91 protein-coding genes and 1 tRNA gene (1 of these 92 running past the window's edge) are annotated in these 115,343 nt (G+C 46.9%); 45 read left to right on the top strand and 47 right to left on the bottom strand.

Annotated elements, in window-relative coordinates:
• Together OI18_RS02385 and OI18_RS02380 are read left to right on the top strand one after the other, a co-directional pair.
• On the top strand, positions 1 to 861 hold the 3' portion of the coding sequence (locus OI18_RS02385; RefSeq protein ID WP_039136812.1) for a DNA polymerase III subunit. It extends 291 nt beyond the left edge of the window; only the last 861 of its 1,152 coding nucleotides appear in the window; its start codon lies off the left edge, out of view; its stop codon occupies positions 859 to 861.
• A gap of 53 nt (positions 862 to 914) precedes the next feature.
• On the top strand, positions 915 to 2,243 hold the full coding sequence (locus OI18_RS02380) for a PSP1 domain-containing protein (RefSeq protein WP_052272800.1): 1,329 nt from the start codon (positions 915 to 917) through the stop codon (positions 2,241 to 2,243).
• Positions 2,244 to 2,257: 14 nt separating this feature from the next.
• On the opposite strand, the gene OI18_RS02375 is transcribed toward OI18_RS02380, so the two are convergent.
• Positions 2,258 to 3,724, bottom strand: a complete 1,467-nt coding sequence (locus tag OI18_RS02375) for an amidohydrolase (protein ID WP_039137069.1) — start codon at positions 3,722 to 3,724, stop codon at positions 2,258 to 2,260.
• Between the two features lie 34 nt (positions 3,725 to 3,758).
• On the opposite strand from OI18_RS02375, the gene OI18_RS02370 reads away from it, so the two are divergent.
• On the top strand, positions 3,759 to 4,601 hold the full coding sequence (locus OI18_RS02370) for an alpha/beta fold hydrolase (protein WP_082037822.1): 843 nt from the start codon (positions 3,759 to 3,761) through the stop codon (positions 4,599 to 4,601).
• Between the two features lie 21 nt (positions 4,602 to 4,622).
• On the opposite strand, the gene OI18_RS02365 is transcribed toward OI18_RS02370, so the two are convergent.
• Genes OI18_RS02365 through OI18_RS02345 form a run of 5 tightly spaced genes read right to left on the bottom strand, consistent with a single transcriptional unit; the run spans position 4,623 to position 12,337 of the window.
• Entirely contained in the window at positions 4,623 to 5,417 is a 795-nt protein-coding gene (locus OI18_RS02365; protein ID WP_039136810.1) for a TIGR00266 family protein, read from the bottom strand.
• A 33-nt stretch (positions 5,418 to 5,450) separates the two neighbouring features.
• Positions 5,451 to 9,071 (bottom strand): efflux RND transporter permease subunit, encoded by a 3,621-nt coding sequence (locus OI18_RS02360; protein WP_039136807.1) that lies wholly within the window; start codon positions 9,069 to 9,071, stop codon positions 5,451 to 5,453.
• Positions 9,072 to 9,113: 42 nt separating this feature from the next.
• Entirely contained in the window at positions 9,114 to 10,268 is a 1,155-nt protein-coding gene (locus tag OI18_RS02355) for an efflux RND transporter periplasmic adaptor subunit (protein ID WP_052272798.1), read from the bottom strand.
• 30 nt (positions 10,269 to 10,298) lie between these two features.
• Positions 10,299 to 11,702, bottom strand: a complete 1,404-nt coding sequence (locus tag OI18_RS02350) for a TolC family protein (protein WP_039136805.1) — start codon at positions 11,700 to 11,702, stop codon at positions 10,299 to 10,301.
• A gap of 11 nt (positions 11,703 to 11,713) precedes the next feature.
• Positions 11,714 to 12,337 (bottom strand): TetR/AcrR family transcriptional regulator, encoded by a 624-nt coding sequence (locus tag OI18_RS02345; protein WP_052272797.1) that lies wholly within the window; start codon positions 12,335 to 12,337, stop codon positions 11,714 to 11,716.
• Between the two features lie 189 nt (positions 12,338 to 12,526).
• Here OI18_RS02345 and OI18_RS02340 point away from each other — a divergent pair, with 189 nt between their 5' ends.
• From OI18_RS02340 to OI18_RS02305, 8 genes are all read left to right on the top strand, one after another.
• Complete coding sequence (locus OI18_RS02340) at positions 12,527 to 13,177, top strand: DUF502 domain-containing protein (protein WP_052272796.1); 651 nt, start codon at positions 12,527 to 12,529, stop codon at positions 13,175 to 13,177.
• A 17-nt stretch (positions 13,178 to 13,194) separates the two neighbouring features.
• Positions 13,195 to 14,154, top strand: coding sequence for a zinc dependent phospholipase C family protein (locus OI18_RS02335; protein ID WP_052272795.1), 960 nt, complete (start codon positions 13,195 to 13,197; stop codon positions 14,152 to 14,154).
• 57 nt (positions 14,155 to 14,211) lie between these two features.
• Positions 14,212 to 15,279 carry a 3-phosphoserine/phosphohydroxythreonine transaminase gene (gene serC, locus OI18_RS02330; protein ID WP_039136803.1) on the top strand — a complete coding sequence of 356 codons (1,068 nt, stop codon included), beginning with the start codon at positions 14,212 to 14,214 and terminating at the stop codon, positions 15,277 to 15,279.
• 17 nt (positions 15,280 to 15,296) lie between these two features.
• A complete protein-coding gene (locus tag OI18_RS02325) occupies positions 15,297 to 16,526 on the top strand; it encodes a DUF1015 domain-containing protein (protein WP_039136801.1) in 1,230 nt (409 codons plus the stop codon).
• A gap of 14 nt (positions 16,527 to 16,540) precedes the next feature.
• On the top strand, positions 16,541 to 17,572 hold the full coding sequence (locus OI18_RS02320) for a tetratricopeptide repeat protein (protein WP_052272794.1): 1,032 nt from the start codon (positions 16,541 to 16,543) through the stop codon (positions 17,570 to 17,572).
• A gap of 144 nt (positions 17,573 to 17,716) precedes the next feature.
• Entirely contained in the window at positions 17,717 to 18,364 is a 648-nt protein-coding gene (locus OI18_RS02315) for a YceI family protein (protein ID WP_039136799.1), read from the top strand.
• Between the two features lie 118 nt (positions 18,365 to 18,482).
• Positions 18,483 to 20,276, top strand: a complete 1,794-nt coding sequence (locus OI18_RS02310; RefSeq protein WP_039136797.1) for an AMP-dependent synthetase/ligase — start codon at positions 18,483 to 18,485, stop codon at positions 20,274 to 20,276.
• Between the two features lie 52 nt (positions 20,277 to 20,328).
• Positions 20,329 to 20,538 (top strand): hypothetical protein, encoded by a 210-nt coding sequence (locus tag OI18_RS02305; protein ID WP_039136795.1) that lies wholly within the window; start codon positions 20,329 to 20,331, stop codon positions 20,536 to 20,538.
• Between the two features lie 19 nt (positions 20,539 to 20,557).
• On the opposite strand, the gene OI18_RS02300 is transcribed toward OI18_RS02305, so the two are convergent.
• Together OI18_RS02300 and OI18_RS02295 are read right to left on the bottom strand one after the other, a co-directional pair.
• Positions 20,558 to 21,388 (bottom strand): CvfB family protein, encoded by an 831-nt coding sequence (locus OI18_RS02300; RefSeq protein WP_039136793.1) that lies wholly within the window; start codon positions 21,386 to 21,388, stop codon positions 20,558 to 20,560.
• A gap of 35 nt (positions 21,389 to 21,423) precedes the next feature.
• Positions 21,424 to 30,111, bottom strand: a complete 8,688-nt coding sequence (locus tag OI18_RS02295) for a glycoside hydrolase family 94 protein (RefSeq protein ID WP_039136792.1) — start codon at positions 30,109 to 30,111, stop codon at positions 21,424 to 21,426.
• A gap of 198 nt (positions 30,112 to 30,309) precedes the next feature.
• Here OI18_RS02295 and OI18_RS02290 point away from each other — a divergent pair, with 198 nt between their 5' ends.
• Positions 30,310 to 31,137, top strand: coding sequence for a chromate resistance protein ChrB domain-containing protein (locus OI18_RS02290; RefSeq protein ID WP_039137055.1), 828 nt, complete (start codon positions 30,310 to 30,312; stop codon positions 31,135 to 31,137).
• Between the two features lie 53 nt (positions 31,138 to 31,190).
• Positions 31,191 to 31,694, top strand: a complete 504-nt coding sequence (locus tag OI18_RS02285) for a hypothetical protein (protein ID WP_039136790.1) — start codon at positions 31,191 to 31,193, stop codon at positions 31,692 to 31,694.
• A 9-nt stretch (positions 31,695 to 31,703) separates the two neighbouring features.
• Here OI18_RS02285 and OI18_RS02280 read toward each other — a convergent pair whose 3' ends face one another.
• The 6 genes from OI18_RS02280 to OI18_RS02255 all read right to left on the bottom strand — a co-directional run bounded on the left by OI18_RS02280 (position 31,704) and on the right by OI18_RS02255 (position 41,292).
• A complete protein-coding gene (locus tag OI18_RS02280; RefSeq protein ID WP_039136788.1) occupies positions 31,704 to 32,297 on the bottom strand; it encodes a c-type cytochrome in 594 nt (197 codons plus the stop codon).
• Between the two features lie 131 nt (positions 32,298 to 32,428).
• Positions 32,429 to 33,478 carry a sensor histidine kinase gene (locus OI18_RS02275; protein WP_039136785.1) on the bottom strand — a complete coding sequence of 350 codons (1,050 nt, stop codon included), beginning with the start codon at positions 33,476 to 33,478 and terminating at the stop codon, positions 32,429 to 32,431.
• Complete coding sequence (locus tag OI18_RS23550; protein WP_052272792.1) at positions 33,475 to 34,527, bottom strand: sensor histidine kinase; 1,053 nt, start codon at positions 34,525 to 34,527, stop codon at positions 33,475 to 33,477. The genes OI18_RS02275 and OI18_RS23550 overlap by 4 nt, the downstream gene beginning before the upstream one ends.
• 29 nt (positions 34,528 to 34,556) lie before the next feature.
• Entirely contained in the window at positions 34,557 to 37,538 is a 2,982-nt protein-coding gene (locus OI18_RS02265) for a ligand-binding sensor domain-containing protein (protein WP_039136783.1), read from the bottom strand.
• A 129-nt stretch (positions 37,539 to 37,667) separates the two neighbouring features.
• Positions 37,668 to 38,483: a hypothetical protein gene (locus OI18_RS02260; RefSeq protein ID WP_039136782.1), complete on the bottom strand. Its 816-nt coding sequence runs from the start codon at positions 38,481 to 38,483 to the stop codon at positions 37,668 to 37,670.
• Positions 38,484 to 38,592: 109 nt separating this feature from the next.
• A complete protein-coding gene (locus OI18_RS02255) occupies positions 38,593 to 41,292 on the bottom strand; it encodes a PAS domain S-box protein (RefSeq protein WP_160290182.1) in 2,700 nt (899 codons plus the stop codon).
• Between the two features lie 123 nt (positions 41,293 to 41,415).
• Between OI18_RS02255 and OI18_RS02250 the strand changes: the two genes are divergently transcribed.
• The 6 genes from OI18_RS02250 (at position 41,416) to OI18_RS02225 (ending at position 46,964) form a co-directional block, all read left to right on the top strand.
• Positions 41,416 to 42,360: a bifunctional helix-turn-helix transcriptional regulator/GNAT family N-acetyltransferase gene (locus OI18_RS02250; protein ID WP_039136780.1), complete on the top strand. Its 945-nt coding sequence runs from the start codon at positions 41,416 to 41,418 to the stop codon at positions 42,358 to 42,360.
• A 64-nt stretch (positions 42,361 to 42,424) separates the two neighbouring features.
• The gene (locus tag OI18_RS02245; RefSeq protein WP_072038935.1) at positions 42,425 to 43,006 is read left to right on the top strand and encodes an RNA polymerase sigma factor; all 582 of its coding nucleotides are present in this window, start codon (positions 42,425 to 42,427) and stop codon (positions 43,004 to 43,006) included.
• Positions 42,987 to 44,228, top strand: coding sequence for an outer membrane beta-barrel protein (locus tag OI18_RS02240; RefSeq protein ID WP_039136776.1), 1,242 nt, complete (start codon positions 42,987 to 42,989; stop codon positions 44,226 to 44,228). The genes OI18_RS02245 and OI18_RS02240 overlap by 20 nt, the downstream gene beginning before the upstream one ends.
• A gap of 20 nt (positions 44,229 to 44,248) precedes the next feature.
• Positions 44,249 to 45,094: a hypothetical protein gene (locus tag OI18_RS02235; RefSeq protein WP_039136774.1), complete on the top strand. Its 846-nt coding sequence runs from the start codon at positions 44,249 to 44,251 to the stop codon at positions 45,092 to 45,094.
• Positions 45,095 to 45,114: 20 nt separating this feature from the next.
• Positions 45,115 to 45,783: a YdcF family protein gene (locus OI18_RS02230; RefSeq protein WP_052272791.1), complete on the top strand. Its 669-nt coding sequence runs from the start codon at positions 45,115 to 45,117 to the stop codon at positions 45,781 to 45,783.
• 98 nt (positions 45,784 to 45,881) lie between these two features.
• Entirely contained in the window at positions 45,882 to 46,964 is a 1,083-nt protein-coding gene (locus OI18_RS02225; protein WP_039136772.1) for a DUF2911 domain-containing protein, read from the top strand.
• A 17-nt stretch (positions 46,965 to 46,981) separates the two neighbouring features.
• On the opposite strand, the gene OI18_RS02220 is transcribed toward OI18_RS02225, so the two are convergent.
• The 4 genes from OI18_RS02220 to OI18_RS02205 are packed head-to-tail and all read right to left on the bottom strand — an operon-like array spanning position 46,982 to position 51,453.
• A complete protein-coding gene (locus OI18_RS02220; protein WP_052272790.1) occupies positions 46,982 to 48,319 on the bottom strand; it encodes an MFS transporter in 1,338 nt (445 codons plus the stop codon).
• A 48-nt stretch (positions 48,320 to 48,367) separates the two neighbouring features.
• Complete coding sequence (locus OI18_RS02215; protein WP_039136770.1) at positions 48,368 to 49,039, bottom strand: beta/alpha barrel domain-containing protein; 672 nt, start codon at positions 49,037 to 49,039, stop codon at positions 48,368 to 48,370.
• Entirely contained in the window at positions 49,032 to 50,033 is a 1,002-nt protein-coding gene (locus OI18_RS02210; protein ID WP_039136769.1) for a sugar kinase, read from the bottom strand. The genes OI18_RS02215 and OI18_RS02210 overlap by 8 nt, the downstream gene beginning before the upstream one ends.
• 28 nt (positions 50,034 to 50,061) lie before the next feature.
• Positions 50,062 to 51,453 carry an arylsulfatase gene (locus OI18_RS02205; RefSeq protein ID WP_039136766.1) on the bottom strand — a complete coding sequence of 464 codons (1,392 nt, stop codon included), beginning with the start codon at positions 51,451 to 51,453 and terminating at the stop codon, positions 50,062 to 50,064.
• Between the two features lie 150 nt (positions 51,454 to 51,603).
• Between OI18_RS02205 and OI18_RS02200 the strand changes: the two genes are divergently transcribed.
• From OI18_RS02200 to OI18_RS02190, 3 genes are read left to right on the top strand one after another with little or no spacing between them, the layout of a single operon-like run.
• Complete coding sequence (locus tag OI18_RS02200) at positions 51,604 to 53,754, top strand: hypothetical protein (RefSeq protein WP_039136765.1); 2,151 nt, start codon at positions 51,604 to 51,606, stop codon at positions 53,752 to 53,754.
• 49 nt (positions 53,755 to 53,803) lie between these two features.
• Complete coding sequence (locus OI18_RS02195; protein WP_039136763.1) at positions 53,804 to 54,991, top strand: helix-turn-helix domain-containing protein; 1,188 nt, start codon at positions 53,804 to 53,806, stop codon at positions 54,989 to 54,991.
• 53 nt (positions 54,992 to 55,044) lie between these two features.
• A complete protein-coding gene (locus tag OI18_RS02190; RefSeq protein WP_039136761.1) occupies positions 55,045 to 55,932 on the top strand; it encodes a UbiA prenyltransferase family protein in 888 nt (295 codons plus the stop codon).
• 26 nt (positions 55,933 to 55,958) lie between these two features.
• Here OI18_RS02190 and OI18_RS02185 read toward each other — a convergent pair whose 3' ends face one another.
• From OI18_RS02185 to OI18_RS02170, 4 genes are all read right to left on the bottom strand, one after another.
• Positions 55,959 to 56,420 (bottom strand): hypothetical protein, encoded by a 462-nt coding sequence (locus tag OI18_RS02185; RefSeq protein WP_152616705.1) that lies wholly within the window; start codon positions 56,418 to 56,420, stop codon positions 55,959 to 55,961.
• 38 nt (positions 56,421 to 56,458) lie between these two features.
• Complete coding sequence (locus tag OI18_RS02180; RefSeq protein WP_039136757.1) at positions 56,459 to 58,849, bottom strand: ABC transporter permease; 2,391 nt, start codon at positions 58,847 to 58,849, stop codon at positions 56,459 to 56,461.
• Positions 58,850 to 58,981: 132 nt separating this feature from the next.
• Positions 58,982 to 60,508 (bottom strand): TolB family protein, encoded by a 1,527-nt coding sequence (locus OI18_RS02175; protein ID WP_039137048.1) that lies wholly within the window; start codon positions 60,506 to 60,508, stop codon positions 58,982 to 58,984.
• Between the two features lie 5 nt (positions 60,509 to 60,513).
• Positions 60,514 to 62,766 carry a mechanosensitive ion channel family protein gene (locus OI18_RS02170; protein WP_072038939.1) on the bottom strand — a complete coding sequence of 751 codons (2,253 nt, stop codon included), beginning with the start codon at positions 62,764 to 62,766 and terminating at the stop codon, positions 60,514 to 60,516.
• Positions 62,767 to 62,953: 187 nt separating this feature from the next.
• On the opposite strand from OI18_RS02170, the gene OI18_RS02165 reads away from it, so the two are divergent.
• Both OI18_RS02165 and OI18_RS02160 read left to right on the top strand, forming a co-directional pair.
• Complete coding sequence (locus tag OI18_RS02165) at positions 62,954 to 65,335, top strand: ABC transporter permease (protein WP_039136756.1); 2,382 nt, start codon at positions 62,954 to 62,956, stop codon at positions 65,333 to 65,335.
• Positions 65,336 to 65,344: 9 nt separating this feature from the next.
• Positions 65,345 to 67,363, top strand: a complete 2,019-nt coding sequence (locus OI18_RS02160) for a serine hydrolase (RefSeq protein WP_039136754.1) — start codon at positions 65,345 to 65,347, stop codon at positions 67,361 to 67,363.
• Here OI18_RS02160 and abc-f read toward each other — a convergent pair.
• Positions 67,346 to 68,950: a ribosomal protection-like ABC-F family protein gene (abc-f, locus tag OI18_RS02155; RefSeq protein ID WP_039136751.1), complete on the bottom strand. Its 1,605-nt coding sequence runs from the start codon at positions 68,948 to 68,950 to the stop codon at positions 67,346 to 67,348. The genes OI18_RS02160 and abc-f overlap by 18 nt on opposite strands.
• A 141-nt stretch (positions 68,951 to 69,091) precedes the next feature.
• Between abc-f and OI18_RS02150 the strand changes: the two genes are divergently transcribed.
• From OI18_RS02150 to OI18_RS02140, 3 genes are all read left to right on the top strand, one after another.
• Complete coding sequence (locus OI18_RS02150) at positions 69,092 to 70,006, top strand: alpha/beta fold hydrolase (RefSeq protein ID WP_052272788.1); 915 nt, start codon at positions 69,092 to 69,094, stop codon at positions 70,004 to 70,006.
• Positions 70,007 to 70,076: 70 nt separating this feature from the next.
• A complete protein-coding gene (locus OI18_RS02145) occupies positions 70,077 to 70,529 on the top strand; it encodes a MarR family winged helix-turn-helix transcriptional regulator (RefSeq protein WP_039136750.1) in 453 nt (150 codons plus the stop codon).
• Positions 70,526 to 70,741: a hypothetical protein gene (locus tag OI18_RS02140; RefSeq protein WP_039136749.1), complete on the top strand. Its 216-nt coding sequence runs from the start codon at positions 70,526 to 70,528 to the stop codon at positions 70,739 to 70,741. Before OI18_RS02145 ends, OI18_RS02140 begins: the two co-directional genes overlap by 4 nt.
• Positions 70,742 to 70,743: 2 nt before the next feature.
• Here the strand turns inward: OI18_RS02140 and OI18_RS02135 are convergent, their stop codons facing one another.
• The 8 genes from OI18_RS02135 to OI18_RS02095 all read right to left on the bottom strand — a co-directional run bounded on the left by OI18_RS02135 (position 70,744) and on the right by OI18_RS02095 (position 79,021).
• A complete protein-coding gene (locus OI18_RS02135) occupies positions 70,744 to 71,469 on the bottom strand; it encodes a hypothetical protein (protein ID WP_039136748.1) in 726 nt (241 codons plus the stop codon).
• Between the two features lie 115 nt (positions 71,470 to 71,584).
• A complete protein-coding gene (locus OI18_RS02130; RefSeq protein WP_152616704.1) occupies positions 71,585 to 72,031 on the bottom strand; it encodes a hypothetical protein in 447 nt (148 codons plus the stop codon).
• Positions 72,032 to 72,715: 684 nt separating this feature from the next.
• A complete protein-coding gene (locus tag OI18_RS02120; RefSeq protein ID WP_039136743.1) occupies positions 72,716 to 73,267 on the bottom strand; it encodes a carboxymuconolactone decarboxylase family protein in 552 nt (183 codons plus the stop codon).
• Positions 73,268 to 73,278: 11 nt separating this feature from the next.
• The gene (locus OI18_RS02115) at positions 73,279 to 73,833 is read right to left on the bottom strand and encodes a carboxymuconolactone decarboxylase family protein (protein ID WP_039136742.1); all 555 of its coding nucleotides are present in this window, start codon (positions 73,831 to 73,833) and stop codon (positions 73,279 to 73,281) included.
• A 10-nt stretch (positions 73,834 to 73,843) separates the two neighbouring features.
• Positions 73,844 to 75,034: an MFS transporter gene (locus tag OI18_RS02110; protein WP_039137042.1), complete on the bottom strand. Its 1,191-nt coding sequence runs from the start codon at positions 75,032 to 75,034 to the stop codon at positions 73,844 to 73,846.
• Positions 75,035 to 75,039: 5 nt separating this feature from the next.
• A complete protein-coding gene (locus OI18_RS02105; RefSeq protein ID WP_039136741.1) occupies positions 75,040 to 77,808 on the bottom strand; it encodes a TonB-dependent receptor in 2,769 nt (922 codons plus the stop codon).
• 28 nt (positions 77,809 to 77,836) lie between these two features.
• On the bottom strand, positions 77,837 to 78,397 hold the full coding sequence (locus OI18_RS02100; protein ID WP_039136740.1) for a carboxymuconolactone decarboxylase family protein: 561 nt from the start codon (positions 78,395 to 78,397) through the stop codon (positions 77,837 to 77,839).
• A gap of 30 nt (positions 78,398 to 78,427) precedes the next feature.
• A complete protein-coding gene (locus OI18_RS02095; RefSeq protein ID WP_152616703.1) occupies positions 78,428 to 79,021 on the bottom strand; it encodes a hypothetical protein in 594 nt (197 codons plus the stop codon).
• Positions 79,022 to 79,148: 127 nt separating this feature from the next.
• On the opposite strand from OI18_RS02095, the gene OI18_RS24615 reads away from it, so the two are divergent.
• Both OI18_RS24615 and OI18_RS02090 read left to right on the top strand, forming a co-directional pair.
• Entirely contained in the window at positions 79,149 to 79,325 is a 177-nt protein-coding gene (locus OI18_RS24615) for a hypothetical protein (RefSeq protein ID WP_160290181.1), read from the top strand.
• Between the two features lie 46 nt (positions 79,326 to 79,371).
• On the top strand, positions 79,372 to 80,283 hold the full coding sequence (locus OI18_RS02090) for a transporter (protein WP_072038933.1): 912 nt from the start codon (positions 79,372 to 79,374) through the stop codon (positions 80,281 to 80,283).
• Between the two features lie 14 nt (positions 80,284 to 80,297).
• On the opposite strand, the gene OI18_RS02085 is transcribed toward OI18_RS02090, so the two are convergent.
• A complete protein-coding gene (locus OI18_RS02085) occupies positions 80,298 to 81,236 on the bottom strand; it encodes a 3-keto-disaccharide hydrolase (RefSeq protein WP_039136736.1) in 939 nt (312 codons plus the stop codon).
• A 53-nt stretch (positions 81,237 to 81,289) separates the two neighbouring features.
• Here OI18_RS02085 and OI18_RS02080 point away from each other — a divergent pair, with 53 nt between their 5' ends.
• The 4 genes from OI18_RS02080 (at position 81,290) to OI18_RS02065 (ending at position 84,718) form a co-directional block, all read left to right on the top strand.
• A complete protein-coding gene (locus OI18_RS02080; RefSeq protein WP_052272785.1) occupies positions 81,290 to 81,808 on the top strand; it encodes a class I SAM-dependent methyltransferase in 519 nt (172 codons plus the stop codon).
• Positions 81,809 to 81,890: 82 nt separating this feature from the next.
• On the top strand, positions 81,891 to 83,159 hold the full coding sequence (locus OI18_RS02075) for a hypothetical protein (RefSeq protein ID WP_152616702.1): 1,269 nt from the start codon (positions 81,891 to 81,893) through the stop codon (positions 83,157 to 83,159).
• 30 nt (positions 83,160 to 83,189) lie between these two features.
• Positions 83,190 to 83,831, top strand: a complete 642-nt coding sequence (locus OI18_RS02070) for a response regulator (RefSeq protein WP_039136733.1) — start codon at positions 83,190 to 83,192, stop codon at positions 83,829 to 83,831.
• A gap of 86 nt (positions 83,832 to 83,917) precedes the next feature.
• Positions 83,918 to 84,718, top strand: a complete 801-nt coding sequence (locus tag OI18_RS02065; RefSeq protein ID WP_039136731.1) for a hypothetical protein — start codon at positions 83,918 to 83,920, stop codon at positions 84,716 to 84,718.
• On the opposite strand, the gene OI18_RS02060 is transcribed toward OI18_RS02065, so the two are convergent.
• The 3 genes from OI18_RS02060 to OI18_RS02050 are packed head-to-tail and all read right to left on the bottom strand — an operon-like array spanning position 84,666 to position 89,113.
• Positions 84,666 to 86,660, bottom strand: coding sequence for a tetratricopeptide repeat-containing sensor histidine kinase (locus tag OI18_RS02060; protein ID WP_039136729.1), 1,995 nt, complete (start codon positions 86,658 to 86,660; stop codon positions 84,666 to 84,668). The two genes, OI18_RS02065 and OI18_RS02060, sit on opposite strands and share 53 nt — an antisense overlap.
• 31 nt (positions 86,661 to 86,691) lie before the next feature.
• Positions 86,692 to 87,798, bottom strand: coding sequence for an OmpA family protein (locus tag OI18_RS02055; RefSeq protein WP_052272784.1), 1,107 nt, complete (start codon positions 87,796 to 87,798; stop codon positions 86,692 to 86,694).
• A 22-nt stretch (positions 87,799 to 87,820) separates the two neighbouring features.
• Positions 87,821 to 89,113 carry a hypothetical protein gene (locus tag OI18_RS02050; protein ID WP_152616701.1) on the bottom strand — a complete coding sequence of 431 codons (1,293 nt, stop codon included), beginning with the start codon at positions 89,111 to 89,113 and terminating at the stop codon, positions 87,821 to 87,823.
• Between the two features lie 385 nt (positions 89,114 to 89,498).
• On the opposite strand from OI18_RS02050, the gene OI18_RS02045 reads away from it, so the two are divergent.
• The 3 genes from OI18_RS02045 (at position 89,499) to OI18_RS02035 (ending at position 91,927) form a co-directional block, all read left to right on the top strand.
• Positions 89,499 to 90,167 (top strand): N-acetyltransferase, encoded by a 669-nt coding sequence (locus OI18_RS02045; RefSeq protein ID WP_039136724.1) that lies wholly within the window; start codon positions 89,499 to 89,501, stop codon positions 90,165 to 90,167.
• A gap of 110 nt (positions 90,168 to 90,277) precedes the next feature.
• Positions 90,278 to 90,748 (top strand): leucine-rich repeat domain-containing protein, encoded by a 471-nt coding sequence (locus tag OI18_RS02040; protein ID WP_039136722.1) that lies wholly within the window; start codon positions 90,278 to 90,280, stop codon positions 90,746 to 90,748.
• A gap of 9 nt (positions 90,749 to 90,757) precedes the next feature.
• On the top strand, positions 90,758 to 91,927 hold the full coding sequence (locus OI18_RS02035; protein WP_039136720.1) for an acyltransferase family protein: 1,170 nt from the start codon (positions 90,758 to 90,760) through the stop codon (positions 91,925 to 91,927).
• A gap of 308 nt (positions 91,928 to 92,235) precedes the next feature.
• Here the strand turns inward: OI18_RS02035 and OI18_RS02030 are convergent, their stop codons facing one another.
• From OI18_RS02030 to OI18_RS02000, 7 genes are all read right to left on the bottom strand, one after another.
• On the bottom strand, positions 92,236 to 93,315 hold the full coding sequence (locus OI18_RS02030; RefSeq protein ID WP_039136717.1) for a glycoside hydrolase family 76 protein: 1,080 nt from the start codon (positions 93,313 to 93,315) through the stop codon (positions 92,236 to 92,238).
• An 11-nt stretch (positions 93,316 to 93,326) separates the two neighbouring features.
• Positions 93,327 to 94,484, bottom strand: a complete 1,158-nt coding sequence (locus tag OI18_RS02025) for a glycoside hydrolase family 76 protein (RefSeq protein ID WP_072038932.1) — start codon at positions 94,482 to 94,484, stop codon at positions 93,327 to 93,329.
• 12 nt (positions 94,485 to 94,496) lie between these two features.
• Positions 94,497 to 95,633 carry a SusE domain-containing protein gene (locus OI18_RS02020; protein ID WP_039136716.1) on the bottom strand — a complete coding sequence of 379 codons (1,137 nt, stop codon included), beginning with the start codon at positions 95,631 to 95,633 and terminating at the stop codon, positions 94,497 to 94,499.
• Positions 95,634 to 95,665: 32 nt separating this feature from the next.
• A complete protein-coding gene (locus OI18_RS02015) occupies positions 95,666 to 97,297 on the bottom strand; it encodes a RagB/SusD family nutrient uptake outer membrane protein (protein ID WP_052272782.1) in 1,632 nt (543 codons plus the stop codon).
• Between the two features lie 9 nt (positions 97,298 to 97,306).
• Positions 97,307 to 100,651: a TonB-dependent receptor gene (locus tag OI18_RS02010; RefSeq protein WP_082037820.1), complete on the bottom strand. Its 3,345-nt coding sequence runs from the start codon at positions 100,649 to 100,651 to the stop codon at positions 97,307 to 97,309.
• A 14-nt stretch (positions 100,652 to 100,665) separates the two neighbouring features.
• The gene (locus tag OI18_RS02005; RefSeq protein WP_039136714.1) at positions 100,666 to 101,661 is read right to left on the bottom strand and encodes a FecR family protein; all 996 of its coding nucleotides are present in this window, start codon (positions 101,659 to 101,661) and stop codon (positions 100,666 to 100,668) included.
• A gap of 87 nt (positions 101,662 to 101,748) precedes the next feature.
• Positions 101,749 to 102,378 (bottom strand): RNA polymerase sigma-70 factor, encoded by a 630-nt coding sequence (locus OI18_RS02000; protein WP_152616699.1) that lies wholly within the window; start codon positions 102,376 to 102,378, stop codon positions 101,749 to 101,751.
• 244 nt (positions 102,379 to 102,622) lie between these two features.
• Here OI18_RS02000 and OI18_RS01995 point away from each other — a divergent pair, with 244 nt between their 5' ends.
• Positions 102,623 to 103,132, top strand: coding sequence for a pyridoxamine 5'-phosphate oxidase family protein (locus OI18_RS01995; RefSeq protein ID WP_039137028.1), 510 nt, complete (start codon positions 102,623 to 102,625; stop codon positions 103,130 to 103,132).
• Between the two features lie 26 nt (positions 103,133 to 103,158).
• Here the strand turns inward: OI18_RS01995 and OI18_RS01990 are convergent, their stop codons facing one another.
• Complete coding sequence (locus OI18_RS01990) at positions 103,159 to 104,355, bottom strand: lactonase family protein (protein ID WP_039136713.1); 1,197 nt, start codon at positions 104,353 to 104,355, stop codon at positions 103,159 to 103,161.
• Positions 104,356 to 104,657: 302 nt separating this feature from the next.
• A tRNA-Arg gene (locus tag OI18_RS01985) sits at positions 104,658 to 104,729 on the bottom strand.
• 100 nt (positions 104,730 to 104,829) lie between these two features.
• Here OI18_RS01985 and OI18_RS01980 point away from each other — a divergent pair.
• The 6 genes from OI18_RS01980 (at position 104,830) to metH (ending at position 112,142) form a co-directional block, all read left to right on the top strand.
• A complete protein-coding gene (locus OI18_RS01980; protein WP_072038931.1) occupies positions 104,830 to 105,315 on the top strand; it encodes a VOC family protein in 486 nt (161 codons plus the stop codon).
• Between the two features lie 37 nt (positions 105,316 to 105,352).
• Positions 105,353 to 106,003, top strand: a complete 651-nt coding sequence (locus tag OI18_RS01975; RefSeq protein WP_039136712.1) for a tetratricopeptide repeat protein — start codon at positions 105,353 to 105,355, stop codon at positions 106,001 to 106,003.
• A 144-nt stretch (positions 106,004 to 106,147) separates the two neighbouring features.
• Positions 106,148 to 107,584, top strand: a complete 1,437-nt coding sequence (locus tag OI18_RS01970; protein ID WP_039136711.1) for an Ig-like domain-containing domain — start codon at positions 106,148 to 106,150, stop codon at positions 107,582 to 107,584.
• Positions 107,585 to 107,634: 50 nt separating this feature from the next.
• On the top strand, positions 107,635 to 108,249 hold the full coding sequence (gene recR / locus OI18_RS01965; RefSeq protein ID WP_039136710.1) for a recombination mediator RecR: 615 nt from the start codon (positions 107,635 to 107,637) through the stop codon (positions 108,247 to 108,249).
• Between the two features lie 189 nt (positions 108,250 to 108,438).
• Positions 108,439 to 109,455, top strand: coding sequence for a homocysteine S-methyltransferase family protein (locus tag OI18_RS01960; RefSeq protein ID WP_039136709.1), 1,017 nt, complete (start codon positions 108,439 to 108,441; stop codon positions 109,453 to 109,455).
• Positions 109,455 to 112,142 (top strand): methionine synthase, encoded by a 2,688-nt coding sequence (gene metH / locus OI18_RS01955; RefSeq protein ID WP_039136708.1) that lies wholly within the window; start codon positions 109,455 to 109,457, stop codon positions 112,140 to 112,142. Before OI18_RS01960 ends, metH begins: the two co-directional genes overlap by 1 nt.
• Before the next feature lie 47 nt (positions 112,143 to 112,189).
• Here the strand turns inward: metH and OI18_RS01950 are convergent, their stop codons facing one another.
• Genes OI18_RS01950 through OI18_RS01940 form a run of 3 tightly spaced genes read right to left on the bottom strand, consistent with a single transcriptional unit; the run spans position 112,190 to position 114,115 of the window.
• The gene (locus tag OI18_RS01950) at positions 112,190 to 112,957 is read right to left on the bottom strand and encodes a CPBP family intramembrane glutamic endopeptidase (protein ID WP_039136707.1); all 768 of its coding nucleotides are present in this window, start codon (positions 112,955 to 112,957) and stop codon (positions 112,190 to 112,192) included.
• A 29-nt stretch (positions 112,958 to 112,986) separates the two neighbouring features.
• Positions 112,987 to 113,376: a VOC family protein gene (locus OI18_RS01945; RefSeq protein WP_039136706.1), complete on the bottom strand. Its 390-nt coding sequence runs from the start codon at positions 113,374 to 113,376 to the stop codon at positions 112,987 to 112,989.
• A gap of 7 nt (positions 113,377 to 113,383) precedes the next feature.
• On the bottom strand, positions 113,384 to 114,115 hold the full coding sequence (locus OI18_RS01940) for an LOG family protein (protein WP_039136705.1): 732 nt from the start codon (positions 114,113 to 114,115) through the stop codon (positions 113,384 to 113,386).
• A gap of 49 nt (positions 114,116 to 114,164) precedes the next feature.
• On the opposite strand from OI18_RS01940, the gene OI18_RS01935 reads away from it, so the two are divergent.
• Entirely contained in the window at positions 114,165 to 114,932 is a 768-nt protein-coding gene (locus OI18_RS01935) for an exodeoxyribonuclease III (RefSeq protein WP_039137025.1), read from the top strand.
• A 4-nt stretch (positions 114,933 to 114,936) separates the two neighbouring features.
• Positions 114,937 to 115,245: a DUF4286 family protein gene (locus OI18_RS01930; protein WP_039136704.1), complete on the top strand. Its 309-nt coding sequence runs from the start codon at positions 114,937 to 114,939 to the stop codon at positions 115,243 to 115,245.
• The last annotated feature ends 98 nt before the right edge of the window (positions 115,246 to 115,343 follow it).

Genomic DNA, 115,343 nt, shown 5'->3' with positions numbered 1-115,343 from the left:
AGCGCAGACTACGCAGCAGAGTGGCGGACTTTTATCCAGTCGAATACTTATGGAAACGTATACGACTGGCTGCAGTCCATCAATGCAGAAAACCGACAGGGCAATATAACTGCCGATGAATGCAACGACATTATCAGGAAACTGAATCTGAAAACCTTTGAAAGCAGGTACAAGATTCTGGTGATGTGGATGCCTGAATTTCTCGGCAAGGAAGGGAACAAGCTGTTGAAGCTGATTGAGGAACCTCCAGCCAATACGCTCTTCCTGCTGGTAGCAGAAAATGAGTCCTTGGTTCTTCCTACAATTCTCTCCCGTTGCCAGCTTGTTAAGATTCCGGCTTTTGACGATCAGGACATCGTGAATGCATTGCTTTCACAAGGCACTCCGGAAGCACAGGCGCGTCAACTTGCGGCTGTCAGTGAAGGAAATTACCGGGATGCGCTTAACCATTTGCATCAATCAGGTGAAGACTGGATGCACCTGACCCGCGAATGGCTGAATGCGATATTAAGAAATGGTCCTATCGCGCTCGTGAAATGGATCGACGAGACCAGCAAAATGGGCCGGGAAAAACAAAAACAGTTCCTGCGGTATTTCAACCATTTGCTGGAACAAAGTGTGAGGATCAGGGTCCTGGGAGAAAACAGTCAATGGGCAATGGGCTTACCGACACCGGAGAGGGACTTTATCCTTCGGATCAACAAAATGGCTGACCTTTCGCAACAGGAAGCAATTGTCGAAGAACTGGACAAGGCGGCATATTATATTGAGAGAAACGCTAATGCGAAAATGCTGTTTCATGCGCTAAGTATCAAGCTTTTCCATATCCTGCGGGACAAGGCAAGGGTAAGTGCTTGGTAGTTTTAGGCTATATTTGTTTAATTTAATTCATTCACATTCATTTTATTAAATATATGGGTTGTAGTAGTTGTGGTACGGGGACCGGTAAGCCGGGCGGTTGCAAAAGCAATGGAGGATGTTCCTCCGGCGGCTGTAACAGGATGAATGCTTATGACTGGTTACAGAATCTACCCTTTGCAGATATTGAGTCAGTATGTAAAGTGGCGGAAGTAAGTTTTAACCGCGGCAGCAGGAAAGATTTTTTCAGGAATAATACGCTTCAGCAATTTGAGAAAGGTGAACAGGTAACTGTGGAAGGAGTAAGTGGAATTGATGTTGGGGAAATCACTTTAACCGGGGAAATTGTACGGTTACAATTGAAAAAGAGAGGCATCAATGAGTTTGATCCTGAGATGAAGAAGATCCTTCGCCGGTCAAATGAACGGGATCTTGAATTGCTTGACATCAACAAGGCGAGGGAACCGGAAGCGTTGATCAGGGCGAGGGCAATTGCGAGGCAACTTAAGCTGGAAATGAAAATCAGTGAAGTGGAGATCCAGGCTGACGGAAGAAAGGCTACTTTCTTTTACATCGCAGATGACAGGGTAGATTTCCGGGAACTGATTAAAATATATGCCGGTGAGTTCAAAGTCAAAGTTGAAATGCGCCAGATTGGTGCCCGGCAGGAAGCGGCCAAAGTTGGCGGCATAGGCAGTTGTGGCCGTGAACTCTGTTGCAGCACATGGTTATCAGATTTCAAAAGTGTCAATACTACCGCTGCCAGGTACCAGAATCTCAGTATCAACCAGACAAAGCTGAGTGGACAATGTGGCCGGTTGAAATGCTGTCTGAATTATGAGCTCGACACTTATCTCGATGCATTGCAGGGATTTCCCGAGAGGGCAGATACAATAAAAGTTGCACGTGGCATTGCCACACTTATCAAAAAGGACATCTTCAAGAATCTTATGTGGTATGTATTGCCTGAAAGCAACAAGCAATATCCGCTGACGATTGAACGGGTGAGAAGAATATTATCACTTAACTCCCAGGGTGTAATACCTGAAGAACTCGAAGCTGTTGAAGTAACAAGTTCCAAACCTAAGGAAGTGGAACCGGAATTTGTTGATGTTGTGGGACAGATCAGCCTGAGAAGTCTTGAAAAAAATGACCGTCGCAGGAAACAGAACCAGCAAAAACAAAAGCAGGTTCAGCGTGGTGGAGGCCAGCAGCAACAGCAACAACAGCCTGCAAAAGGCCAGGGCAACAAACCCCCAAGACCGCAGCAGCCGCAACAACAGCAACAAAAACAGCAACAGCAGCCAAGGCCACCGCAACAAAACCGGCCACCCCAGCAGAATCGTCCGCCGAGGCCCCCACAAGAGCCTAAAAAAGACGGGTAATATTACCGTTAAGGTTAATCGCGGTAATTGAGCGCAGGCTTTCGATCACCTAACAAGGGCGCGTAACGGAAGTTGTCGCCCCTGGCTTTTTCAAATTCTGCTTTTGCCCGCTGAATGAGATTATTATCATGAAACAGATCGATCGCAGTCAGGGTCATTGCCCTGGCTGCGACCATCATAGCTTTAGTTCCAATTTCCGTTCCGCCACAGGCTACTGCCTGCCAGCTATGTGCCGGAGTTCCCGGCACCCAGGTAGCGGCAACCATTCCTACAGTTGGTACGTTCCAGCTTACATCGCCAACATCAGTTGAACCCATTGAAAGGTTCGACAGCCTCTCAAGTGGTTTGACCTTTTCTGCAAGTGAAACAGGCGGCGCCTGGAAACCGAGGCTACCCTGGATCTTTTCGGCAAACATTTTCTCTTCAGCTGTATATTGTATTCCGCCAATTTCCACCAGGTTTTTTTGCATAATGCCGGCAAGCTCATTGTTGATAAGGAGATCATATGTACCGCCAATGATCTCATAATCAGTCCGGGTTCCGGTACCTGTTGCTGCGCCTGTTGAAGCATTGACAACCCGCTCAAACAAATCGGCTACAACTTTCCTGTTCGGATGCCTCACGTAGTAATATACTTCCGCAAAGTCCGGAACTACGTTTGGCGCTTTGCCCCCATTTGTGATAACATAATGAATCCGTGCGTCAGACGGGATATGCTCACGCATCATATTTACCATGAAGTTCATTGCCTCAACCGCATCCAGGGAAGACCTCCCTTTTTCGGGTGCAGCAGAAGCATGCGCCGATTGTCCATAAAATCTGAACTTGGCAGATTTGTTTGCCAATGCCCCGTCGAACTTGGTACCGTTCTGATCACCGGGATGCCAATGGATCGCAACATCCACATCGCGGAATAATCCTGCCCTCACCATATACACTTTTCCGGATCCCCCTTCTTCAGCGGGAGTTCCAAACACTTTGACGGTTCCTTTCCATCCATATGTTTCAATCATTTTTTTCAGTTCAATTCCCGCAGCCACGGAAGCTGTGCCAAAAAGATGGTGGCCACATGCATGCCCAGCCTCTTTGCCTTCGATCGGGAGTTTTTCAGCAACTGCCTGTTGTGAAAGTCCTGGTAACGCGTCGAACTCAGCAAGAATCCCAATTACCGGCTCCCCGCTGCCATATGTTGCAACAAAGGCGGTCGGAATTTCGGCTACACCTGCTACCACGCTGAAGCCGGCTTCTTTGAGTGTCTGCTGAAGTAATGCCGAGCTCTTTACCTCTTTATATCCTACTTCAGCATAATCCCAGATCTGCAGGGCAATTGTTTTATATTTATCGTAGTCATTTAACAACTCCTGTTGTGCACGCGTTTTCCATTGTTGAGAAGCCGAAGCGGAACTTTTCTTCTGAGAAAACAGGCTACCACCCAACAGCAGTAAAAAGACGAAGGAAAAGAGTTTTACCAATTTGAACATGATTCCGGATTGATTGGTACAATTTAGGTTATTTATGAAAAAACCACTCCTGATATCAGTTGCCGTATTGGGAATATGGATCTTTTTTGCCCAGGGCTGTCTCACCTTCCGCATGCCTGACAAAAAAGCGGTTGCTGCTTTCCGTGAGAAGGGTATTCATTTATCTACAACTACAATATTAGTAGGGGGTCACCGGATCCATTATGTACAAACTGGAAAAGACAACCTGCCGACACTGGTATTCATTCACGGCACTCCCGGAAGCTGGACTGCATTCGAACCTTACCTGAAAGACAGCTTACTCCTCAGCCGTTTCAGGCTGATCAGCTTCGACAGGCCTGGATTTGGGTACAGTGACTATGGAAATGCTTTACCGTTGGCTGAGCAATCGGAACTTCTGGCTCCGGTGATCCGGTCTTTACGTAACGGAAAGCCAATGTGGCTGATCGGTCATTCACTGGGAGGGCCACTGCTGTTGCAATTGGAACTGGACAATCCGGGACTGTCGACAGGCCTTGTGCTAATTTCGGGGAGTATCGATCCCAAAGCGGAAAAGCCCGAAAGGTGGAGACCGATCCTTTTCAAAACACCACTCAATATTCTGGTACCGGGCGCAATGCGACCTTCGAACGTTGAGTTATGGTACCTGAAGAACGATCTGAAGGAACTTACGCCGCGTCTTCCGGGAATTCATTGCCCCGTATATTTTATCCATGGCCGGGAAGATACATGGGTCCCTCCATCCAATGTTGCTTTTGGATTGTCGCGGTTAACCGGAACATCCCACCTCGATACACTTTGGATGGAGGGAAATCATTTTATCCCATGGACGCGTTTTGAAATCATCCGTGACAAACTGTTTTCGTTTGCACGTTAAAAATATTCGCGAGGCAAACTATTACCAGCCATCACCATCAAGCATATTTCCGAGTCCGCCCAGGATACCACCCTCCTCCTTACGATTTGTCGTGCCATACTGCATGATCCTGCTGGCAAGACGGCTGATGGGAAGGGTCTGGATCCATACTTTACCCGGCCCGCGGAGAGTTGCAAAGAACAAACCCTCACCCCCAAAAATGGTATTACGGATACCGCCTACAAACTGGATATCAAAATCTATGGTCTGCGTGTAGGCAACTACACATCCAGTGTCGAGCTTTAGTATTTCGCCTGGTTGTAATTCCCTTTCAAATACGTGACCACCGGCATGAACAAAAGCCATTCCATCGCCTTCCAGCTTCTGCATGATAAATCCTTCACCGCCGAAGATCCCTGTGCCGAGGCGGCGCTGCAGGGCGATGCCAACACTTACACCTTTGGCTGCACAAAGAAATGCATCCTTCTGACAAATGATCCGACCACCCAATTGAAGGAGATCAAGCGCAATAATTTTACCCGGATAAGGAGAAGCGAAACTCACTTTCTTTTTGCCATGTGTAACGTTGGTAAAAGTTGTCATAAACAAACTTTCACCCGTTAGAACGCGCTTACCCGCACTAACCAGCTTGCCGAGGAAACCGCCTGTCTGTTGCCTTGAGCCATCACCGAAAATAGTTGCCATCTGAACCCCCTCATCCATCATCATAAAACTTCCGCTTTCAGCAATGGCTGTTTCTTCAGGGTCCAGTTCAACCTCCACATACTGCATTTCTTCACCGTAAATGCGATAATCTATTTCGTGATTTGTTCTCATGTAATATTTTAATTAAGCTGCTAATTTAAATCATCAGAACCAGCTGCCAACAAATGCCTGGTATGCCGGATTTTCCGGATCGCCTTTTACTTTTCTTCTTCTCCTTGCCACTGCAATTCTTTGTTGCACCATTGTATAGAGTGACATCACCAGGAAAAGTGGAGTAATTGGCGGAATTCCTGCCATGCTGACCCACTTGCCACCAAACTGCCTGCGCATTGGTCGCCTGAGTCTTTCTGCGATCAGGTACATCGCCGGTACAATTACCAGTGTCATGAAAAAGGCGAAGGCCAAACCGAAGATGATGGTCCACGACAATGGCTTCCAGAATACCGCGTTATCACCGCCGAAGAAGATGTGTGGATCCAGCTCAGAAAACAGGGAAATGAAATTGATATTGAAGCCAACCGCCAGCGGTATCAATGCGAGGATTGCAGCGAGTGCCGTAAGAAGGACGGGAATTATCCTTGTCTTACCCGCCTGGATAAGCGCTTCCCTGGTCTTCATGCCCCGGGCACGCAGCTCGTCGGCGAATTCAATCACAAGGATACCATTCTTCACTACAATACCTGCCAGCCCCACGATCCCGATACCAGTCATTACTATACTCACTTCCATCCGCGTTATTGCGAATCCAAGCAATACACCAATAACACTGAATACAATCTCCGTAAGAATAATTACCGGCTTGCTTACTGAGTTAAACTGAAGCACGAGAATGAACAGGATAAGCATAAGCGCGATCACGAGTGCTTTAGCCAGGAATGCTCCAGTTTCCGCCTGCTGCTCTCCTTCGCCGGTCTGCCTGATGGTTACACCTTCATCCATAAGGTGGAATTTTCCGATATGCTGTGCGATACGCTGGTTCACCTCCGTCGGAGTGTAACCACTCAACACATTTGAACGCAGGGTTATCACCCGTTTGTGGTCTTTCCTTTTTACGCTTCCCAGCGTGCTGGTATAATCAACATCTACCAGCGAGCTGATGGGGATCCGTTTTATCTGGCCACCACTGGCAAAATCGCGGAAAACTATATTCATGTTCAGCAGGTCGACAAGGTTCTTTCTTTGAATCTCATCATTTCTCAATTGGATCTTATATTCATCTTCACCATCCTTCACCTTAGAAATTTCCCTTCCGAACAATGCCGTCCTGATCTCCATTCCCACCTGGGCAGAAGAGACTCCTTCGATCAGTGCCCGCTCACGATTAAGCTTGAGTGAAATTTCGGGATTATTGAGGTCAACGTCCATTTTCAGTTCTTCAACTCCGGCCACCTGGATGGAATCAAGATAGTTTTTGAGTCCCACTGCGGTTTTAATGAGATTGTCAAAGTCTTCGCTGGCAATCTCAATGTTCACGGGTGGCTCTGTTGGTGGACCGCCCTGTTCCTGGTCAACACTTAATTCTGCGCCAGGTATGCCTTTAACTACGGCCCGGATAGAATCGAGGTAAGGCTTGGTAGAAACGCTATGGCGTTTTTCGAATTCGACAAAAGACACCTGTACGCGGCCAAGTTCCGGCCTCGTACTCCGGTCGCCGCTCATTGGATCACCGGCACCAACGGCAACGTTGGAAATCACGGATTCAACAATAGGATTCTGTTTTCCGTTTTCCATCCCAAGCACCTTGTACACCCGCTTTTCCAACACCTGTGTCACGGAATCTGTATAGGATACAGCGGTTCCGACAGGGAGTTTCAGGTAAACAAATACAAAGTTGGGATCGCCTGTGGGAAAGAACACCACCGGAACCTTCCTGATGCCGAAAAGAACGAAAGAAAATATCAGTAACCCAAATGTAGCAACGAGCAGGTAAACAGGTCGCCAGCCTTTGAGTGCCCAACGAAGCATGGATTCATAGTGTGACATGATCCAGGGAAGCGCTTTGTTCTGGAAGCCATGAATGAGATCTGACAGCACATAAGTGTTGAACACCGCGAGAATTACAAAGAACAGCAAAAGGTTACCCCAGAAGAAATTCCAGTTTGTTGTACCTGCAGCTTCTGACGGGCTGGTAAAACCGCTTAGGACAAGAATAAGGCCAAGCCCGGTTGCTATCCAGAACCCTTTCTTTTTGAAGATTGCGGATTTTGCTTCTTCTTTTTCATCATGCACCATGAAGTCAACGGCAAAAACGGGGTTCATGATAAATGCCACCACCAATGAAGCGGTAAGGGTAAATATCAGCATGGTGGGCAGGTAGACCATGAACTTACCAATGATCCCAGGCCAGAACAGCAGCGGCACGAACGGAGCAAGTGTAGTAAGCGTACCAGCAAGTACCGGCACAAACACTTCTCCTGCGGCCATCATAGCAGATCTTTCCGCATTCAATTTTCCTTTCGCCTGTGAGAAGATGCGGTGGGTATTTTCAATAACCACGATGGCATCGTCAACTATGATACCCAATCCGAACAGCAAAGCAAACAACACGATAAAGTTGAGCGTCACATGTGTTCCCACAATTAAATCAGCAGCAGGGAGGAAGAGGAATGCCACAAACATACTAAGCGGAACACTTAGCGCGACAAAGAACGCGTTCAACACGCCCATGAAGAACATCAGGATGATCAAAACCAGGATGAACCCGATTACAATGGAGTTTACGAGGTCGTTGAAAGAAACCCGTGTCGCCTTGCTCTGGTCGCCTGTAATCACCAGTCCAAGGTCCTTGGGAAACTGGGTGGCCTTCATTTCATCCACAACCCGTTTCACGTCGTCTGATGTTTCAATAAGGTTTTCGCCGGCCCGCTTTATTATATTCAGGGTGATCACATTCTTGCCATTCAGTCGAGCATAACTTTCCTTTTCCTTCACAGTATCTTTTATAACGGCAATGTCCTTCAGATAAATCGGGGCACCGCTTGTGTTACGCACGATCACCCTTTCGATATCGAAGCTTGTTTTGAATTGTCCTTTCAGCTGCAGGTTGCGCTTCATGTTTCCGACTTCAAGCAAACCGCCGGAGATATCAAGGTTCTCACGGGCAACCGCATTGGCGATATCATCAAACGTGATATTTGATGCCTGCATGCGCGCGTTGTCAACATTGATCTGGAATTCCCTCTCCGGAGCTCCTACCAGGTCAACCCGGTTGATCTGGGAGAGTTCCTCCAGCCTGTCCTGGATATCATCCGCATATTCCTTAAGCCGCACAAGGTCGTAGTCCCCACTTACGTTCACATACATGATCGGCTGCTCGGAAAAACTCACTTCGAGAACAGTAGGTTCTTCAGTAAGGTCGGTAGGAAGGTCCTTCTTCGCCTTATCAACCGCATCTTTCACTTTCTGTAGTGCAATATCGGTTTTGACATCTGTATCAAACTCTATGATGATGGCGCTGAAGTCCTGTTGTGAAGTACTTGTAGCCTTATTGATCTTTGCTCCCGTAATGCTCTTGATCTCTTTTTCGATCGGCCGCGTTACCAGGTTTTCGATGTCTTTCGGCGAGTTTCCAACGTATACAGTCTGAACATAAATAGTTGGAATGACGATATCCGGGAACTGCTCCTTTGGCAGAGTCACAAACTGGAATACACCGGCAAGACTCACGAATATCATCATCAGGTAGATAGACGTTTTGTTGCGTATGCTCCAGGTTGTCGGCCCAAAGTGCTTGAATTTATCTTTAATATTTTCTAGTGCACTCATAAAGTTGATTAATAGTTGAGGACTCTGTTGGTTTGAGGTCTCTTACTGTTGTGTACTGATAAGCTGGCCATCATATACTCCCTGGAAACCGTCTGTGATCAGTGTGTCACCGGCCTGGAGGCCATCGAGGATCTCAAGTTTATCAGCATAAAGTTCTCCCACTTTCACCACTCGCTTCCGTGCCTTAAGCTTTCCATCTTCCGTGGTTGCAACCAGCACAAATTTTCCTTTCTCATCATTCTGCAGTGTATTCATGGGAATCGAGATTGCCTCCTTCGCAGTATAGTCCTGGATCCGTACGTTGGCAATCTGGTTGGGTCGGAAGCTTTTGTCTGCCGGCATCTTTGCCTCGATGTAAAAGGAACGGCTGTTCGGGTCGATCAGCTTTCCGGATACCGTTATTTTTGTTGTAATGGTCTTAGCGATATCAGGCAGGGTAACCACCACAGCACTTCCAACTTTTACCCTGTCGATGTAATTCTCCGGTACCTGCGCCACAACTTTCAGGTTGCTCGTATTTACTATACGGATGCCGCTTGTCGGAGCACCGGTAAAAGTCTCACCAACTTTAATGTTCACTTCATCAGCAACACCGCTGATCTCTGCATATACATTTGTCATGGCCAGCTGCTCATTAAGTATAATGATCTGGCGTTCGGCCTGGTCAACATTATTCTTGGCTGTTATCAGCTGCACCTCGGTACCGATGTTCTGGTCCCACAGGTTTTTTTGACGCTGGTGAAGGTTTTTTGCAAATTCAAGCTGGGTTTTAGCTGTAACTATCTGCTGCCGGATAACCGCATCTTCAAGCTTCAGCAAAAGCTGACCTTTCTGTACTGCATCACCGGTTTTGACATATATAGATTTTACCTGCCCTCCTATTCCTCTAGGTGTTACAAAGGAAATATTCTCCGCATCAATTTTACCCTGTAGATCTATGAAGTGACTGAAAGGCGAAGTGGAAAGCTTCGAAAGGGAAACAAGCTTTGGCTTCTCCGCAGGAACAGCTGACGGGTCCAAGGCAAGAATTTCCTTTTCCAGCGCTGCCTGCTTTTCGGTCAGGTTGGCTTGTTGTGATTTGACTTTTTCCAGTTCTTCCTTTTTCTTGTCCAGTTCGCTTTTTGCGCTACCGGAGCCACAGGCAAATGCCAGGAGGATTAAGGTGCCTGCGGCTACACGGTTAATGATCGTTTGCATAAAATGCTATTTATAATTTTCAGGATTTGTTTAGAATATCTTGCCGACTGCTTTCATATAATCCACTTTAGCAATGGCGGCGTCATAAAGAGCGGAGAAAAAATTTGTCTGTGCCGTTCTCAACTCCGTCTGTGCTGTATTGATTTCGGTATTGGTACCAAGTCCCTGGTCATACTTTTTCTTCGTCTGGTCAAATACGTCTTCTGCAAGTTTCATGTTTTCGCGCTGCGCCGATACTGCAATAATCGCATCACGGAAACGGTTTCGCGAAGAAGCCACATCCCTGTCAATGCTCAGCTTCAGGAGTTCCATGTCATAATTTGATTTCTTCACTGCAGATTTTGCCTGTTCAATCTGAGAATTTCTTTTAAACCCATCGAAGATGGGAACGTTAAGCTGCACACCTATAAGACTGCTGGAATACCACTTATCCCTGAACAGGTTGAACTGGTCACGCATTGCCATGGAATTAAGTTGCCCGAAAGCAGATAGTGTCGGCAGGTAGCTGTATTTATATCGCTTTACGTTGAATTCATTCAATTGCTTCCCAATCTCCAGCAACTGGAATTCACGCCTGTCGCCGTAGTTGTATGCAGTATCAAGGATCTCCGACTTCACCATCTCTTCTGTAAGCTTTTCAGTCAGAATTACACTGTCTGCGAGTGGCATGCCAAGTAATACCTTCAAACCCAGAAAGCCATTATTCATCTGGGTTTTAAGTTTGAGGCTATCAGTACGGAGGTTGGTCAGCGTAACACTTACCTTGTCCACATCGAGTTTTTCGGCGAATCCATTTTTATAGATTTCACGGGTATCGTGATGAAGCTTTTCAAACCTCAGGATATTGTCATGGTAAAGATTGATCTGGTATTGCGCGATCAGCAGCTGGTAATAGACCTTGTAGATATTAACAGCTATATTCTCTTCTGTTATTTCCGCGTTTTTACGGGCGAAGTTCATGGCTGCGTCACGGGCCTGGAGACCAACGAATACCTGTCCGTCGAACAGGATCTGTTGCAGTGAAAGACCTGCGTTGGCATTCCACTTAGTCCCAAACTGTGCGGCAATGATGCCGAAGTCATCCGGTGCTTTTATCGGGTTACCATTTGCATCACGAACGCCTTCCTGTTCCAGCACGCCATATGTTCCGGCTGCTATGAAGTTCGGAAAGCTTTGTACCGCCACGCGTGGAGAATAGTTAACTGCAGCGGAGCCATTCAGCTGCGGTAAAGCATTTGAGGTAACCTCGCGGTTCACCTGGTGCTGTATGCGGATGTCTTCCAGGGCTTTCTTGACTTCAAAACTGTTCTTACGTGCATACTCAACTGCTTCACGCGCACTCATGGCATGAACCTGCTTTTCTACCTGTGAGCGGGCTGTGGATACGAGGCAGATAGTTGCCAGTAACCATATCCAGTGTTTATTCATTTTCATGTTGAGCCGATTTAAATCTTTTTTCTTTTTTGTTGATATTTCAGCACGAGCTTATAACCTTTCAGTGTCACGATTCCGAACAGGTAGTGCTCGATAACCTGTTGTTCCACATCGGCGAGCGTGGCCTTCTGCCGAACCAGGAACGACTGATCGAAGGGCATCAGCATGCTGTCGAGTCTCAATCTTGCAATGATCTCAACGTTAAGCTCGGGCCGATACAACTCTTCCCCGATCCCCTTTACCAGGTTTGTACGGATGACATTATATAGATAATCATTCTTGTGTTTTTCGAAATGCGTATAGGCGACCGGGTGATATTTCCTGAGATCAGGGATTACGGACGGGTTCATAGTCCTGAACATTTGTTCCGCCATTTCCATGGCCCTGAACATTTCATCTATTGCATTGATGGACTGCTGCCTGTCAAGGTCACAACGGGTTTTGGATTCCCCGATCTTGAACAGGATGACCGCGCTGACGAGCTCTTCCTTATCCGCAAAATATTGGTAAATAGTTTTTTTGCTGATGCCTATTTCGCTGGCGATGTCATCCATACTCACACTCCTGATACCATACTGCATAAACAGGTCTTTTGCCCGCGCCAGTATCCTCTCCCTATTGTCAATTTCAGTCATAATGGAAGGGCAAAACTATGGAAACTATTTATGTAACAAAAGTTTCCATCAAGATATTTTACCATTTAAGGAAAATAAACCGCACACCCTTACTGATGTTTAAACAGGAATGAGGCCATTCCAATTACCGCTAAATAACCCTTGCTGACAAGCCTCTCATTTTAGTAGGTTTGCAACTGAAACACTATTATGGACATTCAACCGGTAAGAACCGATGGCTGGCGGTGGAAAAAAATCTTCCAGTATTTTTTGCAGGGGGTTCTTGTGACGGCACCAGTTGCGATCACTGCATATCTCATTTATTGGTTTGTCAGCTCAATTGACAACCTGGTTCCGATACTGCAGGTCAGGGATCCTTCCGGTAAGATCATGACACGGAACTATGGGCTTGGCTTTGTGGTGATCATTGTGACACTTGTCGTAATAGGCTACCTGAGTTCCAATTTCATAACCAGCAGGGTGTTCAGCTTGTTTGACCATTGGCTGGAAAGGGCACCAGGCGTGAAATTCATTTACAGTTCGATCAAAGACTTCTTTGAAGCATTCGCGGGCAACAAGCGAAAGTTCAACAAAGCAGTAGTGGTATCCGTATACCAGGAAGATGTATTCCAGATCGGATTTATTACGGATGAGGATGCCAGTGAGTTTGGATTTAAAGATTACATTACGGTATATGTACCGTTGTCATACTCGTTCGCGGGACAGACCTTTATCGTACCAAGAAGCAAGGTGCGTACCCTCGACAATATCAAGGCAGCAGATGCCATGAAGTATGTGATTTCAGGCGGGGTTGCAGAGCCGGAACCCATACAGGAACAGGAGGAGGTGGTGCACAGGTAAGTGCGAAATATATCATGATGAAATGGGGTTTGACGCTGGTGCTGATGTTGCCGGCGCTTCAATTGTATTGCTGGGGTTTTTACGCCCACAGGTTAATAAATGAAAATGCAGTTTATCTTTTACCGCCGGAAATGCTGGTACTGTACAGGAAGCAGATAGGTTACCTGCGTGATCATGCTACGGATGCAGATAAACGTCGCTATATTCTGAAGGCGGAAGCGCCGAGACATTATATTGACCTTGACAGGTATGGAGACTATCCTTTTCCGGATCTTCCACGAAAATGGACTGAAGCGGTAAACAAATATGGAAAGGACACGCTGATCCAACATGGCATTCTGCCCTGGCGAATCCTGGAAATGATGAGTTCACTGACCGGTGCATTCAGAAAACATGATGGGTCATCTATCTTGAGATTATCTGCTGACCTTGGACATTATATCGGTGACGCACATGTTCCATTGCATACAAGTTCGAACCACAACGGCCAATTGTCGAACCAGCATGGCATCCATGCATTCTGGGAGAGCAGGCTTCCTGAACTGCTCGCAGAAAAGGAATGGGATTTCTTCATTGACAAGGCTGTATACGTCCACAACCCCGCGGAAATGATCTGGAAGGTAGTGATGGAAAGTGCCGCCGCCGTCGATTCAGTGCTAACTATCGAAGCAAGCCTGTCAGTTAACACGGCTCCAGATCTGAAATATGCCTATGAATGGCGGAATCGCCAGTTGATCAGGCAATATTCCGGAGTGTACAGCCTCAGCTACGACAGGCGGCTAAATGGAATGGTTGAACGTCGGCTCAGGCAGGCCATTCACATAACCGCCAGTTGCTGGTATACCGCATGGATCAATGCAGGTCAGCCAAACTTGTCGGCATTGAATGAAAAGCTCCCACCTGAACAGGTATTGGTGGTGGACAGCTTGGCCCGGTTGTGGCTAAATCGGGCAGTTAAATCACGCTCCTGCGATTAACGCTGTCTTCGTTTCACATTTTTTCAGGAAATTGCAGCCTTACCAAAAGGAAAGCACGTGGTACATAATTTTAATGCAGGACCATCCATCCTGCCGAAAGAGGTTTTTCAGGAAGCAAGTGAAGCTATTCTCAACTTCAACAATATGGGCCTTTCCATCCTGGAGATCGGTCACCGTACAGATGCTTTCCAGTCCGTTATGGACGAAGCGCAGTCTCTTACCAGGGAACTGATGAATCTTAACGCGGGTAAAGAAGTACTTTTTTTACATGGCGGTGCCTCCACACAATTTTTCCAGGTTCCCATGAATCTGCTCGATGAAAAGTCGGGCGCGGCGTACCTTGACTGTGGCGTTTGGGGAACAAAGGCCATCAAGGAGGCAAAGCTTTATGGTAATGTCGAAGTAGTGGCGAGTTCGAAAGATCGCAACTATTCGTATATCCCTAAAGGGTATTCCATACCTGATAAGGCCAGTTACTTTCATTATACAACTAACAATACGGTTGAAGGGTCGCAGATGCATGCTATTCCTGAAACCGACATTCCGCTTGTTGCGGACATGAGTTCCGATATCCTTAGTACGGACATGGACTTCAACCGCTTTGCACTTATTTATGCCGGAGCCCAAAAAAATATTGGTGCAGCGGGAGTAAACGTGGTGATAACTGATCAGGAAATCCTGGGAAAAGTTTCCCGGAAACTTCCGGCAATGATGGATTACCGTGAGCATATCAAGAATGGCTCAATGCTGAACACACCGCCAGTGTTTGCGGTGTACGTTTGTATGCTGACACTTCGCTGGTTAAAGAAAATTGGTGGGGTAAAGGCAATTCAGAAATTAAATGAAAAGAAAGCAGCCCTGCTTTACGACACTTTGGATCAGCTTCCTTTGTTCACACCAACGGTCGCCAAAGAAGACCGTAGCCTGATGAACGCCGTGTTTACTATGGCTGACGCTGACCTGGAGAAAGCGTTTCTGGCTACTTGTAAAGCAAATGGCATGTACGGAGTTAAAGGTCATCGTTCGGTTGGTGGATTCCGGATCAGCATGTACAATGCCCTGCCCTATGAAAGTGTTGAGGCGGTCACTGACCTTATGAAAGATTTTGCAAACAAAAACGGTTAACAACAGATCGAATTAATATGGCAACTATACAACCATTCAAAGCTTTACGTCCACACACATCCTTCGCGGCTGCTGTCGCTTCCCCACCCTACGATGTACTGAATTCATCTGAAGCCGCAGTTCAGGCGAAGGGTAACGGGAGTAGTTTCCTTCATGTTACGAAATCGGAAATTGACCTTCCGGGGATCAGTGACATTCACAGCGCTGAAGTTTATGAAATGGCAAAAACGAACCTGGAAAAATTTATTACTGACGGGTTGTTGCTGCGTGAAGACAAACCCTGCTATTACATATACGAACTGGTGATGAACGGCAGGGAACAAACGGGCCTGGTTGCAGTATCATCCGTAGATGACTACGAAAATGATATTATCAGGAAACATGAGTTCACACGACCGGAGAAGGAGCAGGACCGCATCAACCATATCCGGACTACAGGCGCACAAACGGGCAATGTTTTCCTGGCTTATCGGGATGTCCAGGAAATTAACGACATTATTGAAAACTGGAAGCAAAACAAGCCCGCATATGATTTTACGGCCCAGGATAATATCTCCCACCGGGTGTGGGTGGTAAATGAGGATAAGACGATTAACCTCATCAGCGAGTTGTTCCGGAATAAAGTACCCAATACTTATATCGCCGATGGACACCACAGGGCCGCTTCAGCAGCGAAAGTCCGCAAGTCTCTTGAAAAAGGGCATAGTGAAAATGCGAACTACTTCCTGACGACGCTCTTCCCCGCAGACCAGTTGCATATCATGGATTACAACCGGGTGATAAAAGACCTGAACGGACTGACCGAGGCTGACTTCCTTCGCGCATTATATGATGATTTTGAAGTGGAGAGGATGCCCGCGGCTTTTTCCCCGACAAGGCTGCATGAATTTGGAATGTACCTGGGCGGCCAATGGTTCAAGCTAACGGCAAAGGAAGGAACATACAAAACCGACCCGATCGGTGTTCTTGATGTTACTATATTATCCGAACTGGTGCTGGACAAACTGCTGGGAATCAAAGACCAGCGTACAGACAAAAGGATTGATTTCGTTGGAGGGATCAGGGGATTGGGAGAACTTGAGGGCCGCGTTAACAGTGGCGAAATGGCCGTAGCTTTCAGCCTGCACCCTGTCAGTATCCAGCAATTGTTTGATATTGCAGACAGCGGGAATGTAATGCCTCCCAAAAGCACGTGGTTTGAACCAAAGCTGAGGGATGGACTATTGACCCATTTAATCTATTCATAATAATTCGAGATGGCATGAAGATTAGTTACCGCAATATTATGCTGTTGCTTACGGGAGGTATCCTGTTCGCAACTACAAATGGCTATGCGCAGGAAGAAGATGTCAATGCCCTGCGGCAACATGCCCGCGAATACATGCAGTCCGGTGATTATTCAAATGCTACGCTGGTGCTGACCCGCGCCCTGGAAAAAGAGCCGGGCAACATAGAGTTAAAAAATGACCTGCTCTTCAATTACTATCTCGGGCGGGATTTTGGCAAAGCCGTGGAGCTTGGAAAAGCGCTCACTGAAAAGCCGAACCCGGATGTACGCAGCTTCCAGCTGCTGGGAATGACGTATAAAGCAATAGAGGAACTAAAGGAATGCGAAAAACTATATAAAGCCGGAATAAAACTTTTCCCAAACAGCGGCGTCCTGTTCAACGACTATGGCGAATTACAATGGAACAGGAAAAAGCTGGAAGAAGCTATTGAACTGTGGGAAAAAGGTATTAGCGCCGATCCGAATTATTCAGGTAACTATTACAATGCAGCCAGGTATTATTATGTCAGCACAGACAAAATCTGGGCACTGATCTATGGAGAGATATTTGTCAACCTGGAAAGTTACAGCAGGCGTACACCGGAAATAAAACAACTTCTCCTCGACGCCTACAAGAAATATTTCACCAATATGAACGGGCTTAAAGCACCCGACAAAGGGAACGGGTTTGAAGTTGAATTCGCCAACCTTTTAAATAAACATGCGTCCACAGTCAGTGGCGGGGTAACCACGGCAAGCCTAACCATGCTCAGGTCAAAATTTGTAATTGACTGGTACCAGAAAGATCCCCCACGTTATCCGTTCAGGTTGTTTGAATATCAACGGCAATTGTTGCGCGAAGGCTTTTTTGAAGCATATAACCAGTGGATCTTCGGTGCAGCCCAGGATTTGCCGGCGTTCCAGGCCTGGACCCAGCAAAATCATAAGTCGTACGACTCTTTTATTCAGTTTCAAAAAGGTCGTGTCTATAAAATGCCGGGCAGCCAACAATATCGGTTCAACTGATCCATCCTTTCATTCATCTGACTTTCAAGGAAATACGATTAATTTTGGGAACATTAGCATTTCCTTAATCAATGTTTAAACACTATTATTTGATTTTCCTTTATCTTTGTGGTACACAAATCGAAATTATTAACACAAATCACCATGAAAAAAGCAATCTTTCTGGGCGCTGCGCTTTCAGCACTGACAATTGTAGGATGTAACAATGCACCTGAAGCGGACCAGGCGGTAACAGGAGAACAACAAGAAGCGGCAGCAACCGGCGGAACTGCGTTCAACATTGACACCACAGGAAGTTCTGTGGAATGGCTGGGTTCAAAACCGGTAGGCCAGCATAATGGTCTTTTCAAGATTTCCGAAGGTAACTTTTCTGTGGAAAACGGATCGATTTCAGCTGGAAGCTTTGTCATCAACACAGCCAGTCTGACAGACCTTGACCTTAAAGCAGGTGAAGGAAAGGAAAAACTGGAAGGGCATTTGAAAAGTGCAGATTTCCTGGACACCGATAAATTTCCAACTGCGAAATTCGAGATCACTTCTGTGGCGCCGCTCGCAAATGACAGCAGCGCAACACACACGATCAGTGGTAACCTTACCCTGAAAGACAGCACAAAAAACATCAGTTTTCCGGCTAAACTGACCATTGCAGACAACAATGTTCAGGCACAGGCCAACTTCAACATAGACCGTACTCTGTGGGGTCTCTATTATGGTAACGACAAAAGCCTTGGCGATAAATTCATCCGCCCGGAAGTTAACATCAAGCTTAATATTACAGCCAACAAATTGTAAGTCGCTTTTTTAGTGAGGTTTTGCGTTTGATATAAACCGGCAGTCAGACTGCCGGTTTTTTTATTGTCCGCCACTACTTATATTTGAAAGGCTTAACAATAATCCTTACGATTGCACTATGGATCAACCCAGAAGATTATTTGATTGCCTTCAGTTCAATCTCGCACACAATCCTCTTTCCGATATGCTTGCCGGAAAGGAAAACGGGAAATGGAGGACATTCAGCACTTTAGAGGTGTCGGAAACCGTGAACCAGCTCAGTGCGGGTCTGCTGGGTTTAGGTATCGGCGGCGGAACAGATCTTACGCCGGAGGGAAGGGACAAGGTCGCCATACTTTCAAAGAACCGGCCTGAATGGATAATAGTGGACCTGGCCGTTCAGCAGATCGGTGCAATTCTTACACCAGTTTATCCAACTATCAATTTAAAGGAACTTGAGTTCGTATTTAATGATGCCCAGGTAAAAATGGTATTCGTTAACGATGAGGATCTTTATCATAAGGTATTGAGTATTCAACCCAGGGTTCCAAGCCTGAAATATATCTTTACATTTGAAAGTGTTCCGGATGCATCGCATTGGAGAGACCTGATAAGAACAGCATCGCAGGAACACCTGAACCGGATAAGCCAGATCGCAGAAAAAATCGGATATAAGGATCTCGCTACAATTATTTATACTTCGGGAACAACCGGTACGCCCAAAGGGGTGATGCTCTCACATGAGAATATTCTCAGCAATGTCATGAGCAGTATTGAAAGTGCATTCAATGACATTGGAGTCAAAGGCCAGCGGGCATTGAGCTTTTTGCCCCTGAATCACATTTTCGAACGAATGGTCACTTATATCTATTTGTATTCCGGGACTTCGATCTATTACGCTGAAAGCCTGGAAACAATTGGTGATAATCTCAAGGAAGTAAAGCCCACACTTTTTACAACTGTTCCCAGGTTACTTGAGAAAGTTTATGAAAAGATCATGCTTAAGGGTATGGAATTGACGGGTGTAAAGCGGAAGTTATTTTTCTGGGCCCATTCACTCGCAGACAAATTCGAAATTAACGCCAACAAGGGGGCCTGGTATAATTTACAATTATCGCTCGCAAACAAAATTGTTTTCAGCAAATGGAGGGAAGGATTAGGTGGAAACATAAGGGCGATAGTGAGTGGCGGTGCGGCCTGCCAGGTAAAGCTGATCCGCATATTTACGGCCGCTGGCATTCCAATTCTTGAAGGTTACGGGCTGACGGAAACATCACCAGTCATTTCTGTAAACCGGTATCCGGAAAAAGGACGGAAGTTCGGATCAGTGGGTCCGCTGATCGACGGCATAGAAGTAAAGATTGCGGAGGACGGAGAAATCCTTTCCAAAGGGCCTAACATCATGATGGGATATTATAAGCGGCCTGACCTGACTGCAGACGTGATCAGGGATGGCTGGTTCAGTACAGGCGATATTGGCTTGTTGGAACAAGGCAAATTCCTCAAGATTACGGATCGTAAAAAGGAAATGTTTAAAACAAGCGGCGGCAAATATGTTGCCCCACTGCCGATTGAAAATAAGCTGAAGGAATCCTTATATATCGAACAGCTGATCGTTGTAGGAGCAGAAAAAAAATTCGTTGGTGCACTGATTGTTCCATCGTATCCAAATCTGAAAGACTGGGCAAAGTCCCGCGGAATAGTTTATACAACAAATGAAGAACTGATAGCTCATCCTAAGGTGATAGAGATGTATAAAGACCTCGTTGAAAGCTTCAACAAGTACTTTAATCACGTTGAACAAATCAAAAGGTTTGAACTTCTTCCAGCCGACTGGACCATCGATTCGGGCGAACTTACCCCTAAGCTCAGCCTGAAAAGAAAGGTAATCATGGAAAAATATCATGCCGCCCTGGAAAGGATTTATCGATAAGGTTTAGACTTTTGCACGGATTTTGCTAATATTGGCAGATAAAAAATACCCTATGACTATCCGAACCGTGCTGGCAACAATTGCCATTGCTTCAATTGCATTCACTGCATGCACCCGTAAAACGGTCGTAATCCGAGATCATCACCACCATCATTCGAAGCCTCTTCCTCCCGGCCAGGCTAAAAAAGTTTATGGTTCCAAATCTGCAAAACCATACGCGCCGGGGCAGCAGAAGAAGCACAAACACAAACATAAAGACTAATATTCCGTATATATCGGTTTTATTTAATAAGCCTGATCCCGTGATCGGTTATTTCGATAACCTTTTGCCGGAACAGGTTTCCTATTGCCATTTTGAAGGTTTTCTTACTCATCCCGAAATAATCATATATGTCTTCCGGGTCTGATTTATCGTGGTAAGGCAGGAAGCCTCCCTGTGTATTGAGGAGGCCAAGGATCTTATCAGCTTCAGAACCGACACGATTGTACCCGGGTTCGCCCAAAACGACATCAATCTTATTTTCCGGCCTGATGGTTTTAATAAATCCCTTAGCCCTGTCGCCCACCTGGATATTACGATAAATCTCATTGAAGTGCAGCACACCGGTGTGCCTTCCGTTAATAATAACCGTATAACCGATATCAGTACGTCTGTAAACAAGAATATCCACAAGATCCTTTTCCTTTACCTCAAGGTTGTCATTACTGAGAAACGATTCAATTTTTTCAGTTGCTGCAACCCTCCCGGTCTGCTCATCCACGTAGATCCGGACAATATACATTCCCCCGACACGCATCACAGAGATCTGCCTGGAACGAGGCACGAAAATGTCTTTCATTAATCCCCAGTCGAGAAAAGCACCCTGCCTGGTCACGGAAACTGCTTTCAGCGCAACGATATCGCCGACGATTCCAGCAGGCTCCTGGGTTGTAGCGATCAACCTGTCTTCTGAATCATGGTATATAAACACTTTTACTTCATCGCCAGGCTCTAGTCCCGGTGGCACAAAACGTTTTGGCAGCAGAATGCCATCAGCTCCGTCATCGAGGAACACGCCAAATTCGACTTTTCTTAAAACTTTCAGGGTATTATACCGTCCGACCTGTATCATAATTTAAAAACCATCAATACTGAGTAAAGGTAGTCTTATTCGATGACTACCTCATGAACGGTTTCAGTGTCAACCAGAGGAATAATTGGTTCATCCTGTTTTTCACCATTCAACCTCACTATATAATTATGATCTGGATTTCGGTTGTTGATGTAAGTAATGTTGTATGTCGCTGCCCCAAATCGATATTTTACTTTAAATGATTCCCATGCCGATGGAATACAAGGTTGAACGGAAAGCCGGTCTGCATCTTTAGTAATACCCAGCAGGTATTCGATAATGAATTGGTACATCCATCCTGCCGAGCCGGTATACCATGTCCATCCTCCCCTGCCACTATGTGGGTCACGGGCATAAATGTCGGCCGCAATCACATATGGTTCCACCTTATATTTCCGCATTGTCTCCGGTGAATTTCCATGATTGATCGGGTTTACCATGCTGAAAAGCTCCCAAACCCTTTCGTTGTTTTTAAGCAACGCATTGGCCATAAGTGTCCAAATGGCGGCATGTGTGTATTGGCCACCGTTTTCCCGAACCCCGGGAACATAACCTTTTATATAACCAGGGTTCAATGGGGATTTATCGAAAGGCGGTTCCAGCAACTGGATTATGCCTGTTTCTTTCCGTACGAGATATTTACTTACTGATTCCATGGCCATCCTGCTTCTTTCCGGATCACCGGCCCGGCTGATAACAGACCAGCTCTGTGAGATGGAATCGATCCGGCACTCTTCATTTTGTTTTGTGCCGAGCGGAGTGCCATCATCGAAGTAAGCTCGCCGGTACCATTCCCCATCCCACGCATTTGCTTCAATATTCTCCCGCAGCTTTTCCGCTTCTTTCGAGCATTCAGCTGCAAAATCCTTATCCTCATTCAATACAGCGACCTTTTCAAACTCCTGCAGTGTATAATATAAAAAGAAACCAAGCCACACACTCTCGCCCTTTCCTTCCCTGCCCACATGATCCATACCATCGTTCCAGTCTCCTGATCCGATCAGGGGAATGCCGTGTTCACCAAATCTGAGGCCATTGCGGATAGATAGCTTGCAGTGCTCATATAAAGTTTCGAGCAGGGGAGAATGATGTGGCATGTCGTAATATGATTCTTCGTCATGATTAAGCAACCTGCCCTCAATAAATCCAATTCGTTCCGATAATATTGATTTATCTCCGGTAGTATTCAGGTAGCGGCACAGCACATATGGCAACCAGAGGTAGTCATCAGAACAACGCGTTCTTACTCCCCTGCCTTCCGGTGGGTGCCACCAGTGCTGAACATCACCCTGGGGAAATTGCCTCGACGCATGCAGCAGCAATTGCGACCTGACTAACTGTGGACGCGAATGAAGTAATGAAAGAACGTCCTGCAACTGGTCGCGGAATCCGAACGCACCGCCCGACTGGTAGTAACCGCTTCTTGCCCAGATCCTGCAAGCCAGCGTCTGGTAAGTCAGCCATCCGTTGGCAAGGACGTTCGTGGAAGGGTCAGGCGTCTGCACCTGTAATGAATCAAGGGTAGCATCCCAGAAATCCTTAATCATCTGCAATGCATGGGCAGCCTTTTCAACACCGGCAAATGACTTTACAAGGTGCACGGCACTGTGCATGTTATCAGCAGTTCCCAGGCGAAACACAATCTCTTTCTCTTGTCCTGCAAGCAACTCCAGGTTTATTTGTATGGCCCCACAGGGATCAATAGCCGCACCGGTCTTGCCGGAGAGTTTTGTTCTTCGCATTGCTTCCGGATTCCTTAACGTACTGTTTCTGCCAATAAACTCAGACCTGTCGCAGGTAAAATTGCGCGATGGATCATCGGCTACAAAAAAAGTAACCCTTTCTGCAAATACCGTATTGTAGCGGTTTGTCGCAAACAACGCCCCGGTCTCCTGGTCTGCTTCTGTAACTACATGCATAACAGATTTATGCCTGAGTTCACCTAACACCCATTCCATATAACCTGTGAGCGATAATCTTCTCGTACCTGTACCGAGGTTGCGGACCTTGAGGAAAAAATACTTGATACTTTCCTTGCCATCAACAAATACCTGCATTTCGCTCCTGATATTGTTTTCAATATGTTCAAAAGTGCTGTAACCGAATCCATGCCTGGCGATATATGTTGTATTTCCAGGGGCCGGCCAGGGAAGTGGTGACCAGAAATGGCCGCTTTCCTCATCACGTAAATAAAATGCTTCACCAGAAGTATCGCCGACGGGGTCATTATTCCAGGGAGTGAGCCGGTATTCATGTGCGTTTATCCCCCACGTATAGGCGGAACCGCGCTCGGAAATAACTGTGCCGAATTTTTCATTTGCCATTACATTCACCCATGGCGCCGGAGTATACTGGTGAACAGAAGTTACAATAACATATTCCCTGCCATCGGGTGAAAATCCACCCAGCCCGTTACGAAACAGCAAGTCATCAGGTACTTTAAGAAATGCGCTATTTACATGCCTGGTATCAGATGACGCTACAAGCTGAGCCGGTATTGCTTTGGATGAGGGACGTTTAACCATTTGCTCAGTCAATGGTCCTTTTGAATCATCAATAATGACCCGTGCCACTGTTTTAAAAAGGATGCGGTCTTCATGCGAGATCTGTTCAGCAGAACGGACGAAGATCCCGCCTGGCTTATCGGCAATGAAATTTCCACCCGAAGCAGTAATAAGACCAAGAATTTGCTCCTGAAGTGCCTGGCGGTAAGTACCATAATCTTCATTCCAGATAACCAGGTCAACAGCAAGCCCTTTTAATTTCCAGTAAGCATGCGCCTGTACCAGCTGCTTTACCATGGATATATTCTCGGAATCATGGACATGCAACAACACAATGGGTATGTCGCCGGAAATGGAATAACTCCAGAGACCGGATTGCCCCCTGAAGTTTGATTTTATAACTGCGGTATCCGCACGTAAAATGGGATTTGCAAAGATGATGGAACTGGCAATGCGGTTATACAATTGTGCATCAGCTTCGGTAGCATTGATCTGTCGCAATATCACCTGGCTATGGGTCCAGGACATTTCAAATGCACGATTCTTCAGGTTCCTGTCCTGGTATTTTGCCATCAATCCCGTGCAGACCTCCCTTGAATCTCCTATACCTATAACCATATCCACTACTGCTGACTGTCCGGGCTTTAATAACAATCTGTATCGTATGGAGACGATCGGGTCAAGTACAGGTCCGTCTGACCCCGAAAGTGCAACAGAATCTTTTATTACCCTTGGATTGTTGGTCGTATTGCCTCTTCCAATAAACTGCATCCGGTCTGTTTCATAGGAAACTTCCTGTACTTCTGCATCCTGCACCGTCATCAGGTGAAACATCCACGGTGGCTGCTCTGTCTTTGATCTAGGTCGTCTAGTGCACATGATCACCGGCTGGTTCGGCACGATTTCAGTCTGAACAAACAGATTACTGAACGCTGGATGGGCTGCATCGGCAGCAGGACTCGCCAAAACCACTTCGGTATAACTGGTAATTTCAAGGATCTTTCTTGCCTGGTTCCGGTTGGTAATGCGTACCCGTCTCATTTCAATATCGTCTTCCGGTGAAACTACTACCTCCGTCCGCGTTTCAAACCCCTCATCATGACGTTTGAATTCTGCATGTCCCTGTGAGAATACTGCCTGGAAGTTCTTTGCCTGGCGATGCGTTGGCTGATATGTATTCGACCAATAATTACCTGTTTCAATGTTTTTAATATAACAGAAAACTCCCCAGTTGTCGCAGGTTGTGTCCTCCCGCCAACGGGTAACTGCAATCTCCTTCCACCTGCTGTAGCCTCCGCCGGAATTTGTGATCATCACCTGGTATTTGCTGTTCGACATCAGCTGCACCTCGGGTATAGGTGTGTCCGGCGTACTGATAACACGCATTTCAGGGTATCCTATGTCGATATGAGTTTCACCGATATCAGAAGTATGGGCATAGAAGATAGAGGCGCGTGGAATCCGTTCCTGCAACAATAACAGAGTTGCCTGGAACTGGGGTTCTGCCTCAAATCTCTTTTGCATTGGCTTGTCAAGCAACAGGTAGGCTAGCGAAAGGAAGCCCATACCCTGGTGGTGGACCATGAAGGAGCGGACGATTGCGTGGGATTGACCTCGGGGCAGCCTGCTGGTCGTGTAATCGATCGCTTCAAAAAAACCATAACGACCCTGGAACTTATGATCTGTAAGCACCTGCAGGTTACGCTGTGCTTCTTCCGGATCTACCATGAGCGCCATCATAGTTGCATAAGGGGCAATCACCAGGTCATCGCCGAGCCCGCGCTTTAATCCAAGTCCAGGCACCCCGAATGCCCGGTATTGGTAATTAAGGTTTACATCAAACATGTTATAACCTGACTCAGACATACCCCAGGGAATATTGCGCTGACCTCCATACTCTATCTGCCTTTCTACAGTTGCACGGTGAGTCTGATCCAGCAGTGTATTTTCATATGTCGGCATGACCAGCAGGGGCATAAGATATTCGAACATGGAACCACTCCACGACAAGAGTACGGGATCACCGCTCGTATTCGTGAGAAGCCTGTTCAGGGCAAACCAGCTTTCCTGTGGAAGTTTTCCCTGTGCTATAGCTACAAATGTGCATAAACGTGATTCAGATGCAAGCAGATCATAATAGCTGCCATCAGCCCGGTGGTCATCAACATTATACCCGATCCGAAGAAGATGCCGAGACTTATCATAAAGGAAATTGTATTCCACGTCTGCCATCGTTTCACAATTGCGGGTAAGTGTATCAACCAGCGCCAGTCGGTCGCGGGCAACTGACGAAGCCTTTTTAATATAGTTCGTCGCTGCAAGCAGCCATTCCTTTTCCGCCACAGTATTCTCGATGGAGTTGTATGACTGGATCCTGGGAATCCATTCATCCTCAAGTTCAGCAACCTGTGAAAGTGTACGGGGAAGGTCGAGTTCTTTAAGAGTTTCGAATTCAACCGGCGCTTCGGAAAGAACGAGCCACGGAGCAATAGTAAGAAGGTCGTCAATAGCATTTTCTATATGCTGCAGCAGGCTGTTTAGCCACCATACATATTCTTCGTCTCCATGACCTGGTGAATCAGCAAGTGCTTCAGTGCAGGTCAGCAGATTATACAGGGAAAGCTTTACGGACCGAAGTGTTCCTGGTTGTACAAGAACTGCTTTATCAAATTCGTCCCGGAATTTACGTAGCCCTGCAATCTCACTTTTCCCCGAGTGTTCGGCTAAGATGTCAAATGTATCGCGAATACCCTCGAATAACCTCGGATGCACGACCGACCTCCCGGGAATTTCGAGAAGTCCCTGGCGTAGGGTCAGTATATGTCCGCAAAGGTTACCACTGTCAACTGACGAAATGTACTTCGGGGGCAGGGGATTAAGACTGATTGTGTCGTACCAGTTGAAAAAGTGTCCCTTGTACTTTTCCATCCGGTTCATTGTACCAAATGATTTTGACGTTCTGTCAAGCAGCTGGCTCATCGGGATATACCCGAAGTCATAAGCTGCAAGGTTTGCCAGGACAGAGATACCCATATTGGTAGGTGAGGTCCTGTGAGCGACTATCTCCACGGGATGTTCCTGGTAGTTATCGGGAGGTAACCAGTTGTCTTCTTCGCCGACAAATCGTTCAAAAAAAGCCCAGGTCTTGCGTGACAGGCGTCGCAGGAAACTTTTTTGCTTATCATTCAGGTCAGGAACCTGCGGCACCACAGGCAGGCTCACCCCCCATGCAATTCCCGGTGAAATACCCCAAAGGATCAGCAGAGGTGCGGCTACTGCTACTACTGTGGGCGAGAAGTAACTGAAAAAAATAAATGTAAGAAATGCGATCGCAGGTCCGCTCCACATAATGAGATACATTGCTGCCAGTGAATTTGTGGGCTGCGATGAATGGTCTGAAGAGGGCGTCCATTGGAGCAAACGCTTGTTCGTTATACACATGCGCCATAGGGTCCTGAATATTGCATCCAGGTTGTACCAGGCTTCAAAGGGAAGGGTTGAAAGCGTAAACAGTGCCAGTGAGATATTACCTGTACCCGACTGTATGCATTCACGGATATGAGCTTTGAAACTTATGTCCTCGGGCTTATGCAACACATCCCAGATGATCAGCAGTAACACCGGGAGAAAGATGAGACTTATAATAATGATAGTCCATAGCCAGGAATACGATAACCAGGCCCATGACAAAATAAACAGCGCGGTAAAAGCTAAGGGTACCAGGCTCCTGCGGATATTATCAGAAATTTTCCAGCGTGACAGGCCAGAAAGCCTGTTTCTCATAAGTCGTTTGCTGGTGCCGGGTACAAGTGGCAGGATCCAGGTTGCGATCTGCCAATCGCCCCGGATCCAACGATGGCGCCGATTAACATCGGTGAGGTAACCTGACGGGTATTCTTCATACAACTGGACATCGCTCAGTAATCCCGATCTGACATAATTTCCTTCGAGCAGGTCATGGCTCAGGATACGATTCTCTGGAAACCTTGCTTTTAATACCTGTTCAAAAGCATCGACGTCATAAATCCCTTTGCCTATAAAAGAGCCTTCCCTGAACAGATCCTGGTATACATCCGAGGTTACCCGGGTATAAGGATCCAGTCCCGAATCATTCGCATGCAACCTGGCATACCAGGAACTGTTGGCCTTTGGAAGACTGACAGCAACACGCGGTTGTAAAATGCCGTAACCGTCCACTATACGTTGCTTGTTTCTTACGTAAACTGGATGATTTAACGGGTGGGCCATCGTGGCAGTAAGTTTCCATGCTGTTTCCCGCGGCAGCTGGGTGTCGGTGTCGAGCGTAATTACATAACGCACATTGGTAAGAAAGCTATAATCGCCAACGATCGCAGAAAATGCCGTGCGTTCGGCACCGCGAAGGAGTGCATTAAGGTCGCCAAGTTTACCCCGCTTGCGTTCATATCCCATCCAGCAGCCTTCACGCGGATTCCATTTTCTTGGCCGGTGGAACAGGTAAAAGATTTCGCTGCGCCGCCGAAAATATTTTTTATTCAGTTCACTTATCCTGCTGCAGGCATAAGCAACCAGGTCATCATCGCCAGGAAGGGATTCTTCTTCCGCATCACTGAAATCTGTCAGCAGAGCGAAATGCAGGTTCTCATCCGGATTCGCCAGGTATCTCACTTCCAGCCCCTCGATAAGATGATCTACACTTTCGTCGTCTGAAATGATTGTCGGAATCACAATAAGTGTGCGGGTTTCAGGTGGGATTCCCTTTGAGTAGTCCATCCTGGGCAGCAATTTCGGTTGGGCCAGGAGGGTGATGACCCAATTAACCACCAATACCGCAAACTGACTGTTCGCAGTGATAAGGAAAAAACCAAAAATGGCAAGCTGCCAGTACGGAATCGAATCCCGCCATGCCATTTCAAGCAACGCACCCGAAATTATCAGCGTTAACAAAACTATTGAGGTAATATAAGCGCCAACGGGAATCCGTTTAAGTAAAACTTTCGTGTGGCCAAAAATTCCCCGCTTCATCTTCGCTTTCGCCTCCGTTTCCGCCAATCCTTTGTCAACTAAATAATAACCTACATGACTCTTTCTCGAATGAACCTCAGGGTGTCCATTGCTCTGTGCTGCAAGGTCAATTGCAATCCGGGCAACTTCGTATTCCGAAAGTTCGCTGTGCTTCGCAATTCTCTCCACAACGTGACGATACCGGTCACGTGTGGCAAAATCCATCTGCGAGTACACGCCACCGATATCCTGCCGTAAAGCCTGGTCAACCAGGCTGATCGTTTCGACAAATTCCTGCCAGTTCGTGGAACTCAGAAAACGCAGGCTACCGATGCTGTTGCTCATCGAAACCTGGTTGGCGGCCTGTTTCTGGTTCTCAAAGTTTACGAGATCCCCTGCCGATTGGCCGGTTTCCGCAAGCTCCTGTTCAAGCCATTGCAGGGGTAATGCAAGTGCCGGCCCTTTCCCCTGTAACCTTCTTGTGAATTCTGCAACAAACGGACTTTCCATTGGCGGGTTTGACCTCGCCATGTCAGCTATTTCCAGGATGAGGTTCTTGGGGTTTTTCTCTGCAGCAGCTATCATTTCTTCCGCCCAGAAATCTGCAAGATTCTGGTCAATTTTATCCAATGCAATCCTTGAAGCAACCCTCCGGAGATTCTCCAGCAGCGCAAGTCGCAACATAATCGGTATAGCCCAAAGTTCACCTAATGTCAGTTTAGTCACTGTCTGGTATGCGGCTACAAACGAACTGAGGGTCCTGAGGTCAACCCGGCCATCACTGTGACTGATGATCTCTAAAGCAATGTCATAAACGCGGGGAAGACCTTCAGATGGACCATTCGCGAGTCTTGGCAGACTCTGGCTATATCCTTTTGGCAGGTGTTTTTTGCCGATAACTATCTGTTCTTCGAGCAAATAGAAATTATCAAGCAGCCATTCTCCTGCAGGGGTGATGATCCGGTTGGCTTTTACTGCTTCGACAAGGAGATTGCGCACGATTAGAAGGACCTTTTCATTCTCCGCAAGTCTTTTGAGCAATTGATCAGGTGCTCGTCCTTCAGCGAGACGGTGGGCAGTGGCTACTATGCGCCCGCGCTCCTCCATCTGGTCTGTACTCAATAACTCGGACCGGAGAGGTTCTTCGTATGCATAATTCTTCATTGGGTTATCGCCGTTGAAGTATTGCCTCATACGTAAAAGGATGTCGTAAACGGTGTTCGTATTAACTTTCATTATGGACACTTAAAATGAAATCCACTACTAATCCGTCAATTCCGCAGTAACACCAGAAGGAGTTCAGTAATTCTGAGTATAAAATTAACCACAAAACTATGCCAGAAAGGCAACGCGGCATTTTAGACTGAAATCCGGAAAATTGTAGAAATAATGCCCTGCTTTACAAATTCCGGAATGCTCATCTTAGATTTAGTCATGAAATGGATTACCAGAGAGAAACCGAAAATCGACCGTATCGCATGCCCATGGCTAATTGTCAATTTTATTGACAGGGACGCTGAGTTCATGTATGTGCCCTTTGACCGGGTACTCGAAGAAGCGAAGGCTAACCAGGCAATTCCCTTCGACATACCTGGTGTCGAGCTTACGCATAAGGGCGACCAATGTACTTTCGATGCTTTGATCAAAAAGTACCGCCTTAAAGATCCGGCATTGGATACCCTGGCAGTTATAGTCCGTGCTGCTGATACAGACCACCATGAACTTTCGCTCCAGGCACCCGGATTATGGGCAATATCTGCCGGACTTGCCTATAACTTCCAGGACGATCACGAACTTCTCGCAAAAGGCATGACGATCTATGACGCACTGTACAGCTGGGCAAAAAACCTACAGCATGTGCAACATACACAGCAACCTTTTGAAAATACACTGCTGAATGTTTTAACGAACCTGAAACCTGCGTGGGCAATCGCATTGAGGGAGATGATCCAGGACCAGATTGATACTGGCATTACCCTGAAAGAACTTTCCAAAAGCCTCGACATAAATCCTTCCTATTTGTCCAGGGAGTTTTCGCGTCACTTCCAGAATCTTTCATTTGGAGAATATGTCAGAAAACAACGAATCGACAGGTCTGTTGAACTAATGCGCAATCCTGACTATTCCCTTACAGAAATCGCTTACCTGTCAGGATTCTCCGACCAGAGTCATTTTACAAGGATCTTCAAAAAACTTAACGGACAAAGCCCTTCTGCCTATCGTAAAAAACTGCTGAAAAGTAATAAAAGTCCAAATGAGTAAGTATCATTCTATTCCTTTAGGGTGTGCCTGGATAAAATTGCGGGATGAAACGAATGATCAATCTGTTTTTGGTAATTACAGTTGCGGGTATCCCCTACAGCGCTTTTGCACAAACTAACCAAAGTGTATATCCGAAAGTAATGGGATATGTTGGCATCCTTCACCCAATTGTCAGCTATTCAAAAGGAGCGCCTGTTTATAATTTTGATGGATACTACGTGGGTGGGCTCCCCACTGGCATTAATATCTGGAAGAACGGGAAGATAGGCTTCTCCGCTGAATTCGTACCCTTTGTACGGGCAGAAAAGGGGACCAGTAAAATGAGCAATTTCCTTTTTCACCCCGGTGTGCTGGTTGCACTGGGAAATGGCTTCACCTTTGCGGGACGTGCCGCATTTGAGACCTCAGGAAGGTATGGGTTCACACCAGTTCTAAACAAAATTGTGAAAAAGAACAGGCAAAGCAACTGGTTTGTCGCGATACCTGTTCCTTTTCGTTTTGGGAATGATCACCCGGCTACCATTACTATCGGGTTTCAATTCGGAATTTTATTCTGATGCGCGCAACTAATATAATTCACTGAATTTTTTGGGAGTTGGCACAACATTCCTGACCGGCCTGGTCGATTTCAGGAATGCATAGATGGCCTGAACGTCCTGGTCATCCAGCTTACTGAAATTCTGCCAAGGCATTGGCGGAAGAAGATCGCGTGTGCCGTTAAGGCCTTTCAATTTTCCACCCATGAATGCTTTTTTAAACTGTTCATAATTCCAGCTGCCGATGCCGGTTGGATCGCTTGTAATATTTGCGGCAAAGGATGCGCCCCAGGGACCAACTATTCCCGTAAAGTCGGGACTGAATATCACCCAGCCCTTCTTAACTTCTGTGCTGTCGAAATCCGGAAGCTTATTGCCTGAGGTATAACCAGACAATCTTCTTTCCTGGATGATTTCGGGGCCATTTGGTCCCATGGACTTTGGAGAATGGCAATCATCACAGAGCATCGCGTTTACCAGGTACCCGCCTCGCTGTACGAGGTCAATGTTTGAAGTTATTGCTTCTTCGCTTTTACCTTCTTTTGCCACACCCTGCCTGCAGGCAGGTACCAGTATTGCTGCAACTGTAACGATTGCCAGCATTACAAACACTAACTTTTGCATAATAGATAAGGTTTAAACATTCTTAGGTAGCAAAGACAATTTAACATGCAAAATCGCCGACGGCAATATGTTAAGGCATGGACTGAAGAAACGACTGTGTGGATTCGCTGATGCAAGCGTTGAAATGATGGTCACCCTGTTGCTGACTGATTCCAGACAAGTGGCATTACAACCATGAAATTTTTTTCTCCTTCGATCACCTGGAAACCGTCCTGTTTGAGCAACCGGTATTTGGCCCTGATATTATTGAGACCTATCCTGGTTGATTTTTCCTTCTGCATTTTCCGTTGAAGGTTGTTATTGATGACAAGCTGTTTGGCTGAAGTTGTGAAGATCTCAATGGTCAGCGGTTGCTGTCGGCTTACCACGTTGTGTTTTACGGCGTTCTCCACAACCAGTTGAAGAGCAAGGGAGGGAAGTATATAGGAAGAATATTTTTTATCGATTTCCATGGTAACCTGCAGCCCATCACCATGGCGCGTCTTCAGCAACTGGCAGTAGCTTTCAATAAATTTAAGTTCGGAATCCAGGGTTGTGATACCGTGTTCATTACTGCGAAGAAGGTATCGGTATACTTTACTTAATTCATTCAAAAAAACCTCTGCCTGTTTCTTGTCTTCCGAAATCAGGCTCGAAAGGGTATTGAAGCAATTAAAAAGAAAATGTGGATTTACCTGGCTCTTCAAATTGTCAAACTCCTGCACAATCCGCATCTGTTCCAGTACTTCCTTTTCGGAAAGACTTTCCTTGTATTTACCAATGATATATATGCCTTCAAAAAGTGTACTAAATATAAGGTTGACGCAAAAACCCACGACAAGCGCCCATTTTACACTGTCAGTTGTTAAACGGAATCCGAAAAGACCAAAGGCATGATATACGAATAATATGATCAGTACAGAAGGAGTCATTACGATGACATATACCGGTATCTTCAGCATTACCCGTTTAAAGGTCTGGCTTAACAAAGGAAATTTTTGCCAAATCAGGTGATCGTACTGGTAATGCATATACCATGACCCCATTCCCATTAAAAAAAGTAGGGGAAAAGAAAAGAACCAAAGCTGGCTTTCATAATATACCCGGTCCCCAAACATGATGTAATGCATCACAAAATCGATGATGGGCATCGACATCAGGAAACTGTACAATTGATGTTTAGGTGGTTTATAAAATTTCATACAAAGGTTTCCTTAGACTCTATCAGGGGGATAATGATCTTCCTTTCGGCATCCGATTCTTCAATCATGATTTTTGGCTCATTCAGTAGCTTATACTTGTCGATAAGGTTATCCAGTCCTTCCTCATAATCAATATTGTCACGTCTTATTTTCCTATGCACAGAATTTTCTATTACAAGGGTATGGCTACCGCCGCTGCCAATGCGAATTTTCAGGGGGTCAGCAGCACTTGTGCTGTTCGTATAGATCGTATTTTCAAGTATCGCCTGCAGGCTAAGCGGAGGCAACAGCATATGTTTATCTTCGGCACGCACTTCAATGCTTGCATAGATCGCATTTCCAAACCTTGCCCGGATAAGATACAGGTAAGATGTAACGAACTTCAGCTCTTCTTCAAGTGTGACCAGTAATTCATCGTCGCCACGGAGCATATACCGGTGCACCTTTGTCATTTCGTTGAGAAATTTCTCTGCTTCGGTCTCGTCTTCGCTGATCAGGCTTGACAGTGAATTAAAGCAGTTAAAAAGAAAATGGGGATTTACCTGCCCCTTCAGGCCGAGAAGTTTTGTTTTCTGGTAAACATTTTTCAATTGTTCGGTTTCAGTAACGGAAATTTTCCAGCTGTGCCAGTTGGCTACAGCTTCATTAATAAAAGTGAGAATAGTGCTTGTAATGCAACCAAAAAGAACTGCCCACCAGAACATACTGGTACGCGGCTCGCAAACGTTCACGGCAAGTGTATTAAAGTATGAATACATGCCGGTGACCATAAGCACATTCATGAGATAAAAGATCGGCAGCATAAGGCCGATCCGGCGAAATAAATCACTGTTATCCGGAAATCGCTTCCTGATCAGGTATGAGACAGTGCGGAAAAGATAATAGGCGAAAAAAAGATACAGGGCAGAAAGTGAAAATTGCAAAAGGAAACGTTGCCAGGTGGTAAAAATGCAGTTCCCGAAAATTATAGAATTAATTACGGGTACATAAGGGACCATGATCCATATAAAAGCAATGGGCTCCCTTTTGCTGTACTTCTTTAACGCCATGTGTCTAATTTACCATTAATTGATCCGCTTCAAACCCGTACTCCCAGTTTTATTTCGGTCCCGCTTTTACCTGATTGAATATTAAGTGTTGCATGAATAGAATTTGCACGGGTCTTCATTTCGGCGAGGTATTTAAACGTAGACCCATTGGACCTTTCCAGCTCCACGCCTGACGCCTGGATGAACAGGTACAACTTGCCTTTTAAATAGTAAAGATTGACCCGGGTTTTCGGAGCACGAAGTACTTCGACAAGCGCAAGGATTGCAAGTTTATATATAATTATGAATTCCAGCCTGATCTTCATTGAAAGGTTGAGCCGGTGTATGGTCTCATCTGCATCAACCTCAACCTCAACGTCGTACCGGCTTCTCATTGCCTGCGCCACTTCATGAATCCGTTCAACTGTGCGGGGCATGTTATCATTTACGGGGTCAATGCTCCAAAGCACGTCGTTCATGGCTATTACCATATTGCGGCTCTTTCGCTGAATCTCGTAAATATATTCTTTGGATTTCTCCGGCTGGGTATGCGCCTTCATTCCCGCAATCTCACTCAGCATACTGATGTCCTGGAGCGTGGTATTGACATCCTCATGCAAATTGCCAGCAATAGCTGTGCGCATCTGGTGTTCAGATCGCATACGCTGTTGTCGCTGACGATCGAGCCAGAAAAGTCCCGCTGCTATTGCAAGGCCGATGAGGGAGTAAAACCACCTTGTATTCCAGAATGGCGCTTTAACAGTAATATTCAGCCGCGTAATCTGCCCTATGCTGCCGTCCGGATTGTTGCAGCCGGTTTTAAAAGTATAATCACCTGGCGGCAGGTAATTATAAATTGCCTGTGACTGGTTACCTGCTTTGACCCAGGTCTTTTCGAGACCTTCCATCATATAGTAAATGGGATACTCATTCTGGTAGGTGAGTGTTGAAAGATCAATCACCATTGAGGTCTCGTCATGTTGCAGTTCCACTCTTTTCAGTTTCATCACTGAATCCAGCTTGAGTGGATTGCTCATCAGCGACATTTCACTTATGAAAACCCTGGGAGGCACATACTCTGAAATGGTGACGGAATAGGGATTGAACAGGAGGATGTCATGCGCCGTCCCGAATGCGATCCGACCATCGGACAGCTGGCGAGATGAACCTACGTGAAAAGCGTTGGTATGCACTCCATCCGCAGAATTGTAAAGACTAAGCTTGCTTTTGACGGGATGAAAACTCACAATTCCAATCCCGGTCGACATCCAGATATAACCATCCTTGTCTTTGACCAGGTTTGTGATGTCATTAGTCTCCAGCCCGTTTTCTGCAGAAAAATACCTGAACTTTCCTGTACGGATGTTCAAAAGGTTCAACCCGTTGGCAGCAATTACGAAAATGCTGTCATTATACTGGATAATGTCGGTAGCATTGATGCCACGCAACACTGTCCCCGGCATCCCTTCCATTTTGTAATGTGCAATGATCTTTCCCGATGATGGATCGAGTCGTAATAAACCGCTGGTTGTTGTACACACCCAGATCACTCCTGAGCTGTCCCGGTAAAGCCTGTTGACGGTTGATTGCAGGCGATGTAACACAGTTCCTGACCCTGTTGACGGATTCCATTTAACCACGAACCCCCGCTGGGTTCCGAACCATAGATAACCTTTTCCATCATCCACCACCTGGCGAATAGTACTGCTTTCAAAGATGGAATCCTTGATTTTGCGCGTCTTCCCGGTGGAGGCATCATAAGCGAATAAAGTACCTTCCTGGTTACCTCTCAGGATGTTTCCATTGGACAATTGCACCATGCACCAGGTCATTCCCTCTCTTTCATTGAGTCCCTGCTGTACGACCTTCGACTCAATGGCTTTGAATGTACTGTCGTAGGAAAACATTCCGCTTCCCCATGTACTTACCAGTATTTTACCATCCGAAGTCTGCATTATCCCGGTAACGTCAGGCTCAAAAACGCTGTCCCTTGAAGGCCGCCTGTTCTGAACCGCCCGGAACAACTGCGCAAATGGATTGAAGCGGAACAGACCCTTATTTGTACTGATCCACACATTATTTTCTCCATCCTGGAACAACTGGTTAACAACATCATACCGTATGCTGTATTCTCCGGGAAGATTGTTTGCAACAACCTGTAAATCCGAGCCATCCTTTTTCATCCTCGCAAACAGGTTGTGCCCGGAGAACATAATGGAACTGTCACTCAATTCGGATATTGCACGCAGTTCGTAATATTTATTATTGATCGAACGGCCAAGGATGTTTTGCCATTCTTTTTTGTACCCGGTTAAAGTATCCAAACTCCAGATCTTCATTCCGGAATTGGGCCAGCTGGTCATCCAGAAACGCCCTGACCTGTCGGTATAAGTGAATACCACGGTCTGTGCATTTCCAAGAGTTTCTATGATCCTGTCCTTATCCGCATTATGCCCCCTGTAGCTCATCAAGCCTGCATGTGTATTGTATTTTACTAATCCGGAGTCACAGCCAATCCAGTAGTTACGTTTAATATCCTGCCAGATATGTATAGGTTTCCATCCTTTGGGAAGGGTGAAACGGTTATGCTTTTCTGCAAATTCGCGATGTTCTTCATTGTAGGTAAATACGGCGTTACCCACAGCTGCCAGCATAAGCTTTCCGTCCCGGTCGAGATAAATACCTGCGCCTGATTTATTGAGGATCTCCCTGGGATACTTTACCGGAACCTCATGAAAAGTGAGATCCCGGGTGTCGAGCCAGCCTATCCGTGTGCCCCCCAGGAGCAGCCACAGACGATTTTTCCAGTCAAAGGCGATGTTATAGATCGCACCATCAGGAATGGATGTAGGGTTACCAGCTTCATGACGGATAGTAAGGAACCGATGGCCATCATATCGCTGGAGGCCGCTGGAAGTAGCGATCCAGATATAACCGCTGCCATCCTGCTGTACAGCCATGACATTGTCAGAACTCAACCCGTCACTTACACCCAGGTGTGTGAAAAGAAACTGCTGGTGTGGCTGAGCCAACAAGCCTGAATAACCAAATACAGCCAGAAATATTAGACAGATAAATCGGAACAAGGGGCAGGGCGTTTACTTTTTCAGCTCTAATATACCTATACTTACTTCAAATGCCCGCCAGACCAGCTATTTTTCTCATTGCAGCTCGCGGAGCCACTGTTCTGCAAATGGCCTGGTTACGGAATATACCTCCTTACCTGCACGGAAAACCTGTTTCCAATCATTCGCCTTTCCTTCATAAGCTGAATTCACGAAATATTTTTTACCGCCTTTTTCCGTTAGCGCAGCATCGAAATCTACTGTCGCTGCCAGTTCAAGGTATTTCGACAGGTATTTACGAATCCTGATCTTATGATCTGCCGGGTTTTCTTCTTCCCATTTTTTCAGATCCTGCTTGTAACGCTCCACCCTGTCGTTGTACGAATAGACCTCATATTGGTACATGTTTTCGATCATTTTACTGTTTGGATCCTGGTAATCCTTAAGCGTCTTATGCAGGAGGTCTACGGTCGGCCGAAGTGATTTTTCCATTTCCGGCATTTTCTTAATAGTCTCTTCCGCACCGCTGATGCTTTTTTTCATTTCCTCTACTTTCTCGTTGCGGATATCTTCCTTTGTACGGGTGAATTTTTCCGGTTCAACAGGGCGTGAAGCAGTTCTTTGTAAGTCATATTCCTTGCGGAATGCCGGACTGTTTACGTATTCCTTTGAATATTTAAGCAACTCGGCGGCCAGGGTAGCCCGGTTACCCGCAGCGATCTGTTTCAGGTTGCGAACGCCGTAATGCTCGAGATAACCATACAGGAAACTGTTTCTAATCTTATCAGTTCCTTCTTTCTGTGAGATACCCAGCTGCTTCCAGAGATCGTCCGAAAAACCAGCTGAATAACGGAAGGAGAACAGGAACGCACAAGCCAGCAGCAATGCCGCCGTGAACAATATCTTTTTCATATCAAAGGTTTAATGGCTGATGATTTTTGATCAGGCCATAAAATTGCTTCACCACTGAGCAAAAAGAAAATGCCTTATGAATGAATTGATAAACCCCTTGTATGAACTGTCAGGTAAGCGGCACAGTGATGTCTATCCGGCATCCTTTATCCGGCTCACTCTGCAACTGAATTTCGCCGTTATAGGATTCTACCCGGTTAATGATATTGGCAATACCTATGCCCTTCTTCTTTTTGCGGACGTCAAAGCCCACACCGTTATCGGTCACGGCCATTCGAAGGTAATTTTCGCAAACCTCAATATAAATGTTCACCTCCGTGGCACGGGAATGTTTCAGTATATTATTTAACAGCTCCTGTAAAATCCGGTAGATATTCAGCTTGAGATCATTGTCAATCCTGAATTGTAGAGGTACATTATACTGCACGGAAATATCCAGCCCGGCATTGCGTGCCAGTTCATTTGCGAGCGACTGGATAATATCTTTCAGGTTGATCCGCTTCAATGGAGTTACGTGCTGGTGACTGAGCAGTCTTATTTCCTGGATCGCGGAATTCAGCAGTTCAATCGACTTCTCTACGAATTCGAGCCTTTCTTCTACATGATCCCGGGCAATGGCAAGATAAAGATTAGTACTTGCCAAAATCTGGTTCACATTGTCATGTAACTCCTGTCCAATCTTGTTCCTTTCCTTTTCTTCTGCCTCTATCATTGCCCGGGTGATCTTGCGTTGCTCCCTGATCCGCTGGGCAAGCATCCGCTGCTCAAGCGCCTTCTTTTCTGTCAGGTTCGTCATGGCAAGCAAAAAGCCCGAAACATTTTCTTCCTTATCGTTCGTCGGAAAAATCTTTACATCGTACCAGTGCAGGCTTCCGTCAGGTTGCACATACTTGGCTTCGTAATTCACAGCCCTGCCACTCAGAACTTCGTTGATCCTGCGAATCAATTCGGCATGTCTCGATGCCGGAAAATAATCCGATAGCGAAGAACCAAGCTTTGCCTGCAGTCCGAGTTCCTCCCGTGCAAATTTTACTGCCGCATCATTGTATGAAACCAACCGAAGGTCTTTGTCTGCGAGCGCATATACGGTATCAGTTGTGTGGAAAATGGCATTCAGGTTCGCCTGCGACTCATGTAATGCATTTTCTGCATTCCGCCGGTTGAGGAAAATCCGGATCATTTCGGAATGCATATTGATCATTTTCCGCTCCTCGGTAACAAATGGACCTTCAATTTCATCAGGTCTCTCTTCGAGGTAAACAATTTCCACAAAACCCGGTATGTTGTCAGAAGTTATGAACCCGGAAAGCTGTTTGTGCGGACCGTCTACATAGTTTGCGGTACGATATTCTTTATCGCCCACCACAATCCGTGCAGCTGCGATATCAGAATATCGCCAGCCGCCAGGCAAAATTGAAACTATCTGCTGAAGTACTTCATTAATGGAAAGATCTTCGGATTGCACCAGCTGCCCCGATTTGTAAAGTGTTGTCAGCTCCTTTATCCGCTCTTTCAGTTCATAACGTGCCTTCTCTTTTTCCTTTTCAATGCGTTTCCGTTCGGTGATATCGACTAAGCTGCCCCGGACTAGTTGCCTGTTTTCAGACGGCAGGCGAACCAACCGGACTTCACAGGGAATCAACTTGCCTTCTGAATCCTTATGCATCCATTCAAATGAAGGTTTCGCTCCTACCAAAGCCTCCTGCAGCTTTTCCATAGCTGCAACATCTGAGCGCCTTCCGTCCGGTTGGTAAACAGGACTGAGTTCCTCGGGGCCCTTGGTCAACAATTCTTCCTGCGACATCCTGAACAGCCGGCAGGCACTTTCACTTACGTTGACCATCCTTCTTTCTACCAGATCATATACAACGAGGGCCTCAGGTGCATTTTCGACCAGGATCCGGTATTTGGCCTCACTTTCACGTACAGATTCATTGGATTTTCTCCTTTCAGTAATATCTATCAATGTGCCAATCACGGCAATTCCGCCTTTAAGCCGGGTTCTGCTTCCAAAAGCTTCCACCCAGATCACAGATCCGTCCTTTTTGATGCCGCGAAATTCGTAACGAAGACTTTCAATGTCGTAGTCAAGCCGGCTTCGGAGATTGGATTCGACAAATGGACGATCTTCCTCCAATACAAGGTCCATTACCGGCATTTTCCTGATAAGTTCTTCCTGTGAAAAACCAAATATTTCAGCGAATGACGGGTTTATATATACGAACCTGTCATTCTGGATCATATATACACCAACGAGACATTTATCAACAAGCGTTTTGAACCTGGCTTCCACTTCCTTTTTTTCCTGTTCCGCTCTCTTTCGTTCGCTGATATTTCTCGTTGCGACATAAACACTTTTAACGAAACCGTCTTCATCCTTTACCGGGGAGTAACTGACACGCACCCATTCAGGGAGTCCGTGTTTATTTATGCTAAGATCATAATCTACCTGCTCTCCCAGGAATACGCGGGCAAAACTCGAACGGATTGGCTCCGTTGTATCGTGGGGAATGACATCAAGTATATTGGTACCAACACCGACCCTGTGGCCCCAGGCCCGTAGGAGATTTCTTTGCGCGGCTTCATTGATGAGTGTAACCTGATAACCGCGGTCAACCATGTAAAAATTGTCGGAATCACCTGAGAGCACCTGTCGCAGGTTTTCTTCCGTTTCGCGTTGACTTGCTGAAGCCTTATTCAATTCCTCACAACAAAATGACCTGATATCAGCTGCAAGGCCCCTATCAAGTTGTTCTACCCGAGCTAACAGCAACTCCAGCTTTTCCTTCTCACGTGACCGAATAGCCATATTTCTGTGTTGGATTTTAAACGCGCGAAGGTCCCTAATATTTTTGAAAAAATACATTTATTATGCCCCTTACCCATGAATTCAGTATATTTACGTAACCAATTACGTATTCAAATACTTATCATGGAATTCTATAACAGGACCGGGAAAATGGCTATTGGCAGCAGGCTGCGCCGACTCAGTGATGCCATAACCGACCAGGCAGCAGAGGTGTATCGTTTATACGGGGTCGACCTTCGCCCCAAATGGTTCCCGGTGTTTTTTGCCCTTTCTGATGGCAAAGCCAAAGGCATTATGGAAATCGCCCGGGAGATAGGCCACAGTCATCCATCGGTAAGCAAGATCGTTCAGGAAATGATGCGGGAAGGATTGCTTAATGAACGGCCCAAGGAAGAAGATGCACGAAAGACGGTGGTTATATTATCGCCGGCAGGACTTGAAATCAGGGAGAAGATCCAGCTGCAGTACCTCGATGTCAACTCAGCCATTGAACGAACGCTGGGGGAAACGTCACACAATCTCTGGAAGGCAATAGAGGAATGGGAATATGTCCTGGAACAAAAAAACCTGCTGGAAAGAGTGAAAGATGAACGGAAGAACCGTGAGTCGGCGGGGGTTAGTATCGTTCCCTTTAACGATAATTACCAGGCCGCCTTCCGGGAACTGAATGAGCGTTGGATCAAAGCTTATTTCCAAATGGAAGAAAGCGATTACAAGGTTTTGGATCATCCGAAGGAAAATATCACTGATAAGGGTGGCTATATTTTTATGGCATTGTACAATGGAAAGCCTGTCGGCACCTGCGCCTTGCTCAAAATGGACGACAATATTTATGAACTGGCTAAAATGGCTGTGGCACCGGAAGCCCAGGGCAAAAACATCGGCTTACTTCTGGGACAGGCGTGCATAGCCAAGGGAAAGGAGCTGCAGGCTGACAAGCTCTACCTGGAAAGCAACACCCGGCTTACCCCTGCAATTAACCTGTATCACAAACTTGGTTTCAAAAAAGTAACCGGCCATCCCTCTCCCTACGAACGCTGCAATATCCAGATGGAGCTGGTTCTGTAAAAACTGCCCTTCTACCCAACCAAAGTTTCATTTTGGTATATCCTTTAAGGTAAAAGCCAAAGATTTGTCAGACAACCTTCCAACCATATTAAAGGGATGTTGTTCCGGCGACAGGTCATCACAGGCGAAGTTGTACGAAATGTATGCCCGAAAGATGATGGGAGTATGCCTGTGGTATTCAAGGAACCGGGAGGAAGCTGAAGAGATCCTGCAGGATGGGTTCCTGCGTGTCTTTACATATATCGGGAAATTCCGGCATGATGGTCCGCTGGAAAACTGGATCCGGAAGATCATGGTAAATGCCGCATTACTTCGTTTCAAAAGCAAACATCCTCCTTTAACCACACCGGTGGAAGCAGTTGAAGTAATCTGTCCCGACAGGTACAGCCACGTTTATGCCATACTCGAGGAAAAAGAATTGCTTAAGATCGTTCAATCTCTTCCTCCTTCCTACCAGATGGTTTTCAACCTTCATGTGCTCGAGGGCCTGAAACATCGTGAAATAGCCAGTATTCTGGGAATATCGGAAGGAACTTCGAAGTCGAACCTGTTTGCCGCGAGGGCATTCCTGCAAAAGCTTTTATTGTCAGAGGAACTTGATTGTGTAACCCAAGACCGTATGGAGTATGAGGAGAAGAATACATAAAACAGATGTAATATTCCGCCATGCCTACCAGACACTCGAAGGAGTGCCTTCCGTCCATGTCTGGAAAAAAATCTCAAGCCGCCTTGACGAAATACAACCGGAACAGACGCGGCAATTCCTGCCAGGGAAAAAATATCTTTTACTCTTTGCGCTGTTACTTCCGTCACTTGTATTGCGAAGCCCGCTTGTTGAACCTGTAAACCCAGGCCCGCCGGAATTGTCAACTGCCAGCAAGAATATGTTACCGTCATCCAGCGACAGCTATCGCTTTCCCGTCAGGCAAATCAAAAATACCAGCACGGAAAACTATAACGCAGCTAAAACCAAATTGCCGGAAACCGAGCATTTCCCCCTTCATGAAACAACGCCTTTTATATTTTCAGTCACACCGGGAACTCCGGTTGTTAACCCGGCATCAATGCAACCCGGCAACCTGTCCGCTACACTTGCAAAGCCCATCAGCATTGAAATAACATCCCGAAGGCTGTCTCCCGTCTTCAGGCCATATTGGGAGGTCACATTATTTGCTTCGATTGACCATGCAGGTTACCAGGTCGACAGTGATCTTCCACCGCTGCAACAGCAGGACAAGAAGAACATACTTGAACGTGAACGGAATGAACCGTCTTTATCCACAGGCATACTGGCCACATGGCGGTTCCACCAGCGGCTTGGATTACAAAGCGGATTGTTCTACTCCCTGACATCCATCCATATTGATCCGCAAGTCCTGTTCGCTTCGCAGGCGCCTGATGGATCAATCGTGTACAGGTATAATACTTCGGCAGGCTATGCGAACATAGCCAGCAAGGGTTCGCCCGCTCCTTCAATTGGAGACAGCATGACTACAACAGAGGCGAAGCTGAATTTACACAGCATAAATCTGCCGGTGTTACTTCAGTATGAGCTGGGAAAGCATAAACTGAAGTTTACGCCTTCAGCCGGAATCGCAGTGAGCCTAATGACGAAAGCGGTGCTCAAAACAGAAATGTCAGACAACAACAATCGTGAAAAAGAATTTAGTGAAAGTCTCCGGGGTACCAGCAAATTTTATTGGTCCGTGATGGCTAGCGGAACAGTTTCATATGAGATCGGCAAAAGTTGCAGGATTTATGCGGCACCAATGTTCCGGTTTGCAGTTTCGCCGATCACCAATAACAATATTGTAGAAACATTCCCTTACAGCATCGGACTCGCAGCCGGAGTAACGATGAAATTCTGAGACACACCAACTCAACTAAAATGAAAAAGCTGATGCTGCCATTGGCGCTGGCATTTATTTGCCTGCATGTCTGCGCTCAGCAGACAGATTTAGATACAATTCTGCCAAGGTTCCTGAGTGACCGGGGCGAAGGCATTCCCACTTCTATGTTTGGTACTTACATCAGGAAAAGAGAAATCATCATTTACCCATTTTACGAATATTACTATGACAGGAATTATGAATACAAGCCACAGGAAATGGGCTACGGGAAAGATGTTGATTACCGTGGAAAGTACACCGCCAACGAAGGAGTGATCTTTATTGGTTATGGCATCACCGACAGGCTTGCCGTTGAATTTGAAGCATCCATAATTTCAGCTGAGCTTGTTAAAAACAAACAGGACGATTCAAACATGCCGGAGGAAATCGCTGAATCCGGACTGGGCGACGTGGAAGGACAGCTAAGGTATGTGTGGAAGAAAGAAACTGCAAGAAAGCCGGAGATCTTTAGCTTCTTCGAATATGTTTTACCACTTCAGAAAGATAAAAAAATCATCGGTACTTCCGATTGGGAGTTCAAGTTGGGAATTGGTTTTATAAAAGGATATTCCTGGGGCACTCTTACAGTCAGGACAGCAGTTGAATACGATGGTGAAGAAAGCAAAGTGGATTTTGGTGAGTATGCAATAGAATACCTTAAACGCGTATCCGGGCTATTCCGGTTTGCAGTAATCATTGAAGGTTCGCAGGATGAACTGGAGTTGATAACCGACATGCAATTTCATGTTAGTGACCATGCATTCATTCGAATAAACAACGCATTTGGAATTACTTCAAAGGCCACCGACTATGCCCCTGAACTGGGCGTTGTTTTCCATTTTTGAATATTGGCTATCTTGTCCAGATGAAACAGGAAACTTCAGCTATTACTCCGGAAGTACTGGAACTTGCCGGAAAGCTATGGGAATACCATCACATGAACCATACTATGCGGCCTGCTGATTGCATTTTTGCGCTCGGCAGTCATGATCTTCGGGTTGCGGACCGCGCAACTGAGCTCTACCTGGAAGGGCTGGCGCCACTGGTAATATTTTCCGGTGGACTGGGGAATGTTACACGGGGCATCTGGACTGAAACAGAAGCTGACCAGTTTGCAGGTATTGCCATCCGGAAAGGCGTACCGGAAAGCGCTATCCTGGTTGAAAACAAGTCGACCAATACTGGTGAAAATATCCTGTTTACACAGCAATTGCTAAAAGAAAAAAACCTGGATCCCCGCACTTTTATAGTAGTCCAGAAGCCCTACATGGAACGTCGCAGCTTTGCTACATTCAAAAAGCACTGGCCGGACAAAGAGCTGCTGGTCACTTCACCGCAATTGAGCCTGCTTGAATATCCAAATGAAGAGATCCCGATGGAAAGAGTGATCAATATCATGGTCGGGGATCTTCAGCGCATCAGGATCTATCCGGCAAAGGGATTCCAGGTGCACCAGGACATTCCCGACAACATCTGGAATGCTTATGAAATGCTTGTTGACCTGGGCTTCAGCAGCCACCTGGTTAAGGAGTGAACTTATCGTGACTGCACCGCTGGCATATTATGACTCCGGACCGGCATTTCGAAAATCGTAACTTATAAGACAGTCATTCATCACCTAAAACTGCTTATATGCTTACGCAAATCACCAGGCGCCTGACGCTGTTGCTGATTGCATCAGCCAGTATGCAACTAATGGCACAGGTTACGACGCCACGACCACAGAGCCCCGCTGCCGAAGTAAAACAAACCATCGGCATTTCAACAGTTACAATCAACTATTCGCGGCCTGCCGTAAAAGGAAGGGAAATCTGGGGCGCTCTCGTTCCTTACGGTTGGAACAAACAGGGATTCGGTGCCAATAATGAATCGCCCTGGCGGTCCGGTGCCAATGAAAACACAACTATCGAGTTTTCAAATGACGTGGTTGTAGAAGGCCAGAAAGTACCCGCAGGCAAATATGGTTTGTTCTTTGTCGTGAACAAGGACAATACCGGGGAAGTGATCCTGTCTAAAGACAGCAGGTCATGGGGAAGCTTCTGGTATGACGCAAAACATGACCAGCTCAGGTCTCCAATTAAACTCCGGCAGGTGGCACATACCGAACTGCTCACCTTCGACTTCATGAACATCAACCGCACTTCTGCAGAGCTCGTACTTAATTGGGAAAAACTTCAGTTTCCGGTAAAAGTTGAATTCGCCGTTGACGATATCGTCATGAACAATGCTGCCGAAGAACTGAAAGGACCGGTGGGTTTCAACTGGATGGGCTATGCCAGCGCTGCAAACTATGCCTTGCAGAATAAGGTCAATTATGACCAGGCGATTCAATGGATAGACCAGGCGATCGCGCAAAATAATAGTTTCGCAACAATGAGCATAAAATCGGCACTGCTGAAAGAGACCGGCAAGACAGCTGACGCCGACAAAATGATGAAAGATGCCGTGGAGGTAGCAACCGAAAATGAATTAAACCAATATGGCTACCAGTTACTGGGACAAGGTCAACACGACAAGGCTATTGAGATCTTTACGCTGAATACAAAGCGGCATCCCAAAAGTGCCAATGTATGGGACAGCCTGGGCGAAGGCTACGCGATAAAAGGCGATAAAAAAAATGCGATCATCAATTTCAAAAAGTCACTCAGCATGAATCCGCCGGAAAACGTCCGTGCGAATTCAGAGAAGTACCTCAAACAATTGGGAGGCATGTAGTAACCAATTTTCCTGGATTACGGTCGCGGCGGACGCGGAACGAGCATGTGCATAATAAGCCATGCAATAACATAAGCTATTCCGCAAATCAGGAACATAATGGCATAACCGGTGTTGAGTTGGCCAAGTGCTTTAAAGTGATCGAACAGCATACCGGCGAGTTTAGCAATAAGCATTCCGCCAAGTGCACCGGCCATACCACCCATTCCTGTTACCGACGCGACTTTTTCCTTTGGAAACTTATCTGAAACCGTTGTGTACATATTAGCGCTCCAGGCCTGGTGAGCAGCTGCTGCCACTCCTATGATGAAGATCGCCCACCACATTCCCAGCTGTCCCAGCTTCGACGCGAATACAACCGGAACAGCACAACAGGCATAAATAAACATAGCTGTTTTCCGGGCACGGAATACAGTCCAGCCGCCATTGGTAAAATAAAGTGGAAGCCAGCCTCCTGCCACACTGCCGACCGCTGCCAGTGTATAAACCAAAGCGACGGGTAAGGCTATGGCAGTGCCTTCGAGACTATATTGTGCCTTTAAAAACGCAGGCAACCAGAACAGGTAGAACCACCAGACAGGATCAGTCAGGAACTTGCCTAAAATAAATGCCCAGGTTTGCCGGTAACCCAGCAGTCTGAGCCACGAATCATTCTCATTTTGAGAATTACTCTGCGATGGTATCGAACCTGCAGTTCCTGTGGCAGTAGATTCTTCATCCTGTATATATTGCAGTTCTGATTGACTGAGCCTTTTCTGCCGCCCGGGAACTTCGTAATAGATGTACCATACAATAATCCAAAGGAACCCAATTGAACCCGTCAGGATGAATGCCATTTTCCAACCCCACAATTCTGCGATTAGTGGAACGGTAAGTGGGGCAAGGATGGCACCGACGTTTGTACCGGCATTGAAAATTCCAGTGGCAAGCGCCCGCTCTTTCTTAGGAAACCACTCTGCAACGGCTTTGATTGCTGCAGGAAAGTTTCCGGCTTCGCTTACTCCCAGTGCAGCCCTTGCAAGAATAAATCCACCAGTGGTTTGCACAAACGCGTGGCCAACTGCAGCAATACTCCAAAGAAAGATGGAAACAGCATATCCCGTCTTAGTACCGGTCCTGTCAATTACCCTGCCGATTAAAAGCAGGCCAATGGCGTATGTGAGCTGAAAGGCAACCACGATATTGGAATAGTCCGATTCTGTCCAATGAAAATCTCTTTCCAGGTAAGATTTCAGCAGGCTAATTACAGCACGATCGAGGTAATTAATGGTAGTGGCAAAAAACAGCAATCCGCAAATGACCCATCGGTACTTACTGTTCACAGCAGGCTTAAGTGTTTCAACAATCGTTGGCATGTTTCAAATTAAAAATTCAAAAGGGAAATTCAAAAGGGAAAGTGCGACCTATCTTCCGGGAGGCACGATGCTCTGAACGAGGCGCAGGGCATTTCCAGCCGCGACAGAGAGGCCGTCATAATCATTATTTTCAATGTATGATTTTTTGATCAGCATACTTCCCATACCTACTGCTGCAACACCGGAACCAAACCAAGCAGTAAGATTCTTTTCCTCCGGCTCCACTCCTCCTGTAACCAAAAAGGACAGACCAGGAAATAATTCTTTTACTGAACTGATAAATGCCGGCGTGAGCACATTCCCGGGAAACACTTTTACCAGTGTTGCACCGTGTGTTTCTGCCATTGATATTTCGGTTGGAGTCATAGTACCAGGCACCCACAATAATTTAGCGTCTGCAACTGTCTCAGCTACTGAAGAGTCTATAGTCGGGCAAACAATAAAGTCTGCACCTTCACCGATAAATTGATGTGCATCACTGGCTGACTTGATTGTGCCTATGCCAAGCAGCATTCCCGGCAGCTCCGCATCAACCAGTTTCCTCAGCCCGGAAAAATTCCGCCGTGCATGTTCGCCCCTGTTGGTATACTCGACAGCCCTGAGTCCGCCTGCATACAGGGCTTTCAGGATCCGACCGCTTATCTCAACACTGTCCTGGTAAAATAACGGTAGCAATTTCTGCTGCAGCAGGAAAGCTGCTGTTTGATGTTTATCAGGCATGTTTCATCTTTTGCAATATGGATTCAATTGTTGAACTGGTACAGTCACCCGCGATAAATAATTTATCAAATGCCGCGGCTGTGGCAAAGTCCAGGGTGCACTGCTCCCTGTATTTATTGAAGTTGCCGTAAATAAGTCCTGCCATAAAGCAATCTCCACTACCGACCTTGTCCACTATTCCAGTTGTACTGTACTCGGATGAAACGAATAATTTACCTGAGCTATACATGGTTGCATAATACTGCAAGCCAGATTCGTTTTCAAAGCGGAATGTGTTTGCCACCTGCCTGCACCGTTGAAACTGCAGCATCAGTTTTTCCGCTGATCTTCCGGATTCCTGCACAAGTGTTGACTTGTCTCGTGCCGCGTCAGGATCTACCTCTATGCCGAGCATCTTTTCGGCAGCCCAGATATTTCCCATAATCACGTCGCAGTGTTGCACGAGAGCAGGTATGACCTCAACAGGCGCTTTACCATATTGCCAGAGCTTGGCCCGGTAATTCAGGTCAACAGATATGGTGATGTTTTTTCTTGAAGCGGCGTCCAGTGCCTCAGCACAAACAGCTGCGGAATTGGCATTCAATGCAGGTGAAATGGCTGAAAAGTGAAACCAGGACACCTCTGCCATTTCCTTGTCCCAGTCAATTTGCCCGGTTTGCAGGTTGGCAAAAGCTGAACCAGCCCTGTCATAAATCACCCCTGCATGTTTCAGTTCAGCTCCCCGGGGCAGGTAGTAGGCACCCATCCGCTCACCTGAGAACATTATAGCATCAGTTTGGATATTCCGCCTTTTCAGTTCCGTAATAATTTCTGCGCTTATCTGGTTGTCGGGAATTGCAGTGGCATAACGTACAGGAACACCCCACCGGGCGAGTGCCGTTGCGGTATTTAATTCCGCTCCGCCCACATACACAGGCATGGCAGCATCTTCAATCCAGTTGTTCCCATAGGCAAATCGTAACAAAGGCTCGCCGAAACATAACACTGTTCTCATATGGCAGTTTACTTGCAGTTGCTCTAAGTTATGGTATCCTGAACAAACTACTTTCGGACGTTCTGTGTGAAGCATCCATCGCAGTTTCCATCTCCCGGCACCGGCCCGGTTCTCTTGCAGCCAGGTCCACGGCTTCGCCCGGATCTGACCTCAGATCATACAGTTCGGTATGATCCGGCTTGCCATTTTTGAAATAGCGGATGGCCTTCCAATTGTCCTTTCTGACAGCCTGCCTGAATCCATTCTCATAAAATTCCCAATAGAGAAAATCATGTTTTGGCTGCGCCTGCTGTAATAAGGCGGGATAGAAAGAGATTCCATCATTTTCCGGTGCCTTTGCACCGGTGATACCGGCAAGGGTAGGTAAAACATCCCAAAATGCCCCGATATAATTGCTTGTAATATTGGCGGCAATTTTTGCGGGCCAGCTGACAATAAAGGGCACCCTGATACCGCCTTCATACAGATCGCGCTTAATACCACGGAATGGCCCGCTGCTATGAAATACTTCCATAGCATCCTGCATCGTACGACCTCCTTCAATATGGGTACCGTTATCACTGGCAAATATCACGATCGTGTTTTTGTCCAGTCCTTTAGACTTAAGCAACTCCATTAGACTGCCGACATAACTGTCCATACCTGTGATCATGGCAGCATAGGCAGCTCTCGGGAAAGGCTGCGCCGCATAATGCTTCCCGGCAGGATGGGCTGTTTCAGGTGCAAACCTGCTGTTGCCATTTTTATCCAGATATTTTTTCAGAAAGCGATCAGGCACAGTCAGTCCCGCATGCGGCAGTGTATATGAAACGTATAAGAAAAACGGATCGCGTTCATGCTGCACAATAAAATCCCTGGCATATGTAGTAAACAATTCATTGAGATCAGACTTTCGTGCAGGCTGCTTAGCGGTTATGCCATTCTGCATTATCCAGATGGAATCAGATTCCTGGTAATGCCCTTCTACGTGATGGAGATGACCGGCGAAATAATCCCAACCTTTTTTCTCCGGCACTCCCGGAGTGTTCTGAAGTCCAAGACCCCACTTGCCTACCATTCCATTAACATAGCCCTTTTGCTTCAGCACCTGGGGAAGGATGGAATCCGCTTCACGCATCGGCAATTCACCGTTGCCCCTGATATACACATGCCCCGTATGCTGACCGGTCATCAGGCTTGCGCGTGAGGGTGCGCATACTGTGCTCCCTGAATAAAAATCCGTGAACCGCATTCCCCTCCTGGCAAGTGCATCTATATTCGGCGTTTGGATTTTCTTTTGACCGTAACAGCCGAGGTCTCCATATCCCATATCGTCTGCAAGGATAAAAATGATATTCGGTAATGGTTCGACAGCACCTTGAGCATGCAAGGTGTAAGCAAATCCAACGGTACAAATCAATATTAATACGTTACGGAACATGATTCATGTTTGTTATAAAGTGACTCAAAATTAACAGGGCAAAAATTCACAAACCGGACGCAATCGTTTGCTTATGTTTAGATGCGGATACCCACTCTAAAAACGAATATATTGTAGCTTGTTTGTATTATCATTTAAATCTACCCAGCCATGATTTCCAGGCTTCTTACCATAATTGTTATCACGCTTGTTTCCTCAGCCGGCAATGCGCAATCGGGCGACTGGCTGGTAAAACCTGTGACTGCAACTTCTCAGATCAAACTGTCTGCTGATAAGAAAGACCTGATGATGAATAACGGTCTTGTACAACGTAGTTTCCGCCTGGCACCAAATGCTGCCTGCATTGATTATCGAAACCTGGTGAATGGCCAGCAGTTGCTGAGATCTGTTCAACCGGAAGCAAAGCTGGTAATTAACGGAACGCCGTATAACGTTGGCGGTTTATATGGGCAGAAGGAAAATGCATATCTGCTTCCGGAGTGGATCGCGAATTTTACAGCAGGCCAATCCGATTTTCAATTCTCTGGTTATTCCATTGATGACCTTAAACCTTTTGTGAACTGGAAACCGACTACCTGGGCGATGAATAAATATCAGCCCCATGGAAAAGTTTTAACCATGAGTTATAAGTCAACTGTCCCTGAACTCACCGGGTTAAAAGTAAACGTACATTATGCATTGTATGATGGCCTGCCGCTCATAGCCAAGTGGCTCACACTTGAAAATAGCAGCGGCAAAGGTTTCAAAATAAACCGTGTGATAAATGAAGTGCTGGGAATGGTAGAGGAAGAAAGTGCGGTAGTTGGCAGCCCGGCACAGATGCGGAAACCACAGGGTATTTATCTAGAGACCGATTACGCATTCAACAATGCCATGCGGTATGATATCAGTGATCAAACCACACACTGGAAAACTGATTCATCATATACTTCGCAGGTGAACTACAATTACCAGACACCCTGCCTGCTTGAGATCTACCCGGATAAGGCCCCGGGTGTCGAGCTCAGGCCAGGTGAATCTTTTACTTCGGTACGAACCTTTGAATTACTGATGGACAGCTACGACCGTGAACGTCGAGGACTCGCGATCAGGAAAATGTACCGCACTATTGCACCCTGGACTACCGCCAATCCGATTTTCATGCATCTTGTCAGCCGCAATGACGAGGAAGTTAAGACGGCCATCGACCAATGTGCCGTAACTGGTTATGAAGCACTGATCCTGAGTTTCGGCAGCCACATCAACATGGAAGACACATCCGTAGAAAACATTGACAGGTGGAAAAAGAATGCGGAATATGCTCATAACAAGGGAATACTGATCGGCGGTTACTCTCTTTTCAGCTCAAGGCGCATCAGTGACGATGATGATGTGATTAATCCCGCTACAGGTAAACCAGGGGGAGCTTTTTTTGGCAATGCCCCTTGTTTTGGCAGCAAATGGGGATTGGCATACCGGGACAAAATAAAAAGCTTCTACTCGAAAACGGGATTCGATATCTGGGAAAATGATGGGCCCTATCCCGGGGATGTTTGTGCGTCGACAACACATCCCGGCCACCAGGGACTGGATGACTCACAATGGAAACAGATGCTGATCCAAAAAGAATTATACCGCTGGCTGAATGAGAAAGGTGTGTATATCAATGCGCCCGATTGGTATTTCCTTGATGGCACGCACAAAATCGCCATAGGTTACCGGGAGGTAAATTTCTCTCTTCCACGTGAGAACCAGATGATACTTAATCGCCAGAATATTTTTGATGGAACATGGGAAAAGACGCCATCCATGGGCTGGGGATTCGTACCGTTGACAAAATACCAGGGTGGTGGTCCGGAAGCAATTCTTGAACCATTGAATGATCACCTTAAAGATTACGAGCAGCTGATGATGCAATATTACGGAGCAGGCGTTCAGGCATGTTACCGCGGACCAAGATTGTATGATACCGATGCGACCAGGCAGACCGTGATCAATGTAATCCGTTGGTATAAAAAATACCGCGACATTCTGAACAGTGATATAGTTCACCTTAGGAGAGCTGACGGCCGCGACTGGGACGGCATTCTGCATGTTAACCCAAGCCTGGGTAACAAAGGTTTGCTAATGATCTACAACCCCACAAAAGAAAAAATAACACGCAAAATCGCAGTGCCCCTGTATTATACCGGGCTCACCAAAACAGCTAGGATCAGTGAGAAGGGATCAGCTCCGCAGCAATTCACGCTGGATCGCAAATATGAGGTTGAACTGAAGGTCACTTTGGAGCCCGGATCGTATTCCTGGTGGGTCATTGAATAGGGGATTTTCCGTATCTTGATCATACGCTTTACCATCAGGAGGAGTGTATATGTTGTCGCTGTCAGAAAACATTCTCAGGATCATTTCTGGGTTTGGTATCCTCCAGGGGATACTACTGGCCGCAATAATTTATTTCCACAAAAAGAGTGACAGGTCGGTAAACACTTTCCTTGCGCTGTATATCATCGCCGCTTCCCTGATCCTCACCATTCCTTTTATCATCCATATCGTAGGCTGGCAACACAGCTTCTTTATCCAACCTGCGCCATTCCTTACAGGGCCACTGGTTTACCTATATCTCCGAAGCTTCAAAGGAAGGATAAATTTGCGCAAGGCAATTCCACACTTCATCCCGTTCATTTTATTCTTTTTCATTGCTTACTATAACATCAACAAGTTTGCAAAGATCTATCCTGATGAAAAAGTGGTGCCACCGGGTCTCATCCAAAGCCCGACGACAATCCTGATTCTCTATTTACGGCCTATGCACCAGCTGGTCTATTATTTCATGGCGCGGCGTGTACTGTTGTCCTACCAACGTTCCATTCATCACTTGTTTTCGGAAACCAACAGGATTGAATTAAACTGGGCAAGGTTGCTGATCAATGGATACCTTGTGCTAGCCTGTATATTTGTCCTGGTCTTCCCATTTGCTGTGTTCTTCCCCGAACATGTAGCAAAAATCATGTGGTTCAATTTTGCGTTTGGAGCACCATATATTTATCTCGTGACCTTTAAAGGAATAATGCAGCCTACCATCTGGCAAGTGCAGCCGGAATCTAACAAGGAGAATGTAGAGGTTGAGATCAATGATGTAGAAAACATGGAAACCGAACTGGCCGACGAGAAAACAAAACCCAGCCGCACGGGATTCAATCCGGAAAAAATTGAGGCACTCGCTGCAAAGGTGGTGGCTCTCATGGAGCATGAAAAGATCTTCCAGGAACCTGAGCTCACGCTCCAGCAACTGGCACAGAAACTGGGCACTTCGGCCCATCTTCTGTCGCTGGCCATCAATGACGGACTCAAAAAAAACTTCTATGACCTGGTTAACGGGTACAGGGTTGAGGAAGCCAAACGCCTCTTGCTTGATCCGAAGTCTAATAATTACACCGTTCTCTCCATCGGCTTTGAGGCAGGCTTCAATTCAAAGACCACCTTCAACACTGTGTTCAAGAAATTTACAGGTCTGACTCCCACTGCCTACAAGGAACTGCAGGGACAACCTGTATTGTAAAGCGACAAATTAACAGGTGATGCAACCGCAGACAACGTTATTTTGCAGGCAGGATGAAGTTTATCTTTTACGGCAATTATTTTTACGGGCTTTGTGCAGTGGCGCTTTCAATAGAAGCTGCCCTGCAACAGCGGTACCCCCTGAATGACCCCTGGTATTACCTGTTTGTATTCCTCCTGACCATCTTTTATTACATGTACCCCTATGTCCGGAAGACTACCATGACCGGCCGAAACCCCCGTTCAAACTGGTACACCCGGTATTACAGTCTTATGCGCACCAACCAGCTGGCAATCGGATTGGCACTCGCAATCCTGGGTACTGCTTTTCTATTGAAATTTGGAAAACATCTCATAACAATGTCTGTCAGTCATTGGTTGTGGATACTGGTGTTCCCGCTGGCAGGCCTGCTTTATTATGGCGTAAACCTCCTGCCGCGGGGGTTTAACCTGAGGAACCGGGGATGGCTCAAACCCTTTGTGATTGGTTTTACATGGGCAGGACTTGTAAACATTTACCCTGTTATGTATTATGACATTACACATGGCCTGTCGTTTACTACTGACCTTGTAAGCCTGTTTCTTTTCCTGAAGAATTTTATGTTTATTTCAGTACTGTGTATAATGTTCGATATCAAGGACTATTCAACTGACTATATCAGCAGCCTGAGGACATTTGTTGTGCGTCTTGGATTGCGTAAAACCATTTACAGCATATTGCTTCCACTGTCGGTGATCGGCCTGGGCACGTTTGTCTATTATGCAGTCAAAAACCACTTTCACCCAATGAAAGTGGTCCTGAATGTCATTCCCTTCCTGCTACTGCTGGCTGTGGCTTATTCTTTGCTGAAACGACGAACCATCCTGTATTTCCTGGTTGTTGTTGACGGCCTTATGCTGATCAAAGCGATCTGCGGAACAATCGCCATGGTGTACTTTTGATAACAGAGAAGTTGATACCAGCCTGCTTACTGCATTGCTTTAGAAGTATATACCTGCAATTCAACAATCCGTCCGTCGCTGTTAAACCGCCAGTTTTCCTGTAACAATATTGAATCGGCTTTCCCATTTGTGTCCGACCATTTTTCTATGCCCCAGGACCTTACCCAATTGTCACCTGTAGCGGAGTCTGCAGTCACAATCTCATTATGCGCAACGTTATCATTTGAGGCCAGTAAGCCCCTGTAGTATTTTAACCGCGAAAGCAATGTGTCGGAACTGATGTTCCATACAGTACCATCGGAGAAGCGGAAAGATACCGTATCTGCGAAATAAGACTTGTAATTTTCCCAACTGTTACTGTCATAGGCTTTCCGGACCAGGGCCACCTTATTTTTATAGACAGATTCACTATCAGTAGCTGCCTTTTCGGAACAGGACATTGCAATAAGCAGCAGCATACAGGAGAGGATTCCCAGGCTCTTCTTCATTTTTTTTGCGAATGAAAATAATGAAAAATTGCCAGCGGTCATTCGGTTTTCAGGCTTTTCACCGGATTTGCAGTAGCAGCCTTTACTGCCTGCAAACTCACGGTCAATAATGCTACTGAAATAACAAGTATACCTGCAGACGCAAAAAGCCACCAGCCTGGCTGAATCCGGTAAGGATAATTCGCCAGCCACTTTTCGGCAGCAATCCAGGCAATTGGAAAACTCATCAAAAGGGAAATCACCACAAGTTTCAGGAAATCTTTTGACAGGATAGTAGTGACACTTGCGACGGAAGCTCCAAGCACCTTGCGGATTCCGATCTCTTTTGTCCGCTTTTCAGTTGACAACACAGTCAGGCCGAACAAACCGATACAGGAAATGAAGATCGTCAGGATGGCACTGAATAACAAGATCTGCTTCCATCTCGCTTCAGATTCATAGTACCTGAGATTTTCCTCATCGGCAAACTTAAAGATGTAAGGGTCTAATGGAAACTGTCCCTTAAACACTTTTTCCATTCGCGGCAATACCGACGCAATAGAGTTTGGCCGAACCCGGATCAATACTTTACCATAGGGGTTGCCAGGTTTCATTGTGAAGAGTTGCGGACCGATCTTATTCTGAACTCCTTCGTAATGATAATCTTTTACGACTCCGACAACAGTATACTTTTCATTCCTGTACCAGAAATCCACTTGTTTGCCAAGCGGCTGTTGCCATTGTGCCTCTTTCACGAAACTCTCATTGACAAGTATCGAATTATTGGAATCGGAAACCAGTTCCGGGCTGAAATTTCTCCCCTGCACAACCGGGATCTGTAACAGCGGAAGATAATTTGCTGACACCGTTTCATACGCAAAGCCAATTTCTTTATCGCCATTTACCCTGGCCCTTGTTCCCCAGCTGCCGCCATTTTTATAGCACACCTCGGTTATGCCGGGTATCTTCATTAGTTCCTGCGTGAGCAGTTGGGAAGTATTGTGGGGGAATGCTCGGTTCTCTGTATAGATCACATTGGAATCCTCATACCCAAGATCTTTTGTTACGAGGTAATTGAACTGGGAAAAGATCGTAAGCGTGCCGATTATCAGGAAGGTGGCGAGCGTAAACTGGACTACCACCAGCGATTTCTGAAGATAGTTCTTGCCCCCCATATTAAACCGGCTGTACAATGTCTGCACCGGGTTATACCGCGACAACACCAGCGCGGGATAGAAACCAGCAAGCAGACCTGTAATAAGGAAAAGAATAAGGTAACCGGTTATTAACTCGGCATCGACCAGGTAGCTGACCGAAAGCGCTTTGTTCGACAGGTGATTGAAAACCGGCAAAACCAGGTGCGCTAAAAATATCGCCAGGATGAAAGCAATAAAACACAGCACAAATGATTCGCCCAAAAACTGGATAACCAATTGCCGCCTCGCACCACCTATAACCTTTCTGATCCCGATCTCTCTTGCACGTTTAATTGACCTGGCAACAGTCAGGTTAATAAAATTGATACAGGCAATAAGGAGAATGAAAATGGCAATGCCGGATAAAATATATGAATACATTGGGTTGCTCGCACCAGTCAGTCCGTTACTTGCAGGTAACTCCTTACTGAGATGCATATCAGTAAATGGCTGCAGGAAATAAACTGACCTGTCCTTCATATTATATTTCTCTGCTATCATTTTAATGGAAGCCGCGGCATCGGTTTCATAAAACTTCTGCATGTTGGCTTCAATTGCTTTCACGTCCGCACCTGGCTGCAGCTTAACAAAAGTGTTCAGGAAAAAATTAAACCAGTTTTCATTGTCAGCTTCATCCTTTGCCGAAACTTTAATTGGAAGAAGTACGTCGAACCTTATAGATGAATTCTCAGGACAGTTTTTTGCAACACCCGTAACCACATACGGCTTGAACTCATCTTCTTCTTTAAGCAGAAGGGTTTGACCTATAACATCAACATTACCGAATTGCTGCCGTGCCATTTTCTCTGAGATCACCACATTATAGGGATTGTCGAGGGCACTGGAGGGATCCCCGGACAAAAGTGGAAAGCTAAAAACATCAAAAAAAGCAGTATCCGTGAGGAACACTTGCTGGGACCTGATTTCCGTTGCAGTCTTCAGGTCACGGTAATGTTCCTGGTAACGTACAAAGTGTTTTATCCCGGCAACATTCGATGCAAACCTAGGCCCCTGGAAATATCCTGAAAATCCATTTTTTTCACTTACGCCATCGGGCCTGATGTTTAAATATCCCACACGATATACCTGCTCCACGTCCCTATGGAACTTGTCATAACTGGCTTCATCCTTAATAAATAAAAGGATTAGCATGGCACATGCCAGGCCAATACTCAGGCCCGACACGTTGATTAAGGAATAAACCTTATTACGTTGGAGATTCCTGAAAGCGGTAATAAAATAGTTTCGCAGCATACAGAACTGGCCCCAAGCAATATGCCAATACGTATAAAATTGGAAATCAATTAATTAAGTTGCATACTGCCAGTAATGACTGTACGAAAGCGAACAGAAAAGTTGCAATAGCGGACATCGCAACAATCCATCTCAGTCACCAAGGGAAAGCGAATTGCTGACGAAAGCTATCTGCCTGCTGTCGGGACTCCAGCTGGGTGTATTAATGGTTCCCTGTCCGCCGAACATGTATGCAATAACTTTCGGTGCGCCACCGGTTACCGGCATGAGACGCAACATTACCCGCTTGTAAAATGGATGATCTGTTGGGTTTACTGTATTGGGAAATGACAGGAATACGATCCATTTATTATCAGGCGACGGATGCGCGAACCAGTTGTTGTATTCATCAGATGTCAGCTGTTCCTTACCTCCGCCATCAGGCTTCATTCGCCAGATCTGCATGGTACCGCTTTCCGTGCTGTTAAAATAGATCCATTTCCCATCAGGCGAATATTCCGGCCCGTCAGCAAGCCCTTTCTTTAAATGTGTAAGCTGAACCTCCTTCCCCCCATTGATATTTTTCCTGTAAATATTATACGCGGGTCCATGGCCTGTCCGCTGCGCCGTGTAAACCACTTCTTTTGCATCTGCACTCCAACCATGAAGATATGAAGGTGTACTATCTGTAACCAGCTTCGGCTCACCGCCTTTTAACGGTAGGTAGTAAATGGTGCTGCCGCCTCCTGGAAAGCCATCCCTATGCGAACTGATGCCCAGCCACTTTCCATCCATTGAAATCACATGATCGTTATTGTTCCGCTTAGCTATACCCGTATTAACCTGTTCCGGTTTTCCACCTGTTGAGGGAAGTGACCAGATCAATCCTCCCTGGTTAATTAGCAGCCGGTTGTCGCTGGTCCAGTTAGGCGCTTCGAACCTGCCGTCATCCTCGTGCACAATCTTTCGCCTTCCGTCTGAAACAGTCATTGTTTCCAGGCGACTGCCCAAAACACCATCACGGTAACCATTGTGCAAATCGGGCACCGTTCTTTCAATCCGTACATTCCAGGCCTGCGCTGTTTCGAGCTGGTTTTCATCGTGACTGCATACGAATATTCCAGCGATCACATCATCAGGAAGATCTGTAGCTTCGGTACGACCCACTTCCTCCAGTGGTTCACCCGGGTGTGCAACACGCATAATAAATTCGCCGTTTAGCCGCTCAAGCTGGATGATCTGTGTCGCTGATTTCTTAGTAAAGCTTTGGTCTTCCGGGTCTCTCATTTCAGCAGCTTTTGAACGCCGCCATTGCATCGTTACCAGCCCGTCGCCATGTACGGTAGCCGTCATATGTGCCGCATCGGCTGAAGTATCTGCCCTCACCATCCATCCCAGTTTTCGGTGCGGATTCTTTCCCTCGCCTTCGAACCGGAAGTTGGCAGTAAGAATAAAGTCTCCTTTTAGTTTTTTATAGGAATACCTGAATTCATCCCGGCCAAACCAGATGTTATATCCACCACCGCTGATCCGGTACGATTGCCCGTTAGCATCATAGTCAGTGGTTCCTTTTACTTTGGGATTACCAATGTCAACGCTGTAATTAAAAACTCCGCCCGTCTGGCCGGCGACGGTTGTAAACTGGATCAATGCAAGAAAAAATACAGTAGTCAATTTCATATAACTCATGATTTTTGTTGCGCGAGAAAATCCCTGATCACTTTACGCAATTGGGTTTGTGTCGTTTCCAGCTTGTTAACATCAGCACACCATGCATAAATCCGCATCTCATACTTTTCATCCCCCACCGGTTCCAGTATGATCTGCGGTTCGCGGGAATGCAGCATATTCGGTACCGCCAGGATTTCACTTTTCAGTGTACGCCTCAAACTGTCTTCATTGATGTCGCCATCAACTTTATACACCTGTTCAATGCGGACATGATTATTGCTCAGGGTCCAGTTCACGATATTCTCAGACAGCAGATCGCCATTGGGAATAATTACCTCAGCTCCGTCTGCTGTGAGTATCGTACTTGAACGGACACCAATCTCTTTTACCCGCCCCTTCCTGTTGCCGATTTCCACCATATCTCCTATCCGGAGCGGCCGGTCGAAGATCAGTATAATCCCGCTTACAAAATTGTTAACGATGCCCTGGAGACCGAGACCCACACCAACACCTAGAGCGCCCAGTATCACTGTGATCTTGTCAACCGGCAAACCTGAAGCTGCAACTGCCAGCAGGAATCCACCAGTGAGCAATATAAGCCGGGTGATGAGAAGTTTTGACCGGTGCCCCTTATTATCGAAAGCTGCATCATCCCCGGTATCGCCCCAGAAATAAGCAATGTATTTCTGCAGGAAGTGTGCAAGCCAGATAATAAACAGGAACAGCAATACACCCCTGATAGTAAAGGTGAAACTTCCTATATTCCTGGGGGAAGTGAGAAACCCTGAAATGCCATCAGAAATGCTCGTATACATGTTCATGTTAGTGGTAAAGCTGACCAGCCAGATGATCACAGCGAGCCAGAATACTACCCGGTCAATGTTTTTCTGAATGGGCAGGTAGTCGAATGTCACAGGGTATTGATTGCGAATACGGCTTGCCTGGATCTGGAGCATCATGGCTTCGCGAACAGAAGGCACGAAGATGGCGAGGCCAAGCGCCTGCGTAAATGTATATATGGCAGTGGAACTGAACAACTGCGAAAGGGTAACCCGGCCGAATATATTGCTGACAACCGCAAGCAAATGCAGTAATGCATATAAGAGAATGGCCCCGCGAATCAGCCTGTTTTCTTTGAAAAATGTCCTGAAATGACGGAGTACCAAAATGGCGAGAACAATGGAAGCACTATTGACACCAAGGTTCCAGTACCGTATCATCGCATAAGGCAGCCCCAGGAACCGGCTGAAACTGTATGATAAGAATATCAGGATAAACACACACCAGTAAACGAAGAATATCCGATGCTTCTGTTTAAGGAAGAAGACCGACAATACCGCCATCAGCAGGAATCCGACTGTTTCGAGGTAAAGTGCCGGCGCATTGAGATCAAACAGCGGCGCCAGGTTCAGTACAAAAACTAAAGAAACGAGTAGGGGTAATGGGCTTAGAAAACGGAATTGCAGATCATTCAATGCATCCATTTTACCTAGCTGCTTCAGGCTCCTGAAATTATAGGCAACCCAGGCAAAGAATGCGAGACCGATAACCAGGAGAACCATCTGCTCACCCCGCATGTTTGAAAAATAATAATTCGCGATGTAATTCTCCTGTTGCAGTCCACGCCTGAATTCACCAGTCCTTCTCGATCGACTTGTACCGGTGCGGGGTTCCCAGATATAACGCCGTTCCTTCCCAAATGCCCTGGACCCGGCACTCCGCAGGAAATTTTCTACCTGGTTCTCAAGTTCTTCTGCGTTAATCCTGTTTGCGGTTACATGGGCTTTCAGTGAATTGATACGCTCGTTGGTTAGCGTGAACAAACTGTCTGCAAGCTGGCGCTTAGTACGCAGTTCCCGGATCGCGGGACGGAATTTCGCCCTGAGTACAGAGTCACGAAACATACTGCGCAGGATGGTGTCCTTACGGAGGTTACTGAAATCCCGCCTGAGGCTGTCCATCCGGGCATCATAACTGTTGAGCCGCTCTTCATAACGACCCTCATCTTCGACAAGGTGTTCCAACAAGGCACCGAACATCTGCAGGTTCCGGATGTTGAGATTTCGATCCTGGCTGACAAGCCGGCTCTTGATAATATTAAGCACAGAATCGTCTTCCCTTAACTTGTTCCCGATACCATCCAGCGAAGAAAACGACCCCGTAATTACCGGTACTTTATTGAAATACTGGAAACTGCGCTCGAGCGACAGCAGGTAGTCGCCCGGAGTAGGTTTATTACTTTCGGCGAACAGAGTGGAATCCATCATGCGTCGCCGTTGCCTGGCCGTATCCTGGGCTTGCCGGGCTGAATCCGGGCTTTGGGCGAAAGAAACAAAAACGTTTAAACATAAACTAAGCAGTACAAATAAATATCTGATCGTTGCCATATAATCACGGGTGCGTTGCGGTAAAAATAAATTACTTTCAGTTCAGGCAATACAAAAGCCTCTATGGATGCTGAGAAACTACTTCATAGTAGCCCTGCGCAACCTTATCAAAAGCAAGGGATACTCTGCCATCAACATCGGCGGGCTGGCAGTAGGAATGGCCGTTACGATCCTGATCGGCCTCTGGATCTGGGATGAATTATCTTTCAACAAGTATCACCAGAATTATGACCGGATAGCCCAGGTGATGCAACACCAGACATTCAATGGCGAAATCGGAACCCAGGTTGCAAACCCGGCTGTGATGGCAGGTGAGATCCGCCGCAAATACGGAAGTGATTTTAAGTATGTTCTGCAATGCTCATGGAACTTCCAGCATACACTCGCAAATGGTGACAGGAAGTTCCGGCGCGACGGCTCATTCTTTGAACCGGAAGCACCGGATATGCTTTCCCTCAAAATGATTAAAGGAAGCAGGAACGGTCTTAAAGACCCTTACACTATTCTCGTTTCCGAGTCAACAGCTAAAACATTATTCGGTAATGAAAATCCACTGAACAAAACACTTCGGGTAGACAATAAGGTTGACGTGAAAGTTACCGGCGTATATGCGGACCTTCCTTACAATACTTCGTTCCGCGACCTTACATTCATTCTTCCCTGGTCGCTTTACCTGATCCAGAACCCGTTTGTCGAGAAGATGGAAAACCCTTGGGGAAGTAACTTCACCCGTACTTTCGCCCAACTGGCCGACAATGCCGAAATGGAAAAAGTGTCGGCAAAAATCAGGAACGTAAAATTCGATGTCGTCGGCGAAGATGAGAAAAAATACAAGGCCCAGGTGTTCCTGCAGCCTATGAGTAAATGGCACCTGTACGACGATTTCAAAAATGGTGTCAATACCGGTGGGCGCATTCAATATGTCTGGCTGTTTGGAACTGTAGGCGCTTTTGTACTCCTGCTGGCCTGTATTAATTTCATGAACCTGAGCACTGCAAGGTCAGAGAAAAGGGCCCGCGAAGTTGGCGTGCGTAAGGCGATAGGATCACTTCGCCAGCAACTGGTATTACAGTTCTTCAGTGAATCGTTCCTCGTGGTATTTATTGCCTTCCTGCTTTCACTGGGATTGGTGCTGCTGGCGCTTCCACTATTCAACGAGATTGCTGATAAGAAACTGTCACTGCTCTGGTCAAACCCCTTCTTCTGGTTGCTTGGTTTGATCGTCTGCCTCTTTACAGGGTTAATAGCCGGCAGTTATCCTGCTTTATATCTTTCGTCATTCAAGCCGGTTAAAGTTCTGAAGGGAACATTCCGGGCAGGACGCTTTGCATCCATTCCGCGGGAAACGCTGGTTGTACTGCAATTCGCGGTCTCTGTAATCCTGATTATAGGTACAATAGTAGTTTACCAGCAGATCGAACATGCACGCAACAGGCCCGTAGGATACAACAAGGAAAGCCTGATATCTGTAGGCGTAAACGAAGTGATCCACGGCAAATTTGAAGCGCTCCGGCATGAGTTGAAAACCAGCAATGTGTTAGTTGAGATGACGGAATCCTTTAGTCCCGCTACCGCTGTATGGAACAGCAACGGCGGGTTTAACTGGGAAGGAAAAGATCCTAACCAGGCAGTGGACTTTCCAAACAACGGCGTCACCCATGAATTCGGGAAAGTGATCGGCTGGGAGATCTTGCAGGGGCGCGACTTTTCACGCGAGTTCGCAACTGACAGCTTAGCCTTTATCCTGAATGAATCTGCCGTAAAATTCATCGGGTTTAAAGAGCCCATCGGCAAAGTATTAAAGTGGGAAGACAAGCCTTATATAGTTGTTGGAGTAGTTAAAGATATGCTCGTGGAATCGCCATATGAACCTGTCAGGGCAGCCATGTTTCACGTTTCTCCTGAACAGGGGAATGTCCTCACTATGCGGGTTAACCCTGCACTTGCACCCGGTGTCGCCAAAGAGCGGATCGAGAATACTTTCAAAAAATATGATCCGGCTTCCGTCTTTCAATTCGATTTTGTTGACGAGGAGTTTAACCGGAAGTTTGGCGAAGAAGAAAGGATCGGCAAACTCGCGACCAGCTTTGCTGTCCTGGCCATCTTTATTTCCTGCCTCGGACTCTTCGGTCTTGCCTCTTTTGTTGCTGAACAGCGGACAAAAGAAATAGGAATCCGGAAAGTATTGGGAGCTTCTGTTACCAACCTGTGGCAATTGCTTTCAAAACAGTTCCTGGTGCTGGTGGGTATTTCACTGTTTATTGCCGGTCCCCTATCCTGGTACTTCATGCATAACTGGCTGCAGCATTATACGTACCGGACAAGTCTGAGCTGGTGGATATTCATCGCTGCCGGAGCAGGTGCGTTGATCATTACTTTGCTTACTGTGAGTTTCCAGGCGATCAAAGCTGCATTGATCAACCCGGTGAAAAGCTTAAGAACCGAATAAACAATATATATGCGGAAAGCTATTTATGCCTGCCTGTTACTGCCGGCACTATTATTTGTGCAGCAACTTCAAGCCCATAATGGCGTAATCGCCTATGCATATCCGCTAGGCAAAATAATTGTTGATGGAAATTTGTCCGACTGGCCCCAGGATGGCCGCAGGTACTCAGTCAACACGCTGCTGTCGGAGACAAAACCTAGTGGCGACGACGATTTTTCCGCCTGGTTCCAGGTAGGATACCGACAGGATAACAGGTCATTTTACCTTGCATTGACTATTACCGATAACGACTTTGTTGAAGACACTTCCGCAAACGTGCGGTTTAATTCACAGGATTGCCTGGAACTCTGTATTGATGGCCGCCACCTGCCTTTCGGTTCAGGTGTAGCCTCCTTCATGTACAGCAAGAAGTTGCGGAATATCAATAATTCATTTTACGATCCGTTCACCAGCAAGGCTTCCTGGGATATAATGGAAGTGGCGGTTGCCAGGAACGGAAACACGCGGACATATGAATGGAGAATCGCCCTTGGAGACCAGTTCGAAGTGGGCAAATCGATCGGGATCGATTTCAACATCTTCGACAAGGACACAGACGGAAGTTTTACTGCTCATGGATGGGGAAAGGGTAGCATGAAAATCCGGAACCCTAATCACCTGGGTGACGTATTACTGTTACCGTCGAAAGAAAAACTGGCTCATGTACAGGGCAAAGTCAACTGGGACAATGGCCTGAACGAGAAACTTCCCGGGAGCGTAAGGCTTATTTCGACTGATCAACCGAAACGCTGGATCCAGGCAGAAGTTGACAGTACCGGAAACTACCTCACAGAAGTGCCGGAAGGGAAATATGATGTCAGCTTTACCGACGACTATTACCGTACCGACAAGCATGTCTATAGTACCGCACAACAGGCGCCACACCCGGTTGTTGCAAAAGCAGGAAAGCAAACGGTTATAACCCCTCTCATTCTCCGGGGTATACCCGCTCCTGACCTGATACCGGATAAGGGAGTGCTGTTTAAATTTGATGAAGCAACTGCCGCACGGGTAGACAGCTTCATCAGCACATACCAGAAATACTATCTCATTCCCGGAGTTTCACTTGCCCTGGTAAAGGATGGCAAAATGATCTATCACAAGACCTACGGAGTACGCAATGCCGTAACCGGTAAACGGGTTGACGACATTACTTTATTCGAAGCTGCATCCATCACAAAACCTGTATTTGCTTACGTTGTTCAGCGACTTGCAGAGCGGGGCACGATCGACCTGGACAAGCCTTTATACCAGTATCTTCCCTATGCAGACATCGAATATGATGAGCGCTACAAGTTGATGACAGCCCGGCACGTACTGACACACAGAACTGGCTTTCCGAACTGGAGATCGATGAATGATGACGGTAAACTCAATCTCCGATTTACTCCTGGTACTGACTTCAATTATTCCGGCGAAGGGTTTGAATACCTTAAACTCGTTGTTGAAAAGATCACCGGCAAAAAAGTGGAACAGGTTTTACAGGAAGAAGTCATAACTCCGATAGGGCTTTACCATACTTTTTTTTCCAGGAACGATTCACTCAGGGCAATGGTAGCCAACGGCCACTACGACATGCTGCCAACCTTCGATGATCTTAATGAGTCACCCGGCATGGCCTGGTCAATGCGAACAGAGGCTTCGATTTTCACAAAATTCATGATCAACCTGCTTGAACAAAAAGGCCTTGATGCCAATACATATTCAACCATGTTTAAAAAACACTCGGATTACAAATACGACCCGGGTGAAGAAATGCCCAGGTATCCTTCCTACATGGGAATGAGCCTTGAGATCCGTGAAACGCCTTACGGCAAAACCTTTGGCCACGGCGGCAACAATGGTGATTTCAAATGCAAGTTCGAAGTATACCAGGATCTCAAAATGGGCTATGTCATCTTTACCAATTCAAATACATCCGACGCATTGCTCGAGGCTTTCCGTTCATTCCTTGTAGAAGGAAAGGATCCGTCAACAGCTGCCCATTGAGTTAAGGTCAATGCTCCGTACTGTCCGGACACTCTCGAGGAAGTGTTCGTCGTGTGAAACAACGATCAGGGTTCCCATATACTCATTGATAGCTGCAGTCAGTATTTCCATGTTCTGGATATCAAGGTTATTTGTCGGCTCATCCAGGATGATGATATCCGGTGCATGTTCGCTGATGGTCAGGCAACAAAGTGTCAGCCGCATTTTCTCGCCGCCACTAAGTGAGACACCTGCTTTGTCCCAGTCTTCCTTCGTAAACAAAAAACGATTCAGCCTGGACTTCAACTCATGTTCCTGCAGACGCGAATGATTGAATCGCCCGACCTGTTCAAAAACGGTGATATTGTTATCAACAATGGAATAATCCTGGTCGATATACACTGTTTTATCAATGGCCCGCTGGATGGATCCTGAGACCGGCTCAATGTCACCGGTGATCATCCTGATCAGCGTAGTCTTACCTGATCCATTATTGCCTTTAAGCGCTATCCTCTCACCACTCAAAACCTGGAAATCGATTGGATTATCCCATAATAACCGGGTGCCATAACCGAAATTGACTCCCTTTGCACTCACCAGGATCTTTCCCTTGTGCAGGGTGGAGTTGTCAAAGCCAAATTTCATTTTATCCAGGTCCGGCAATTCCTTTCGCAGCTCATTCAACGCGTCCGAAACCGCTCCTACTTTTTCGGCATGAATGCCCTTTAGTCGTGCAGTACTGTTCTCTGCACTGTTCCGCATGCTGTTGATCAGAATAGTGGGCATTCCGGCCTTTTCCTGCTTTTTCTTTCCTCGTGCGTTATGACGCTGTTGCTTTTCGGCAGTTTCACGGGCTGTTTCTTTCGCTTTTCTCAACTCTTTTTCCTTTGCCCGGAGCTCATGGTCAAATGCATTTTTCTCCATCTGTTTCTGTGCCCTGTAAAAACTATAATTACCACCGTAGGTCGTAAGTCCATTCTTGTCAAGTTCAACTACAGTATCGGGAAGATCCAGCAATTTCCGGTCGTGACTGACCACGAGCATTGTACATTTACTGGTCTTGAAAAAATCATACAACAATCGCCTGGCTGAAAGATCAAGATGGTTGCTCGGCTCATCAAGCAAGGCAATTTCCGGCTGGTGAATAGCAATGCCTGCAAGAAAGACTTTTGTTTTTTGTCCCCCGCTGAGTTTACCAATCGGACTTCCCAGGTCAAGCCCATCAAGATCCCAGTATGCTAAGGCCTCCCTGCAACGCTCTTCAATGGTCCAGTCTTCATCCAGGTTTGCGAGGTTTTCATTTGTTACATGGCCTTCGGTTATCTCACGCAGTGCCCGGAGCTTTCCGTCGACGCGTAAAGCACTTCCAATACTGTATTGGTCAAACTGGCCGAACAGTTGGGGAATATAATACGGTAGAGAAGAACTGGTCACAGTACCTGAGGATGGCTGCAGTTCACCGGCCATAATCTTCAATAATGTGGACTTACCTATTCCGTTCTTACCGACCAATGCCATTTTGTTCCGGCCTCTGATGGTAAGGTCAAGGTTTTCGAATAACAGGTCTTTATTGGGATGGAAATATGTTAAATGCTGAAGAATAAGCATAATTTCTTTGTTGAAGGTGAAAAATCATAAGTGTGCGCTTCAAAAAGAAATTAATTCTACATGTTGAATGATTGCGTGAAGATGCAAACCTACAATTTTTTACAAATACGTCGTTGTACATTTGCAACTCCTTTACAAACTATGAAACATTTACTCCTGGTCGCCCTGGCCATCACTGCCTGCCTATCTGACTGTTTTGCCCAACAGCGTACTGCACAACGACTCAACGACAGCTCCATCCTGACTTCGGACAGTGTACAACTATACCTGAAAATTGCAGGCAAGGGTATTCCCTGCATTTTTGTTCACGGAGGACCGGGTGCATGGAGCTTTTCCTTTGAAGCCATGGGCGGTAATGCACTTGAAAAGAATCTTGCCATGTACTATTTCGACCAGCGGGGTTGTGGCAGGTCTGGCTCTCCTGCCAACAAAGATTACAGCGTGGAAAGGATGGTCAATGATATTGAAGAGATTCGTATGCTATCGGGGGTGGATAAGGTATATGTCATGGGCCACTCCTTCGGCGGCATTCTTGCACATTCCTATGCGCTCCGGTATCCACAGCATGTCAAAGGGCTGGTCCTCCTCAACTCAACACTTTCCATTAATAATTCCCTGATTAACCAGATTCAGTTTATTAATAAATTGCTGGGTGAAAATGTAATGGTGACCAACAGAGATTCGATCATGACACCATTCATGGAAGCAAAGTCTTTGCTGAGCAAGCGGCATCTCGATTACAAAATGCTGTCCGATAACAAGGCTGCCGTCGATAGGCTGGACAGTATCGACAACTGCATGCCCCGCAACTATACTTTCGCACAAAACGCCCTGAGCTCACCAGTGTATTTCCGCGATTTCACTACAGAAACGCAACAGGTTAAAATGCCTGTACTGGTCATCTCCGGCACTAAGGATAACAATATCGGGCCCGACCATTACAAGCTGTTCAGGTACCCAAATCAGAAAGTTGTGAAGATCAGTGGCGGACACATCCTCTATTATGAAAAGAACAGGGAGTTTGTCCAGGCGGTAACCAACTGGATTAACAGGTAGATCAATATTTTCAGAATAAAATTTTGATATATCAAATATTCGCCTAATCTTTGACATATCAATTAATGGCATGTCAAACAAAACAGCGGTTCAGTCAAGGCTCTCAGACGTCATTTTTTACAGTATAGACAAGGCAATCAGGTCTTACCGGCAGTATGCGCAGAAGCAGATCAGGGAAAACGGGTTTGACATTACAATTGATCAATGGCTGGTATTGCAGGCACTTGTAGAGAACCCGGGTATCAAACAGCAGGACCTGGCAGAAATGGTGTTCAAGGATAATGCATCCGTGACCCGCATCATTGACCTGCTGGTAACGAATGGCTTCCTGGAGAGGACAGTACATGCAACAGACCGGCGGAAGACAAACTTAACTATCACAAATAAGGCGGTAAACATGTTGGAATCAATGAAACCGGTAATCGCAGCAAACAGGCGTATTGCACTTAAAGAGGTAAGCGCTGCGGATATCCAGACGGTTAAAAGAGTCCTGGAACAGATCGCCGAAAATTGCAAACGATGAAAACTCTACCCCGACAACTGGTACTGCTCCTGGCATTGCTGCTGTTTAGCACGCAGATGCGTTCCGGCAACAGCAACCGGACGGGCATGCACGCGCAAACCTGTCCGAACGCACATATATCTCCGGGCCAGGCAGTTAATGATAATGAAGAGGAGATGGACCAGTCACTGATGACTGAGTACCGCATCGGCAACCTGATGAGTATTATCTGATCTTATCTTTCCAGTTCTTTAAACCAACGGATCGTCGGTGGACTATCCACTCCGGCATCTTCCATGATCTTCTTTAATTCCGGCGATTTAACCCGTGCTTTCGCTTTTTCCGGATCACTCACAACGAAGATCACATATACCATATTTGAGTCATTGAGATCACGCGCTATACCACGGTCTATCAATCCGTGCGAAGCCCTGGTTGCTTCTCCTTCCGCATCATAGGCTTTGAGCCAGGCAGCATAGTCCTTTACATGGTGCGCAATTGAAAGTCCCTGGGTGTATTGACTTGGAGCATCCCTCATCCGAACCACTTCCACATAAGAATAACCGGGTGGACTGCTCACTCCGGCTTTCTTCATCAGGTCTTTTACCTTGTCCTGCTTAAAGAACTCCTTGGATTTTTCAACATCTTCAACTTTATCCATCACAAATACCATATTGGAATCAGTCTCCAAACGTCCCATTACGAAATGGCTGATTCCATACTCCCGGCGAATGGTATCGCGATTGAAATATCCTTCCCTGGATTTATCAAAATTCTTGATTTTATGTTGTATGACCACCGCCTTGAACGGAGTAAAAGTGGGCTCAGCCGTTTCAGTTGCAACTGGTGAAATGGTTGCGGTATCGGCCGTTTTTGTTTCTTCTTCCTTAGGAGCCTGGTTTCCGCAGGAAAATAAAAACAGGACAGGACAGATGGCAAGGATAGCCGGAATTCGCTTCATCGGTATGTGTTTTAAAATTAAGCGATTTGTACGCGGGGGAACGGCATGGTCAGGTAAGCTACCTAAATTCCGCAGAAAATCAAAATGTGGTTATACGGTAAAACACACCCGTTTACTACCTTTTGACCATCGTTATTCTTTCCCCATATGCACCCTGGTCCATATAGACAAGTTTCAGAGTTGAATTACTCAGTTCCATAATGTCGTAGGGGTCTCCTTCAATTTCAAGCTTTGTATCGCTGTCAAGAAGTCGCCAGGAGAGTGTATATACCTGCGGATCACTGTCCTCACATTTTGAAGGCCCCTCATCAAAATCCAGGTCACCACTGGTCTTGAACACAAGAAAATCATCCTTGTCACAATCTTCAAATACGAGGCTGTAAACATCAATTTCAAAAGTGCCATCACCTAATGTATCGACTTCATATCCAGATATTCTCCAACTACCGGAAGTGAGGATTTCAGTCTTTGTCGGGGGCTGGTCATTATCGTCTTCACCGCTCTTTTGACATGCGCCAAACGCAAGGCATAAAACCAGGGCTGCAAAAAAGAACTTTTTCATATTGTGGAGGTTTGAAGATGGCAGGTTCATTTCCATCAGTAAGGTTGCTCACACGGATTACTGGCTGATTTATGAAGTTTTTACAGGCTAAACGGAAAAGAAGAAAATTCCACAAATGCCGGGAAGTATTGGACCCGACAACTGACACTCGATTTTCGGTTAGGAATATGTGTTTGTCTGGCGGTTACTTTAAGTTAATACATTTTTTCAAGCATTGCAATAGTTTATTTGATCAGGCTTACAGCGAATTCCAGGTCTTTATCAGTCCCATTTAAAAGGTCGCTGATCGATCGGCCTGGCCGGTATTCCGGCATAATACAACCATCCTTGACGTTCCTTCCGGGGGCGCCAAATACAGTTGGTAATGCGAAATCATAACCAGTAGCCCCGCTGCTGACGTTGTAAGTCCATCTATTAACACAAAAACGTTTCCGGGAAACCCACCAGGTGAAGACTGCTGTTCATTCATTCCGAAAAACTGCGGAGAATTCGTTGTGGAATCAGTTATCAGGTGCCTGCCATTATTAGATGCCAGAAATTTTACTCCCCGTTTGAAATCATCAGTAAATATCTTTTGTTCAGTCTCCATTGCAAATAGGAAACGGAACGCTGTTATTGCTTGCGAGATAGATATCCTGGCCGATTATCCTTACATCGAATGGAAACAATAATGCGCTGGCCGAATCACTTTTTGAGATCGGTCATCAGGTAACCTTCCTTCGCCCGCTGCGGAGCGCGGTTCAGGTAGAATTGCCGGTCCTCAGGTGCCCATGTTCCCAATCCGTCGACATACCTGTTGAACATGCAGAATGATGCCGAAATAAGAACAGTATCGTGGATCTCACGGTCTGAGGCACCCGCTTCCCGGGCTTTGTCGACCAGTCCGGACGTTACCTGCTTCCCGCCCTGCTGCACTTTGGCAGCAATGGCGAGTAAAGCAGTCATTTTTGGCGAAACCATGTCCGAGGTTCCGTTACTTTTTATGGCATCGATTTCTTCCACTGAACATTCGAAATAATGACCTGCCAGTGCACCGTGTACCTGCTGACAGAAATGACAATCATTCAGGTATGACACATAGGTACCTATCAGTTCACGCTCACCCCGTGTCAGGGTATTGTCATCATCGCGCAACAGGATTTCTGCAAGGGCATTCAGGTGCGCAGCTGTTTCCGGTCGATACGCCATCAGTCCGCGTATGCCCGGAAGGTCATTTTGCAAATCGATATGTGCCATATTGGTTGCGTTTATGATTGAATTGGTTGTTGAGGTAATACGTATCCTTTTTCCACCATTCTTACACCCATTTCCGCATAGGCTTCCGGCTCCTGCGGTGTAAGTGTGGCCAGTCCGTCAACGTACCTATTGAACATGCAGAACGCTGCTGCTATCAAAACTGTATCATGCAGCTCCCGATCCGTTGCGCCCTGCGAGCGGGCCGCAGCAATATCATCTGCGTTAACTTCCTTACCAAGTACCTGCACTTTACCAGCGATATGCAACAGGCTTTTCATTTTATCACTGATAGAAGAGGCTTGCATGTCCTGCAACACTTCATCCACCAGTCCACGATCGCCATCATACAGGCATCGGGCCGCTGCAGCATGACTGTTTGAACAAAATACACATTCGTTAAGCCGCGACACGTAGGCGGCGATCAGCTCTCTTTCCGCCTGGGTCAGCGGCGATTCGTCACGCAACAGAACCTGTGCAAGGTCATAAAGATGTTTGCCGGTTTCGGGCCGGAACATTACAAGCGACCTGATACCAGGTACTCCTTCGGGAACATTGATGTGTGCCATATAAATTCTTTTAAGTTGTTTTCTTTAACCAGAAAGTGGAAATAAGTCCAAGTGGAAATACTAACGAAAAAATATAAAGCGCGTTACCAAAACCTCCGAGCACCGTAACGAGCAGACCGACAAATAATACAGCCGTTGCAGTAAACAACCTGCCTATATTGAAACAAAAGCCGGTGGCCGTGGCCCGCACAGGCGTCGGAAACAGTTGCGGAATGTAGGATGACAACACACCCTGGCTGGCACCAAAGAAAAAAGCCAGTATGCCGATCTCAGCGAATACAAGCCCGGTAACATTATTATTGGTCTTAAAGAGCAGGAATGACAGCAATGCGCACACAGTAAAACAAACCATCATCGACTTACGAGGTCCAAGCCATTTCACCAGCCATCCCGAAAAGAATCCACCGGTCAGTCCACCTACCCCGAGGCACATCATACTCAATCCCCGCTCCCTGCCCGCATCAGCTGATATGGATAGCTGTTGCACCCATGTAGGTAACCAGGAAAATATAGCCCACAACCCTATGAGCATTGAACCGAACGTAATAGAGCCGGTGATCAACTCACGTTTATGAACGTTCGAAAATGGAGTAGCACTGCCCGTACCTTGCTCTTTCTGTTTCTTCCAGCTCTCTGATTCCTGTAAAACCAGGCTGCCAATCAATGCCACCAGCAGGGGAACTATGCCGATCATAAATCCCTCCCGCCACGAAGGCAGGAGGTAATTAATAAGACCGGCTGAAAAGATCCCCATCGGGAAGGCTATGGAAAGGATCCCGACAAATACCGCCCTGCTGCGTTCAGGCCACACTTCGCTCAGCAGCGTAAAACTTACCACAAGCACACCGCCCACTCCAAATCCGCTGAAGATCCGGCAGACTGAGATCATCCACCAGGTTGACATGAACCCAGTAAGTAGTGTAAAAGTACCGTAGCAGGTGATCGCAAGCAATAATGCCTTCTTCCTGCCGATCCGGTCACTGATGAATCCCCAGGTAAACCCGCCGATCGCCCATCCGTAAATGAACAGGGCATTGATATACCCACTTACTGCATTGATATCCGAATTGCCATCGGATGGCAATTCCCTGACCACCACGGGCAGGTAAACCGACATCAGCGTGGAAACAGTGCCGCCTACCATACTTGCTATAAAGCAAAGTATGTAGAGGACTAAATAATAGTTTCTGCCTTGAATCATAATGATCATTTTAAGAGTTCATCAAACGTGATGGATACATAGTAGATGGCGCCGATGGAAGGTGAACCATATGCCTGGGAAACCTTATTGTTGAGGATATTGCTTCCACCCACTTTGATCATGGATTTAAGCGACGGCAGCTTTTTGTTGAACTGCAGGTCTACCAGTGAATAACTGCTGATCCTTCCGGGACGCATACCATTGAAAGTACCGTACCAGTCAAATGCATCCTGCCAGTGCCATGCAAGGTTGAAGCCGAAGTTCCTGTATGCATTGGTGTTTCCGAAACTCATGTTTGTGCTGTACTTAGGCGTATTGAAAGCAGGTACATTGTTTGGATTTGCATCGCGCAGATCGAAAGATGACCAGGTCAGGTTGCCGCCCAGTGTGTACCCCTTCGGCATCATATACGTTACGCCCGCAGAAAGCCCTTTTGAAGAAACCTTGTCAGCGGCGTTGGTATATAACTGATATGCATGCACGTCGCCGTTGATAATATCGGCAGCCGCATCGAAATTGATGCTGCCATCACCTCCCGTAACACTGTGCTCAGGCTGGATAACCACGGTATTCAGGATGAAATCGCGGTATGTCGCATAATAGAAATTGATATCCACAAGCAAGGTGTTCTCAAACAATCCTTTGTAGCCAACTTCAAACGCCTTTTGCTTTTCAGGTTTGATATAGGCAACATCCGATTGCTTCAGGAGGTCCTTGTTATTGTTGATCGCGTCGGGAAATGTTGCACCGCCACCCATTGCAGCACCAAATGCCTGTCCGAATGCACCCACCGAAGAAGCTGTAAAGGAATTTTCATAAACATTCATGCTCTTGCTGTTATTTGGTGCGCCGCCCAGGATGGTGATAGGTCCGACATTCAAATGGATATACTGGTCAACCGGTGTCGGGTTGCGGAATCCTGTCTGGTAGGATGCACGGAAGCTATGCGCTTTTGCGGCGGTATACACTGCAGAGAAGCGTGGTGTAAAGCTGCCGTCAAAATTCTCATTCTTGTCATAACGCAGTGATGCAGTGAGTTTAAGACGATCTTCCAGCAGTTTTTTACCGGCCTGGACAAATGCACCATACTCCTTAATGGTAACAGCTTTATCCTTGTCGTCGAACAGGCTGCCATTGGTGAACATATCATAATAGCGGAAGCTTCCTCCTGCCATCAGTTCGAAATATTTCACGGAGCGACTGAAATCATACTGGCCTTCAGTATGATAAAACTTGCTGTTGCTGAACACACCTGCGCCGCTCAGGCCGTAGTTATGAATGGAAGCATCTTTCGCCTGCTCATAAGCTGCTGTTCCGGGAAGGAAGCGGCCCTGGTCTGCAAATGTCCTTGCAGCAGCGTGGCTCTGCCCTGCTACACCGGATACAGATCCTTCGTAAGCTGCTGCATAACGATTGAACCATGCAGCATCAGCCTGGTCAGGAGTCACGGCGTTTCCGTTCAGGTCCTTTACCCATGTACGGTTGATGAATTGGGCCAGTGAGCGAGTATTATAGGAATCGTGTGAATTTTCTGAAACTGCATAGCTACGGAGAAAGAAATTACTGCCGCGCAGTTCAAGACGATGGGTCTGCAAAACGAAATTGTTCAGGTCGAAGCGGCTGCTCCCGGTATAACTGGCAGTGCCTTTGCCGAAATTGTACTGGTAAATGGCTTCGAGGTTATTTGTAATCCGGTAATGTAATGCGCCATTAAGTTTCAGGCTGTATACATCATAATTCATCAGGTCTTTCTCTTCATAACCCGTACGTGAAACCAGGCCGATGCCAGGCAGGGTGCGGGATACTTCATCACCATAAATATTGAGTGCGTCACGACCCGGATTGGAAGGTCCGCGGTTAGCCGGCGGCGTCTGTGCGCTGATGTCTGTATAATCGTTGGCGTACCAGTCAAGCCCCGAGAGATATGCGGCGTTCACTTTAAATGCAAACCGGTTGTTGAACGCTTTTGCGTAACGGAGGGAAAGATCATATAACCCATGTGTACCTACCTCTTCTTCACCTATGTGATTGATCCCGGTCTTCGCCTGAACGGTAAGGCCCTGGTACTGGAACGGATCTTTTGTACGCAGCGACAATACGCCGTTAAATGCCATTGGTCCATACAATGCAGAAGCTGCACCGGGAATGAGTTCTGCACTTTCCATGTCAATATCGGAAGAGCCAAACTGGTTGCCTACTGCGAAATTGAGACCCGGGGTTTGGTTGTCCACTCCATCCAGCAATTGCAGGAACCTGCTGTTACCGGTGCTATTGAATCCCCTGGTGTTAACCTGTTTGTAGGTAAGACTGCTTGTAACCGCTTCCATGCCCTTCAGGCTCTGCAGGCCATCATAAAAGGTCAGGCTTGGGTTCTCCCTTACTGCACGGAGGTTCATTTTCTCGATGGTAACAGGAGAACGGAGCAGGTTCTCCGGCAAACGTGTTGCAGTTGTAACCACTTCATTCAGCATCCATGGACGTGGATGCAGCGTTATGCTCAGTGGCATCGCGGCATCGTCAACTGTAACTTCAAGCGGGCTGAAATTTACGGAGGAGATAACCAGGATAAACGGAGGCTTGATTTTCATTACAGGAAGACTAAACCTTCCTTCTGCATCCGAAACGGTGCCGGTAACTTTGTCTTTGATTACGATGCTTGCATTGGCGATCGGCGAATTGTTCGTGGCATTCTGTATTGTGCCCGAAACTTTTATGTCCTGCCCGTTTACTAAATGGCAGGCGAACAGGAAAAGAAACAATAATGTCCTTTGCATGAGAAATTCAGTTAGTTGGTTTAGTTTTTTATTTTTTCAGGTGGTCGTAACCCTGCGGTAGCCGTGTATACCCATGGTTTACGAGTCGCTCGGCAAGGGTTCCGAAGTAAGCCGGATCCGCAGGCAACGCAGTCGACAACCCATCCACATAGCGATTGTACAGGCAAAACAGGGCTGCGATCAACACCGTATCATGGATCTCGATGTCGCTGGCGCCGGCTTCTTTCGCATTGTTAATGGCTTCTTCCGTAACGGCCTTGCCACTGACACGAACCAAATCGGCAATGGTAAGCAGGCTTCTCATTTTTTCGCTGACAGGAGCGGCATCAATATTTTCCTTTACCTGCCTGGCGGTATCTGTCTCGCCCAGTAACAGGTCGGCAGCTGCGGTATGCGCTGCTGTACAGAAGCGGCACTGGTTTCCGTTTGAAACAACAGTCGCGATCAGTTCGCGTTCTCCTTCGGTAAGCGAGGAAGGCCCACGCAAAAGGAATTGCGTCAGTTCCCTGATGGGAAGGGCAGAATCTTTGCGGAACTCCAACAGGCCTGTAATACCAGGCAGGTGGCTTTCCAGTTCAATAAATGGCATAATGAAACAATTGGCTGTGAAAGAATCTGGTTATATCAGGCAGCCATTGTCGGGAGGAATGAATGCGGCAGGTAAAATTGCAGTCCTGCAGCTTTCTATTGTCCGGGGAAATTCCTTTGAAATAATTGAAGACATAGAACTGGTAGCGGTCAGTAACGACTGCTCACAGTAATCAGATCCCAATACCGGTTTCTTTACGCTCTTGTCAGATTTTTCGGTGGATCCCTGTATGCCATTGGTTTCCTGGCCATAGTTGTTGCTTGCCTTTTTCAGGCTGGTTTTCGCATCGTTTGGCAGGCACACCAGGTACAATGTATCCTGGCTGATCTTCCGCTTCACATAACTGTAATAAACGCCGGCGATTTCGATGGTTCCATCAACTCTTTCATATTCTTTCCAGTCGGTCTGGTAGGGAAGACGGAGCGGGACCTTCAATACCTTAAGGCGACTTTCATTATAGGCGCCCGCCTCGATACGTCGCTGGTGCCTGGCATCGGCCCTGCTGATGAAAAATTCAAATAGAAGGGCATACCCCGCAAAATTGAACAGGTGTACAAGCAGCAGCAGTATGGCAAGTGGCTTTCTCAGAAGGCATAATATTAAACTTCTAAATTGACAACACAAAATGTAAAAGGGAATCCCATTTCTTAAAAAGCTTCTGAAATGCCGGACAAATTTATCAACAGTTGTGGCGGCATGGGTTTGCGGTAGGTGTCTTTTGTATACACTGTTCACCGCCAAATTCATCATCATGGCAAAAGCAAATGGAAAGCCCAAAGCTACAAATGGCACGCCTGGTAAATTCAGCGGGAAAATAAGCCTTGACATCCGGGATTCTAAACCAGACTGGCCATCCTTCCTTGAGAAGAAAGCACCGGAGATATCTCCCAATGTTCTTGTGATCCTGAAAAGAAAATGGCAGCAGTGATGGCAAGAGACTAAATACGAAAGAAACAAGTTTAACCTCTAAGGTATTGTCATTGCAATTAGTCGTAGAAAGATTATTCCTAACCGGTATTCTAAGTATATCGGCTCATTTTGCAATTGGCCAGGACCTTGAACCAAGGTCATACGCGAACCTGCCCACAGGTACAAACGCTTTGGCACTTGTGTATGCCTATTCAAAGGGAAACATCCTTACCGATCCTTCAAAACCGATTGCCGGCGCAGAAATGAAGGCACATAACCTCGGATTTGGCTATGTCCGCACTTTTGGCCTGTTCCAGAAACTTGCCCGGGTACAGTTTACCATTCCCTATACCTTTCTCTCCGGAAAAGCAACAATCAACGGCCGGGATACTGCTGCCGCCCGCAATGGATTCGGCGATGCGCGGATCAGGGTTGGCATTAACCTGTTCGGTTCGCCAGCCCTGAGCCCGAAAGAATTCAGGAACTATAAACAAAAGACCATCTTCGGGATCAGCCTTGTTACTTCGGTTCCGCTCGGACTTTATTATAAAGACAAACTGATTAACCTGGGCAGCAACCGCTGGGCATTCAAGCCCGAGGTCGGAATATCAAGAAGATTCAGAAATTTCTATGCGGAAGCTTATGCCGGCATCTGGTTCTTCACCAAAAACAAATCATACCTCGTCAACAAGCTCCAGGAGCAGGAGCCGGTATTCAGCCTGCAGGGGCATTTCAATTACTATTTCAAAAACCAGATGTGGATTGGCGTTAACGGGAACTGGTTCGATGGCGGGGAAACAAGGGTAAATGAGGTTCCAACCGGGAATCTGCAGGACAACTGGAGGATTGGGGCGACCTGGTCAGTACCGGTCAACTGGCAGCATTCGTTTAAACTCCAGTTCCATATCGGTGCATTCACCAACACCGGCTATGACTATAACCTGGTCGCCCTCTCCTATCAGTACGTCTTTTTCTGAACTGAGCTACTTGCTTATTTCGCTGGCGTGATCACAATATTGCGATATTCAATTGGTCCGTGATCGCCCTGTAACATCAGGGGGCCTGGTTCGCCTTCCCTGCTGTCGAGCGCACCGCCAGTGATACCGGGAATCACCTGGTTGCAGATGATCTGCTTTCCGTTCGCGACAACTGACACAATCCGTCCAACGAGTGTGATATCATAAGACTGCCATTCATCCGCATTCTTTGCTGCCATTTCGGTTGGCAGCAGGAATCCGTATACTGCACCCATCAGGTCTTTCTGGGGCTCTTTTCCTTTGCTGTCTTCAATCTGTACCTCGTAACGGCCACGGAGGTATACGCCGCTGTTGCTACCCTTGGGACAACGGAATTCGATATGAAGCTTAAAATCATTGAACTTCCTTTCGGTAACCAGGTTAGCCCCGGATTGCGGGCTTTTCAGCACACCGTTTTCCACCACCCACTGGTTTTTGCCCAGGGCTTTCCAGCCGTCCATGTTCGACTGGTTAAGGAGTTTTACGGGTTTGTCCCAAACAGGAGCAGAAGCCCTCTTCAACAGTGGAGCACGCGTACCACTCCAGTTATATGTTTTACCATTCGCGTGGATCATGGTTCCCACAAGGCTGTCGCCCTGGTAAGTCGCTTCGAAAACCATATCGTTATCCTCTTCCTCCCACTGCGGCGGAATGGTAAAACTCAGCTTGTTATTCGAGAAATTGATCTTTGAAATGGGCCTTGCGCTGCCACCTGTGCCTACAAAATGACCCACCAGCCACTTGTTCCCTGAATGCACAACCTCGAGCCAGCTTGGCAATACCTTTCCATCCATGTTCACCGTCAGATCCCAGCGACCTTCTATGGGTGCGGCAAATCGTGGTGAGGCAGTTGCAGTTCCTGAGACAAGGCAGCAGGTCAGAAAAAAAGTACATAAGCTTACAATGATCTTCATACGCTAAATTTTGAGGGGCCTGAAAATACTAAATTTAACACAAAACCTTCCGCATGAAACCTGGGGAAGCCATATCATTCCTTGAACCGATGGTGATCTTCCGGAATTGTCCACAGCACTGGGCTGATCTGGGATCCGGGAGCGGACTGTTCAGCAGGGCCCTGGCAACATTGCTTCCCCAACAAAGCCGGGTTCTGTGTATAGATAAGGTTGTCCAAAAAAACCTGGCAGGAAGCGTTAACGGGGTAAGCGTGGAATTCGTTCAATCAGATTTCAGTGAATACGAATTCCATGACACTAAGCTCAATGGAATCCTGATGGCAAATTCCCTGCATTACATCGCGGACAAAGTAATTTTTCTGAAAAGAATTGTTCCCATTCTGAAACCAACCGGAAGTATCGTTATTATAGAATACGATACGAAAAATGCCAATCATTGGGTACCGTATCCCATCCGGTATTCGGAACTAACTGATCTGTTCCGGCGTATCGGGATGCCACAAGCCAATAAGTTCAATGAACGGAAATCGGCATTTGGTTCAATGATGTATGCTTGCCAGTTTACAGCCTGAAAAGAAGAATTGCCATTCATCTTTTTTAATTAAATCACACCTGAATTTTCGGTAGATTAGATAAGGACCAGAACCCGCGATTTTGAAAGCGTTCATTCTTATCCTAACCATCCTGTCATTCTCCTTACGAATGAAAGCGCAGGTTGCCAACTGTACGTTCAAACCTCCGCAGGTAACAATTAATTTCGGTTCGGGCTACGACGTCCAGGAATTCAATACCTCGATGCTTCTCAACTACAACAGGGTAAGAAGTTCGTGTCCGACCGATGGCCACTACACCTACACGTCATATACCAGCGACTGCTTCAGTGGGGACTGGTTTACACTGGAAGAAGACCATACAAAAGGCGATGAATCAGGCAACATGCTTCTGGTAAACTCGGCATACAGGACGGGCGTCTTTTTTAAAACAGTGATCAGGGGACTGAAAGCTAGCACCACTTACGAGTTCGGAATGTGGCTCATGAACCTTTGCCGGATCACGGAAAAATGTCCCTACCCATTATTACCAAGCATTACAATACTTCTGCAGACACCTGCAGGCTCAACACTCGCCACTTTTGAGACCGGTGATGTTGTGAGAGTAAAAGCTCCGCACTGGACCCAGCACCGTGCAATGTTTAAAACGCCGGCGTCGGAAACATCCGTTGTAATAACCATGATCAACGGTATGCACGGGGGTTGCGGCAACGATTTTGCACTGGATGATATCACCTTTCGTGAGTGCGTCAAAACAACTGCAAAAACAGCGACTGCCACCACCAAACCGAAGAACGTGCCGGCAAAAACCGCAACGACTTCAAACCTGCCGAAGACTGCAAAACCTGGATCAACCTCAAAACCGGTTACACCTTCAAAACCAGCAGCTAAAAAAGTCACCCCTGTACCCGACAAAAAGCCGCCCCAGTCATCCCCGACCGCGAAAACCGTAAAAGAACCGCCGAAAATCAGTCCGTTGCCACCAAAGGCAACCACATTGAAAATGCCACCACCGCCGAAAGCCCTGACCGCGCGCGAAAATGCGCTGGTTCAACAGGTAGAGATTGAGAGTGGCAATATCGCCATTAACCTCTACGACAATGCGGAAATAGATGGCGATACCGTCAGCATTTATCACAACAATGTATTATTGGTGTCACGGGCCCGGCTTTCCCAAAAGCCCATTACCCTGAGTATTCCCATAGACAGCACCCGCCCGCACCATGAACTCGTTATGGTTGCAGAGAACCTGGGTTCCATTCCACCCAATACCTCACTGATGGTTGTAACCGCCGGCACCAGGCGTTACGAGATCTTTATTTCGTCCAGTGAACAGAAGAATGCAAAAGTGGTTTTTAACCTGAAAGAATGATGCCTTATTCTGTATTTTTGGAAGTATCGTATGGAAACAATCAATGTCGCCGTAATAGATGATCACCAGGTGGTAATTAATGGATTGGCTGCAATGCTGGCCAGCCGGCATGATGTCAGGATCGTTTATACAACCACTGATGCAGAAGAACTGCAGAACTACCTTTCCCGGAACGAAACAGATGTTTTGCTTATGGATATCCAGATGCCTGGCATTGGAGGTATCGAACTTTGCAAGCTGGTATTAAAGAAAACGCCCGAGGTAAAGATCATTGCATTCAGCAGCTTCGATGATTCACATTTTGTAAAGCAGGTGATGCGAAATGGAGCTTCAGGTTACCTGTTAAAAAACACCGATTCCGAAACCCTTGTGGCAGCTATACAGGCTGTGGTGAATGGGGAGGAATACATCGATGAATCTATCCGGAAGATCCTCCTTCACGAAAGTCTCAAAGGGCAACGACGGTCCATTTTCGATATCCCGCTTACCAAACGCGAAAAAGAAATCCTGAAACATGTGGCAGAAGGACTAAGCAACCAGGAAATCGCGGACAAACTTTTCATCAGTATGCGAACAGTAGAAACACATCGCCTCAATCTTTCACAGAAACTTGCGGCAAAAAATACCGCAAGCCTGGTAAGGGAAGCCATAAAGAGGGGACTGATCGACTAATCTCATCACCTACGTAGAATTACTGACTTACGAAATTGCGGACTGCTGCTGAGAAATCCAGCCGGCCGGTTGTTTTCTTTTGTAGTATGAAAATGATCTGCACTTTCCTTGCCGGTGGTTTCCTGGCGATATCGGCAACCGCACAAACGCTCCAACAAAAAGATCTGCCGGCGATCACCCGGAGAATTACTGTGTTACCTGGGACAGTTGAAGCACTTCACAAGGCATTTGCCAGGCAGACACCATACGGGGAAAAATTCAGCGATGCCGAACTTAATCCTGTGTTTGAAGAAATAAAAAAACTGGTGGCGGCCATCCACGACCAGCAAATACTCCGGCAAATGAAAAGTGTCCCGCGTCCCGACATGCCTGACTCCGTTCACTATCAAGAGATCCGCTGGAAGTTGGCGCTTCGGCCGGCGATTGCCGAAACTTCACTTGCCGGCATCCCGGAAACTGATCATACATCCCGCAATTATCTCAGGCAAGCCATTGCCCTGCAGCAGGTCTTCGACTGGCAGAAGTATTATAAGGAAGATGAAGCCCTGGAAAAAAACTTCCGTGAGCAATGCAATGCAATTACCGGTTCTGACCTGGAAGCGGTACGCAAAAGACTCGGCCTCCAATGCAAATTGTACAGTCGCCAGGCTGAGCTATGGGGCGCACGGCTTGGCCGCTATTCACAGGGCATTTCGCAACTACAGCAAATCCTGCAGGAAACGGCTTATGGGAACAACTTAACGAACCGCCAGGCTGCAATCCGAATCCTCGCTGATGTACAGGCCCGGGCACTGGAATCAATAGAAAAACTTATCTGGAACGAAATGCAGATCCTTATGAAAGCTGAGCTGCTTTACCAGGATCTGCAGATCCTGTCAACCTACTGACTTCTACCAGACCGGTGGTATCAAACTCGAGATAGGCGCTTACCCCATTACCAGGCGATGCTTCCATCTCTATTCTTCCGTTCATGGCAACAACCCGCGATTGTACGCTTGTAATTCCCATGCCTTTCGTGTTGATCCCGGAAGCGAATCCGATGCCATTATCCTCGACCGTGAGTGACAAGGTGTTCTCGTTCACACTCATCTGTACAATTGCCTGTGTGGCTTTGGAATGTTTGATGATATTACCGAGAAGTTCCTGCACGATCCTGTAAACCGAAAGTTCAAATCCCGGCTTATATCTCCTGAGGTCACCCCATGAATCGTACTGAACAGAAAGCAGGTCACCGGAAATATTGTTGCAATACCAGCGTAGCGCTTCGTCCAGTCCATTGGCCAGGAGGATCTCGGGCATCAGGTTGTGTGAAGTCTTCCTGATCTCCTGTGTCGCCTCGTTCAGCAGGAACATCCCCTGCCGGTAACCATCGGTATCACTAATGGCTCCCTGTCCGGGCATACTGCTTAAATGCATTTTCGAAGCGGCAAGCATCCCGGCCACGCCATCATGCAATTCCTTTGCAATTCTTCCGCGCTCCTGCTCCTCTCCCTGCATCAATGCCTGAAGGAGGTGTAATTCCTTTTCATGCCTGATCCGGTTCAGCTCTTTGGCATGATTAAGCCTCCTGTACTTCGAACGAAGCAGCAACAACCCGACCACCAATAGGGCAACGGCAAGTGCACTTACAGCATAAATGACATAGTTCGTATTCATCGCCAACTGCAGGTCCTTGAGGGCCAACTGCAACTGGTTCTCCGACAATGCTTTTTCCTTTTGTGCCAGCTGGTATTTTTTATCCAGGTCAACTGAATGTTTCTTCACCTTTTCGTTATTGGCACTATCCCGATAAGTAATAAACTTTTTATAGGATTCAAGTGCCTTTCCTGGCTGACCGGTTTGAGAATATGCTTCGGACAATCCTTTATAAATATCATCCAGCTGGATCACCGCACCCTTTTCGCTGCCGAGTTGCAGCGCCATATTGTAATTGGCAATACTGGCTTTATAGTCTTTTGCCAGCAAATAACCATCTGCCAGACCCATTGTACCAATTAACTGGTATTGCACATTCTGGGTTTCGGTCGCATATTCGACTATCTTTTTTGCATGCATTAACACCTGTGGTGCCTTGCCCCATTTATAGTACAACTCACTTACAGCAGTATGCGCAACTGTGAGATAGTCTTTATTTGCAGTCCGATAGGCCATTGCCAAAGCTTCCTTGCCATAAGGTTCAGCATCAACAAACTTCTTTTGGGATGACAGGCAGTTTACAATTCCATGCAAGGCGTCCACCAGGTTCATCGTATCCTTTGTCTGCCGCGCCATGCTTTCAGCCTTCCGGAAATAGGTAAGGCCTGTGTCGTAATCATCCAGGTTAAAATACAATACGCCCAGTGAGTTGTAGGTGTAATTCAGTGTCTGGGTATGTTTCGAATTCTGCAAAAGGGCGATGACAGCGTTCAGGTGCTGCATTTTTTTGTCGGTATCGCCGAGGCGACCGGCTAGACTGGCGATATTCAGGTGACAATAACTTGTCATATCCAGTCGATCCGTACGTTTCAGGTATACCAGGGCGGAATCAAAATTCCTCATCGCTTCCTTATCATCCGCAGCTCTCGCATGAACATAGCCGATATTGTACCAACTCATCCCTATCCAGTATTGATAGTTGAGTTTCCTGCTCAGTCGCATCAGCTCTGCATACAGTTCCAGTCCTTTTTTCTTGTCAGTTCCTGAAACCTTATAGGCATGATCCGCGAGCTGGACCACTTTGACGGAATCGTCCTTGGCAGAAAGAATCCTTTGCGTTGCAGTATCCTGTGATAAGGCCTGGTTTGAACAGGCTACCAATACCACTAACAGCCAAAACTGTACTTTTTTCATGGAGTGAACAGGTTTAGGAATGCTGCAAAGATTACAACTTTATAAACTCTACGCGACGGTTTTTAGCTTTCCCCTCTTTTGTTTTATTGTCGGCAACGGGTTGGCCCTCGCCTTTCCCTTCGGTCTGCAGACGGGAACTGTCAATCCCGAAATCAGCAGCAAGACTGTTCTTTACTGCCATGGACCGGCGCTTTGACAGGTCAAGGTTTTTGATATCGTCCCCATCGCTGTCGGTATGCCCGACAATATTGACTTTAACCTGGGGATTCGCTTTCAATACAGCGGCAATCTCCTTGAGCACGCCCGCGCTTTCCGGCTTGATCCGGTCTGAATCCACATCGAACAGGATCCCGTTGGTAACTACACGACCTTCTGTAAGGAGCTTAGTCCGTAGATCAGGCGTTCCCTCTGCAAGCCTGATATTTGAAAAAAAGATCCCCAGCTGACTTTCCGTATACAGGGATGATTCGACACTAAAGCCAATATGGTTTACAGTCGCTTTTGAGGGAACTGCCAGCGGAATATCGAAGATCTTTTCGCCATTGATCCAGTAACGGGCCCGTTGGTTCTGGACCCAGACAGAAAGGTGAAGCACTTCGCTCTTCCCGGAAAGAGTTTTGATATCTTTTGGCTGATTGGAAAAGAAAGCCGTTCCCTTAGCATAGCTCCTCAAAGTGGCGGTCATCGGTTTCTCCGCACCACCAGGCTGCAAAACGAGTGCTACTTCATTGACAGCATCCTGGTTAACAACAAAGTTATTTACACCCGCATCTCCCGGCAACAATTGCAGCAGCTTGATCTCCACTTCCGGGTATACGTAACCGCCGTCATCACCAAACTGCAACAACAGATCCGCCTCCATAGTAAAATTTACAGGCATGGGTTTTAAAGCAGGAGACGAAAACCGGCTTCCCGGGAAAAGCCTGAACCACTGACCAGACGTACTTTCCACAGTTACCACCTCACCACGATTATTGGTGATCCATTTCATTGGCAGTTCACCTATCGCATCGCCTGCAAAGTCTTCTGCATACAGGATATTCTCTCCCGGCACAAAATCGTACCGTGAGTATGCGCTTAGTTGACTGTGAGCTATCAATGGCAGAAGTGCCACTGCCAGCATGATTATCTTTTTCATATCGAATTATTATTGATTGTTGTTACCAGTTTCTTTGCACCCTGAATGTGCCTTTGATATTTGCAATGCTTATTTGTGTTCCCGTGTTGGTTTCGATTTTACCAGCATGGTCAAGGGCGAACACCCCACTTACGTATTTTTTCCCACCCTGCTCCGTTTCTTCGATTTGGACAAAGCCTTCACTGTCGCGGGATTCGGAACCGTCATCATAAACGGACACATACATGTGCTTCAGGTCGGGTTCTGCATATTCGAAAGTGACATCCGTTGCATCATCACCCTGCATCGACCAATTATAGGTACCGTCGGTTTTCATCCCTGCAGTACGTGGCAACAGGAACACGATCTGTGGCAGGTCTGCGGTAGTCCGCAGACCGGCGATCGTAAACTGAGGTAAATCATCCATCGTGCTGGCCATAGCCGGGTAAGTATGCCAGGGCTGCCCGTTGATACTGATATTGATTCCATCCACTACCAGGTAAATGGTACTGATCAGCAAGACCTGTTTGTTGCCGACTTTAAGTTCAAGTGTAACGGTTGCTGCCTGATTGCTGCCGGAGACTGCAGATGGCGCGGTATAAGTAGCGTCCGCTCCTATCCCTTCGAGTTTGCCCGGTCCATTGAGTGTCCACCTGACTATATGTTCCGGACCTATCATTAACGGCTCACCCACTCCTGCATTAGGCAGTGACAGGGGAGCCAACCAGTCATCACCTACTATCGGATAGACATAGCGCAATGCATGCAATGTCAATGACTCCCCGAGGCCAAGTGTACGGGTCACCGGTGACAGCTCCATAGAAGCAATCAATGCCCAGTCGCTGAAATGATCAACTTCTGCAGAAACTGTCTTACTGTTCGTATCATTATCGACCCTTCCTATACATTTCCATTTACCATTTGCTTCCTGTGTCGCAATTTGAACTGCTTCGTAGTTGCTGAGCTTCGAATGGTGCGTTGAATATTTAAACCGGATGGTCACTGGCTTGTTGAATACTCGTCCATGCGGTGTAAGCCTGTAACCAGCCCCGATTCCAGTAATCGCCGTATTGTTCAGGGGCTGGATGCCTACTTCAGTGGTCGACGATAAAGCCCCGGCAGGAATGATAATTTCAACCATCCCGTCTTCGCTGGTTACAGTTCCTCCTTCCGGCCCGACAAGTTGCGAATACAGGTTACCAACAGGTGAACCCACGGGTCTTGGGGTAGACTGTCCGCCACCTGGATTTTCGGCATCATTGACCGGTTTACTGCAGGAGGCAATTATGAGCAGGGCAAGCAACCAGGTCTTATTAATAAATAATCTGAAATGCATAATGGAGCAGTTAAAGTGGAGCAAAACTACCAGCGGGCTGTTGTGCATTTCTACGTAGAGGTACTGAGTTTCACAATTACGTACGCACGACAAAGCTTCCATTTATGTATAACTAAAAGCCATTTAACTGTAACGACATCCGCCTGGTGTGATAGTAGCTTTGTGTTATCAAATTCATTAACCAGTCATTAAACTAAAAAAAATGGAAACTGTAAAAAATTGCGGATGCGCTACAGCAGTAAACCAGTCAGTTATTTGTAATTGCGGCGACGCTTGTCCTGGTCCCAGCTGCACCTGCGGCTGCAGCAATTGTTAAAACAACGAGCGGGGGAGAAACATTTTTCTCCCTCTTTCTTTTCATCAGTTTACAACCAAAACTTATTGCATGGCACTCTACACAGTTTCCAAAACAACCCTGCTGCCCTATACACAGGCACCGGCAGGACTCCGAATTATGGTGTGCACGGATATTGAACTGCTGGCTGCGATGGGCACAACAACTGAAGACGATATCAGAAACCGGCTAGCAAATGATCATGTTGCATACGTTGCATACATGAATGGCCAACCCGCAGCCTTTGGCTGGATGGCAAGAAGGACGGCCCGGATCGGTGAACTGAATCATGAACTTTTATTGCCGGCAGGCAACAGGTACCTCTGGAACTTCAGGACTATGAGCAGGTATCGCGGACTAGGGATTTACCCTGCCCTTCTTCAATTCATCATCCGGTCCGAACGAAAAAGGGCTGTAAGGTTTTGGGTCATTCATGCCCCTGAAAATAAGTCATCATTGAGTGGAATAATAAAAGCAGGATTCGAATACGTCGGCAGGCTGTATACCAATGCTAATGGCTTTGCCACAATAGAAAATACCAATACTGCAAATGACTATCGTCCACTGCTTGAATTGATGGACATCACGCTTTCTTCAGAAACAGTTGCCTCCTGCTGGAACTGCAGCAGCCCCTTTCTCAAAAAACGGGAAGCCGATTGTTGCTGCTCAAAGGAAGGCAACGAATGCATTGGACAGAATCTGGAACTAACAATTGCATAAATTCCTGGCGGGTAGTATTTTCCCTTCCCGATATGGAATCACTACTAAAAAAGTCCAGACTAAAGAGCTGTTTTATTCTTATATTGATTGTACTTCTCCTTGCCGCCTGCATGAACAGTGATCAGGTTTACCAGGAGGAAATTAACCTGTCAGGCAAAGGCTTAACGGAAATCCCGCCTGGGGTGTTCAAGAATAAAAAACTTAAGAGACTCGGACTTGGCGCCAAGGGTTTTATGGCATATAGCAATATCTCGGTAATGCCCGACTCCCCAAATTACATTACTGTCATTCCTGAAGAAATCGGCCAGCTTACAGAGCTGAAGGGCATAAACCTTTTATGCAACAAAGTCACCCTTCTTCCCGGTTCATTTGCAAAACTGAATAACCTCGAATTTCTCGACCTTTCGTTTAACGAACTTGATATCCACACTGAAAAACACAAGTTTTACGGGATGCAAAAATTGAAGTATCTAAGCATAATGGGTAACCGCTTCGATTCTTCAGACCTGGCAGACCTTAGAAAACACCTCAACCCACAGGTGAGAATAATTGCTACCTTAAAGGATCTCCAATCAAGGTAATCCCAACTGATGAATCAAATCTCTTCCGCGTTTGTTGACAGCAAAAAACACTATAAAATACTCGATGGGTTAAGAGGCGTCGCAGCCATTATGGTTGTAGTTTTCCATATACTTGAAACCTTTACCGGTGGAGACCACACCCGACAGATCATCAATCACGGCTACCTGGCCGTAGACTTTTTCTTCCTGCTTTCGGGATTTGTTATCGGTTATGCTTACGATGACCGGTGGGAGAAAATGACTTTGGGCGATTTCTTTAAACGTCGCCTGGTGCGGCTTCATCCCATGATCATCGCGGGAATGCTGATTGGTGCCATCACCTTCTATTACCAGGCCAGCCCGCTATGGCCAGGGATCGACAGTGTTCCCGTTGAAAAATTCCTGCTTGTATTGGTGGTGGGATTCACGTTACTTCCGGTTCCTCTATCCATGGATATAAGAGGATGGCAGGAAATGCATCCGCTTAACGGTCCCGCCTGGTCGCTATTCTTTGAATACATTGCCAATCTTTTGTATGCCCTGGTAGTGCGGCGGTTCTCCAAATGGCTTCTTTCCCTGCTCGTACTGGCAGCTGGCGCGGCGCTCATCCATCTTGGTGTAACTAGTCCACATGGCGATCTAATCGGCGGCTGGTCAATTGAACCTACCCAATTCCGGATCGGGCTCACCCGCCTGCTTTACCCGTTCTTTGCCGGACTTTTGCTAAGTCGCATTGTTACGCCTACCCGGGTGAAACACGGATTTCTGTGTTGCAGCCTGCTGTTGATTCTGGTTCTGTCGCTTCCCAGGATCGGGGGGAACGACCAGTTGTGGGTGAATGGACTTTACGATTCACTTTGCGTGGTAGTTGTGTTTCCGGTCATCGTTTACCTCGGTGCACGCAGCGATATACAGGACGGAATGCCGGCAGGCATCTGCAATTTTCTTGGTGGCATTTCCTATCCACTATACATCATCCACTATCCATTCATTTACCTGTTTATGGCCTGGGTCAGCAACAACCCGGGTCAATTCAATGGCAGCTCCGGCGTACCAGGCACATTGGTATTGGTTGCATTCAGCGTGCTGACTGTTACCATTACACTTGCCTGGGCCTGTCTGAAATGGTATGATGAACCAGTACGAAAATGGTTGTCCTCGCGATTTCTCTCTTTAAAAAAACAGGCAAGGCCCTACTAAGATTTAAGGGTCATTTAGCCCTTTCCAGTGCCAGGTTTCCCAACAAACCGGGGAGCAAGCCTGTTTCCGGCAAGTCTATTCCTTAACTGCTATACCACGCATCCTAGGGTCATCCTAGGGTCATCCTAGGGTTTTCTTTGGGTATTCCTTGGGTAAATTCCCAAAGATGATCGTAGGATTACCCCAAGTATCCTCAAGGATCTGAGGTAGATGATTGGTGGATGTTTCAGGGAAAAATGGAGCTCCTCCCATCACCGGACGGGAGGAGCTTGCAAATCCTAAACCCCAGGAATCGCTATGGCTGAATGTTATTTCTCAAGTAATGCGAGTCTCGCGAGGATCTCGAGCATTCCGGATTGACCCACGAGATCGGCAGTTTTGTTCTTTGCCCCAAGAAGGCCATTAGGATGCATTTCCTTAGTGAGGGCATTGTCAACACATACGCTAAAGGCCTGGATGTATTTGCGATCCTTATCAAATTTCAGCAAGTGCTGGTATGCACGCAGCAGTACAGCATTGAACCAGTAGGTATCACGGAACGCACCGCTACCCAGAAAGTATTTGCTTGAAGATTCTGCTATCACCTTTGCTTCAATGAGGTATTTTTTTTCACCCGTGAGTTCGTACAGGTATAAGTTCGACTGCATCATGGTACCGGTATTGTATGAATACCTTCTCTGGTCTATTTTTTTTCCGGGTACATGGATATTATCGTAATAAAGGCCGTCCTTGTCACGGAGGTATTTGTTTACCCACTTATACAACATCAGCGCAGTATCCAGGAGTTTCTTGTCCTTTGTCGCTTTGTACATCTGCAGCGCCAGGATGATACCCGGGCCATTGGAGCAGGTGTTCTTCGACGTTAGCTTACCTTCCTGCCAATATAGTCCGCCGCCTGTGGCAGTGTCGTATGCAGTCATCATATACCGGTAGATCTCGCGGCTCTTCTCCAGGTACGTTATGTTCTTCGTGCGGAAATAAGCGTCCATCAGGGCGATACCGATCCATTGGTTATCGTCGTAAAAACGATCGCCGCCACCTAACGGTACCGGGTATGATGCATAACCCGGTGCAGGTTTACGTGTATCATAATACTTCGCGATGATCGACATACTGCGGTCGATGCGTTTTTCTCCCGACAATACCTCCAGTTCATTATCCGCCTGGATCATTCCGCAGAGTGGCCAGAGATATGAGGCGGGATGTTCATTCCTTTCGGGTTCTGCGTGTTCCTTGTAATAACCGGATGATGCATCGTAAAAATTCCTTTCAATAGAAGCTTCAAGTTTGTCTGCTTCCTTACGGTACCTGTCCTGTGCGTTTACTGCCATACCCGCCAATAAGCTAAATACCAGCAATGCATGTCCTTTCTTCAGAGATGTATTCATGTTACTAACGATTAAAATAATTCCTTTTCCTGCAACAGGGCCGCTGCTTCAACCAGGGTGGCGCCACTCACCTGGATGGGCATTTCCGTTTCCGTGCCGGGTTTTCTTTTCCAGTAGCTTCCAAATAATATCGCCGGTTTGCTGGTGCCTTCATACCACAGCGTTTCAAAATTATGCTTCAGAAAAGCAATATACCGTGACCGATAAGTTTCAGGAAGATCAGGATGAATGATGAGTTGTGTGAAATAACGCACAAATACACCCTTGAATAGTCCACCGTCGCCACCACCTTCATCGCGCAATAACCTGTCTGTTGCATTGGTGAGGGTGTTATCAGACATAGTGTATGCAGCAACTTTCATGGCGTCATTCAGGTATACCGCATCCTTTGTTATGTTGTACAGCTCCAGGGCTGCACCGATGAAAGTACCATGGTTGTAAGTGAATTTCCATTCGTCTCTTTTGCCGTCACCTTTGTTGTTGATGCCATCATACACCTGGCCGGTGCCCGTCTCATACAGACTGTCTTTCATCCAGGCATAGATCTTCTTCGCCCATTGGAGGTCTTCTTCATTTTTGAATTGCTGGTACAGGCGTGATGCCAGGATACTGGCCGGTGCATTGGCAGGAACATTCTTGTAAGCCGGCATAGCTTTGCGCCAGCTGATACCGCCGCCCATATTGGTGTTCCAGCCGGTTTTGATATCGGCCCACACTTCATCAACTGCTGATTTGAATTTGGCATCACTTGTAGCATTATAAGCACGGAGCATGGCTAAAGCATTCCATTCCATGTCATCATAAAACTCGTTGAGAAAGGTATTGCCATTTTTCTCTTTAACCCCCGTGAACCAATCGTTCATGTAGATCCTGTACAATGGCTGCTGTGTGCGCGTATAGGCATCTACCACTACATCCAGCGCATGGGCCTGCGGCCAGTAGTGGAACTCGGGATTACCATTGTTATTGCGGTTGAAATATTTGCCCTGCGGGTTCCAGAAACTGGTGACCAGCGTGGTGCTGCTGCTGTCGGCCGCCTTAATCCAGTTAACGGGATATTTCTCCACGCCACCCTGGTTGCCAGCAAGGTCAAAGTCCTTGTATTTGTCGCAGCCCTGCAGCAACATGACGCTGCCGCAGGCTGCCAGTAAATATTGTTTGATTGTCATTGTAGTCACGGATTATTTGATTACCACCTGGTGTGTATATTCCTTGTCAGTAGCGAAGTCAACGATCACATCTATGTTGGCGCCGTCTGCCTCGGTCTTGAACTTATAGCAGTAGTTCCACTGGTCATTGTTCTGAATACGATGCAGGAAATAGAAGGAAGCGGGTGTGGCGTCAGTCGGACGCTGGTTATCGGCGTTTGAGCTTCCATACCACTCATAACTGTCGGTTGTACCGTCAGACACCTGCATACGGAATTTATAACGTTCATCACGACCCCAGCCTTCCTGCTTGAAATCAACCTTTACATTTTCAGCTTTGAAGGCACCGTGCCCGGCATAAGGCAGGTTGAATTTGGTTGTGTTGTCTGGAGCGAACCATAAAGACACTTCCTTTATTTGGGTGTATGTAGCAGCAGCGTTGTTAAAATCGAGCACAATACGGTACACTTTCGTATCGCCGGTAACTGTTGTGCTGCCGGATTCCTTCAGCGTTGTTCCTTCCACGTAAAATTTTGCTGCATCACCAGATTTACGATCAACAAACTGGTATGCGCCGCCTTTCAGGGAAGTATAAATTTCGAACACGCCATTTGAAACCTGTTTCAATTGCAGGGCATTGTTAACATCTGTTCCGGCTTCAGTGGCATCACCGGTCAGAAATACATCTGCCGGGATACTGGCAAAGCCAGCGGGTCGCTCAACTTCGATCAGCCTGCTTACAGATGACTGAACTGCATTTATACCTTTGGACGAAACGATGGTCCATTTCATTTTTCCGGTTTCAAGCGATGCTATGCCGGCGAGGTTGGCGATGCTGTTGAGCGTTTTATGCGATACAGTGGCTTTGTTGAACACGCCACCGTTATCGGAAAGCATCTTGTAAACAGGTTGCGAAAAATCACCCCCTTCCTTATCGAATACGATTTCATACATAACCAGTCCGCCATCTTCTGCGCGGGCCTGCTCCCATTCGAAGACAACGCTCGAAGAAGTAGTCGGCTGCAGCTTAACGAAGCGGTTTTCTTCCGGAGTAAAGAGAATGGCTACCTGTGATACTTTGGTATGGTCAAGGGATTTGTCCTTGCTGCAAGCGAACAGTGCGATTGAAGCGGTGAACAACAGGAAGATTTGTGTGAACAAACGGTTCATATGTAATGAGTTTTTAAGCATGATGATTAAGGTTACCAGCCGGAGTTCTGTGACAGGTTTGGATTGAGGTTGCGTTCGTCACGCGGAACGGGCCAGTGATAGTGTTTATTCGCGTCGAAGCTGCGTTCATTGGCACGGATATAACCGTTGTCGATGGTAGGCTCACCAAACTGTGCGCCGTGCGCCCATCCGTTCAATACATTTTCAGCAATGCCCCAGCGCAGGATGTCAAAATACCGGAGTCCTTCCATAGCAAGTTCTGCACGGCGCTCACGGCGGATCACATCGCGAAGTTGTTCCTGGCTGAGTGATGCATTGTAGGAAAGTGCACCCGGATCAGTAAACCCTGCCCTGCTCCGCAGTGCGCGGATCGTCCTGTTCCAGTCTTCTTCGGGAAGCTTGCCGGTTTCATTTTTTGCCTCGGCATGCATAAGAATAATGTCTCCATAGCGTATGAGCATTAGGTTTAGTCCAGAATTGAAATTTCCCACTGAATTCGGGTCATAGTATTTGCGGATATAGTAACCTGTTGGTGAGCTTACGCCGCCCGGGGCATACTCATCAAGTTTGGCTGCATCAGGGTCACTGCCGGGTTTGGTATAGATGGTCCTGGTGGTGCCGTCTGGCTTCTTCCATTGGTACCCGTTATAAACAATGGTACTGGTGAAGCGTGGGTCACGGTTTAGATACGGATTGTCCTCATTGTAACCTGAACCGTTTTCCCTGATGGTCTTTCCATTCAGCATCAGGTAATCATCTACGAGTTCCTGGGTTGGCGCGAGTGCATTTGTTCTTGCCCCCACTGCGAGCGGAGCCATGTCAAAGAAAAATCCGTGTGTTCTCACTTCCGGAACAAACTGCAGGTCGAGGATCACTTCGGCATTGAATTCATTCTGCGGAAGGAAAAGTCCCTCGTAATTGCTGAACAGGCCATATGAACCGTATGTCGTTCCGTTGATGAATGCGCCCGTTATCTCCAGAACTTCATTCCAGCGTCCTTCGTATAAGAGAGCCCTGGCCTTTAGAGCCATGGCAGCGCCTTTGGTGATACGCCCACGGTCATCAGCACTATACTGCGTATTTACAGGAAGCAGGGCCGCCGCATCATCGAGTTCGTGAAGCACGAAATCAACCACCTGCTGGCGGGGTGTGCGACTGATGCTTTTAGCTTCAGACACCGAAATATCCTGCTCTATCAATGGGACATCCCCATACAGCGTATATAACTGGAAATACTGGAATGCACGGATGAAACGCGCTTCAGCCTTGCGGTTGTTCTTCGCGGCTTCATCGTAACCGGGAACACGATCAACGTTCTCAAGGAAAATATTGCAGGTCTTGATACAGGCATAGTGACCATTCCATTGTTCCCTGAATCGTGCCAGAGATGCATCAGCCAGTCCGGCAGCTATCGAGGTTACACCCTGCTGGTCGCCGCGACCGCTGTAGGCATTGTCACTCAGGCCTTCATTGTAAAAGAAATAGTTGGTATTGAACATCTGCGAATAGGCAGTATTCAGAACGGTACCAGCCTTTTCAGGCGAGGTCCAGTAAGTGGCATCGGTGAACTTGTCCCGCGGAACGAGGTCAAGCTTCTTACACGAAACCGACAACACCATCAGCAGGAGGACACCGTATCGCAGTGAGATAATTTTATTGATCATGGCAGGCAATTATTTGAAGGTGATATCTAATCCGAATCCAAAATATACCGGTGTTGGGTATGCGCGTCCACTGTTGGCTCCGTTGTTCTTCATGCTGTTGTTGAATTCGGATAATTCCGGGTCAACGAACGATACACCCGAAACAGTGAGGAGGTTCTGTCCCACAAAGTAGATCCTTGCTTTCTGCAATGAGGCTTTGCTGATCCAGTGTTGCGGGAGTGAATACCCGAGCTGGATATTTTTCAGTCGCGCATAAGCAGCATTGAACAGGTAGAGATCCGACCCACGGCGGTAGTTATTAGTATTGGATGCACTTCCGGCAGGAGCAAGACGCGGATAACGGGCATCAGGGTTTACAGGCGTCCAGTAATCGAGCTGGTGCTGGTACATTACCTGGGAGTAGTTGAAGTGGAATGGTTCAACGAGCTCGCCACGCAGGAACATATCCCTTTTTCCTACTCCCTGGATGAAGAGAGAGAAATCGAGGTTCTTCCAGGTGAGGCCGTAGTTGAATCCGAAAGTATATCGCGGAAAGGGATGGCCGAGAACGAATTTATCCTGGTCATCAATGATGTTGTCCTTGTTGCGGTCTACGTAACGGATATCGCCCGGTGAAACCTGGATGCCTGTTGGCGTCGGTCCGTTCAGGATGTCATCGAGGTTTTGGAAATAACCATCGGTACGGTAACCGATATAAGCATTGTATGGCAGTCCTTCTCGGAGGATCACTTCCATTTCATCTGCACCGGTACGTTGCTCTTTACCTTCAAAATAGATCACTTCATTTTTAGTATCGGCTATGTTGAAGCCAACAGTATGGTTGAAGCGTTTGCCGGGAATGCGGTAGGATGCATTTACTTCCCATCCGGTGTTTCGTACTTTACCAGCGTTGAAATCTGCCACGGTACCTCCATATAGACCAGGCACTGCGGGACGGATCAGGATATCGCTGGTGAGCTTGTTGAAGTAATCAAAAGACACCAGCAGGTTATTCCTGAGAAAAGTCGCATCAACACCCGCGTTGAAGGTAGCCGCACGTTCCCACTGCAGGTCAGGATTGGCAAATGTGAAGCTTGTTCCCGACACCGGCTGGTTGTTGAAACCATACGCGTTATTGTAATTGGAATAAGTCGTCTGGTACTGGTAGTTGCCTACGTTCTGGTTACCCAGTATACCGTAGGATGCACGCAGTTTCAGGCTTCCAATCCTACTTAAATAATTCTCCATGAACGCTTCTTCCGTGAGGCGCCATCCTGCAGAAACAGAGGGAAAGAAACCCCAGCGCAGGTCTTTCGCGAACTTCGAAGAGCCGTCGAAGCGGAAGTTGAATTCGGCAAAATACTTATCGTTGAAGTTATAACCTGCACGACCGAACACAGAATTAAGACTGGTCTCGTTGGAACCATTCACGCTGTTGTAGGTTCCCGGGTCGATGATCGTTCCGGTGGTTGGAGTACCGAGGTCATTATCCACGTATTTCTTGCGCACTTCTGTAGTTGTGCTTGAAAATGATTCATTGGCAAAACCTACTAGCGCTGTAATGTTGTGGTTGCCTAAGGATTTTGCATAGTCGAGCATTACCTGTGTGTTCAGGAAGAGGTCCTTGTAATTACGATCATTGGCATTGCGATCGAGGCCGTATGATCCTTTCGGGAAATAATCCACCTGCCTGCGGTGCTCGAACATGTGATTATTGGCAATTGTGCCGCCGATAGAACCTTTCAGTTTGAGGCCCTTGATCAGCATCAGCTCACCGGTAACATTGGTGAATAAATTATCGTCATTATAGCGGCGTGAACCCCCTTTTTCAAGAATGCCGAGGGGATTATATTCAGCAAGTACGTCGTTGGTGAGATAACGGCCCTGCTCGTCTTTCAATTTGTAATATGTCGGTACGCGGCCCGCATCAACAATAAGGGTGGAAGTTGATGAAGAATGATCCTTGATCTGGTTGCGGGCATAGGCCATGGTACCGGTAAGTTTAAGCCTGCCTACCTCGGTTGTGAGATTAAGGCGGAGGTTATACCGGGTAAGTCCATACGAAGGACCTACCAGGTTACTGCCCTGGTTGACAAAAGCACCGGAAATAAGATAGGTAGTCTTATCGTTACCACCGGACACGCTGAGGTTATGTTGCTGTTGCATGGCAGGTTGAAGGATCTCATCGAGGAACCAGGGTTCACTGCCACTGTCCTTATAAGCCTGGATCTGGTCAGGAGTATAGATAGGCGGGAGACCTGCATTCACATTGCTCTGATTACGGAGGATGGCGTTCTCAAAACTCTCAACCGGCTTATACCAGATCTTCGGCTGCTGAATACCAGCCATGCCGTTGTACGTCACAATAGGCCGCGCATTCTTCTTACCTTTTTTGGTAGTGATAAGGATTACGCCATTTGCAGAACGTGAACCATAAATGGCAGCACTACCCGCATCTTTCAGCACGGAAATATTATCGATATCGGCGGGGTTGAGCAGGTTCATATCACCGCCTGCAATTCCGTCGATAACTACGAGCGGACCGTTATTACCCAGTGTACTTACGCCTCGGATGTTGATGTTGATTCCGGCGCCGGGTTCTGAATTCGTTTGCTGTATGATCAGGTTGGGAGACAGTCCCTGCAGGCTTTGGGTGAGGTTTACACTGGGACGACCTTCCAGCGAAGCGGACCTTACCTGGTCAACGGCTCCTGTAACACTTACGCGGCGCTGTGTACCATAACCTACCACGACAACTTCACCAAGGTTGTTATCACCTTGTGCAAGGTTAACGATCATGTTGCTGCTGGTAATGGCCACTTCCTGCGAGCGGTAGCCAACAAAACTGATGATTAAAGTGCCTTTAGCTTCAGGAACATGAAGGACGAACCGGCCATCGCTGTTCGTAGTGGTGATACTGTTGGTTCCTTTCAACAATACAGTAGCACCAGCAATAGGGTTCTTTTGTTCGTCAAGCACCTGGCCCTGGATCTCTACATCAGCGGCATGAAAAACAGCGGTAGAGATGTTTACCAGCCGGTCACCGGCATGCACTTTCAGGAGTACATTCTTTCCAGCCAGTTCGTAATCGATGCGGAGTGGTGTGAAGATTTGTTCGAGTGCATAGCTGAGATCTGCATTTCGCAGCTGAACGGAAATCTTTTTATCAGGGTCCAGCATATCGTTCGAATACACGAACAGGAGCCCGGTTTGTTTTTCGAGCTGGTTGATGACCCATTTCAGGTTTTTTGATCTGCATACCACACTCACTTTTTTCTCCTGCTCACTTTTCGGACCTGGTGATCCGGCAAGTGCATAGGCTGTACAACACAGCAGTGCCATAACCAGTGACAATAGTCGGTTTTTTGCATTCATTTGCAGCAAGCTTGTTAGTTGGTGAATAAATAGATGGAGTCTTCAGTTTCTTTAAAAGAGAAGGGTTTGGTTTTGCCCAGGTAGCGCAGGATCTCAGCCGCGGAACTGTTACTGAACTTACCTGTATATCGGAATTGCTTAGCCTTGTTGTCGCGGAAAACAATTTGTTTTCCATAGTATCGCGAAAGGGTGCGGGCGATGTCGGAAAGTGTTTCCGATTCGAAATTGAGCACACCATCGATCCATGCCCGGTCATTTGATGCATCGGTCTCAGATACCGTAAGGGCACCGTTGGCCGTGCGGTAACTTGCTTTTCTGCCCGGAGTTAGAAAAACAGAATCGGCGCCTGACCTGATGGATGGAACGAAGGCAACTTTTCCTGTTGCCACTGATGTTACGATCACCCCGTCGGCGGAGTATGCTTTGACATTAAATGACGTACCCAATACCCGGATTGCACCATCTTTCATGTTGATGATAAAAGGCTTTTCCGGGTTCTTTACAACTTCAAAAAAGGCCTCGCCATCGAGTTCAAGAGTACGGTTATCCTGCGTAAATAATTCCGGGTACTTGAGGCGACTGTCGGCTCCAAGCCATACTTTACTGCCGTCGGGCAGGACAATGGTTGAACGGACGCCATTCGCATTATGTGCAACACGGTAATTTATAGTAGCCGGTGAACTTTGGTAGATCCAGAAAGCCATTACCAGTACAAGTACAATTGCGGCAGCCGCGATGATTTTCTTGAAAATGGGAAGCCTTCTGACAGGGACTTTTGACTCCGTATTCGAATCTGACTCCCCGGCACCGATTTTCTCCCAGGTATGGGCAAGTGCCTGTTCAAGATCGGTAGGCCTTTGTTGTGAGGGTTGCCAGTATTGAACGAACTGATCGTAGAGATTACGAAGTTGCGGGTCCGATAACAGCTGCTCAAGGTGCATTTCCTCTTCGGGTGAGGCACTCCCCGAGAGCACTTTTGTAGCAAGCAGGAGAAATTTGTCCTTATCCATTTATTGGTGGCAATCGTGAAAAATGTGCGTACTGCCAATAGGGACACCGTTTTGGCGGAAACTACTTACAGGGATGAAAAAAATATTTCAGGAACAGAAGATCCAGGCTGAAACCGCCACTCCAAGAAGGGTTTTTGGCAGGTCGGATGATGTCTGTCGCTGCCCGGATTGCTCCTCGATCACCTTGCGGATCTTTTTGAGGGCGCGGTAAAGTTGGGTTTCCACTGTGCGTGGGGAGATCTGCAGGATCTCGGCCACTTCTTTGAATTTGAGGCCGTCTTCCTTCACCATTTTGAACACCTGCTTGCATTGGTCAGGCAGTTGTTCCACTGCCTTGTGCAGCAGGAACTGAAGTTCACGATATGCCAGTTCACTTTCAGGATCATAGTTGCAGGAGAGACTGGCAACATTGTCAGTGCTGACCGTCACATTCCACATCGAATTGTCACGGCGATAATTATAGCACTGGTTCTTCACAGCAACGAAAAGGAATACCCGAAGTTTTTCGATCTGTCCGATCTCCTGTCTTTTCTGCCAGAGCTTTACAAAGACATCGGAAACAATTTCTTCGGCAGCGGGGCGCACCTTGATAATATCGACAGCAAAGTTGACCAGGTTGAGATAAAAATGCCGAAAGAGGGCATTGAAGGCTTCTTCATTACCTAAGGCAACTTGTTGTTGCCAGTGCTGCAGCATTTCGTCTCGTTGGTCGGGCACAATCCTGTAAATATGGGGATTTTTTGGAAAATTTATTCATACTCCCGGAAAGTTGTCCCATTTACCAGCGGTTTGCTGGGGCATGGACAATGGCGGCCAGAGCTAAGCAAACAGGGGAAACAATTTCACACTATACAGGACCAACTTCGACAATTGTCTAACAGTCAGCGCTGTATAAAAGCGCTAGTACTTAAACAAATCGGCCGGGCATAAAAGTTACATGATTGAATATAAAAAAGATTTTATGGGAACTACTAAAAACCTTTCGGATCAGGCAGCGGTCGATAAAGTGAAAGAGCTGGCTGAAGAAGCGAAATTATGTATGTTATGCACCAGTCTCGGTCAAACGCCATTCAACACAAGACCGATGGCAACGCAGACGATTGAAGAGGATGGAACTTTTTGGTTTTTCAGCCCCGCCGACAGTAGCAAGAATGCCGAAATCGCGAGCGACAACCGGGTACAACTGATCTATTCGAACAGACCTGGCTCAGAATATCTTTCTGTTTATGGCCGGGCGGAAATAGTCAGGGACACGGCCAAAGCAAAGGAGCTCTGGAACGTATTCCTGACAACCTGGTTTCCCGGCGGCGCAGAAGATCCCAATGTTACATTAATAAAAGTGACTCCGGAAGAGGGCCACTACTGGGATACGAAAAACAATAAAATGGTGCAGTCAATTAAGATTGCGGTAGGTGCTATACGGGGTAAAATGACAGATGATGGTGTTGACGGGGACTTTAGAATAGCTTAACTGCAATCACATACCGCTGGCATTTATTATTTCGGTTGTACCTGCATTATCCACAGAGCGTAACTTCCCTCGATTGCCTGGCCAATATCACCATCAATACTGCTGGTGCTGCCGAGGAAAGTGATTTTTTTGCTGTCTTCAACGACCAGGGAATTTACTGCATCATCCTTACTTCCGCCAAGAACTATTTCCCATTGTTTTCTACCCGATTCATCAATCTCTTGAATCCAGCCATTAAATTGGGTGTCTTTACTTCTGATTGCTCCTCCTATAACATAACCACCAGGGGTTCGAACGATCGTATTAAAACCGCCTATACCTGAAATAATCTTTTGCCACTCCAATTCTCCATTTGCGTTAAGCTTAACCAACCAGGGATTATCAGTGCCATAAATTGATGCGCCTTCTCCTCTTCCGCTGATATTACCAGCCAGGATAACCCCATTGTCATCGGTTGCGATCAGTGATTGGAAAGAATCCCGACCTTCCCCATCAAAAATTTTTTCATAAACGAGATTACCCTGGTTGTCAACTTTGACTAACCTGGCTGCATCCAAAAGATTGTTTTCTTTTTCGGTTGAAAAAAAGTATCCATCCCTGCATTTGGTAATGGCTGTAGCATAGTCATAATCTGTGTTTCTAAATGACTTTTCCCAAAGCTGGTTTCCATTTTCATCGATCTTCAATAACCACGGATCCAGGTCGCGATCTGTGTTTTCGATATTACCCAATACCAGGAACCCTCCGTCATTTCCTTCTACAATTGCTACAGCGTGTTCAGTTTTCAGACCACCATATTTCTTTTCCCATAAAACATCACCTTCAGCGTTGATTTTGAACACCCACAGGTCCATATTTGACTTAAATTCATTTATCGGGCTGCTCGATCCTCCCACAACAATATATCCACCATCCCTAAGCGCTATCAGATCTTTTGCGGCTCTGTCACCATCGCCATCGTATTTTCTTTGCCAGGCCAGTTGTCCGGTTGATGTAAACTTATATATGAACGTTTTCGCTACATTAAGGCCGGGGTTAGACACAACCATAAATCCGCCGTCCGGGGACTTTATGATTTGTTGTCCCGGCTCATACTCATCACCTCCACTCAAAAATTTCCAGTTGATGATTTTACTGTTGTTGGGTACAGCGTCCTCTTTTTTACAACCTGCAAGGAGAAGTAAGCCAGCCAGTAAGGCAAGGCCCGATTTGAAAGTTTTCATTGGTAAGGTTTGAATTAGACTACGGTTCAAAGTGGAAATCTACTACAAAATGCCAACTAGTGGAAGAACCTTTCATGAACCTAAGAAGAAGCTTAGATAAACCTGTGAATGCACATCCCGGGACCGTAAAACACTGGAGAAAGAGTAGTAAAAGAGTAGTGCCTGCACTAGTGATTTAACGGAGAATCAGTAGTGAAATTTGCATGAACGACAAATTCCTTATATACATGAACGACAATATTCTGCTTGTCTTAAAACGAAAAAACCCCTGAGGTCGCAATTGCTCCTCAGGGGTTTTGAAGTAGCCCCGACAGGAATCGAACCTGTATCTAAAGTTTAGGAAACTTCTATTCTATCCATTGAACTACAGGGCCATGGAATCTGAATTCCGGGTTGCAAAAATAATGGATTATCACATTCCGTCCGCAGCTATTCCGTGGAAATCGCTAGCTTAACGCTCCAGATTATACTCATATGAAAAAAATCAGCATATTCCTGGCGGTTCTGGCCCTGATATCCCTCCAGTCCCAGGCCCAAAAAAAATCAGAGATGAACAAGACCTCAGCCAGCGAGCCGGCAACCACCATCCGGATCAACCACCTGGCGCTTTACGTGGCTGACTTAAATGCCAGCACATCCTTCTACCAGAACATCATTGGATTGAAAACCATTCCCGAGCCTTTCAAAGACGGGAAACATACCTGGTTCAGCATCGGCGACAAGGCGCACCTGCACCTGATAGCAGGGCGCGTGGATGAACCTGTACCCACTAAAAACACCCATCTCTGCTTCAGCACAAGCAAATTCGATGACCTGATAAGCAAGCTAAAAGACAAACAAATTGCCTTTGAAGACTGGGCAGGTACTTCCGGCGGAATCACCAAAAGGGTTGACGGCATTCGCCAGATCTGGTTCCGCGATCCGGATGGTTACTGGATTGAAGTAAATGATGACCACTGAACCTAATCCACCTATCTTTGCGGTCCATTTCAGAACTATGAAGTTTTACAATCTCATTATCAAATACAGGCTGCCACTGGGAATCGCTTTCCTGGCAATCGCCATCCTAACCAATATTTACGGTGGGTTTTGGCCTGCGTTCCTTCCCTACCTTATCGGCGTTATCCTGATCTTCGGTCATTTCTTCTTCGGTCCCATGCGCCTCATCCAGGAGTATATGGAATCCGGTGATATGGAAGGGGCTGAGAAAGTACTTAACCAGGTTAAGTATCCTAACCTCCTTTATAAGCCAATCAGGTCGGTGTATTATACGTTGAGGGGGAATATCGCCATGATGAAACAGGATTTCGACGGAGCGGAAAAGATGATGAAAAAAGGTCTCGACCTGGGCATGCCGATGAAAGAAGCTGAAGGCGCCAGCCTGCTGCAGATGGGAATGATCGCAATGCAAAAGAGCGACCTGAAAGGCGCAGAAAACTATATACGCTCGGCCCTCCGCAAAGGACTTCCCGATAAGGAAAATGAAGCAGCTGCCTACCTGCAGATGTGCAGCATCATGATGACGAAGCGCGAATTCCGGGCAGCAAAGGATTTTTTCCGCAAGGCTAAGGCCCTCAAACCAACCACTCCGCAGATCGTTGACCAGATCAAGCAGATTGAAAAATATATTGCGCGGATTCCAGGGTGATTCGCCTGGTCGAAATTGAAAATCAAAAAGTTAAAACCCGCGGAATAGTACACCCGCGGGTTTTCTATTTTGAATTTTGACTTTTCACTTTTCACTTTTTAATTAGTTTGCACCCTGAAAATCAATCACTAAACGACGAGATCCATGAGGCCGGCGAAACCTGTTTTACCTGTTGTTATCGGAATGCTGTTGCTGTCGGCATTTGCATCGGTTATCCTAGAAAGCTGCGCCAATATTATTCCACCATTGGGAGGCCCCAAGGATACGCTCGCACCGCGGGTGGTTAACATCAGTCCAAAGGACTCCACACTGAACTTCAAGGAAAAGCGGGTCGTTTTTACCTTCGATGAATATGTCGAACTGGATCAGATCCAGGAGAACCTGCTTGTGTCTCCCACTCCCAAGAGCACTCCCATTGTTGAATCCAGGCTCAAAACGGTAACGGTCCGTATCAAGGATACCCTTCAACCTAACACGACATATGTGTTTGAATTCGGCAAGGCGATCCGCGATGTGAATGAAAGCAATCCACTTAAAGACTTCCGATACATTTTTTCAACCGGGACATACCTCGATTCAATCGAATACCGCGGAAGGGTGCTGATCGCACAAACCGGAAAGGCAGACAGCACACTCATTGCCATGCTCTATTCCGATATGAGGGATTCGGCGGTGGTAAAAGATAAACCCCGATATTATACGAGGGTCGACACATCCGGCAGGTTCCGTTTCCGCAACATTGCTGCCGGTACTTACAGGCTGTATGCCGTAAAGGATGAAGGCGGGAGTAAGCGATACATGTCGCCCCAACAGCTATTTGCCTTTGCCTCTGATTCTGTCATAATCGGGACTGAGGAAACACGCCCAATCACCCTGTACGCGTACGCCGAGCCGGAGCCGCCAAAAAAGCCTAAGACAACAAAGGAAACGGCCCCTGCCGAAAGGAAAAGGAAGGACGATGAAACCGAGCAGGATCGTCGGCTTCGTTTTGGTTCGAACCTGGAAAATGGCCAGCAGGATATATTGATACCCCTGATCCTGAATTTCCCTTCGCCATTAAAAACCTTTGACTCTACCAAGCTCATCCTTACCGATGAGAAATTCGCGCGGCTGAAATACCAGCTGGAGCGCGACACTACCGACAAAATTCTTACACTCCGTTTCAACTGGCCACTCGACCGAGAGTTCAATCTTATCTCAGAAAAGAGCATGGCAACCGACAGCGCAGGCAAAAGCACGCTGAGAAACGATACTCTGAATTTCCATACAATGCGGGATGTTGACTATGGCAGTATCAGGTTCCGCTTCAACAATCTGGACACCATCAGCAGTCGAGTGCTGCAGCTGGTGCAGAATGATGAAGTGAAATTCAGTTACCCGATCACCGGTCGTGAGCTGAATATCCGCCGGTTCCGTCCGGCTGAGTTCGACCTGCGCATCCTGTATGATGATAACCGGAATGGCAAGTGGGATTATGGTAAATTCTTTGGCGAAAAGCGCCAGCCCGAACGCGTCCAGGCATTGGGAAAAAAGATCAATATCAAGGCGAACTGGGATAACGAAATAGAAATTAACCTCTGACAGCTGGTTTAAGCGGTTGCAACATAAGTGAATGCTTTTAACTTTGCCAAATGCAACTACCATCCGCCTTATTGGAACAGGCTGTCGCTGAATTCAGCAAACTACCGGGAATCGGCAAAAAAACGGCACTGCGTCTTGTTCTTCACCTGTTGAAACAGGACCCCGATAAGGTGAGAGCCTTCGCGGAATCGATGGTGCATATGCGGACCGACACACATTTTTGCCAGCGTTGTTTCAATATTTCCGATTCTCTTCTTTGCAGTATCTGCTCCAACCCTATGCGCAAACAGGAAATGATCTGCGTTGTCGAATCCATCCGCGATGTGATCGCCATTGAAAGCACTCAGCAGTATAATGGTACTTATCACGTACTCGGAGGTATTATTTCTCCCCTTGATGGTGTAGGTCCCGACCAGTTGTATATCGACCAGCTTATTGAACGTACACGAACCGGCGACATCAAAGAGATCATTTTTGCCCTTAATCCAACCATCCAGGGCGATACCACCATTTATTACATTCAGAAAAAGCTGCAACCGTCAGAGATCCGGTTCACGACAATCGCCAGGGGCATTTCTTTCGGCGGAGAACTGGAATATGCCGACGAGATGACACTGGCCCGCAGCCTGCAGCACCGCATGCCTGTTGATCAACTGAAGGTTTGATACTATTCGTTATATTTGCAAATGCACAGGCGGATTTGTTTATTGTTCGGCCTGTCACCAGCAGATTGCAGCCTGGTAAACAGAACTAATAAACGCCCGGGGAACTTCACTACAAGGCTTCCACGCGTTTACCGTTCAATTCCGACTGCCACCTGCTGAAATAAGTCTTATTCACTTATTCACTTTTTTATGACTGATATCCGCTCGCTTCTCGATCAACGAATTCTCATTATCGACGGCGCTATGGGCACCATGATCCAGCGTCATCATTTAAAGGAGGAAGATTACCGGGGAGAACGTTTCCGCGACTGGCCTTCCGATCTGAAGGGTAACAATGACCTGTTATGCCTTACTCAGCCTTCCATCATCGGAGGCATTCACCGCGAATACCTCGAAGCCGGTGCTGACATCATTGAGACAAATACTTTTAATTCGCAGCAGGTGAGCCTGGCTGACTACAATATGCAGCATCTCGCCTATGAGATCAATTATGAGGCGGCACTTATAGCGAAGAAGGCTGCTGATGAATTCACAAAAAAAACACCGGAAAAACCCCGCTTCGTTGCAGGAGCAATCGGTCCCCTCAATAAAACCCTGAGCCTTTCACCCGACGTTAATAACCCGGGATTCCGGGCACTGTCATGGGATGATGCGGTTGCCGCTTACCAGGAACAGGTGAGCGGACTGGTTGAAGGCGGTGTTGACCTGATCCTGGTAGAAACCATCTTCGACACGCTTAATGCAAAGGCCGCAATATTTGCGATCAAGAAATTCTTCGAAGAATCGGGCAAAAAAGAACTGCCCATCATGATCAGCGGAACGATCACCGATGCATCGGGAAGAACGCTGAGCGGGCAGACACTGGAAGCTTTTTATATTTCCGTAATGCACGCAAGACCATTGAGTGTGGGATTGAACTGCGCGCTCGGAGCCGCAGATATGCGCAGTCATATTGAAGAGCTTAGCCAGATAGCATCATGCTATACTTCCGCATACCCCAACGCGGGACTTCCCAACGCGATGGGTGAATATGATGAGCAACCGGAACAAACAGCTCACTTCCTCGAAGACTGGGCGAAAGAAGGTTTTGTCAATATCGTTGGCGGTTGCTGCGGAACTACACCTGACCATATCCGCCATATTGCGGAACATGTTAAACAATTTCAACCCAGGCGCCTGCCTGTAATGGAACCAATATCAGCATAATGAGCACCATCAGACCATATCTTCGACTATCCGGACTTGAGCCACTGATTGTTAGACCGGAAACCAATTTCCTGAACATAGGAGAAAGAACGAATGTTACCGGCTCGAAAAAATTTGCCCGTCTCGTCAAAGAGAACAAATATGAAGAAGCGCTTTCTGTTGCCCGCCAGCAGGTTGAAAGCGGTGCACAGGTAATTGATGTGAACATGGATGATGCCCTGCTCGACGGCGTGCAGGCAATGACAACCTTTCTCAATCTCGTGCAGAGTGAACCGGATATCGCGCGAATTCCCATTATGATCGACTCATCGAAGTTCGACATCATTGTTGCAGGATTGAAATGCGTGCAGGGCAAGTGCATTGTGAACTCGATCTCCATGAAGGAAGGCGAAGAGAAGTTCAAACGGGAAGCGAATATCTGCAAGCTGTTCGGTGCAGCTGTTGTAGTAATGGCTTTTGATGAAAAAGGACAGGCAGACACGCTTCAACGCCGGATCGACATCTGCACGCGTGCATATGAGATTCTGACTGAAGAGGTAGGTTTCGACCCGCAGGATATCATTTTCGACCCCAATATCTTCGCCATTGCGACCGGGCTTGAAGAACATAATAACTATGCTGTTGACTTCATTGAAGCAACCCGCATCATTAAATCGCGCATGCCACTTGCAAAAATCAGCGGTGGTGTCAGCAATCTTTCGTTCTCTTTCAGGGGCAATGACCATGTGCGCGAGGCCATGCACAGCGTATTTCTTTATTATGCCATCAAGGCCGGAATGGATATGGGGATTGTCAACGCCGGCCAGCTTGTTGTTTACGATGAAATTGAACCGGAACTCCGGAAGCTGTGCGAAGACGTAATCCTGAACAGAAACAATGAAAATAACGAGGCTACCGAAAAGCTGATCGCATTTGCCGAAACGGTCAAAGCGAAAGGCAAGGAAATCATAAAGGATGAATCGTGGCGGCATGAACCAGTTGAGGCAAGGCTTACGCATTCGCTCATCAACGGTATCACGGACCATATCGATGAAGACACTGAGGAAGCGAGGAAAAAATACCCTCGTCCGCTCGATGTAATTGAAGGTCCACTGATGGACGGAATGAATGTGGTAGGTGACCTGTTTGGTGCGGGTAAAATGTTCCTTCCACAAGTGGTGAAGAGCGCAAGGGTAATGAAAAAAAGTGTGGCCTGGCTAACACCGTTCATTGAAGAGGAAAAGAAAAATAATCCCGATGCACAACAGGGATCGGTTTCGAAAGTGTTGCTGGCAACAGTAAAAGGTGATGTTCATGATATCGGCAAGAATATCGTTGGCGTGGTGCTGGGATGTAACGGTTACGAGATCATTGACCTTGGCGTAATGGTGCCTGCGGACAAGATCCTTGATGTTGCACAGAAGGAGAATGTTGACATTGTAGGCCTGAGCGGACTCATTACACCGTCGCTCGACGAAATGGTTCACGTTGCCCACGAAATGAAGCGCCGCAACATGAAGCAGCCACTGTTAATCGGCGGAGCTACTACCAGCAGGATGCACACTGCGGTAAAGATTGCACCTCAATATGACAATGGTGTTGTTCACGTACTGGACGCATCACGCAGTGTAACTGTTGCAGGGTCGTTACTGGGTGAACAGAAATCGAAGTTCCTCGGCGATACTTCCACTGAATATTCGAAACTGAGGGATGACTTCAACAAGAAAAAAACGATCAAGCAATATCTTTCTATCCAGCAAGCGCGTGAGAACAGGGTGCAGATCAACTGGGACAACACCGTTCCTGCCGCACCAACTTTTACCGGAACGCGGGTATTCGAAAAGGCAGACCTGGCTGCTATCGCTAAATATATTGACTGGGGTCCGTTTTTTATTGCCTGGGAAATGGGTGGACGATTCCCTCAATTGCTGGAAGATGAAGTGATCGGGAAAGAAGCCACAAAATTGTATAATGATGCGAAGGAATTGCTGCAGCAGATCATCGACGAAAAGTGGCTGGAGGCACAGGGCGTAATCGGGTTCTGGGAAGCAAACAGCAACGGGGCCGATGACCTGAAAGTGAATACAGGATCCGGAGACCTCCGACTTTCTTTTTTACGGCAGCAGATCAAGAAAGCCCCAGGACAGCCCAACTTTTCGCTGGCAGATTTTGTGGCACCTGAAGCGACCGGGAAGAAAGACCACATCGGTGCTTTCAGTGTAACCATTAAAGGAATTGAGCCGCATATCAAACGATTTGAAGAGAAGCATGACGATTACAACAAGATCATGCTGCAGGCACTGGCAGACAGGTTAGCCGAGGCTTTTGCAGAATACCTTCATGAACAGGTAAGGAAGGACTACTGGGGATACGCAAAAGACGAAGTGCTGTCAAACGAGGCACTGATCAAGGAAGAATATAGTGGCATCAGGCCGGCGCCTGGTTACCCTGCCTGCCCTGACCACACCGAAAAATATAAGTTGTTCAACCTCCTGGGTGGTGAAGAAACTACGGGTATCCACCTTACCGAATCACTGGCTATGTACCCGGCGGCATCTGTCTGTGGCTGGTTTTTCGCCCATCCGCAGAGCCAGTACTTTGGCGTGGGTAAAATCAAGGAGGACCAGGTGGCAGATTATGCTGTCCGTAAGGAAATGCAGGAAGAAGAGATTGCGAGGTGGCTGAGGCCGAATATCGAAGAAAGTTAATAGTGAAAGACTCATTAAGCGCAAAGAAATCTTTGCGCTTTTTTGTCTCAACCAATTAAGCCCAGTTCGTAAAGCTCCAGCAAGCAGGTAGTGGCATTAAAACAAAAATGCACTACAATGCCGTACCAGATCGTTTTTTCGCGTTGCCGGAGATAACCCAGGAAGAGGGCGAAGGGCAGCAGCCAGAAGAACGAGATAATGCTCATGTGTATTATAGCAAACATCAGGGCTGTCATTACCACAGCCTGCCGGCTGTGCATGATTTTAAGAAGTCCTGCCTGAATTACACCCCTGTACGCCAGTTCCTCAGAAAATGCCGGGATAAATGCAATCAACATTATCATTGTAAATCTCGGGAAAGGCAGGTGCCGGAAAGAAGAGTAGTAGTATAGCTCGCGGTCGAACACGCTTCGATTGATCCACTTCACACCATAATTCACTACGATGGCACTGAAAATTGCCACAGCAACCAGTAAGGCAAGCTTCCACCAGGCAAACTTCTTCCACTCGAGTAATGGTTTCATCTGGTCGCGTATTACCCAGGCGAATATGATGGCACAAATGAAAAGGAAGGAGTCAACAACAACGAGACCAGTGAGCGTTTCGCCTGCTAATGGCCAGAAATTGAAGATCAGGCACACAAAGAGGTTGATGCTGAAAAACACCACTACCAGGGTACGGTACTTTTCATAGGCACCCTCCCACTCCTCGGCAGGTACTGTCGGACTGCCACACTGATGGCAAACCATATCTTCAGGTTCCATCCGGCTTCCACAGGCTGTGCAGGTTTCCGATATGGGTAAAGTTTCGCTCAAGTCTTGCTAATCGTCCTCAAGTTAACGGTTTAAGCAGTAATCTCAATCCGGTTACCATCAGGATCGAGTATAACAGATTCATAATATCCGTCGCCGGTTTGCCGCGGGCCGTCAACCAGGGGAAAGCCATCGGCTTTCAGGCGCGCAGTCAATGAATCAACTTCTTCTCTTGATTTCACTGAAATAGCAAAATGGATCAGTCCCGTGTACTGCTCTATAGTACTGTTCCGGTTGAGGGGGATGCCCTCCATCTGCATCAGTTCCAGGCGGGCGCCATCGCCGAACGAAAGGAAAAAGGAACGGAATCCTTTTTTTCTGTTATGATACAGGTCGTTGGAAACAGCATTGAAATATTTCTCATAGAAGGCTTTCATTTCTTCCAGCCTGTAAGTCCACAGGGCAATATGTTCGATCTTCATTCTTATATTATTTTTTCTCAAAGAACCACCATTTTTTTCTGCGAGGTTTTACCGCATAATTGGTCTTGATGTATTTGCTGATGTGTTCCATCGCTTCATCAATATTGTCTGTCAGCAATACGAGGTCGAGGTCATGTTCCCCGATTGTCTTTTGTTCAACCATGAGCCGCATATAATCGATGAGGGGCTGGTAATAGGCCTTACCGATCAGCACTATCGGGAACTGGGTGATGGTTCCGGTCTGCACGAGTGTCAGTGTTTCAAAAAATTCATCCATCGTACCCACTCCACCCGGTAAAATTATAAACGCATAGGAATATTTCACGAGCAAAACCTTCCTTACAAAAAAATGTTCGAACGTGATGGATCTGTGCAGGTAGGGGTTTGCCTTTTGTTCAAAGGGAAGCTGGATGTTACAGCCTACGGAATATCCGTTGTTTTCATACGCGCCCCTGTTTGCAGCTTCCATAATACCCGGCCCGCCTCCGGTCATGGTGGTGAAACCGAGTCCGGCGATGCGCTTTCCACACTCGCGGGCCAGTTCATAATAAGGATGTTCGTCTTTGAACCTTGCCGATCCGAAAACGGTTATACAGGGTCCGACGAAGTGCAGGCAGCGAAAACCTTTAACAAACTGTTTGAACACGCGGAATGCGAACACCAACTCATACGTGCGGGGTTTCGGACCTTCAAGATAAACGTGTTGTTTGGGAGGAATTATGGGTTGTTGCGAAGCCATTTCAATAAATTTGATCAAAACCGTAACAATATAATTAATGAAAAGGGTTATGCGCATTATATCTTATAACGTGAATGGCATCAGAGCAGCCATGAACAAAGGCCTGACAGACTGGTTGAAATCTGATCCGGGTGATATCATCTGCCTGCAGGAAACCAAAGCTCATAAGGACAGTGTAAACTTTAAGGCTATCCAGGACCTGGGATATACGGACTACTGGTATTCCGCCGAAAAGAAAGGATATAGTGGCGTGGCAATCTTCAGCAAGGTGAAACCGGATCGTGTGGAGTTTGGAAATGGTTTTATGCAGAGCGATGCGGAAGGAAGAGTGATCAGGGCTGATTACGGTGACATCACCCTGGTGAATGCATATTTTCCTTCGGGCACTTCGGGTGACGAAAGGCAAACATACAAGTACCAGTGGCTGGAAGAGTTTTTCGGTTATACAGAACAGTTGCGAAAGGAAAGGCCTAAACTGATCGTATGCGGCGATTACAATATTGCGCACCGGGAAATTGACATTCATGATCCGAAAGGGAACAAGAAATCTTCAGGATTTTTACCTGAGGAACGTGCCTGGCTGGATAAATTCTTTGATAATGGATGGGTGGACAGCTTCCGTGAATTTCATCCTGAGCCGCATCGTTACAGTTGGTGGAGCCAGCGTTTTCCGAGTGTGCGGTTGAATAACAAAGGATGGCGGATTGATTACATCAACGTAACGAAAGAACTGAAGTCGCAGCTGGTGGATGCAGAAATATATCCTGATGTAAAGCACAGTGACCACTGTCCTATTTACCTCAAACTAAAATATTAAAACGGTGAAGTTCATTTATAATGTGACGATAAAAGTGGACTGGTCCATTACCGAAGAATGGCTGCAATGGATGAAGGAAGTTCACATGCCGGAAATGATACAGACCGGGTGTTTCGAGAATTCGAGACTGTTGCGGCTGATGGAAGTGGATGAATCAGACGGGCCCACATATGCTGCACAGTTCACTGCACCCGGTAAGGAGGAATACAACAGGTATGTCACTGATTTTGCAGAGGCACTGCGAAAAAAAAGCTATGAAATATGGGGTGACAGGTTTATTGCTTTTCGTTCCGTAATGGAAGTTGTGCACTAATTGTGGATAACATAAATCCCGCTTACACAATATAGTAGAAATACCGAAGGCCAGCCTGTAATGCAGTGCAGGCTTGCGTTTCAGGGCAATCGCGTGAA

This window comes from Flavihumibacter solisilvae, assembly GCF_000814475.1.
Taxonomy (GTDB): domain Bacteria; phylum Bacteroidota; class Bacteroidia; order Chitinophagales; family Chitinophagaceae; genus Flavihumibacter; species Flavihumibacter solisilvae.
This window is presented reverse-complemented; position numbering and strand designations above follow the sequence as displayed.

What these genes read in the sequence shown, in the direction of transcription:
- OI18_RS02335 (WP_052272795.1), top strand. Translation starts at nt 13,195, where the DNA reads ATGAAATGGGGTTTGACGCTGGTGCTGATGTTGCCGGCGCTTCAATTG.
- metH (WP_039136708.1), top strand. Translation starts at nt 109,455, where the DNA reads ATGAGCACCATCAGACCATATCTTCGACTATCCGGACTTGAGCCACTG.
- OI18_RS02005 (WP_039136714.1), bottom strand. Translation starts at nt 101,661, where the DNA reads ATGGATAAGGACAAATTTCTCCTGCTTGCTACAAAAGTGCTCTCGGGG.
- OI18_RS02350 (WP_039136805.1), bottom strand. Translation starts at nt 11,702, where the DNA reads ATGAAAATGAATAAACACTGGATATGGTTACTGGCAACTATCTGCCTC.
- OI18_RS02140 (WP_039136749.1), top strand. Translation starts at nt 70,526, where the DNA reads ATGAAAACTCTACCCCGACAACTGGTACTGCTCCTGGCATTGCTGCTG.
- OI18_RS02300 (WP_039136793.1), bottom strand. Translation starts at nt 21,388, where the DNA reads ATGATACAGGTCGGACGGTATAATACCCTGAAAGTTTTAAGAAAAGTC.
- OI18_RS01995 (WP_039137028.1), top strand. Translation starts at nt 102,623, where the DNA reads ATGGGAACTACTAAAAACCTTTCGGATCAGGCAGCGGTCGATAAAGTG.
- OI18_RS02325 (WP_039136801.1), top strand. Translation starts at nt 15,297, where the DNA reads ATGGCAACTATACAACCATTCAAAGCTTTACGTCCACACACATCCTTC.
- OI18_RS02360 (WP_039136807.1), bottom strand. Translation starts at nt 9,071, where the DNA reads ATGAGTGCACTAGAAAATATTAAAGATAAATTCAAGCACTTTGGGCCG.
- OI18_RS02260 (WP_039136782.1), bottom strand. Translation starts at nt 38,483, where the DNA reads ATGAAAAAGATATTGTTCACGGCGGCATTGCTGCTGGCTTGTGCGTTC.
- OI18_RS02120 (WP_039136743.1), bottom strand. Translation starts at nt 73,267, where the DNA reads ATGGCACATATCGATTTGCAAAATGACCTTCCGGGCATACGCGGACTG.
- OI18_RS01960 (WP_039136709.1), top strand. Translation starts at nt 108,439, where the DNA reads ATGACTGATATCCGCTCGCTTCTCGATCAACGAATTCTCATTATCGAC.
- OI18_RS02250 (WP_039136780.1), top strand. Translation starts at nt 41,416, where the DNA reads ATGGAATTCTATAACAGGACCGGGAAAATGGCTATTGGCAGCAGGCTG.
- OI18_RS02165 (WP_039136756.1), top strand. Translation starts at nt 62,954, where the DNA reads ATGCTGAGAAACTACTTCATAGTAGCCCTGCGCAACCTTATCAAAAGC.
- recR (WP_039136710.1), top strand. Translation starts at nt 107,635, where the DNA reads ATGCAACTACCATCCGCCTTATTGGAACAGGCTGTCGCTGAATTCAGC.
- OI18_RS01935 (WP_039137025.1), top strand. Translation starts at nt 114,165, where the DNA reads ATGCGCATTATATCTTATAACGTGAATGGCATCAGAGCAGCCATGAAC.
- OI18_RS02070 (WP_039136733.1), top strand. Translation starts at nt 83,190, where the DNA reads ATGGAAACAATCAATGTCGCCGTAATAGATGATCACCAGGTGGTAATT.
- OI18_RS01975 (WP_039136712.1), top strand. Translation starts at nt 105,353, where the DNA reads ATGAAGTTTTACAATCTCATTATCAAATACAGGCTGCCACTGGGAATC.
- OI18_RS02135 (WP_039136748.1), bottom strand. Translation starts at nt 71,469, where the DNA reads ATGAAGCGAATTCCGGCTATCCTTGCCATCTGTCCTGTCCTGTTTTTA.
- OI18_RS02345 (WP_052272797.1), bottom strand. Translation starts at nt 12,337, where the DNA reads ATGACTGAAATTGACAATAGGGAGAGGATACTGGCGCGGGCAAAAGAC.
- OI18_RS02180 (WP_039136757.1), bottom strand. Translation starts at nt 58,849, where the DNA reads ATGCTGCGAAACTATTTTATTACCGCTTTCAGGAATCTCCAACGTAAT.
- OI18_RS02050 (WP_152616701.1), bottom strand. Translation starts at nt 89,113, where the DNA reads ATGCATTTCAGATTATTTATTAATAAGACCTGGTTGCTTGCCCTGCTC.
- OI18_RS02150 (WP_052272788.1), top strand. Translation starts at nt 69,092, where the DNA reads ATGAAACATTTACTCCTGGTCGCCCTGGCCATCACTGCCTGCCTATCT.
- OI18_RS02055 (WP_052272784.1), bottom strand. Translation starts at nt 87,798, where the DNA reads ATGAAAAAGATAATCATGCTGGCAGTGGCACTTCTGCCATTGATAGCT.
- OI18_RS02365 (WP_039136810.1), bottom strand. Translation starts at nt 5,417, where the DNA reads ATGAGAACAAATCACGAAATAGATTATCGCATTTACGGTGAAGAAATG.
- OI18_RS02110 (WP_039137042.1), bottom strand. Translation starts at nt 75,034, where the DNA reads ATGATTCAAGGCAGAAACTATTATTTAGTCCTCTACATACTTTGCTTT.
- OI18_RS01970 (WP_039136711.1), top strand. Translation starts at nt 106,148, where the DNA reads ATGAGGCCGGCGAAACCTGTTTTACCTGTTGTTATCGGAATGCTGTTG.
- OI18_RS02130 (WP_152616704.1), bottom strand. Translation starts at nt 72,031, where the DNA reads ATGAAAAAGTTCTTTTTTGCAGCCCTGGTTTTATGCCTTGCGTTTGGC.
- OI18_RS01945 (WP_039136706.1), bottom strand. Translation starts at nt 113,376, where the DNA reads ATGAAGATCGAACATATTGCCCTGTGGACTTACAGGCTGGAAGAAATG.
- OI18_RS02170 (WP_072038939.1), bottom strand. Translation starts at nt 62,766, where the DNA reads ATGATGGATTCCACTCTGTTCGCCGAAAGTAATAAACCTACTCCGGGC.
- OI18_RS02085 (WP_039136736.1), bottom strand. Translation starts at nt 81,236, where the DNA reads ATGAAGATCATTGTAAGCTTATGTACTTTTTTTCTGACCTGCTGCCTT.
- OI18_RS02355 (WP_052272798.1), bottom strand. Translation starts at nt 10,268, where the DNA reads ATGCAAACGATCATTAACCGTGTAGCCGCAGGCACCTTAATCCTCCTG.
- OI18_RS02080 (WP_052272785.1), top strand. Translation starts at nt 81,290, where the DNA reads ATGAAACCTGGGGAAGCCATATCATTCCTTGAACCGATGGTGATCTTC.
- OI18_RS02280 (WP_039136788.1), bottom strand. Translation starts at nt 32,297, where the DNA reads ATGCAAAAGTTAGTGTTTGTAATGCTGGCAATCGTTACAGTTGCAGCA.
- OI18_RS02305 (WP_039136795.1), top strand. Translation starts at nt 20,329, where the DNA reads ATGACTATCCGAACCGTGCTGGCAACAATTGCCATTGCTTCAATTGCA.
- OI18_RS02010 (WP_082037820.1), bottom strand. Translation starts at nt 100,651, where the DNA reads ATGAATGCAAAAAACCGACTATTGTCACTGGTTATGGCACTGCTGTGT.
- OI18_RS02240 (WP_039136776.1), top strand. Translation starts at nt 42,987, where the DNA reads ATGAGGAGAAGAATACATAAAACAGATGTAATATTCCGCCATGCCTAC.
- OI18_RS02285 (WP_039136790.1), top strand. Translation starts at nt 31,191, where the DNA reads ATGATCAATCTGTTTTTGGTAATTACAGTTGCGGGTATCCCCTACAGC.
- OI18_RS01990 (WP_039136713.1), bottom strand. Translation starts at nt 104,355, where the DNA reads ATGAAAACTTTCAAATCGGGCCTTGCCTTACTGGCTGGCTTACTTCTC.
- OI18_RS02035 (WP_039136720.1), top strand. Translation starts at nt 90,758, where the DNA reads ATGAATCAAATCTCTTCCGCGTTTGTTGACAGCAAAAAACACTATAAA.
- OI18_RS02100 (WP_039136740.1), bottom strand. Translation starts at nt 78,397, where the DNA reads ATGCCATTTATTGAACTGGAAAGCCACCTGCCTGGTATTACAGGCCTG.
- OI18_RS02320 (WP_052272794.1), top strand. Translation starts at nt 16,541, where the DNA reads ATGAAGATTAGTTACCGCAATATTATGCTGTTGCTTACGGGAGGTATC.
- OI18_RS02060 (WP_039136729.1), bottom strand. Translation starts at nt 86,660, where the DNA reads ATGAAAAAAGTACAGTTTTGGCTGTTAGTGGTATTGGTAGCCTGTTCA.
- OI18_RS02230 (WP_052272791.1), top strand. Translation starts at nt 45,115, where the DNA reads ATGAAACAGGAAACTTCAGCTATTACTCCGGAAGTACTGGAACTTGCC.
- OI18_RS01940 (WP_039136705.1), bottom strand. Translation starts at nt 114,115, where the DNA reads ATGGCTTCGCAACAACCCATAATTCCTCCCAAACAACACGTTTATCTT.
- OI18_RS02065 (WP_039136731.1), top strand. Translation starts at nt 83,918, where the DNA reads ATGAAAATGATCTGCACTTTCCTTGCCGGTGGTTTCCTGGCGATATCG.
- OI18_RS02015 (WP_052272782.1), bottom strand. Translation starts at nt 97,297, where the DNA reads ATGATCAATAAAATTATCTCACTGCGATACGGTGTCCTCCTGCTGATG.
- OI18_RS02255 (WP_160290182.1), bottom strand. Translation starts at nt 41,292, where the DNA reads ATGGCTATTCGGTCACGTGAGAAGGAAAAGCTGGAGTTGCTGTTAGCT.
- OI18_RS02175 (WP_039137048.1), bottom strand. Translation starts at nt 60,508, where the DNA reads ATGAAATTGACTACTGTATTTTTTCTTGCATTGATCCAGTTTACAACC.
- OI18_RS02310 (WP_039136797.1), top strand. Translation starts at nt 18,483, where the DNA reads ATGGATCAACCCAGAAGATTATTTGATTGCCTTCAGTTCAATCTCGCA.
- OI18_RS02115 (WP_039136742.1), bottom strand. Translation starts at nt 73,833, where the DNA reads ATGGCACACATCAATGTTCCCGAAGGAGTACCTGGTATCAGGTCGCTT.
- OI18_RS02220 (WP_052272790.1), bottom strand. Translation starts at nt 48,319, where the DNA reads ATGCCAACGATTGTTGAAACACTTAAGCCTGCTGTGAACAGTAAGTAC.
- OI18_RS02370 (WP_082037822.1), top strand. Translation starts at nt 3,759, where the DNA reads ATGAAAAAACCACTCCTGATATCAGTTGCCGTATTGGGAATATGGATC.
- OI18_RS02295 (WP_039136792.1), bottom strand. Translation starts at nt 30,111, where the DNA reads ATGAAAGTTAATACGAACACCGTTTACGACATCCTTTTACGTATGAGG.
- OI18_RS23550 (WP_052272792.1), bottom strand. Translation starts at nt 34,527, where the DNA reads ATGGCGTTAAAGAAGTACAGCAAAAGGGAGCCCATTGCTTTTATATGG.
- OI18_RS24615 (WP_160290181.1), top strand. Translation starts at nt 79,149, where the DNA reads ATGGCAAAAGCAAATGGAAAGCCCAAAGCTACAAATGGCACGCCTGGT.
- OI18_RS02160 (WP_039136754.1), top strand. Translation starts at nt 65,345, where the DNA reads ATGCGGAAAGCTATTTATGCCTGCCTGTTACTGCCGGCACTATTATTT.
- OI18_RS02375 (WP_039137069.1), bottom strand. Translation starts at nt 3,724, where the DNA reads ATGTTCAAATTGGTAAAACTCTTTTCCTTCGTCTTTTTACTGCTGTTG.
- OI18_RS02210 (WP_039136769.1), bottom strand. Translation starts at nt 50,033, where the DNA reads ATGAGAACAGTGTTATGTTTCGGCGAGCCTTTGTTACGATTTGCCTAT.
- OI18_RS02145 (WP_039136750.1), top strand. Translation starts at nt 70,077, where the DNA reads ATGTCAAACAAAACAGCGGTTCAGTCAAGGCTCTCAGACGTCATTTTT.
- OI18_RS02225 (WP_039136772.1), top strand. Translation starts at nt 45,882, where the DNA reads ATGCTTACGCAAATCACCAGGCGCCTGACGCTGTTGCTGATTGCATCA.
- OI18_RS02290 (WP_039137055.1), top strand. Translation starts at nt 30,310, where the DNA reads ATGAAATGGATTACCAGAGAGAAACCGAAAATCGACCGTATCGCATGC.
- OI18_RS02200 (WP_039136765.1), top strand. Translation starts at nt 51,604, where the DNA reads ATGATTTCCAGGCTTCTTACCATAATTGTTATCACGCTTGTTTCCTCA.
- OI18_RS02275 (WP_039136785.1), bottom strand. Translation starts at nt 33,478, where the DNA reads ATGAAATTTTATAAACCACCTAAACATCAATTGTACAGTTTCCTGATG.
- OI18_RS02040 (WP_039136722.1), top strand. Translation starts at nt 90,278, where the DNA reads ATGAACAGTGATCAGGTTTACCAGGAGGAAATTAACCTGTCAGGCAAA.
- OI18_RS02105 (WP_039136741.1), bottom strand. Translation starts at nt 77,808, where the DNA reads ATGCAAAGGACATTATTGTTTCTTTTCCTGTTCGCCTGCCATTTAGTA.
- OI18_RS02205 (WP_039136766.1), bottom strand. Translation starts at nt 51,453, where the DNA reads ATGTTCCGTAACGTATTAATATTGATTTGTACCGTTGGATTTGCTTAC.
- OI18_RS02215 (WP_039136770.1), bottom strand. Translation starts at nt 49,039, where the DNA reads ATGCCTGATAAACATCAAACAGCAGCTTTCCTGCTGCAGCAGAAATTG.
- OI18_RS02025 (WP_072038932.1), bottom strand. Translation starts at nt 94,484, where the DNA reads ATGACAATCAAACAATATTTACTGGCAGCCTGCGGCAGCGTCATGTTG.
- OI18_RS02315 (WP_039136799.1), top strand. Translation starts at nt 17,717, where the DNA reads ATGAAAAAAGCAATCTTTCTGGGCGCTGCGCTTTCAGCACTGACAATT.
- OI18_RS01980 (WP_072038931.1), top strand. Translation starts at nt 104,830, where the DNA reads ATGAAAAAAATCAGCATATTCCTGGCGGTTCTGGCCCTGATATCCCTC.
- OI18_RS02190 (WP_039136761.1), top strand. Translation starts at nt 55,045, where the DNA reads ATGAAGTTTATCTTTTACGGCAATTATTTTTACGGGCTTTGTGCAGTG.
- abc-f (WP_039136751.1), bottom strand. Translation starts at nt 68,950, where the DNA reads ATGCTTATTCTTCAGCATTTAACATATTTCCATCCCAATAAAGACCTG.
- OI18_RS02045 (WP_039136724.1), top strand. Translation starts at nt 89,499, where the DNA reads ATGGCACTCTACACAGTTTCCAAAACAACCCTGCTGCCCTATACACAG.
- OI18_RS02030 (WP_039136717.1), bottom strand. Translation starts at nt 93,315, where the DNA reads ATGAATACATCTCTGAAGAAAGGACATGCATTGCTGGTATTTAGCTTA.
- OI18_RS02185 (WP_152616705.1), bottom strand. Translation starts at nt 56,420, where the DNA reads ATGAAGAAGAGCCTGGGAATCCTCTCCTGTATGCTGCTGCTTATTGCA.
- OI18_RS02195 (WP_039136763.1), top strand. Translation starts at nt 53,804, where the DNA reads ATGTTGTCGCTGTCAGAAAACATTCTCAGGATCATTTCTGGGTTTGGT.
- OI18_RS02380 (WP_052272800.1), top strand. Translation starts at nt 915, where the DNA reads ATGGGTTGTAGTAGTTGTGGTACGGGGACCGGTAAGCCGGGCGGTTGC.
- OI18_RS02235 (WP_039136774.1), top strand. Translation starts at nt 44,249, where the DNA reads ATGAAAAAGCTGATGCTGCCATTGGCGCTGGCATTTATTTGCCTGCAT.
- OI18_RS02020 (WP_039136716.1), bottom strand. Translation starts at nt 95,633, where the DNA reads ATGAACCGTTTGTTCACACAAATCTTCCTGTTGTTCACCGCTTCAATC.
- OI18_RS02340 (WP_052272796.1), top strand. Translation starts at nt 12,527, where the DNA reads ATGGACATTCAACCGGTAAGAACCGATGGCTGGCGGTGGAAAAAAATC.